General features: G+C 44.5%; 118 protein-coding genes, 1 pseudogene and 2 other annotated features (1 of these 121 running past the window's edge). Of the genes and pseudogenes, 99 read left to right on the top strand and 20 right to left on the bottom strand.

What is annotated here, in order from left to right:
* Positions 1-587 carry the 5' portion of a replication-associated recombination protein A gene (locus tag ACNAZ4_RS13275; protein WP_415815018.1) on the bottom strand. Its footprint begins 688 nt before the window's first position, so 587 of the gene's 1,275 nt are visible here — the first part of the coding sequence; the start codon lies at positions 585-587; the stop codon falls past the left edge of the window.
* A gap of 218 nt (positions 588-805) precedes the next feature.
* On the opposite strand from ACNAZ4_RS13275, the gene cymR reads away from it, so the two are divergent.
* The 22 genes from cymR (at position 806) to ACNAZ4_RS13165 (ending at position 23,549) form a co-directional block, all read left to right on the top strand.
* Complete coding sequence (gene cymR, locus ACNAZ4_RS13270) at positions 806-1,228, top strand: cysteine metabolism transcriptional regulator CymR (RefSeq protein ID WP_415815017.1); 423 nt, start codon at positions 806-808, stop codon at positions 1,226-1,228.
* Between the two features lie 60 nt (positions 1,229-1,288).
* Positions 1,289-2,443, top strand: coding sequence for a cysteine desulfurase family protein (locus ACNAZ4_RS13265; RefSeq protein WP_415815016.1), 1,155 nt, complete (start codon positions 1,289-1,291; stop codon positions 2,441-2,443).
* Positions 2,444-2,482: 39 nt separating this feature from the next.
* Positions 2,483-3,598, top strand: coding sequence for a tRNA 2-thiouridine(34) synthase MnmA (mnmA, locus tag ACNAZ4_RS13260; protein ID WP_415815015.1), 1,116 nt, complete (start codon positions 2,483-2,485; stop codon positions 3,596-3,598).
* A 509-nt stretch (positions 3,599-4,107) separates the two neighbouring features.
* Complete coding sequence (locus tag ACNAZ4_RS13255) at positions 4,108-4,767, top strand: tetratricopeptide repeat protein (RefSeq protein ID WP_415815014.1); 660 nt, start codon at positions 4,108-4,110, stop codon at positions 4,765-4,767.
* Between the two features lie 31 nt (positions 4,768-4,798).
* Positions 4,799-7,234 (top strand): SF1B family DNA helicase RecD2, encoded by a 2,436-nt coding sequence (gene recD2 / locus ACNAZ4_RS13250; protein WP_415815013.1) that lies wholly within the window; start codon positions 4,799-4,801, stop codon positions 7,232-7,234.
* A 109-nt stretch (positions 7,235-7,343) separates the two neighbouring features.
* Positions 7,344-7,820, top strand: a complete 477-nt coding sequence (locus ACNAZ4_RS13245) for a PRC-barrel domain-containing protein (RefSeq protein ID WP_415815012.1) — start codon at positions 7,344-7,346, stop codon at positions 7,818-7,820.
* Between the two features lie 9 nt (positions 7,821-7,829).
* The gene (locus tag ACNAZ4_RS13240) at positions 7,830-8,021 is read left to right on the top strand and encodes a hypothetical protein (RefSeq protein WP_415815011.1); all 192 of its coding nucleotides are present in this window, start codon (positions 7,830-7,832) and stop codon (positions 8,019-8,021) included.
* Positions 8,022-8,044: 23 nt separating this feature from the next.
* Complete coding sequence (locus tag ACNAZ4_RS13235; protein WP_415815010.1) at positions 8,045-8,179, top strand: YrzQ family protein; 135 nt, start codon at positions 8,045-8,047, stop codon at positions 8,177-8,179.
* 318 nt (positions 8,180-8,497) lie between these two features.
* The gene (locus tag ACNAZ4_RS13230) at positions 8,498-9,577 is read left to right on the top strand and encodes an AI-2E family transporter (RefSeq protein WP_415815009.1); all 1,080 of its coding nucleotides are present in this window, start codon (positions 8,498-8,500) and stop codon (positions 9,575-9,577) included.
* Between the two features lie 65 nt (positions 9,578-9,642).
* Positions 9,643-9,854: a binding site (T-box leader), on the top strand.
* A gap of 75 nt (positions 9,855-9,929) precedes the next feature.
* Positions 9,930-12,563 (top strand): alanine--tRNA ligase, encoded by a 2,634-nt coding sequence (alaS, locus tag ACNAZ4_RS13225; RefSeq protein ID WP_415815008.1) that lies wholly within the window; start codon positions 9,930-9,932, stop codon positions 12,561-12,563.
* Positions 12,564-12,643: 80 nt separating this feature from the next.
* Positions 12,644-12,913: an IreB family regulatory phosphoprotein gene (locus ACNAZ4_RS13220; protein WP_023627198.1), complete on the top strand. Its 270-nt coding sequence runs from the start codon at positions 12,644-12,646 to the stop codon at positions 12,911-12,913.
* Entirely contained in the window at positions 12,914-13,330 is a 417-nt protein-coding gene (gene ruvX / locus ACNAZ4_RS13215) for a Holliday junction resolvase RuvX (RefSeq protein WP_415815007.1), read from the top strand. It begins immediately after the preceding gene.
* Between the two features lie 15 nt (positions 13,331-13,345).
* Positions 13,346-13,633 (top strand): DUF1292 domain-containing protein, encoded by a 288-nt coding sequence (locus ACNAZ4_RS13210; protein ID WP_415815006.1) that lies wholly within the window; start codon positions 13,346-13,348, stop codon positions 13,631-13,633.
* 313 nt (positions 13,634-13,946) lie between these two features.
* Positions 13,947-15,098, top strand: coding sequence for an endolytic transglycosylase MltG (gene mltG, locus ACNAZ4_RS13205; RefSeq protein WP_415815005.1), 1,152 nt, complete (start codon positions 13,947-13,949; stop codon positions 15,096-15,098).
* 298 nt (positions 15,099-15,396) lie between these two features.
* The gene (locus ACNAZ4_RS13200) at positions 15,397-16,035 is read left to right on the top strand and encodes an O-methyltransferase (protein ID WP_415815004.1); all 639 of its coding nucleotides are present in this window, start codon (positions 15,397-15,399) and stop codon (positions 16,033-16,035) included.
* 5 nt (positions 16,036-16,040) lie between these two features.
* Positions 16,041-16,970, top strand: coding sequence for a peptidase U32 family protein (locus ACNAZ4_RS13195; protein ID WP_415815003.1), 930 nt, complete (start codon positions 16,041-16,043; stop codon positions 16,968-16,970).
* Positions 16,971-16,997: 27 nt separating this feature from the next.
* Positions 16,998-18,266, top strand: a complete 1,269-nt coding sequence (locus ACNAZ4_RS13190; RefSeq protein ID WP_415815002.1) for a peptidase U32 family protein — start codon at positions 16,998-17,000, stop codon at positions 18,264-18,266.
* Positions 18,267-18,269: 3 nt separating this feature from the next.
* Positions 18,270-18,905 carry a uridine kinase gene (gene udk / locus ACNAZ4_RS13185; protein WP_415815001.1) on the top strand — a complete coding sequence of 212 codons (636 nt, stop codon included), beginning with the start codon at positions 18,270-18,272 and terminating at the stop codon, positions 18,903-18,905.
* A 204-nt stretch (positions 18,906-19,109) separates the two neighbouring features.
* Positions 19,110-19,586: a transcription elongation factor GreA gene (gene greA, locus ACNAZ4_RS13180; RefSeq protein WP_415815000.1), complete on the top strand. Its 477-nt coding sequence runs from the start codon at positions 19,110-19,112 to the stop codon at positions 19,584-19,586.
* A gap of 58 nt (positions 19,587-19,644) precedes the next feature.
* Positions 19,645-21,426, top strand: a complete 1,782-nt coding sequence (locus ACNAZ4_RS13175; RefSeq protein ID WP_415814999.1) for a peptidoglycan D,D-transpeptidase FtsI family protein — start codon at positions 19,645-19,647, stop codon at positions 21,424-21,426.
* Positions 21,427-21,511: 85 nt separating this feature from the next.
* The gene (locus ACNAZ4_RS13170) at positions 21,512-22,186 is read left to right on the top strand and encodes a YrrS family protein (protein WP_415814998.1); all 675 of its coding nucleotides are present in this window, start codon (positions 21,512-21,514) and stop codon (positions 22,184-22,186) included.
* 205 nt (positions 22,187-22,391) lie between these two features.
* Positions 22,392-23,549, top strand: a complete 1,158-nt coding sequence (locus ACNAZ4_RS13165; RefSeq protein ID WP_415814997.1) for an acyltransferase family protein — start codon at positions 22,392-22,394, stop codon at positions 23,547-23,549.
* A 115-nt stretch (positions 23,550-23,664) separates the two neighbouring features.
* On the opposite strand, the gene ACNAZ4_RS13160 is transcribed toward ACNAZ4_RS13165, so the two are convergent.
* Positions 23,665-23,871, bottom strand: coding sequence for a YrzA family protein (locus ACNAZ4_RS13160; protein WP_415814996.1), 207 nt, complete (start codon positions 23,869-23,871; stop codon positions 23,665-23,667).
* 170 nt (positions 23,872-24,041) lie between these two features.
* Between ACNAZ4_RS13160 and ACNAZ4_RS13155 the strand changes: the two genes are divergently transcribed.
* The 4 genes from ACNAZ4_RS13155 (at position 24,042) to ACNAZ4_RS13140 (ending at position 27,095) form a co-directional block, all read left to right on the top strand.
* Positions 24,042-25,346, top strand: coding sequence for an amidohydrolase family protein (locus tag ACNAZ4_RS13155; RefSeq protein WP_415814995.1), 1,305 nt, complete (start codon positions 24,042-24,044; stop codon positions 25,344-25,346).
* A gap of 26 nt (positions 25,347-25,372) precedes the next feature.
* Positions 25,373-26,077: a 5'-methylthioadenosine/adenosylhomocysteine nucleosidase gene (locus tag ACNAZ4_RS13150; RefSeq protein ID WP_415814994.1), complete on the top strand. Its 705-nt coding sequence runs from the start codon at positions 25,373-25,375 to the stop codon at positions 26,075-26,077.
* A 159-nt stretch (positions 26,078-26,236) separates the two neighbouring features.
* Complete coding sequence (locus tag ACNAZ4_RS13145; protein ID WP_415814993.1) at positions 26,237-26,491, top strand: YrhC family protein; 255 nt, start codon at positions 26,237-26,239, stop codon at positions 26,489-26,491.
* A gap of 466 nt (positions 26,492-26,957) precedes the next feature.
* Complete coding sequence (locus ACNAZ4_RS13140; protein ID WP_214704616.1) at positions 26,958-27,095, top strand: YrzI family small protein; 138 nt, start codon at positions 26,958-26,960, stop codon at positions 27,093-27,095.
* A gap of 691 nt (positions 27,096-27,786) precedes the next feature.
* On the opposite strand, the gene sigK is transcribed toward ACNAZ4_RS13140, so the two are convergent.
* Positions 27,787-28,509: an RNA polymerase sporulation sigma factor SigK gene (gene sigK, locus ACNAZ4_RS13135; protein WP_415814992.1), complete on the bottom strand. Its 723-nt coding sequence runs from the start codon at positions 28,507-28,509 to the stop codon at positions 27,787-27,789.
* 271 nt (positions 28,510-28,780) lie between these two features.
* Here sigK and ACNAZ4_RS13130 point away from each other — a divergent pair, with 271 nt between their 5' ends.
* The 4 genes from ACNAZ4_RS13130 (at position 28,781) to ACNAZ4_RS13115 (ending at position 31,363) form a co-directional block, all read left to right on the top strand.
* Positions 28,781-29,182: a DsrE/DsrF/DrsH-like family protein gene (locus ACNAZ4_RS13130; RefSeq protein ID WP_415814991.1), complete on the top strand. Its 402-nt coding sequence runs from the start codon at positions 28,781-28,783 to the stop codon at positions 29,180-29,182.
* Positions 29,183-29,300: 118 nt separating this feature from the next.
* Positions 29,301-29,540, top strand: a complete 240-nt coding sequence (locus tag ACNAZ4_RS13125) for a sulfurtransferase TusA family protein (RefSeq protein WP_079509834.1) — start codon at positions 29,301-29,303, stop codon at positions 29,538-29,540.
* Between the two features lie 111 nt (positions 29,541-29,651).
* Positions 29,652-30,788: an NAD(P)/FAD-dependent oxidoreductase gene (locus ACNAZ4_RS13120; RefSeq protein WP_415814990.1), complete on the top strand. Its 1,137-nt coding sequence runs from the start codon at positions 29,652-29,654 to the stop codon at positions 30,786-30,788.
* A gap of 14 nt (positions 30,789-30,802) precedes the next feature.
* Positions 30,803-31,363, top strand: coding sequence for a helical membrane plugin domain-containing protein (locus ACNAZ4_RS13115; RefSeq protein WP_415814989.1), 561 nt, complete (start codon positions 30,803-30,805; stop codon positions 31,361-31,363).
* Positions 31,364-31,392: 29 nt separating this feature from the next.
* Here ACNAZ4_RS13115 and ACNAZ4_RS13110 read toward each other — a convergent pair whose 3' ends face one another.
* Both ACNAZ4_RS13110 and ACNAZ4_RS13105 read right to left on the bottom strand, forming a co-directional pair.
* Entirely contained in the window at positions 31,393-31,749 is a 357-nt protein-coding gene (locus ACNAZ4_RS13110) for a group I truncated hemoglobin (RefSeq protein ID WP_415814988.1), read from the bottom strand.
* Positions 31,750-31,829: 80 nt separating this feature from the next.
* Positions 31,830-31,922, bottom strand: a pseudogene (locus ACNAZ4_RS13105) (winged helix-turn-helix domain-containing protein); the annotation flags it as partial.
* Positions 31,923-32,072: 150 nt separating this feature from the next.
* Here ACNAZ4_RS13105 and ACNAZ4_RS13100 point away from each other — a divergent pair.
* Positions 32,073-32,219, top strand: a complete 147-nt coding sequence (locus tag ACNAZ4_RS13100; protein WP_415814987.1) for a hypothetical protein — start codon at positions 32,073-32,075, stop codon at positions 32,217-32,219.
* 122 nt (positions 32,220-32,341) lie between these two features.
* Positions 32,342-34,120 carry a M3 family oligoendopeptidase gene (locus ACNAZ4_RS13095; RefSeq protein ID WP_415814986.1) on the top strand — a complete coding sequence of 593 codons (1,779 nt, stop codon included), beginning with the start codon at positions 32,342-32,344 and terminating at the stop codon, positions 34,118-34,120.
* A gap of 115 nt (positions 34,121-34,235) precedes the next feature.
* On the opposite strand, the gene pssA is transcribed toward ACNAZ4_RS13095, so the two are convergent.
* Complete coding sequence (pssA, locus tag ACNAZ4_RS13090; protein WP_415814985.1) at positions 34,236-34,775, bottom strand: CDP-diacylglycerol--serine O-phosphatidyltransferase; 540 nt, start codon at positions 34,773-34,775, stop codon at positions 34,236-34,238.
* A gap of 257 nt (positions 34,776-35,032) precedes the next feature.
* Between pssA and ACNAZ4_RS13085 the strand changes: the two genes are divergently transcribed.
* Positions 35,033-35,821, top strand: a complete 789-nt coding sequence (locus ACNAZ4_RS13085; protein WP_415814984.1) for a phosphatidylserine decarboxylase — start codon at positions 35,033-35,035, stop codon at positions 35,819-35,821.
* Between the two features lie 87 nt (positions 35,822-35,908).
* Here ACNAZ4_RS13085 and ACNAZ4_RS13080 read toward each other — a convergent pair whose 3' ends face one another.
* The gene (locus ACNAZ4_RS13080; RefSeq protein WP_079510333.1) at positions 35,909-36,049 is read right to left on the bottom strand and encodes a sporulation histidine kinase inhibitor Sda; all 141 of its coding nucleotides are present in this window, start codon (positions 36,047-36,049) and stop codon (positions 35,909-35,911) included.
* A gap of 426 nt (positions 36,050-36,475) precedes the next feature.
* Between ACNAZ4_RS13080 and ACNAZ4_RS13075 the strand changes: the two genes are divergently transcribed.
* Genes ACNAZ4_RS13075 through ACNAZ4_RS13040 form a run of 8 tightly spaced genes read left to right on the top strand, consistent with a single transcriptional unit; the run spans position 36,476 to position 41,518 of the window.
* Complete coding sequence (locus ACNAZ4_RS13075; RefSeq protein WP_415814983.1) at positions 36,476-36,991, top strand: YqeG family HAD IIIA-type phosphatase; 516 nt, start codon at positions 36,476-36,478, stop codon at positions 36,989-36,991.
* A 3-nt stretch (positions 36,992-36,994) separates the two neighbouring features.
* Positions 36,995-38,098, top strand: coding sequence for a ribosome biogenesis GTPase YqeH (gene yqeH, locus ACNAZ4_RS13070; protein ID WP_415814982.1), 1,104 nt, complete (start codon positions 36,995-36,997; stop codon positions 38,096-38,098).
* Positions 38,099-38,139: 41 nt separating this feature from the next.
* A complete protein-coding gene (gene aroE / locus ACNAZ4_RS13065; RefSeq protein ID WP_415814981.1) occupies positions 38,140-38,970 on the top strand; it encodes a shikimate dehydrogenase in 831 nt (276 codons plus the stop codon).
* Positions 38,971-38,973: 3 nt separating this feature from the next.
* Positions 38,974-39,267: a ribosome assembly RNA-binding protein YhbY gene (gene yhbY, locus ACNAZ4_RS13060; RefSeq protein ID WP_415814980.1), complete on the top strand. Its 294-nt coding sequence runs from the start codon at positions 38,974-38,976 to the stop codon at positions 39,265-39,267.
* Between the two features lie 20 nt (positions 39,268-39,287).
* Positions 39,288-39,857, top strand: coding sequence for a nicotinate-nucleotide adenylyltransferase (locus ACNAZ4_RS13055; RefSeq protein WP_415814979.1), 570 nt, complete (start codon positions 39,288-39,290; stop codon positions 39,855-39,857).
* Positions 39,847-40,413, top strand: a complete 567-nt coding sequence (gene yqeK / locus ACNAZ4_RS13050) for a bis(5'-nucleosyl)-tetraphosphatase (symmetrical) YqeK (RefSeq protein ID WP_415814978.1) — start codon at positions 39,847-39,849, stop codon at positions 40,411-40,413. Before ACNAZ4_RS13055 ends, yqeK begins: the two co-directional genes overlap by 11 nt.
* Before the next feature lie 4 nt (positions 40,414-40,417).
* Complete coding sequence (gene rsfS, locus ACNAZ4_RS13045) at positions 40,418-40,771, top strand: ribosome silencing factor (RefSeq protein ID WP_415814977.1); 354 nt, start codon at positions 40,418-40,420, stop codon at positions 40,769-40,771.
* Positions 40,772-41,518, top strand: coding sequence for a class I SAM-dependent DNA methyltransferase (locus ACNAZ4_RS13040; protein ID WP_415814976.1), 747 nt, complete (start codon positions 40,772-40,774; stop codon positions 41,516-41,518). It begins immediately after the preceding gene.
* A 107-nt stretch (positions 41,519-41,625) separates the two neighbouring features.
* Here ACNAZ4_RS13040 and comER read toward each other — a convergent pair whose 3' ends face one another.
* Positions 41,626-42,447 (bottom strand): late competence protein ComER, encoded by an 822-nt coding sequence (gene comER, locus ACNAZ4_RS13035; protein WP_415814975.1) that lies wholly within the window; start codon positions 42,445-42,447, stop codon positions 41,626-41,628.
* 89 nt (positions 42,448-42,536) lie between these two features.
* Here comER and ACNAZ4_RS13030 point away from each other — a divergent pair, with 89 nt between their 5' ends.
* The 3 genes from ACNAZ4_RS13030 to ACNAZ4_RS13020 all read left to right on the top strand — a co-directional run bounded on the left by ACNAZ4_RS13030 (position 42,537) and on the right by ACNAZ4_RS13020 (position 46,019).
* Positions 42,537-43,148 carry a helix-hairpin-helix domain-containing protein gene (locus tag ACNAZ4_RS13030; protein WP_415814974.1) on the top strand — a complete coding sequence of 204 codons (612 nt, stop codon included), beginning with the start codon at positions 42,537-42,539 and terminating at the stop codon, positions 43,146-43,148.
* 99 nt (positions 43,149-43,247) lie between these two features.
* Positions 43,248-43,658, top strand: coding sequence for a deoxycytidylate deaminase (locus ACNAZ4_RS13025; protein ID WP_415814973.1), 411 nt, complete (start codon positions 43,248-43,250; stop codon positions 43,656-43,658).
* Between the two features lie 21 nt (positions 43,659-43,679).
* Positions 43,680-46,019, top strand: coding sequence for a DNA internalization-related competence protein ComEC/Rec2 (locus ACNAZ4_RS13020; protein ID WP_415814972.1), 2,340 nt, complete (start codon positions 43,680-43,682; stop codon positions 46,017-46,019).
* 107 nt (positions 46,020-46,126) lie between these two features.
* On the opposite strand, the gene ACNAZ4_RS13015 is transcribed toward ACNAZ4_RS13020, so the two are convergent.
* Positions 46,127-46,261: a YqzM family protein gene (locus ACNAZ4_RS13015; protein ID WP_023627242.1), complete on the bottom strand. Its 135-nt coding sequence runs from the start codon at positions 46,259-46,261 to the stop codon at positions 46,127-46,129.
* Positions 46,262-46,590: 329 nt separating this feature from the next.
* On the opposite strand from ACNAZ4_RS13015, the gene holA reads away from it, so the two are divergent.
* Entirely contained in the window at positions 46,591-47,619 is a 1,029-nt protein-coding gene (gene holA, locus ACNAZ4_RS13010; RefSeq protein ID WP_415814971.1) for a DNA polymerase III subunit delta, read from the top strand.
* Between the two features lie 59 nt (positions 47,620-47,678).
* Here holA and rpsT read toward each other — a convergent pair whose 3' ends face one another.
* Positions 47,679-47,939 (bottom strand): 30S ribosomal protein S20, encoded by a 261-nt coding sequence (gene rpsT / locus ACNAZ4_RS13005; protein ID WP_415814970.1) that lies wholly within the window; start codon positions 47,937-47,939, stop codon positions 47,679-47,681.
* A gap of 223 nt (positions 47,940-48,162) precedes the next feature.
* Between rpsT and gpr the strand changes: the two genes are divergently transcribed.
* The 3 genes from gpr (at position 48,163) to ACNAZ4_RS12990 (ending at position 51,014) form a co-directional block, all read left to right on the top strand.
* On the top strand, positions 48,163-49,287 hold the full coding sequence (gene gpr / locus ACNAZ4_RS13000) for a GPR endopeptidase (protein ID WP_415814969.1): 1,125 nt from the start codon (positions 48,163-48,165) through the stop codon (positions 49,285-49,287).
* Between the two features lie 169 nt (positions 49,288-49,456).
* The gene (spoIIP, locus tag ACNAZ4_RS12995; RefSeq protein ID WP_415814968.1) at positions 49,457-50,662 is read left to right on the top strand and encodes a stage II sporulation protein P; all 1,206 of its coding nucleotides are present in this window, start codon (positions 49,457-49,459) and stop codon (positions 50,660-50,662) included.
* Positions 50,663-50,681: 19 nt separating this feature from the next.
* Positions 50,682-51,014 carry a YqxA family protein gene (locus ACNAZ4_RS12990; protein ID WP_415814967.1) on the top strand — a complete coding sequence of 111 codons (333 nt, stop codon included), beginning with the start codon at positions 50,682-50,684 and terminating at the stop codon, positions 51,012-51,014.
* Between the two features lie 910 nt (positions 51,015-51,924).
* Here ACNAZ4_RS12990 and ACNAZ4_RS12985 read toward each other — a convergent pair.
* A complete protein-coding gene (locus ACNAZ4_RS12985; protein ID WP_415814966.1) occupies positions 51,925-52,830 on the bottom strand; it encodes a nuclease-related domain-containing protein in 906 nt (301 codons plus the stop codon).
* A 192-nt stretch (positions 52,831-53,022) separates the two neighbouring features.
* Here ACNAZ4_RS12985 and lepA point away from each other — a divergent pair, with 192 nt between their 5' ends.
* From lepA to mtaB, 9 genes are all read left to right on the top strand, one after another.
* Positions 53,023-54,858: a translation elongation factor 4 gene (gene lepA, locus ACNAZ4_RS12980; RefSeq protein ID WP_415814965.1), complete on the top strand. Its 1,836-nt coding sequence runs from the start codon at positions 53,023-53,025 to the stop codon at positions 54,856-54,858.
* Positions 54,859-54,939: 81 nt separating this feature from the next.
* Positions 54,940-56,079 (top strand): radical SAM family heme chaperone HemW, encoded by a 1,140-nt coding sequence (gene hemW / locus ACNAZ4_RS12975; RefSeq protein WP_415814964.1) that lies wholly within the window; start codon positions 54,940-54,942, stop codon positions 56,077-56,079.
* A gap of 76 nt (positions 56,080-56,155) precedes the next feature.
* Positions 56,156-57,187 (top strand): heat-inducible transcriptional repressor HrcA, encoded by a 1,032-nt coding sequence (gene hrcA, locus ACNAZ4_RS12970; protein ID WP_415815151.1) that lies wholly within the window; start codon positions 56,156-56,158, stop codon positions 57,185-57,187.
* 158 nt (positions 57,188-57,345) lie between these two features.
* Positions 57,346-57,939, top strand: coding sequence for a nucleotide exchange factor GrpE (gene grpE, locus ACNAZ4_RS12965; protein ID WP_415814963.1), 594 nt, complete (start codon positions 57,346-57,348; stop codon positions 57,937-57,939).
* A 35-nt stretch (positions 57,940-57,974) separates the two neighbouring features.
* A complete protein-coding gene (gene dnaK, locus ACNAZ4_RS12960) occupies positions 57,975-59,807 on the top strand; it encodes a molecular chaperone DnaK (RefSeq protein WP_415814962.1) in 1,833 nt (610 codons plus the stop codon).
* 183 nt (positions 59,808-59,990) lie between these two features.
* Positions 59,991-61,118 (top strand): molecular chaperone DnaJ, encoded by a 1,128-nt coding sequence (gene dnaJ, locus ACNAZ4_RS12955; protein WP_415814961.1) that lies wholly within the window; start codon positions 59,991-59,993, stop codon positions 61,116-61,118.
* A 19-nt stretch (positions 61,119-61,137) separates the two neighbouring features.
* A complete protein-coding gene (prmA, locus tag ACNAZ4_RS12950) occupies positions 61,138-62,076 on the top strand; it encodes a 50S ribosomal protein L11 methyltransferase (RefSeq protein ID WP_415814960.1) in 939 nt (312 codons plus the stop codon).
* Positions 62,077-62,153: 77 nt separating this feature from the next.
* On the top strand, positions 62,154-62,903 hold the full coding sequence (locus tag ACNAZ4_RS12945) for a 16S rRNA (uracil(1498)-N(3))-methyltransferase (RefSeq protein WP_415814959.1): 750 nt from the start codon (positions 62,154-62,156) through the stop codon (positions 62,901-62,903).
* Between the two features lie 5 nt (positions 62,904-62,908).
* A complete protein-coding gene (mtaB, locus tag ACNAZ4_RS12940) occupies positions 62,909-64,261 on the top strand; it encodes a tRNA (N(6)-L-threonylcarbamoyladenosine(37)-C(2))-methylthiotransferase MtaB (RefSeq protein WP_415814958.1) in 1,353 nt (450 codons plus the stop codon).
* A gap of 122 nt (positions 64,262-64,383) precedes the next feature.
* Here the strand turns inward: mtaB and ACNAZ4_RS12935 are convergent, their stop codons facing one another.
* On the bottom strand, positions 64,384-65,310 hold the full coding sequence (locus tag ACNAZ4_RS12935) for a Na/Pi symporter (RefSeq protein ID WP_415814957.1): 927 nt from the start codon (positions 65,308-65,310) through the stop codon (positions 64,384-64,386).
* Between the two features lie 206 nt (positions 65,311-65,516).
* Between ACNAZ4_RS12935 and rpsU the strand changes: the two genes are divergently transcribed.
* The 26 genes from rpsU to ACNAZ4_RS12805 all read left to right on the top strand — a co-directional run bounded on the left by rpsU (position 65,517) and on the right by ACNAZ4_RS12805 (position 90,903).
* Positions 65,517-65,690 carry a 30S ribosomal protein S21 gene (rpsU, locus tag ACNAZ4_RS12930; protein ID WP_015595024.1) on the top strand — a complete coding sequence of 58 codons (174 nt, stop codon included), beginning with the start codon at positions 65,517-65,519 and terminating at the stop codon, positions 65,688-65,690.
* Between the two features lie 16 nt (positions 65,691-65,706).
* Complete coding sequence (locus tag ACNAZ4_RS12925) at positions 65,707-66,153, top strand: GatB/YqeY domain-containing protein (RefSeq protein WP_144476156.1); 447 nt, start codon at positions 65,707-65,709, stop codon at positions 66,151-66,153.
* Between the two features lie 238 nt (positions 66,154-66,391).
* A complete protein-coding gene (locus ACNAZ4_RS12920; protein WP_415814956.1) occupies positions 66,392-67,714 on the top strand; it encodes an NfeD family protein in 1,323 nt (440 codons plus the stop codon).
* 140 nt (positions 67,715-67,854) lie between these two features.
* A complete protein-coding gene (floA, locus tag ACNAZ4_RS12915; protein ID WP_415814955.1) occupies positions 67,855-68,850 on the top strand; it encodes a flotillin-like protein FloA in 996 nt (331 codons plus the stop codon).
* Between the two features lie 34 nt (positions 68,851-68,884).
* Positions 68,885-69,445: a hypothetical protein gene (locus tag ACNAZ4_RS12910; protein ID WP_415814954.1), complete on the top strand. Its 561-nt coding sequence runs from the start codon at positions 68,885-68,887 to the stop codon at positions 69,443-69,445.
* Positions 69,446-69,555: 110 nt separating this feature from the next.
* Positions 69,556-69,840, top strand: a complete 285-nt coding sequence (yqfC, locus tag ACNAZ4_RS12905) for a sporulation protein YqfC (protein WP_214704575.1) — start codon at positions 69,556-69,558, stop codon at positions 69,838-69,840.
* 17 nt (positions 69,841-69,857) lie between these two features.
* Positions 69,858-71,045 (top strand): sporulation protein YqfD, encoded by a 1,188-nt coding sequence (gene yqfD, locus ACNAZ4_RS12900; protein WP_415814953.1) that lies wholly within the window; start codon positions 69,858-69,860, stop codon positions 71,043-71,045.
* A gap of 2 nt (positions 71,046-71,047) precedes the next feature.
* A complete protein-coding gene (locus ACNAZ4_RS12895) occupies positions 71,048-72,007 on the top strand; it encodes a PhoH family protein (RefSeq protein ID WP_415814952.1) in 960 nt (319 codons plus the stop codon).
* A gap of 232 nt (positions 72,008-72,239) precedes the next feature.
* Positions 72,240-74,426 carry an HD family phosphohydrolase gene (locus tag ACNAZ4_RS12890; protein WP_415815150.1) on the top strand — a complete coding sequence of 729 codons (2,187 nt, stop codon included), beginning with the start codon at positions 72,240-72,242 and terminating at the stop codon, positions 74,424-74,426.
* On the top strand, positions 74,423-74,893 hold the full coding sequence (ybeY, locus tag ACNAZ4_RS12885) for an rRNA maturation RNase YbeY (RefSeq protein WP_415814951.1): 471 nt from the start codon (positions 74,423-74,425) through the stop codon (positions 74,891-74,893). The genes ACNAZ4_RS12890 and ybeY overlap by 4 nt, the downstream gene beginning before the upstream one ends.
* 19 nt (positions 74,894-74,912) lie before the next feature.
* Positions 74,913-75,263, top strand: coding sequence for a diacylglycerol kinase family protein (locus ACNAZ4_RS12880; protein ID WP_415814950.1), 351 nt, complete (start codon positions 74,913-74,915; stop codon positions 75,261-75,263).
* 231 nt (positions 75,264-75,494) lie between these two features.
* Entirely contained in the window at positions 75,495-76,424 is a 930-nt protein-coding gene (gene era / locus ACNAZ4_RS12875; RefSeq protein WP_415814949.1) for a GTPase Era, read from the top strand.
* A gap of 170 nt (positions 76,425-76,594) precedes the next feature.
* The gene (locus tag ACNAZ4_RS12870) at positions 76,595-76,738 is read left to right on the top strand and encodes a YqzL family protein (RefSeq protein WP_415814948.1); all 144 of its coding nucleotides are present in this window, start codon (positions 76,595-76,597) and stop codon (positions 76,736-76,738) included.
* Between the two features lie 31 nt (positions 76,739-76,769).
* Entirely contained in the window at positions 76,770-77,522 is a 753-nt protein-coding gene (gene recO, locus ACNAZ4_RS12865) for a DNA repair protein RecO (RefSeq protein WP_415814947.1), read from the top strand.
* A gap of 72 nt (positions 77,523-77,594) precedes the next feature.
* Positions 77,595-77,767 (top strand) — a binding site (T-box leader).
* A 90-nt stretch (positions 77,768-77,857) separates the two neighbouring features.
* Positions 77,858-78,748, top strand: a complete 891-nt coding sequence (gene glyQ, locus ACNAZ4_RS12860; protein ID WP_415814946.1) for a glycine--tRNA ligase subunit alpha — start codon at positions 77,858-77,860, stop codon at positions 78,746-78,748.
* Complete coding sequence (gene glyS, locus ACNAZ4_RS12855; RefSeq protein WP_415814945.1) at positions 78,741-80,816, top strand: glycine--tRNA ligase subunit beta; 2,076 nt, start codon at positions 78,741-78,743, stop codon at positions 80,814-80,816. The genes glyQ and glyS overlap by 8 nt, the downstream gene beginning before the upstream one ends.
* 270 nt (positions 80,817-81,086) lie before the next feature.
* On the top strand, positions 81,087-81,716 hold the full coding sequence (locus ACNAZ4_RS12850; RefSeq protein WP_415814944.1) for a helix-turn-helix transcriptional regulator: 630 nt from the start codon (positions 81,087-81,089) through the stop codon (positions 81,714-81,716).
* Positions 81,717-81,747: 31 nt separating this feature from the next.
* Complete coding sequence (locus ACNAZ4_RS12845; RefSeq protein WP_415814943.1) at positions 81,748-82,566, top strand: pyruvate, water dikinase regulatory protein; 819 nt, start codon at positions 81,748-81,750, stop codon at positions 82,564-82,566.
* A gap of 335 nt (positions 82,567-82,901) precedes the next feature.
* Positions 82,902-83,351 carry a YaiI/YqxD family protein gene (locus ACNAZ4_RS12840; protein ID WP_415814942.1) on the top strand — a complete coding sequence of 150 codons (450 nt, stop codon included), beginning with the start codon at positions 82,902-82,904 and terminating at the stop codon, positions 83,349-83,351.
* Positions 83,352-83,366: 15 nt separating this feature from the next.
* On the top strand, positions 83,367-85,172 hold the full coding sequence (dnaG, locus tag ACNAZ4_RS12835) for a DNA primase (RefSeq protein ID WP_415814941.1): 1,806 nt from the start codon (positions 83,367-83,369) through the stop codon (positions 85,170-85,172).
* A gap of 43 nt (positions 85,173-85,215) precedes the next feature.
* Positions 85,216-86,346, top strand: a complete 1,131-nt coding sequence (gene rpoD, locus ACNAZ4_RS12830) for an RNA polymerase sigma factor RpoD (protein ID WP_079509781.1) — start codon at positions 85,216-85,218, stop codon at positions 86,344-86,346.
* 89 nt (positions 86,347-86,435) lie between these two features.
* Complete coding sequence (locus tag ACNAZ4_RS12825; protein ID WP_415814940.1) at positions 86,436-86,963, top strand: hypothetical protein; 528 nt, start codon at positions 86,436-86,438, stop codon at positions 86,961-86,963.
* Between the two features lie 98 nt (positions 86,964-87,061).
* Positions 87,062-88,201 (top strand): acyl-CoA dehydrogenase family protein, encoded by a 1,140-nt coding sequence (locus ACNAZ4_RS12820; protein ID WP_415814939.1) that lies wholly within the window; start codon positions 87,062-87,064, stop codon positions 88,199-88,201.
* 183 nt (positions 88,202-88,384) lie between these two features.
* On the top strand, positions 88,385-88,744 hold the full coding sequence (cccA, locus tag ACNAZ4_RS12815; RefSeq protein WP_415815149.1) for a cytochrome c550: 360 nt from the start codon (positions 88,385-88,387) through the stop codon (positions 88,742-88,744).
* 336 nt (positions 88,745-89,080) lie between these two features.
* Entirely contained in the window at positions 89,081-89,791 is a 711-nt protein-coding gene (locus ACNAZ4_RS12810; protein WP_415814938.1) for a tRNA (adenine(22)-N(1))-methyltransferase, read from the top strand.
* Complete coding sequence (locus ACNAZ4_RS12805; RefSeq protein ID WP_415814937.1) at positions 89,788-90,903, top strand: Nif3-like dinuclear metal center hexameric protein; 1,116 nt, start codon at positions 89,788-89,790, stop codon at positions 90,901-90,903. The genes ACNAZ4_RS12810 and ACNAZ4_RS12805 overlap by 4 nt, the downstream gene beginning before the upstream one ends.
* A gap of 96 nt (positions 90,904-90,999) precedes the next feature.
* Here ACNAZ4_RS12805 and ACNAZ4_RS12800 read toward each other — a convergent pair whose 3' ends face one another.
* Entirely contained in the window at positions 91,000-91,953 is a 954-nt protein-coding gene (locus ACNAZ4_RS12800; RefSeq protein WP_415814936.1) for a 4-hydroxy-3-methylbut-2-enyl diphosphate reductase, read from the bottom strand.
* Positions 91,954-92,060: 107 nt separating this feature from the next.
* Positions 92,061-92,678: a VrrA/YqfQ family protein gene (gene vrrA / locus ACNAZ4_RS12795; protein WP_415814935.1), complete on the bottom strand. Its 618-nt coding sequence runs from the start codon at positions 92,676-92,678 to the stop codon at positions 92,061-92,063.
* A 247-nt stretch (positions 92,679-92,925) separates the two neighbouring features.
* Here vrrA and ACNAZ4_RS12790 point away from each other — a divergent pair, with 247 nt between their 5' ends.
* Both ACNAZ4_RS12790 and ACNAZ4_RS12785 read left to right on the top strand, forming a co-directional pair.
* On the top strand, positions 92,926-94,242 hold the full coding sequence (locus ACNAZ4_RS12790) for a DEAD/DEAH box helicase (protein WP_415814934.1): 1,317 nt from the start codon (positions 92,926-92,928) through the stop codon (positions 94,240-94,242).
* Positions 94,243-94,263: 21 nt separating this feature from the next.
* The gene (locus ACNAZ4_RS12785; RefSeq protein WP_415814933.1) at positions 94,264-95,154 is read left to right on the top strand and encodes a deoxyribonuclease IV; all 891 of its coding nucleotides are present in this window, start codon (positions 94,264-94,266) and stop codon (positions 95,152-95,154) included.
* Positions 95,155-95,749: 595 nt separating this feature from the next.
* Here ACNAZ4_RS12785 and ACNAZ4_RS12780 read toward each other — a convergent pair.
* Complete coding sequence (locus tag ACNAZ4_RS12780; RefSeq protein WP_415814932.1) at positions 95,750-96,004, bottom strand: DUF2624 domain-containing protein; 255 nt, start codon at positions 96,002-96,004, stop codon at positions 95,750-95,752.
* Between the two features lie 157 nt (positions 96,005-96,161).
* On the opposite strand from ACNAZ4_RS12780, the gene ACNAZ4_RS12775 reads away from it, so the two are divergent.
* The 3 genes from ACNAZ4_RS12775 to ACNAZ4_RS12765 are packed head-to-tail and all read left to right on the top strand — an operon-like array spanning position 96,162 to position 98,211.
* Positions 96,162-96,950, top strand: coding sequence for a metal ABC transporter ATP-binding protein (locus tag ACNAZ4_RS12775; protein ID WP_415815148.1), 789 nt, complete (start codon positions 96,162-96,164; stop codon positions 96,948-96,950).
* The gene (locus tag ACNAZ4_RS12770) at positions 96,943-97,785 is read left to right on the top strand and encodes a metal ABC transporter permease (protein ID WP_415814931.1); all 843 of its coding nucleotides are present in this window, start codon (positions 96,943-96,945) and stop codon (positions 97,783-97,785) included. The genes ACNAZ4_RS12775 and ACNAZ4_RS12770 overlap by 8 nt, the downstream gene beginning before the upstream one ends.
* Before the next feature lie 12 nt (positions 97,786-97,797).
* Positions 97,798-98,211, top strand: coding sequence for a Fur family transcriptional regulator (locus tag ACNAZ4_RS12765; protein WP_415814930.1), 414 nt, complete (start codon positions 97,798-97,800; stop codon positions 98,209-98,211).
* Positions 98,212-98,269: 58 nt separating this feature from the next.
* Here ACNAZ4_RS12765 and ACNAZ4_RS12760 read toward each other — a convergent pair whose 3' ends face one another.
* Positions 98,270-98,839, bottom strand: coding sequence for a 5' nucleotidase, NT5C type (locus ACNAZ4_RS12760; RefSeq protein WP_415814929.1), 570 nt, complete (start codon positions 98,837-98,839; stop codon positions 98,270-98,272).
* A 357-nt stretch (positions 98,840-99,196) separates the two neighbouring features.
* On the opposite strand from ACNAZ4_RS12760, the gene ACNAZ4_RS12755 reads away from it, so the two are divergent.
* Positions 99,197-99,553 (top strand): hypothetical protein, encoded by a 357-nt coding sequence (locus ACNAZ4_RS12755; RefSeq protein ID WP_415815147.1) that lies wholly within the window; start codon positions 99,197-99,199, stop codon positions 99,551-99,553.
* Between the two features lie 50 nt (positions 99,554-99,603).
* Here the strand turns inward: ACNAZ4_RS12755 and ispG are convergent, their stop codons facing one another.
* The 3 genes from ispG to ACNAZ4_RS12740 form a co-directional block, all read right to left on the bottom strand.
* Positions 99,604-100,692 (bottom strand): flavodoxin-dependent (E)-4-hydroxy-3-methylbut-2-enyl-diphosphate synthase, encoded by a 1,089-nt coding sequence (gene ispG / locus ACNAZ4_RS12750; protein WP_415815146.1) that lies wholly within the window; start codon positions 100,690-100,692, stop codon positions 99,604-99,606.
* A 126-nt stretch (positions 100,693-100,818) separates the two neighbouring features.
* Positions 100,819-101,166 carry a hypothetical protein gene (locus ACNAZ4_RS12745; protein ID WP_415814928.1) on the bottom strand — a complete coding sequence of 116 codons (348 nt, stop codon included), beginning with the start codon at positions 101,164-101,166 and terminating at the stop codon, positions 100,819-100,821.
* A 177-nt stretch (positions 101,167-101,343) separates the two neighbouring features.
* Positions 101,344-102,123, bottom strand: a complete 780-nt coding sequence (locus tag ACNAZ4_RS12740; protein ID WP_415814927.1) for a DUF1189 domain-containing protein — start codon at positions 102,121-102,123, stop codon at positions 101,344-101,346.
* A gap of 217 nt (positions 102,124-102,340) precedes the next feature.
* On the opposite strand from ACNAZ4_RS12740, the gene ACNAZ4_RS12735 reads away from it, so the two are divergent.
* Both ACNAZ4_RS12735 and ACNAZ4_RS12730 read left to right on the top strand, forming a co-directional pair.
* Entirely contained in the window at positions 102,341-103,972 is a 1,632-nt protein-coding gene (locus ACNAZ4_RS12735; RefSeq protein ID WP_415814926.1) for a Na/Pi cotransporter family protein, read from the top strand.
* 92 nt (positions 103,973-104,064) lie between these two features.
* Positions 104,065-104,544, top strand: a complete 480-nt coding sequence (locus tag ACNAZ4_RS12730) for a DUF456 domain-containing protein (RefSeq protein ID WP_415814925.1) — start codon at positions 104,065-104,067, stop codon at positions 104,542-104,544.
* A 59-nt stretch (positions 104,545-104,603) separates the two neighbouring features.
* Here the strand turns inward: ACNAZ4_RS12730 and ACNAZ4_RS12725 are convergent, their stop codons facing one another.
* Positions 104,604-105,296 (bottom strand): Crp/Fnr family transcriptional regulator, encoded by a 693-nt coding sequence (locus tag ACNAZ4_RS12725; protein WP_415814924.1) that lies wholly within the window; start codon positions 105,294-105,296, stop codon positions 104,604-104,606.
* 364 nt (positions 105,297-105,660) lie between these two features.
* On the opposite strand from ACNAZ4_RS12725, the gene ACNAZ4_RS12720 reads away from it, so the two are divergent.
* From ACNAZ4_RS12720 to phoU, 8 genes are all read left to right on the top strand, one after another.
* Positions 105,661-106,269: a superoxide dismutase gene (locus ACNAZ4_RS12720; protein WP_311071706.1), complete on the top strand. Its 609-nt coding sequence runs from the start codon at positions 105,661-105,663 to the stop codon at positions 106,267-106,269.
* Between the two features lie 139 nt (positions 106,270-106,408).
* Positions 106,409-107,626, top strand: a complete 1,218-nt coding sequence (locus ACNAZ4_RS12715) for an MFS transporter (protein ID WP_415814923.1) — start codon at positions 106,409-106,411, stop codon at positions 107,624-107,626.
* A 171-nt stretch (positions 107,627-107,797) separates the two neighbouring features.
* Entirely contained in the window at positions 107,798-109,978 is a 2,181-nt protein-coding gene (locus tag ACNAZ4_RS12710) for a peptidoglycan D,D-transpeptidase FtsI family protein (protein ID WP_415814922.1), read from the top strand.
* Positions 109,979-110,195: 217 nt separating this feature from the next.
* Positions 110,196-111,149, top strand: coding sequence for a PstS family phosphate ABC transporter substrate-binding protein (locus tag ACNAZ4_RS12705; RefSeq protein WP_415814921.1), 954 nt, complete (start codon positions 110,196-110,198; stop codon positions 111,147-111,149).
* Positions 111,150-111,258: 109 nt separating this feature from the next.
* Positions 111,259-112,233, top strand: coding sequence for a phosphate ABC transporter permease subunit PstC (pstC, locus tag ACNAZ4_RS12700; RefSeq protein ID WP_415814920.1), 975 nt, complete (start codon positions 111,259-111,261; stop codon positions 112,231-112,233).
* A gap of 1 nt (position 112,234) precedes the next feature.
* Positions 112,235-113,119: a phosphate ABC transporter permease PstA gene (gene pstA / locus ACNAZ4_RS12695; protein WP_415814919.1), complete on the top strand. Its 885-nt coding sequence runs from the start codon at positions 112,235-112,237 to the stop codon at positions 113,117-113,119.
* A gap of 66 nt (positions 113,120-113,185) precedes the next feature.
* Positions 113,186-113,962 (top strand): phosphate ABC transporter ATP-binding protein PstB, encoded by a 777-nt coding sequence (pstB, locus tag ACNAZ4_RS12690; protein WP_415815145.1) that lies wholly within the window; start codon positions 113,186-113,188, stop codon positions 113,960-113,962.
* Positions 113,963-113,999: 37 nt separating this feature from the next.
* Entirely contained in the window at positions 114,000-114,659 is a 660-nt protein-coding gene (gene phoU / locus ACNAZ4_RS12685; RefSeq protein WP_415814918.1) for a phosphate signaling complex protein PhoU, read from the top strand.
* Positions 114,660-114,821 lie beyond the last annotated feature (162 nt).

Here is a 114,821-nt window from a genome sequence, read left to right as displayed (position 1 = left end):
CTTCTCACATCTCCGCCGGAGGCTGTGGCAAAATGGGTGAGGGCCTCTTCTGTCAGTTCAACCTTCGAGTTCCCGAGGCCTCTTTCTTCATCGGCAATCGCCCTTCGCAAAGCCGTTTTTATATCCTCTGGTTCAAGCGGCTTCAATTCGAAAATCTGGCATCTTGACCGGATGGCAGGATTGATCGCGTGGTACGGGTTGCTCGTTGTAGCGCCAATCAGGACGATCATCCCATTTTCCAGATAGGGAAGCAGGAAATCCTGTTTCGCTTTATCAAGACGGTGCACCTCATCAAGCAGCAGGATGACTTTGCCTGACATCTTCGCTTCTGCAGCCACTACTTCCATATCTTTTTTATTGTTCGTAACGGCATTCAGTGTCCTGAATGCAAAATTCGTGCTCCCGGCGATCGCACTGGCAATCGAAGTTTTTCCGATGCCAGGCGGTCCATATAGAATCATTGACGATAATTGTCTCGCCTTGACCATTCTGTTTATGATTTTTCCTTCAGCTACCAGATGGGACTGGCCGATCACTTCTTCGATCGTCCGCGGCCTCATCCTGAAAGCAAGAGGTTTAAGGTTCATACTCATCGCTCCAATAAAAAGCAGTTTCGTGTATATATACAATAACACGAACAGGGGACATGCGCATTGTACATGCAATTTATGCTATAATGTCAAAAGCCTACCTATTGACTAAGGATTTTGTTAAAATTTATAGTGTGAGAATGCCATATGGGGCATTATGAATATATCGTATAAAAACCAACCATTTTAAAAGAACTATGGAATAGAGGTGCAGTATGAAAATTTCCACGAAAGGCCGATACGGACTGACCATCATGATCGAGCTAGCCAAAAAATATGGAGAGGGCCCGATTTCTTTGAAGTCGATTGCGCAAACCAATGATTTATCAGAGCACTATTTAGAACAGCTTGTGGCGCCCCTCCGAAATGCAGGACTCGTAAAAAGCATCAGGGGAGCGTACGGAGGCTATATTCTCGGTTCAGAGCCTTCACAGATCTCAGCAGGCGATATCATCAGAGTCCTTGAAGGCCCAATCAGCATTGTCGAGGGTATTGAGGATGAAGAACCTGCCAAGCGCGAACTGTGGACACGGATCAGGGACGCAGTGAAAGATGTACTGGACAATACCACGATTGAAGACCTTGCAAACCACACCGACAACTTTGGCGAGTCTGATGCTTACATGTTCTATATTTGATTGAAAAGCTTTCGAACAGAGCCAATATAAACTAAAATCTTCTGAAGAGAGGGTAAAACTTTGGATAGAATCTATTTGGACCATGCGGCCACGACACCGATGCATCCAGACGTCTTGGCTGAAATGGTAAAAGTAATGGAATCGGAGTTTGGTAATCCTTCAAGCATCCACCATTACGGGCGCGAGGCCAGAAAAATCCTGGATGATACTCGTGATGAGCTAGCAAAAAGCATCGGGACAAAAGGGAATAATATCATCTTCACAAGCGGCGGAACAGAAGCGGATAACCTTGCTATTATCGGCTATGCCGAACAAAACCGCTCAAAAGGACATCATATCATCACGACCCAGGTGGAACACCATGCTGTCCTGCACAGCTGTGAGGAGCTGGAAAAGCGTGGCTTTGAAGTCACATATCTACCTGTTGATGAAAACGGCCTTGTGTCCATTGATTCTTTTGAAGAAGCATTGCGCGATGATACGATCCTTGTGACCATCATGTATGGAAATAATGAAGTAGGGACGATTCAGCCGATTGCAGAAATAGGGAAGCGTCTTTCCGGGCATCAGGCTGTTTTCCATACGGATGCAGTCCAGGCTTATGGGATCGAGAAATTAAGCGTAGAAGAATTAAACGTCGATATGCTTTCTGTTTCGGCCCATAAAATCAATGGACCTAAAGGAATTGGCTTTCTCTATATCCGCGATGGAATCAAGCTTGCGCGCCAGCTATTCGGCGGCGAACAGGAGAGGAAGCGCCGTGCAGGCACTGAAAATGTTGCCGCAATCTCCGGATTCCGGAGAGCGGTTCAGCTATCACAACAAGAGCTTGAAACCAAGCGCTCCTTATATCGTAATTTGCAGAACCGGTTCATCGGCACACTTGAAGAGAGCGGTATCTCTTTCCAGCTGAACGGATTGCTTGATAATTCACTGCCGCATATTTTAAACTTAAGCTTTCCTGGTACTAATGTCGAAGCGATGCTGGTCAACCTGGACCTGGCTGGAATTGCCGCCTCAAGCGGTTCTGCTTGCACAGCAGGTTCCATTGACCCATCACATGTGCTTGTTGCGATGTACGGAAAAGAGTCTGACAAGCTGACAAACTCGATCCGTTTCAGTTTCGGATTGAAAAATACACAAGAACAGATTGACAAAGCAGCTGGAGATACAGCTAAAATTGTCCAGAGGCTCGCGAAAAACAACCGGGCTTAAGGATACACTAGTTTTAAAGGAAGAGTGAGGTGAAGCATAATGGAAAAATCACCGAAGGATACTAGAGTGGTGGTTGGAATGTCCGGGGGAGTCGACTCGTCCGTCGCAGCGCTGGTCCTTAAGGAGCAAGGCTACGATGTGATCGGCATCTTCATGAAGAATTGGGACGATACCGATGAAAATGGCGTCTGCACCGCTACGGAGGATTATGAAGATGTCATCCGCGTATGCAACCAGATCGGCATTCCATATTATGCAGTCAATTTTGAGAAACAGTACTGGGATAAGGTATTCACTTATTTCCTGGATGAATATAAAGCTGGCAGGACGCCAAATCCGGATGTCATGTGCAATAAAGAAATTAAATTCAAAGCATTCCTTGAGCACGCGATCAATCTTGGGGCGGATTATCTTGCGACAGGCCACTATGCCCGGGTTGAAGACCGGGACGGAGAACGGAAAATGCTTCGCGGACTTGACGAAAATAAGGACCAGACGTATTTTCTTAATCAGCTGAACCAAAGCCAGCTGGAAAAAGTCCTTTTTCCAATCGGCGATATGGAAAAATCACGGGTTAGGGAACTGGCTAAGGAAGCAAATCTAGCCACTGCTACGAAAAAAGACAGCACAGGCATTTGCTTCATTGGCGAAAGGAATTTCAAGGAGTTCCTCGGGAATTATCTTCCAGCCCAGCCGGGAAACATGGAGACCATGAACGGTGAAGTCAAAGGCAAGCATGACGGCCTGATGTATTATACGATCGGCCAGAGACAGGGACTCGGAATCGGCGGAGCTGGCGAACCTTGGTTCGTTGTAGGAAAGGATCTTGAGCACAATGTACTGTTGGTTGAACAAGGATTCCATAATGATCTGCTCTATTCAGACAGCATTACGGCTGTGAATATCAGCTTCGTATCCGACAAGCCGAAGCCGAAAACCTTTGAGTGCACGGCGAAATTCCGCTACCGCCAGCCAGATAATGCCGTAACGGTTGAACTTCAGGACGATGGGACTGCAAAAGTGATCTTCAAAGAACCGATCCGCGCGGTCACTCCAGGACAAGCTGTTGTTTTCTATGATGGAGAAGAATGTCTTGGCGGCGGAACGATTGATGAAATTTTCAAAAATGGAAGCAAATTGACATATGTCGGTTAATCCTGATTGATCCCCGGCGGGCCTGCTTCGCCGGGGATTATATTATTTTATAGGAGATATAATTGTGGATAAATACATGTAGTTTTCTTAATCCAGCTCCAGCGCCTAGCCCCTCGAGTCGCTTGGCTAGCTGCGGCTCCTAACTCCTCGAGACGTTTCGGTCCTGCCAATGAAGTCAAAGAACGACTTCACTGGCAGGCCCTCCAACGCTTGTCGGAGTTGGGCAGTCGCCTTCGCTTTTCGAATTGTCTAGTGTCGCCTCCTAGAAACGCAGAAACTTCAACTCCGCCGGGAGAAGCAAAAAGCGCTTCTTTGTCGTAGTCTCCAGTTTCTGCGTTTCTGGGCAGTCGGCTATACATTTCGATTTCAGTCCGCCCAATGAAGTCCAAGAACGACTTCACCGGTCGGCCCTCCAGCGCTTGTCGGGCCTGAACGAGGCGCTTGCGCTTTTTGTTCTGAGTTTGGATACATGATTATGGTATACTGGCATGGAGAATGGAGTGTTCAAAATGGATAAAAACCAGACAGGTATTGAATTAATGAGAGAAGGCAAATGGGAAGAGGCTGCCAAGGCTTTCGCTGAGGCGATTGAGGACCAGCCAAAGGATCCTGTTGCATACATAAATTTCGGGAACGTCCTTACAGCAGTAGGAGATACCGAAAGAGCAATGAATTTTTACGATAAGGCGATCGCGATTGATGAAAATGCCACTGCTGCTTTTTACAGCAAGGGGAATGTTTATTTTGACAAGCAAGATTTCACACAAGCGAAAGATATGTTTGAACTAGCATTGAAAAAGGGCCTCGAAACCGGGGATAATTTTTTCATGCTGGGCATGAGCCTTGCGAATTTGGATAACAGCAAGCTGGCATTGCCATATCTGCAGCGCAGCACTGAACTTCTTGAAGATGATGCAGAAGCATATTTCCAATATGGGCTCTGCCTTGCGAGGGAAAACTTCATTGATGAAGCAATCACCGTGCTGGAAAAGGCAGTCATGCTTGACCCAGGACATGCCGATGCGCTCTATAATCTTGGTGTGGCTTATGGCTTCAAAGAGGATGGGGAAAAGGCGCTTGAAATGTTCAATCGCGCTTTGGAAGTCCAGCCTGACCACCTGTTGGCCGGACATGGCAAGAAACTGATCGAGGGACAAGACAACCAGTAAATACGATGAATCATTGAAAGGGGGAAGGACTATGGATAAACAGGACTCGCTCGATTTGTTTTCAGAGCAGGGGAAGTTCATGAAAGGAAAGCATCTAGTCACCATTTTTCATAATGAACAAAACCTTTATACCGTTCTGAGAATCAGGGTCGAGGAAACGAATGAACAATATGACGATAAAGAGGCCGTCATTACCGGGTACTTCCCCAGGATTCATGAGCAGGAGACATATGTTTTCTTTGGTGAAGTAAAAGAACATCCAAAGTTCGGCGCCCAGTTCCATGCAACGCATTTCCGGAAAGACCTTCCCCAGTCGAAACAGGGAATCATCAACTATCTGTCCAGTGATCTTTTTAAAGGGATCGGAAAGAAAACAGCTGAAAAAATCGTTGAGACACTTGGTGAAAAAGCCATCACGCGAATCATCGAGAGCCCTTCTGTCCTTGACCAGATTCCGAAACTGGCACCTGAAAAGGCGAAGGACCTGTATGATACATTGATGGAGCATCAGGGCCTTGAGCAGGTGATGGTTGCTTTGAACGAATATGGTTTTGGCCCGCAGCTATCGATGAAAATCTACCAGGTATATAAAGAACAGGCTATTGAAGTGATTCAAAACAATCCTTATAAGCTTGTGGAAGACATTGAGGGCATTGGTTTCGGCAGGGCGGATGAACTCGGAAGCCAGCTCGGGCTGACGGGGAACCATCCTGACCGGATCAAGGCAGCCTGCCTCTATACTCTAGAGGCTTCAAGCATCCAGGGCGGACATGTATTCATGGATGCAGAGGCACTGCTTGTGGATGTGAAAAAGCTGCTTGAAGACAGTCAGAATTTCCAGATAGAATTTACCGATATCTCCAGGGAAATCATCAAGCTCGGTGAAGAAGGAAAGCTGATTGCCGAGGAAAAAAGGATTTATCTGCCTTCGCTTTATTATTCGGAAAAGGGACTTGTGGCGAACATCAAAAGGATACTTGAGCAGACAGAGTATGAAAATCAATTTCCTGAATCAGAGTTCCTGCTCGCGCTTGGGAATCTGGAAGAACGCCTGGATGTCCAATATGCTCCGAGCCAAAAAGATGCTATCCAGAAAGCGCTGATGTCGCCAATGATGATCCTCACAGGGGGTCCCGGTACAGGGAAAACGACTGTCATAAAAGGGATCGTCGAATTATATGGAGAGCTTCATGGCTGTTCCCTGGATCCGAAAGATTATAAAAAGGAAGAGCCGTATCCGTTTTTGCTGGCAGCTCCCACCGGCAGGGCGGCGAAACGAATGACCGAGTCCACGGGTTTGCCTGCAGTGACTATCCATCGGCTGCTCCGCTGGAATGGTGCTGAAGGCTTTGAACATAATGAGGACCAGCCGCTTGAGGGGAAAATCCTGATTATTGATGAGACCTCAATGGTGGATATCTGGCTGGCCCATCAATTGTTCAAATCCCTGCCCGATAACATCCAGGTTATCGTCGTCGGAGATGAAGACCAGCTTCCTTCCGTAGGCCCTGGCCAGGTATTGAAGGACCTGCTGGATTCCGGCAGGATTCCGACAGTAAGGCTCACTGATATTTACCGGCAGGCAGAAGGTTCATCCATCATTGAACTTGCCCATCAAATCAAAAAAGGGTACCTGCCAGAAGACATTTCAGCTCAACAGCCTGACCGCTCCTTTATAAGATGTTCGACAAACCAGATTCCACAAGTAGTCGAGAAGGTTGTTGCCAATGCGAAGAAAAAAGGCTACTCGCCGAGAAATATCCAGGTACTGGCCCCCATGTACCGTGGGCCCGCGGGGATTGACCGCCTGAACGAACTGCTCCAGGAATTGTTCAATCCCAATGCTGACGGGACACGGAAAGAGCTGGCCTTCGGCGATGTGAAATACCGGATCGGCGATAAAATACTCCAGCTGGTCAACCAGCCGGAAGCGAATGTGTTCAACGGGGATATGGGCGAGGTCGTCGCGATTTTTTACGCAAAGGAAAATACCGAAAAACAGGACCAGCTGATCGTTTCCTTTGACGGAATTGAAGTCACCTATAATAGGGCGGACCTGTCGCAAATCACCCACGCATATTGCTGTTCCGTGCATAAATCCCAGGGAAGTGAATTTCCTATTGTCGTCCTTCCGGTGGTAAAAAGTTATTACAGGATGCTGCGCAGGAATTTGATCTATACGGCGATTACAAGAAGCAAGCAGTTCCTCATTCTTGTTGGCGAAGAAGATGCCCTGAAAATCGGGATCGAACGCGGAGAAGATACTGAGCGGAATACAACACTTGTTGAAAAGCTTGTCGAGATGCTGCCCGATTTGGACGGTAAGCAGACAGAGAAGGAAACCTTGCCAGCTAAAAAAGAGGATGATCAGCATACCGATTATCTTGAAATAATCAAGAATGCAGACCCAATGATCGGAATGGGGACGCTGACTCCTTATGATTTTTTGGAAGAGAATGAAGCGTAAGAATCCACAGAAGATGTGGGTTCTTTTTTATTGCTTTGGAAAACCTTACACCGCATGAATCAATTGCGACAGCGGAAACTAAGAGTGTTCGGAAAGGCGGGACACACTTTTGCGGACATTTTCACTTTTAAAGGGACTGCCTGTATATGAATTGGCGAGTGGTCAAAAACTGGGTGAAGTTTGTGATGTGAGCATTTCAGGCAATGGAAGCGTAGTAGGCTTACTTGTAAAAAAAGGTGCATTCATCAAGAAAACGTTTCAGGTCAAGATAGGTCAGGTTGAATCCTTTGGCTGGGATGGTGTGATGGTAAAGGACAAGGCAGCGCTGGAGCATTTGGAGACAGAACCTGAATATACGTTTGAACACAATGAGGGACTGGCTGGCAAGATCCTGTTATCAAAGGATGGCGAACAGCTAGGTTTGTTGGAAGACGTATATTTCATGGAAGAAATGGGCACGATTGTAGGGTACGAACTAACGGATGGCTTTTTTTCGGATATCATGAATGGAAAGCGTGTCGTCAAGACAACCGGTCCTCCTGCAATCGGAAAGGATGCCATCATCGTGACAGTTAATCCGAGATGAGGTGTCCTTATGTTAAGTTGTCCCAATTGCAGAAGCAAGGATATCGGCAAAATTGGCATCAACCAATATTACTGCTGGAATTGCTTCATAGAGCTGTCTTTGAATAAAGGTCTGATCAATACCCATCAAGTCGAAGAAGATGGAACATTGAGCTCCCTTGATGACTTATTCGACGAAGATCAACGTCAATACGGTATGTAAAATAAACTCAAGAGGTGAAGCACATGAATAAAATGTTAACCTCCGCAATCGCATTTGGCGCTGGTATGGCAGCCTATAATTATGCTTCCAACAACAATATGATGTCTGGCAGGAAAATGAAGAAGCTAGGCAAAAAAATGACAAAAGCATTCCTTTAAAAATGGAACACATCCCCTGTAACAAGCTTGCAGGGGATTTTTCTATTGAAAAATGGAAAAAAACCTGCGGAATTTCCAGTTCGCTATAAAATGGCGAAAGTCGCTATAAAAAGTGAAAAAGTCGCTATAAAAAGTGAAAAGTCGCTATAAAAAAGAAAAAGTCGCTATATAAAATAAAAACTCGCTATAAAAAGTGAAATGCACAGCAAAGAGTAAATGATAGTTATTTGAAATTTAAAAATCCCTACTCCTGGTATCAATAAAAGGTATAATCAGCCTCCTTTCTTTCAAGAATAAACAGGAGGGAGGGCGAAAAAGGTGAATATCCATATGAAATGGTACTACCGGCTTGGGTTTCTTCTCCTTTTGTTCATTGTTCTGTTTGTTTTTATCAAGCTGCAATCTATATGGGTTCCAGTGTTCCAGGTCCTGATCTCCTTGCTGATCCCCTTTTCAGTGGCGGCTTTCATTACATATCTGCTTCACCCGATCGTTGAATCCCTTCACCAAAGGGGACTGCACCGGGGAGTATCGATCCTGATCATCTATATCCTGTTTTTTGGAGGAGCTGGTTTTGCTTTTTATAAGGGCATCCCGGTTCTGATTCGCCAGCTTGGCGATCTGGCGGAGAACGCTCCATATTTCGCTGAACAATATAAACAGATGGTCAATAATGTGGTTGACCAGACATCTAAATGGCCGGCAGGAATTCATGAAAGGATCGAGGATGGAATCAACAGCATGGAACAATGGCTGGACGGCGTGCTTGCAGGCACGATGTCTTTCTTGATGGACATCATCAATTCCATTTTCACGATTGCGGTGATTCCGTTCATTGCCTTTTACATGCTGAAGGACTTCGCTGCCATGAAAAAAGCTGCCTGGTATATTACACCCAGGCAATGGAGGAAGCCTGGTGCAAGATTCCTCCATGAAGTCGACAAATCGCTCGGCAGTTATATTCGCGGCCAGCTGCTCATCTGCCTGATCATCGGCGTGCTCTCCTCGTTATTTTTCTGGCTTGCTGGCATTAAGTATTCTTTGCTTCTTGGTGCCATTGTTGGAATCACCAATGTGATCCCTTATTTCGGGCCGATTATCGGGGCGATACCGGCTGTCATCATCGCTGCGACAATGTCTGGGAAAATGGTGTTGCTGTCGGTTGTAATTGTCTTTTCACTGCAATTCCTTGAAGGCAACATCCTGTCACCGCTGATTGTCGGCAAGAGCCTGCATATGCATCCTTTGATGATCATGTTTGCGCTGCTGGCAGGAGAAGAGGTAGGCGGCATTCTTGGGCTGATTTTGGCCGTTCCTGTACTGGTTGTGCTGAGGGCGGCGCTGATCAACGCCAAAGACCATATCATTCTCGAAAGAAAAAGAGAACGTCCGACATAAATTTTTGCCAAGTCGTTTGACAAACGGATTTCAGCTATATATAATTCGGCTATAGATTAATAATTCGAAAAATGTAGAAGGAACGAGTATGTTATAGACCATCGTCCAGAGAGGGATTCAAAGGCTGAGAGAATTCCCGGTGAAGGATAACAGAAGGCTATTCCGGAGTGCAGGCAAAACCTGCCGTAGCAGCTGCGTTAAAGCGTTTTTGAGAGATGGGCGTGCGTCATTGCGTCCATAATCAGGGTGGTACCGCGAGCAAGCTCTCGTCCCTGTCCAGGGATGAGGGCTTTTTTTGTTGCCTAAAATCCCTGAAAGCTTAAATTTCATTTGGGTTTAGGAGGTTAGTTTTATGAAAAAACTGACAGGTGCTGAAATCAGAAAAATGTATCTTGATTTTTTTAAGGAGAAAGGCCATGCAATTGAGCCGAGCGCATCGCTCGTACCTCATGATGATCCGTCCCTTCTATGGATCAACAGTGGTGTAGCAACTTTGAAAAAATATTTTGATGGCCGTGTGATCCCGGCAAACCCGCGCATTACAAACGCGCAGAAATCGATCCGTACGAATGATATCGAGAATGTCGGCAAGACAGCGCGCCACCACACGTTCTTTGAAATGCTCGGGAATTTTTCGATCGGCGATTACTTCAAGGTAGAAGCGATTGAATTCGCGTGGGAATTCCTTACGGATGAAAAATGGATCGGTTTTGATCCTGAAAAACTTTCCGTCACTATTCATCCGGAAGATGACGAAGCTTTCAATATTTGGAGAGAGAAAATCGGCATTCCGGAAGAGCGGATCATCCGCCTTGAGGGTAACTTCTGGGATATCGGTGAAGGTCCGAGTGGTCCTAACACAGAAATCTTCTACGACAGAGGTCCTGAGTACGGCAATGATCCTGAAGATCCGGAACTGTATCCTGGCGGAGAGAATGATCGTTATTTAGAAGTATGGAATCTTGTGTTCTCTGAATTCAACCATAATCCTGACGGCACTTACACTCCGCTGCCAAAGAAGAACATAGATACAGGCATGGGACTTGAGCGTATGGCATCAGTGGTCCAGGACGTACCGACAAACTTTGAAACTGATTTGTTCATGCCGATCATCAATGCGACTGAAGAAATTTCCGGTGAAAAATACGGACAGTCCAAAGAGAAGGATGAAGCATTCAAAGTCATTGCTGACCATATCCGTACAGTAGCTTTTGCTGTCGGCGATGGGGCACTTCCTTCGAATGAAGGCCGCGGCTATGTACTTCGCCGTTTATTGCGCCGCGCTGTACGTTATGCTAAGAAGTTGAACATCAACCGTCCATTCATGTTTGAATTAGTGCCGGTAGTGGGCGAAATCATGCACGATTTCTACCCGGAGGTAAAAGAAAAGACCGATTTTATCCAGAAGGTCATCAAAAATGAAGAAGACCGCTTCCATGAAACGCTGCATGAAGGCCTTGCAATACTTTCTGAGCTGATCAAGAAGGAAAAGGAAAAAGGCAGCGGCATGGTCCAGGGCGAGGATGTCTTCAGACTTTATGACACATATGGTTTCCCGGTGGAGCTGACTGAAGAGTATGCGGAAGAGGAAGGCTTAAAGGTCGACCACGAAGGCTTTGAAAAAGAAATGGAACTCCAGCGTGAAAGAGCACGTGCAGCGCGCCAGGATGTGGGTTCCATGCAGGTCCAGGGCGGAGTTCTTGGCGATATTAAAGAGAGCAGCGAGTTCGTCGGTTATGATAATTTTGAAACGAACAGTAAAATAGTTGCACTGATCAAGGGTGGCGAGCTTGTTGAGGAAGCGAATGCTGGCGACGAAATCCATTTTATCCTTGATGTTACGCCTTTCTACGCTGAAAGCGGCGGACAGATAGCTGATAAAGGTACAGTCGAAGCAAATGGCGTCAAGCTGTCTGTGAAAGACGTCAAGAAAGCTCCGAATGGCCAAAATCTCCACAATGCAACAGTCGTGGAAGGAACTGTCTCCAAAGATCTTGAAGTCACTGCAAAAGTCGATCAGGAAAACCGTGCACGAATCATCAAGAACCATACAGCAACACACTTGCTCCACCAGGCATTAAAGGATGTGCTTGGCGGTCACGTAAACCAGGCAGGATCTCTTGTCGAGCCTGACAGACTGCGTTTCGACTTCTCTCACTTTGGCCAGGTGACTGCAGAGGAACTTGAGAAAGTAGAAGCAATCGTCAACGAGAAAATCTGGAGAAGCATCCAGGTCGAGACCAGCTTCAAACCGATTGCTGAAGCGAAAGCAATGGGCGCAATGGCTTTATTCGGTGAAAAATACGGCGACATCGTCCGCGTTGTAAAGGTAGGCGACTACAGCCTTGAGCTTTGCGGCGGATGCCATGTTCCAAACACATCTGTCATCGGACTGTTCAAAATTGTATCCGAAGGCGGCATCGGTGCTGGAACAAGAAGGATTGAAGCAGTAACAGGAGAAGCAGCTTACAAAGTGCTGAATGACCAGATCGGCATTCTCAAGGAAGCTGCGAACAAACTGAAGACTTCACCGAAGGAAGTGGCGAACCGAATCGATTCCCTGCTTGTTGAAATGAAGCAGCTGCAGCGTGAAAATGAATCCCTTGCGGCAAAATTGGGTAATATTGAAGCAGGAAGCCTTACTTCACAAGTGAAGGAAATCAATGGTGTCCAACTTCTTGCAGCACGCGTCCAGGCTTCTGACATGAACGGTCTGCGAAACATGGCAGATGACCTGAAGCAAAAACTCGGTTCTGCAGTCATCCTGCTTGGCATGACAGATGGCAGTAAAGTGAACCTGATTGCGGCTGTAACGGATGATTTGATCAAGAAAGGCTATCAGGCTGGAAAACTGATCAAGGAAGCAGCAGCGATCTGCGGCGGAGGCGGCGGAGGCCGTCCGGATATGGCCCAGGCTGGCGGAAAAGACCCAGCAAAACTCGACAATGCGCTTCAATTTGCCGAAGAATGGGTAAAATCAATTTGATATAAAAGTAAAGTAGTGTAGAATGTAGGTATCATGAAAGAAAATTTTACCTGCCATTTCTTAAAAGTGAGGTGCATTCGATGAGCTCGTTTGATAAAACGATGAGATTTAATTTTCCCGAAGAGCCTTTTGAGCATGATGCCAATGAAGTCCTGCTGCAGGTATACGAAGCGCTGCAGGAAAAGGGATATAACCCGATCAACCAGATTGTCGGATATTTGCTCTCTGGCGACCCGGCCTATATTCCCCGCCATCGGGATGCCCGCAACATCATCCGCAAGCTGGAGCGGGATGAAATTATCGAGGAACTGGTTAAATCCTACTTAAGGAACCACCGAGAGGGGAAATAAATGCGTACGATGGGATTAGATGTCGGCTCAAAAACGGTCGGCATTGCACTGAGCGATGAATTTGGATGGACTGCTCAGGGACTTGAAACATTGAAAATAAACGAAGAAGAAAATGTGTTTGGTTTCGATGAATTAGGTAAAATAATAAAAGAGTACGATGTCGGCAAAGTAGTCGTTGGTTTACCGAAGAATATGAACGGGACAATCGGCCCGCGCGGTGAGGCAAGTCAGTTCTTTGCCCGTGAACTGGAAGAACGGTTTGGGATTCCCGCCATTTTATGGGACGAGCGTCTGACGACTGTGGCTGCCGAGAGAGTTTTGCTTGAGGCAGACGTAAGCCGCAAAAAACGGAAGAAGGTCATCGATAAGATGGCCGCAGTAATGATTTTACAAGGCTATTTAAACAGCCAAAATTAAATTGAGGTGACTACAATGGATCACGGTGAAAACAACATTACAGTAGTAGACGAAAACGGCAACGAACAATTATGCGAAGTCCTTTTCACATTCGATTCCGAGGAGTTCGGAAAATCTTATGTGCTTTATTATCCAATGGGAGCAGAGGATAACGACGACGAGGAAATCGAAATCCACGCATCTGCATTCACACCTTCAGAAGACAATGAAGATGGCGAACTAATGCCAATCGAAACTGATGAAGAGTGGGACATGATTGAAGAAATGCTCGAAACATTCCTTGCAGAGCAGGACGAAGAATAGAATCATAATCGGGACCAGGCGGATGACGCCTGGTCCTTTTATTTTTGCCTGGATATATCTTTTGTCCAATCAGAGGCATGATTATTGGATAAGTGTCCGTATTTGCAATTAGCCTCCACTGTTACACCCAAAAAACCTGTCATGTGTGCTTTTAATCTCCTTGCTTCCGCTGTCGAATTATCGGTTTGTTTGTCGTTAGAGGTATTTTTTCGTAATTATTTGCAAATAGAAATAGAAAATATAGTATAATGGTTCGAGATGTGATATTAGGGAGTATCCAGGAAGTAAGTTTTGTTATCTGGAGGGGGAACTTATGTCTGACGAGAGAAATATAAAGGATCCGAAAAGAGATAAAAAGCAATTGATTACTGAAAAGCTGATCGAACAGCAGAAAGAAGCGAGAATTGTGAGGAAGATTGTTTTCATAACTGCGATCGTTGCTATCTTGCTCATCGGGGCGGTTGGCGGCGGTGGCTATTATTACATAAAAGAAGCCATGAAGCCTGTCGAGGAAAACAGCAAGAAAACGATTGATGTCACAATCCCGATTGGTTCCTCTACAACAGGGATCGGGCAGATTCTTGAGGACAAAGGGGTCATCAGGGATGCCCGAGTCTTCAAGTACTATGTGAAGTTCAAAAATGAAGCCGGTTTTATGGCTGGTGATTATAAAATGAAACCGTCAATGACGCTGCCTGAAATCATTACAAGTCTGAAAACTGGGAAAGTGATGCAGGATGTGGTCATGAAAATCACGATTCCTGAAGGGAAACAGCTGAAACAGATTGCCGGGATCATTGCTGAAAAAACAAAGCAAGACGAAGAAGAAGTTTTCAAACAGCTGAACGATAAAGAATTCATCAAGAAAATGATGGAGAAATACCCGGATGTCCTTACTGAGGAAATCCTGAAGGAAAATGTGAAGTACCCGCTTGAAGGTTATTTGTTCCCTGCAACCTATCCATTCTACTCTGAAAAACCGACGCTCGAGGAAATTGTCACCGTCATGCTGACAAAGACGAAGAAAGTGCTGGGTGATTTCAGAGGGCAGATGGAAGAAAAGGAAATGTCCACTCATGAATTAATGACGATGGCATCATTGATTGAAGAGGAAGCAACCGAGAAAGCAGACCGTGATAAAATCGCCAGCGTCTTCTACAATCGCCTGGAGGACGGAATGATGCTGCAGACAGACCCGACAGTCCTGTATGCACATGGTGAACATAAAGAACGGGTGTACTACAAGGATCTCGAAATCGATGATCCATATAATACCTATAAAATAAAGGGTCTGCCACCCGGCCCTATCGCCAATCCTGGGGTCATGTCAATTGAAGCCGCGCTGGCTCCTGCTGACACGGATGATCTGTATTTCCTTGCAACCTCCACTGGAGACGTGCTTTTCTCGAAGACACTGGATGAGCATAACCGTAAAGTGAACGAACATATCACCGATAAAAAATAACAGTAAAATAAAGGGAAATGCAGAAAGGTTCGCATTTCCCTTCTTATTGTGGTAAAATAATTCAAGTGTTTTTTATAGTCATGTTACTGTCAGGGTGATGCTTTTTTGAGCATCTGGATTTATTCGATAGCGTGCATTGCAGATGAAGGAGTTATGGCTTTTTAGCTGATGGACCTGTACGGGAAGATGCCCTGCGGTGTCCTCTCTTGACCTGTGAACGCTATTTTTTTCATGCCTGCACAGTCATAGCAAAATCTACTCTGGCTATTTTCTGGCCTTTGAATAGAGGTGAGGCAGCTTGCTGAATGAAGAGCTGCAGAATTATATAGATTCTCTTATAAAGCCGAGGAGCGGCATACTTTCTGAAATGGAAGAGTATGCGGAGCTGAACGGTGTTCCCATTATGGAGCCGGCCGGCATAGAAACGATGCTTCAGCTATTAAGAATCCAGCAGCCGGAAACGATCCTGGAAGTCGGGACGGCAATTGGCTATTCCGCCATGAGAATGGCTTTCGCCCTTCCAAAGGCTCATATCATCACTCTCGAGCGAGATGAAGACCGTTACAGGCTTGCCGTCGAGTACATTAAAAGGGCCGGCATGCAGGAGCGGATCACCCAGATCAAAGGGGATGCGCTGGAGCTTGAAGAAGAAGTGGCTGCCCATGCACCATTTGATGTCATTTTCATTGATGCGGCTAAAGGGCAGTACAAGCGCTTTTTTGAAATTTACTCGAGGTATTTGAAGCCCGGAGGAATGATCATCACGGACAACATCCTTTTTAAGGGGCTTGTATATAACCAGGAAGCAGAAAGCAGGCGAGTCCGCAGCCTGGTAAAAAAAATAGACGAATTCAATCGCTGGCTTGCTGCCAATGAGGAGTATGACACAATCATCCTTCCGATTGGCGATGGGGTAGCGGTGAGTAAGAAGAGGTGAACGGAATGAAGAAACCTGAATTATTGGTAACGCCAACTAGCGTAAATGACATTATTCCATTGGCAGAGGCTGGAGCCGACGCGTTCCTGATCGGAGGGCAAAAATTCGGCCTGCGCCTTGCTGGAGAGTTCAACCGTGAAGATGTAAAGCAAGCGATTGAATTGGCACACTCGAAAGGCAAGAAAGTATATGTAGCCATGAATGCTTTGTTCCACAATGAAAAAGTGGACCTGCTCGGCGAATACCTTACATTTCTTATGGATGTCAATGCAGACGGCGTCACGTTCGGCGATCCCGCTGTATTGATGGCTGCGAAGGAATTCGCTCCCGAAATGAAGCTTCATTGGAGCACGGAAACGACAGGAACGAACTGGTATACATGCAATTATTGGGGCAGGAAAGGTGCAAAGCGCGCTGTCCTTGCTAGGGAAATCAATATGGACGCCATCGTAGAGATCAAGGAAAATGCTGAAGTGGAAATCGAGGTGCAGGTTCACGGGATGATGAACATGTTCCAGTCAAAGCGTCCGCTACTTGGCCATTATTTTGAATATCAGGGCAAAGCGCTGGAAGTGGAAAATCGTAAATTGGAACAGAATATGTTCCTTCACGATAAAGAGCGTGAGAATAAATACCCTATTTTCGAAGATGAAAATGGCACGCACATCATGAGTCCCAATGATATTTGCATCATCGATGAACTGACGGAGCTTGTGGAAGCAGGTGTCGATTCTCTTAAAATCGACGGCATCCTGAAGAGCCCTGAATATATATTGGAAGTTACAAAACTATACCGCAAAGCCATTGATTTGGCAGTTGAAGATCCAGACCAATACGACGAGGAAAAAGACGGCTTGCTGGAAGCAGCCGAAGAACTGCAGCCGCCTAATCGCCCGCTGGATACAGGATTCTTTTTCAAAGAGACGGTTTATTAACAGGAAGAACTATGAGGAGGTTGCGTAATGTCAGCAGTAGCAGATAAGATTTCGCGAATTGTAGATGGTAAACGTGTCATCGTGAAAAAACCAGAACTGCTTGCGCCGGCCGGAAATCTTGAAAAACTTAAGATTGCCGTCCACTATGGTGCAGATGCCGTCTTCATCGGCGGGCAGGAGTATGGTTTGCGCTCGAATGCAGATAATTTCACTTTCGAAGAAATGAAGGAAGGCGTCGAATTCGCCAAAAAATACGGCGCAAAAATATATGTCACAACAAATATCTTTGCGCATAATGAGAATATTGATGGCCTAGAGGACTATATGTTGGGATTGAAGGAAGCCGGGGTACACGGAATCATCGTGGCTGATCCGCTGATCATCGAAACATGCCGCAGGGTCGCTCCTGAAATCGAGGTCCACTTGAGCACGCAGCAATCCTTATCAAACTGGAAAGCAGTCCAGTTCTGGAAGGAAGAAGGACTTGAGCGTGTCGTACTGGCGCGTGAAACTGGTGGGGAAGAAATCAAATTGATGAAGGAAAAGGTCGACATCGAAATTGAAACCTTTATCCACGGCGCTATGTGTATCGCCTATTCCGGACGCTGTACGCTTAGCAATCATATGACAGCACGCGATTCAAACCGCGGCGGCTGCTGCCAGTCATGCCGCTGGGACTATGATTTGTACAAGCTTGAAGGCAACGATGAAAATCCATTGTTCAATGATGAGGATGCTCCTTTCGCAATGAGCCCTAAAGACCTTAAGCTGATTGAATCAATCCCGCGTATGATCGAAACTGGCATCGACAGCCTGAAAATCGAAGGCCGCATGAAGTCGATCCACTATATCGCAACGGTAGTCAGCGTTTACCGCAAAGTGATTGATGCATACTGTGCCGACCCTGAAAACTTCGTCATCAAGCAAGAATGGCTTGAAGAATTGGACAAATGTGCGAACCGTGAAACAGCAACCGCCTTCTTTGAGGGAGTTCCTGGGTATAAAGAGCAAATGTTTGGAAACCATAGCAAAAAGACAACTTTCGATTTTGCTGGTCTTGTGCTTGATTATGATGCCGAGACACAAATGGTGACACTTCAGCAACGGAACTACTTCAAGCCTGGCGACGAGGTTGAATTCTTTGGACCGGAAATCGAGAACTTCACTCATGTGGTCGAAAAGATCTGGGATGAAGATGGCAACGAATTGGATGTTGCCCGCCATCCGCTGCAAATCGTGAAGTTCAAAATGGACAAGCCTGTCTACCCAAATAACATGATGCGGAAGGAGAAGTAATCAATGGACCGCAAACCTGTTGTAATTGGTGTAGCCGGCGGCTCCGGCTCAGGAAAGACAAGCGTCACAAAAGCTATTTATGATAGCTTTAAGAGTCAATCAATCCTAATGATTGAGCAAGACTACTATTACAAAGATCAGAGCCATCTGCCAATGGAAGAGCGTTTGAAGACAAACTACGACCATCCGCTGGCATTTGATAATGATCTTTTGATTGAACATATCCAGAAGCTCCTTCGGCACGAAGCGGTTGAGAAGCCGGTTTATGATTATGCGATCCATACTCGCTCAAGCGAAGTCATCCATGTTGAACCGAAGGATGTCATCATTCTTGAAGGGATCCTGATCCTTGAGGATGAGCGATTGCGTGATCTGATGGATATCAAGCTCTATGTCGATACGGATGCGGACCTGAGGATCATCCGCAGGCTCCTGCGTGACATTAAGGAGCGCGGGCGTTCCATGGATTCAGTCATTGAACAGTATGTGAATGTTGTCAGGCCGATGCATAACCAGTTCATCGAACCGACCAAGCGATATGCGGATGTAATCATTCCAGAGGGCGGCCACAACCATGTTGCCATTGATTTGATGGTAACAAAAATTCAAACAATTCTTGAACAAAAATCATTTTTGTGACACAATAGCATAGATAATATGGGCATGGAAGTACTTGCAAAAAGTGCTTCCTTTTGTCCAAAGAGAAATAATTGGCCTGAAATGGCTTTGTTCAAACCGCGCGCCCTGATATAGGACGCGCTCCTGTATATTTTTCAGGATACATAATATACTATTACACAATCTATTTTGGGGATTTGTGAAGACTAGAAGGAGTGAAGTATTTTGGCTACAGAAAAAGTGTTTCCTATGACACAGGCAGGAAAAGAAAAGCTGGAACAAGAATTGGACCAATTGAAGACAGTCAAGCGAAAAGAAGTGGTTGAGAGAATCAAGGTCGCTCGCAGCTTTGGCGACCTTTCAGAGAACTCTGAGTACGATTCCGCAAAAGAGGAACAAGCTTTTGTTGAAGGGCGTATCACGACTCTTGAAAATATGATCCGCAACGCAAAAATCATCCAGGAAGATGAAGTGAGCACAGATGCTGTCAGCCTTGGCCGTACAGTAACTTTTGTCGAGCTTCCAGATGGCGATGAAGAATCTTATACAATTGTGGGTAGCGCAGAAGCAGACCCGTTTGAAGGCAAAATTTCTAATGACTCCCCAATTGCTAAGAGTCTGATGGGCAAAAAAGTGGGCGATGAAGTTGCTGTCCAGACTCCTGGCGGCGAAATGAGCGTCCGCATCACTTCTATTAAGTAATGATCCATAGGTTTGAAACTCCGGCACCTCGTCAACACTTTTGACGAGGTGTTTTTTTATGCGCAAAAAAAGAATTGTAGCCTGGATTTCCATCTGTCTGGCAGGATTAGGCCTGTTGGTTTTTCGGCTGGCTCAGCTGCAGCTGATCGATACGGAATCATTTTCAAAGCATAAGATCAATTTAATCGAAGCAAGCGTCAAGCAAAGGTCACAGGAAATGGTCGTGGACAATGGCAGAGGGAATTTTCTCGACCGAAAAGGCGAACCATTATCTTTTGAGAATGCATCAGTCCTTGTCTTGTTTCCTTTTTTGAAAAAGATGGAGTGGGAAGCCGATAAGGTTGCTGGAGCCATAGGAGTTTCTGAATACGCATTGAAATCAGCAGTTGAAAGTTCAAAGAAACCATTTGCTTTTGGAGATCCAGATCCGCTGATTCTGACAAGGAGCCAAATGGAAGTGATCAATGGGATGGAAATTCCCGGTGTATTCGCCGTTGAGCGAAAGTACCCTATGGAAAAGGTGCCAGCTGCACAGCTTGTGGGAATCATAGGGGAGAATGAAACTGTCCTCAAATCGAGGTATGGCGAGAAAGATTTCCTGCCGAGGACGTTGATTGGTCTTTCTGGTCTGGAGAAAAGTTTTGATGAGTTTCTCGTAGCGGAAGGAAAGTCAAAGCTCGTATACCATGTTGATGGAGAAGGGGCGCCATTATTTGGAATCAATGTGAAATATATTGAACCGGCCAATCCTTTTTATCCGATCAATCTGCAGACATCGATTGATAAAGATCTGCAAATGCTCCTTGAGGACCTAGTGGATCAGCATCAAATCAAAAAAGGCGGAGCCGTCCTGCTGGATATCGATACAAACAGCATTCTGGCAATGGTTTCAAGGCCTGTCATAAATCCATCAAAACCCTATACTGATGCAGGGATTGAAAATATGATGATCAAGCAGCATATTCCAGGTTCGGTGTTTAAAACGGTGGTAGCTGCGGCTGCGATCGATAAGGGGCTCGATGATCCGGCCAGGAAGTTCGATTGCAGCAAGACGATCAATGGTGAGAAAGATATGAAATATCATTACGGTATGCTCAATTTCCCGGATAGCTTCGCAGTCAGCTGCAACCGTACTTTCGGAGAAGTTGCCCGGGAATTGCAGAAAGATGATCCTCATATTCTGGAAAGGTATGCGGAGATGCTTTCGATGACAGGCGGTACGGGTTGGACAGGGAATATCTTTCATTTAGAGAATTTCAGACAGCTTCAGGACGAGGAAAAAGGACGTGTCTTCTTGTCGGATGAAGCAAGGAAGGACAGGAATTTTTCCTCACTGTCAGGAATCGGCCAGCATGAAGTCAGAGTGTCCCCGCTTGCTGTCGCGAACATGATGGCTACAATCGCCAGAGGCGGTGAAAAAGATATGGTGAGGGCCGTCCTCTCCATCCAATACCAAAATGGTACGAAAATGACAGAATTCCCGAAGAAAAAACTTTCTGGGAATCAAATTTCCCCTATTACAGCCATGAAGCTGCAAAAGCTTTTACGAGAGGTGGTTGTGAATGAACAGGGCACTGGCAGATGGTTCAGAGGCTTGCCTTATGAGGTAGCAGGAAAATCCGGTACAGCAGAAACAGGGGTATATGAAAATAAGAAACAATTGCATAATAAATGGTTCGCTGGATATTTTCCCTTTGAAAAACCAAAGTATGCGCTTGTCACTGTCAATCTAGGGGTATTCGAGGACGAAGGCGGAGTGAACCCGCTTTTTGCAGATATAGTAAAGGAAGTCTACACATTCAACCATGTAACATCGGCTGAAGGTCCTGAAAATGATTGAAACCATATTAGATGAATATAAAATCCTTCAAGTTTGCACCGAGTCATGGTAGAATGTTGACATCCTAATAAGGGAGGGAAAGGTCTTGAAGAATGATTATGACAGCCTGAATGAGGGGACGCGCTCAGGCCAAAGGGCGAAGCGCAAAAAAACGAACCTTATTTTAAATAGCTTGATTGTTATTGTGATTTTATTGATCGGCATTGTTTCATTTAATATCTTTTTCAGCAATGATGAAGGCGCAGCAGACCAAAATGATATAGCGGCAGACAAAGACCAGGCCGCATCCTCTCCTAAGAAAAAAGAGGACAACAAGGGTGCTGCGTCAAAAGATGATAAAGACTCGGAAAAAAATCCAGAAGAAAATTCCGATTCGGAAGCCTCAGAGGAAGAGTCTGCAGACGAACAGTCAGACCCAATCGTGACAGAGGGCGGCAGTGATGCCAACGTGAAACAAACGATTGAAAATCCTGAATGGAAACCGGTAGGCACGACTCAATCCGGCGAACACACTCCTGTGTTTGACCAGAATGCGGTGGATTGGCAGGAAATGATTCTTGCCTACTCCTATGCAACTGGAATCGATCAAAATAACATGACAGTATGGTGGAATCAAAGAGGCAGCGAGCCCAACTCAGCAGTCGGAACGATTTCTGAAAAAGGCAGCGACCAGACATTCAGGGTTTCAATCCAGTGGGTGGACGGCGAAGGCTGGAAGCCAGTTAGGGTAGAAGAATTGATTAAAAATGATAAACGATAAACACAAAAATATACTTTTAAAAGCTTAAATTAGCATCCTGATAAACAATTTGACAAGAAAAATTGTAATTTTGTATCAGGATGCTAATTTTTTTTTTTGCCATCTGAACATCTTGACTTCATGAAAGGAAAATTTCATAGCTTGAAAAAAATATATGTGTATTCTCCTTCAAAAAGTTATATATTTAACATGAGGGAGGGAATTTATGGAAGAGGAAAAAGTGATTAGGCATCATTATTTAGACTGGATAAAGGTTCTGGCAATATTCATCGTGTTCCTTTATCATTGCTCAATGTTTTTTAATTCATTTGACTGGCATATTAAGAACAACACCATCAATCATACATATATCGAGTTTTTTTCACTTCTGGTGGGAAATTGGATTATGCCAATCTTTTTTGTGATTTCAGGAATGTCTGCGTATTATGCATTAAAAAGAAGGAACTCTAAAAGTTTCATGAAAGAAAGGTTTTTACGATTGGGGCTGCCTTTGCTGTTGGGGATCTTTGTATTGTCACCTCCTCAAGTGTTCATTGAAAGGATCACGAACAATCAATTTGTAGGTTCATTCATACAGTACTTTCCCCATTACTTTGATGGACTCTATCTGGAGATAGGCGGAACCGGGAATTTCGCTTTTTTTGGACATCATCTTTGGTATCTATTAATGCTGCTGGTGTTTTCAGGCATCACACTGCCATTCTTCCAGAAAACCAGAATGAACGCACGGCGTAAGGAATTCAATCTCCTACATTATTTATTCTTGCCCATCCCGCTTTCGATCGCTGCCTTGACTGTCAACAGCATCGTGAACTTAGGGAGTTGGGGAATCATCTATTATTTGCTGCTGTACATTTTCGGGTTTTATTTTTTTTCCAGAGAATCATTAAGGCGTTTTGTTCGTAACATAGGCATTTTAGCAGGTGTGTTAAGCATCCTTTTTACGGCTATTTATCTATCATGGGTGATGTTCTATGGTTTTCCGATGACTGCGGGAGTGAGCTGGGGTGTCTTTATGATTGTCCGCGTCTTGTTAGTATGGAACACGATTTTCTTAATTCTTTACTTGGGTGATCAGTTCTTGAACAAGTCTAATAGAGCACTGTCCTATGCGAGCGAAGCCTCAATGCCGTTTTATGTACTTCATCAGCCAATCATCATTTTGATAGGGTATTTGATCTATAATCTGGCATGGCCTGTTCCAGTGAAATTAATCATATTGGTATCTTCATCATTTGCCATCATCATGTGGATATATCATTTTATGATTCGGAGAGTGAACATCCTCAGAGTTATGTTTGGATTAAAAGGAAACAAGGAAATGAGTTCTGAAAAGAGAATGGAAGATACCGTTAAATTGTAAGATTAACCAGGGCACTTTACTATCGGAAATGGAAAAAGCTTGGGCTGCCCCAAGCTTTTTTGTGTCATGATTACCTACCTTGTGGTTATATGCAACTTGCGCGATCGCGCTGCCTCTATCTTTTTGCCTTGAAATGGACTACCGCGGAATAGAACAGCCTTCCTTTATCGTCCAGGTGCATTTGATGTGATACATGATGGACAGACAGCATGATCGCTTTATTGATCTCGATTTGCTTATTGATTTTTTGCTCAAGAGTTTTCAAATCGACCGCTTCAAAAAATTCAACTTTGTCTTCAATTAGTTCAAATTGGAAATCCATAGATTATTTCTCCTTTTGCTTACGCAATCCCTCTACAAAATAAAATAGCAAATTCTCTATAAAAATAAAACTTTTTTTGATAAATTAAAACGACAGGCATATTTCGGCGGTGAACACCGAATTCTAGTATTGCATCGAAGTAAAAGCGTTTTTACATAGGAGAGATTCGTATGGCAAGGAAAATATTATATAATGGCATCATCATTACAAGTAATTCAAATGATGAAGTAATCAGCAATGGAGCAATTGGCATTGAAGGCGAAAAAATCATTTATGTGGGGATTACGCATGATGATCTCACCACTTACGATGAAAATGTAGACCTAAAGGGAAATATCCTGCTTCCCGGCCTGGTCAATACGCATGGCCACACACCGATGTCTCTGCTGAGGGGCTATGCGGATGATTTGCATTTACAGACATGGCTCGAGGACAAAATCTGGCCTCTTGAAGCAAAATATACGCCTGAGCATGCCAGATGGGGCACGAAGCTTTCCATCCTTGAAATGATCCGCACGGGCACGACGACTTTTGTTGATATGTATGACAATATGGATGAAGTAGCCAGGGCGGTGGAAGAAGCAGGCATTCGCGGAGTACTGTGCCGCGGTGTCATCGGATTTGGATCTGAGGAGCTTCGCCAGAACAAGCTGAAGGAAGCTGCTGCCTTTGCCGACATCTGGAACAATCGAGCCAATGGCCGGATCACGACCATGCTGTCACCACATTCTCCTTACACTTGCTCACCTGAGTATATTTCACAGATTATCGAGAAATCTGCAGAGTTAAATGTTCCGCTTCATACCCACATGTCTGAAACAAGGTTCGAAGTCGAAAAAAATATCGAAGAGTATGGTGCTACCCCGGTACGCCACCTGGACAAGCTTGGCTTCTTTGACCGCCCAGCACTTGTGGCCCATGCTGTCCATGTAAATGATGAGGATATTGACATCCTTGCGGAAAAGTCGGTAAAGGTGTCCCATAATATAGTCAGTAACCTTAAGCTTGGCAGCGGGATCGCTCCGGTCGCTAAAATGCTGGCAAAGGGCGTGACCGTCAGCCTCGGTACGGACAGTGTTGCTTCCAATAACAATTTGGACCTATTCGAAGAGATTAAAGCTGTGGCGACAATCCATAAAGGTGTTGCCCAGGACGCGACGGTCATTACCGCAGTGGAAGCCCTGAGGATGGCAACGATCAATGGCGCGGAATCCCTCTGGCTTGAAAACCGGATCGGGTCACTGGAGGTCGGCAAAGATGCAGACTTTATTGTCGTCGATGCGAACCAGTCATTCTTTTACCCTAAGAATAACCCAGTATCTCATCTTGTTTATTCAGGGTCTGGAAGAGATGTAAAAGATGTCTATGTACAGGGAAAGCAAATCCTTGCCAATGGGCAGTCCACAACGATGGATGAAGAGAAAGTACTATTTGAAGCAAATCGTATGTCAAAGCTCCTTAATGACGAGCAGTAAGAATTTATTCCCGGGAGGACGCAGTTATGAGCAGAATTGGTATTATTGGTGCAATGGATGAAGAAATACAGCATATTCTCGATGCAATGAAGGATTATGATGAGAAAAAGAAAGCGGGCATTACTTTTTATGTCGGCACATTTAACGGATTTGACGTCGTACTTTGCAAGTCAGGTGTAGGGAAAGTGAACGCGAGTGTCTGCACCCAGATCCTGATTGACAAATTCGCTGCCTCCAATATTGTTTTCACAGGCGTAGCGGGTGCAGTAAACCCGGATTTGAGGATTGGGGATATCGTCATCTCCACTGATTGCGTTCAGCATGACATGGATGTCCGTGCACTTGGCTTCAAACTAGGGGAAATCCCTTATACGGAAGTTTCGATATTTGAAGCAGATAAGCAATTGATTGACCTGGCCATCACAGCAAGCAAAGAAATTGTTGAAGACAAGAAAATCGTCAGCGGCAGGATTCTGTCGGGCGACCAATTCATCGCAGACCGTGAAAAAGTGCAATTCCTTCATGAGGAGCTTAATGGTTATTGTACGGAAATGGAAGGGGCAGCCGTCGGCCAGGTGTGCAGCATGAACAGCATCCCATTCGTGATCATCCGTTCGATGTCCGACCAGGCAGACGGTTCAGCAGACGTAAATTTCCTCGAATTCACAAAGCTGGCTTCAAAAAACTCCTTTGAAATTGTCAATGAAATGGTTAAGAATTGGAAGCTTTAATGTCCGAATTCAATAGCGAAAAACGAGATTAGCGTGGAAGTTCATTCCACGCTGTTTTTATGTTAGAAAGTTATTTTTCCAAAATTTACATACCGGGTAAAGGTTTAAAACATGTTAAAGTAGGGATGTGGTTAAGTCTAATAAATGCAGGTGATGATAATGAAGGCTAAACAACTCTATGGAAAAATGGTTGATTTCAAACAGTTCGGAAATGTCCTGCTTGCAGTGGGCGTTTTCTTTTACCTCGGTACGATCATTCCGTCAGAAACGAAAGTGATGACAGATATATATATTGCTATTGGTGCATCCATCGGATTCCTTGCTGGTTCTATCCTGTTCTTTTCTTTTGCGAAAAGATACCGCAACCAGCTGATTGAATCAGAGGAAGGCCAGGAACTATTGATGAAAAAATAAAATAGTCTTGCTATGCTGCATCCCAATAATCGGGATGCAGTTTTTTTGTTGAGGCTGTTTTTCTCATTGATTATTGCCTTTTCGTACTGATACCTAATTCTGCATTCTAAAAGGTTTTGGTGAAGAAAGAGCCTTTGTAGAACTTTGGCGAACACTTTTTTGGAAAAAAAGGCCAAAAAAGGTTTACAAACGAGTGAACAGTGGATATACTTACCAATGTGAGTAAATAATTCAGAAGGAGGTCGAGTGGAATGATCATGAATGGATACTGGAACTACGCACAAACTTCATATCGTAATACGCATTCGACCGGATCGGACTGGATTATTTAAGCTGTTTTTGACACTTATACATCCATGGCCGCAGGGAGAATCGTGCCCTGCGGCTTTTTTGTGCCCATTTATGCCGCAGGGGAGGAATCCTTGCGGCTTTTTGGGGTGGAAATTAAAAGGAGGTGAACCCAATTATGACCTTAAATATCTTGTTTTTCACAATTACAATTAACAAACGTCAAATGTCTTTAGAAGAAATTCGCCATAATGAAATGGTTGATAAGATGGTAGAAGAAAACAAAACTCGTCAATCAATGCTGCGCCTGTTTTAATTCATTTGAATAATTAACTAAAGAAAGGTGGAAAGAACATGATTTATTTAATTCAAAGAAGACTGGCTAGCTTATGGGTGGAGAAGGACACCACCTAACGACGGAGTCGGGAGGTAACTTTATGTCTTTGCATATATTGCTTATAACGCTGATTTTCAAAAAAAAGAAATCCCATCGTTAACAAAATGTTCACAACCTCTTCCTTTTAGCACCTTCATTATATGATAAATTTGGTGTAAATAAGGGTGAATGCTAAAAGGGGTGATGGGCATGTTCTTGATCGTCATGGGATTGGTCATCTGCGGTGCTGTCGGTTTGGTAGTAGCAGCAGAAGTGAGCGTAGAGTAGAAGATTTGAAGGCATCAACCAATTATGGTTGGTGCCTTTGTTGTTCTCAAACACTTAATTCCAATCGACAAAATGGCTTCTGATAACGTTAACAACAACCTTTACGAAAGGCTGTTTTCGTAAAGATTGTTGTTAAAATCCTAGCCGATTTAAACGTGATCATAGTCATTTTGTAGGTCGGTACTAAGTTTGCAAGCTCTTTTCTCATAATAGTCATGAATTGTGTGAACAACCTTAGGTAATTCAATCCTATTTTGTAGCCAATAGCAACAAAGTTTGAGAAAAGAGCCTTACGAAAACAGCCTTCAAAAAAGAAAACCCGGAGCCATTGTCCGGGTTTTCGTCATAGTCCTTTATTCTTTTTCTTTTCCTTTTCCGCACGGTAAAATTCATGGAACATTTTCATCAATGCCCGTTTTTCGATCCTTGATACATAACTTCTTGAGATTCCGAGTTCTTTGGCAATCTCCCGCTGTGTTTTTTCCTTCTTCAAATCAAGGCCAAAACGGCCAACAATGACCTCTTTTTCACGGTCATCGAGGACATCGATATATTCTTTCACTTTTTCAAGCTCCATATTGAGCTGGATGGTGTCAATAACATCCTCCGATTCAGACTTCAGGACGTCGATGAGCGAAATTTCGTTGCCTTCTTTGTCCTGGCCAATCGGGTCATGCAATGAAACATCCTTTTTTGTTTTCTTCAATGCTCTCAAATGCATAAGGATTTCGTTTTCTATGCATCGGGCAGCATACGTGGCAAGCTTGGTACCTTTTCCTTCCGAATAACTTTCGATTGCCTTGATCAGGCCGATTGTTCCGATAGAAATCAAATCCTCTGAATCCTCGCCGGTGTTTTCGAATTTTTTCACGATATGCGCAACAAGTCTCAGATTGTGTTCAATCAGCATGTTCCTCGCGTGTGGGTCGCCGTTCGCCATCAACCTTAAGTACTTTCGCTCATCAGCTGCAGATAACGGTTGAGGAAATGCATTGTTTTTAACATACGAAACAAGAAGGATGACTTCTTTTACTAGATACCCGAGTGCTGTCAGTATGCCAGACATGTTTCCACCCCCGCTTTTTTAGGCTTTCGCCTATAATAAATTCCTATGTCTGAAGAGGAGGTATTGTGTCTGTCCTAATAAATATTTTGTTTTGGAAATTTAAACCAGAAAGAAGTTTCCCAACACAATCGATAACTCTGTGAACAGTTGGTTTTGTCACTTTTTAGACGTATAAAGTTCACATAAAAGAAACAGACATAGATATGGGGGTATGGGTATAATTCAGGTGTAAGGTAAATCAATATATAAAATTTATTGGGAGGCAATTATTATGGAACAGCAAACACCATCTTTAGCGGTTATTTTATTATCTGAAGATCTTGAAAAACTTCATGCTGGGGCACTTGTAGGATCCGTCGCATCCATGTCGGGCATGACAGTCAACGTGTTCGTGACAATGAACGCTCTTAAATCTTTCCGTAAAGACAGCTTTGAAAATACTGATTTTGTTACAGGCACAATCGGTAAGGAAATGCTTGCAAAGAAAATCCCGCTATTCGATGCATTATTACAGGAAGGCAAAGATATGGGTGAGTTGAATATTTACGGCTGCGCATTGGCGATGGACATCATGGACTGGCAAGAAGAAGACATGATTGATGTGTTCGATGGTGTAATCGGGGTTACTAAATTCCTCGGAATGACTCAAGGCGCAACAGTCATTACAATGTAAGCTGCAGAAGCAGGAAAAGTGATTCGGCGTGCAGGCCATTCACATTTTCCACTTCAAGCAAAATAAAAAATCTTTTCTTATTTTAACATATAACATGACCTTACAGGAGGAAAAAATCATGAGTGAAGTACAAGTAACAAAATCAATCGATGCACGAGGAGCATATTGCCCAGGACCATTAATGGAATTGGTAAAAGGCATCAAAACAGCACAAGTCGGAGATGTAGTGGAAGTCCTTTCCACAGACAAAGGATCTGCAGTGGATATACCTGAATGGGTGAATAAAATGGGCCACGAAATTGCCTATCTGGAAAATGAAGGCGATGAATTCAAGATCGCAGTCAGGAAAGCAAAATAATTGATCGCTGTTTGATTCGGGCTCTTTCCGGTGGCTTAACTGTTTAAGCCTGAGAAGAGTCCAGTACAGAGAACAGCCTTCATCAAAGAATCAAGTAAAGAGGTGGACCAAATGACAAAAAGAATCGTGGTTCTTGGAGCAGGCAGCGCGGGTACAATGGTCGCGAATAAACTAGCCCGACAGCTTGGCGAAGAAATCAAAAAGCGTGAAGTCGAAGTCACTTTGATTTCCAATACAGAAAAGCATATTTACCAGCCAGGTTACTTATTCATTGCTTTCAATGAAAAGCCGTCAGAGCATTTTATCAGGAAGCAGGATACTCTCGTACACAGACATGTGAATCTTGTCTATGATGATGTCGAAAAAATTGACGTCGAGAAGAAGACGGTGAAAGGCAAAAAGCAATATCAATATGACTACCTTGTCATCGCAACAGGATCCCATCCTGATTTTGACAGCGTTCCAGGATTGCGGGAAGGTGCACATAACTTCTATACACTCGATGGAGCAGAACGCCTGCGAGATGACCTTGCAGCGATGGAAAAAGGAAAGATCCTGATCACCATTGATGTGCCGCACAAATGTCCAGCAGCTCCGCTTGAACTGGCATTGATGCTGGATGATTATTACCGTAAGAATGGCAGACGCAAGGATATCGAAATCAAATACTCCTATCCGATCGGCCGTATCCATTCATTGGTCCCAGTAGCAGAATGGGCTCTTCCGCAGTTTGAAAAACGGGATATCAAGTATGAAACATTCTTCAATCTGGAAGAAGTGGATCCAAAGCGCAAGGTTGCGATTACAATGGATGGCTCTGAACATGAGTATGACATGCTCATTACGATTCCGGCGCATACAGGCGCAAAGGCTGTAATTGATTCCGGCATTGGCGATGAATCAGGCTTCATTCCAACAAACCGGACAACATTGAAAATGGTTGGCCATGACGATGTCTATGTAATCGGTGATGCAACAAACCTGCCAATCAGCAAAGCTGGATCAACTGCACACTATCAGTCTGAATCCCTTGTTGCCAATATCATCAGCCGCTTATCCGGACGCCCGGAAACAGCTGTATATAACGGCAAGGTGGCCTGCTTCCTTGAAAACAGCCTTGAAGATGCCAGCATGATTACGTTTGACTACAATAACCCGCCGCAGCCAGCAGAGACTTCTGACCTGCTGCACTGGTTCAAAGCAGTATACAATGAGCTTTACTGGTTAAATGCCAAAGGGATTTTATAGAAGGGGTGGTTGAGATGGCTACAGAAACACCTCAAGTACAAAAAACAGAGCAACATAAGCTCGTTGGCTTCACTGATGCAGCCATGAATGCAGTAACCGGGGAAATGGTCTCGAGTATTGCCGAAACAGGCGTCAAGATGGTCGAGATGGCCGATGACCTGCTTCAGCCTGAAACGCTCTCCCTGCTAAAGGCCCTGCCGGAAGTAGCAGAGAACCTCGAGCGTACTTTGATGGAAGTAAAACGCATGGAAGAAACCGGTGTCCTGAAATCGCTGATGCAGCTTGCGGATATGGCTGCTGCCATGAAGGGTGCAATGACTGGCCCGATGGTAACTGATATGGTCGAGAAGGCCATCAAAGGGGTTGAGCTTGCGGATTCCTTCGTCCAGCTCGGTGCTATTGACTTGGTAGACGGCATGCTGACTGCGTTCCATCATGCTCAGGAGGAAACAAAAGATAAAGAGCCACTGTCCTCGATGCAGCTGATGAGGGCTGTCACACAGAAAGAAACAAGGGAAGGCATGACCCTGATGATTTCTTTCCTGCAAAACCTGCCAAAGCAATTGAATAAATAGAAAAGGAGAAGGGAGTCCCTTCTCCTTTTCTATTTATAGAGGATGTCCGTTTTCATTTCTGTCAGCTTTGCAAGCACATCATTGATGTCTTGTTCCGAGACGTTGAATTCCCGAAGGCTCTCTGCGAGGTGATTGGCGATCGCTCCAAAATGTTCATCATTGAGGTTCATGCCTTTATGGGCCAGCTCCATGCTTTTTCCGGAATACTGGTTAGGTCCTCCCAATGCCCAGCTGATGAATAAGGACTGGTGGCGGCGCTGCTTTTCCATGTCAGTTTCCTTGAAAAATTGATTCACAGATTCATCTGCAAGCACCTTATCGTAAAAAACATCGACAACTTTTGCGATTGCATCTTGTCCGCCAAGCCGGTCGTATAAAGTTTCCATTCAATATTCCTCCTGTTTTGAGAATGACTGGCTTATTATCTCTTTTATCCGTAAGAATATGAATGAAACTTACTTTTCTAATCAATCGTACGGTCCTCCGTTGCGACACCATAACCCCAAATTGTTGAGATTAAATGTTCTCTTGTGAACACCTTGTTTTTGTTTTGTAAAAAAGCTTACACTAAATTTTTGGGGAAACTGTGTAAGCCCCATCACAACACTAAAAAAATTGCGAATTAAACGGAAAGCAGATGCAGAGCCCAAACCAAAAAGGACAGAATCCCATAATTTAATAATAGGATAAAGAAAAGGAGTGTGAAAGTATGCCTTACGGTTATTATCCGCCATACGGAGTACCTTATGGAGCATATCCCGGCTTTTACGGCGGTGGCGGCGCATGGTTTGCGCTATTCATCATATTGCTTGTAATCGTCCTTATTTTCGGAGGATGGTGGTATTTCACTTGTTAAGAAGGGAAAGGTTCATCCTGGACTGGATGAACCTTTCCATCATCCATTGCGATGATTGAAAACATAGAAATTTTAGAAAAATAACATTATAATAAAATAATAGACATAAAGGGGGAAACAAAATGGCAAATACATATTCTGATGTCTGGGACTTAGAGGTATTTTTTGAAGGGGGAAGCAATTCTCCAGAATTTGCAGACCATCTTAAGGCTGCAGGCGAACAAATTGAAAAGTTTAAAAAGGAAGTTGAAGGCTGGGAGCCAGCAGATCAGCCAGACGAGGGAACAAAGCTGGCGGATCTCGTCGGACTGTTTGATGGAGCAGCGAAGAAGGTTAGGCAGGCGGGGGCATTTGTGAGCTGTTTGCACGCACAGAACACGGATGACAAAAAGGCTGGACAATTGAAGGCGACGGTCACCGAACTGAGTGCTTCACTGCAAACCGCTTTGACTGCTTTTGACCAGAAACTGTCCAGCTTTTCGCAGGATGTCTGGGACGAGCTTTTGCAGGACGGACTTTTGAAGGAGCTTCGTTTTGTTCTTACTGAGCGTCGTGACCGGGCAGCAGAAAAGCTTTCCGAAAAAGAGGAGACGGCAATAAATGCGTTAAGTGTGGACGGCTACCACGGCTGGGGCCAGATGTATGACCTTCTTGTCGGATATACGAAGGTCCAGTTTAAAGAGGAAAGTCTTTCTGTCGGCCAGGCTGCCAATAAGCTAGCAGATGCAGACCGATCTGTCCGTAAAGATGTTTTTGCGGCATGGGAACAAGCCTGGGGAGAGAAAGAGGACTTTTATGCAAAGACACTCAATCATCTTGCCGGCTTCCGCCTGAATGTCTATAAGCTGAGAGGCTGGGAGGATGTGTTGAAGGAACCGCTTGATATCAACAGGATGAAAAAAGAAACCCTTGATGCAATGTGGGAGGTCATATCCGACAACAAGGAGCCATTTGTCAGGTTCCTGAACCGCAAAGCGGGACTCCTTGGACTTGAAAAGCTGAGCTGGTTTGATTTGGATGCGCCGATTGGCAGTGCTGAATCCAAAATGACCTATCAGCAAGGTGCTGACTTTATTGTCGACAACTTTGCACAATTCGGCAAAGAAATGGCCGATTTTGCGAAAATGGCATTTGAGGATAATTGGATTGAGGCAGAAGACCGTCCCGGCAAGGCTCCCGGCGGTTTTCATACCTTCTTTCCTGAGAGCAGCCAGTCAAGGATTTTCATGACATACTCTGGTACGCCATCCAATGTCTCCACACTGGCACATGAACTTGGACACGGATTCCACACTTTTGCCATGAGAGATCTGCACCTGCTGAACCGGAATTATGCGATGAATGTGGCGGAAACCGCTTCTACATTCGCTGAAATGATTGTTTCAGATGCTTCGGTGAAAAATGCGCAGACCAAGGAAGAGAAGCTCGGTTTACTGGAGGATAAAATCCAGCGTTCGGTCGCACTCTTGATGAATATTCATGCGAGATTCCTGTTTGAAACCAGCTTCTATGAAGAGCGTAAACAAGGAGTGGTCAATCCGGAAAGATTAGGGGAATTGATGAAGAATGCTCAAGAAGAAGCCTATGGCGGGGCACTTGAGGAATATCACCCGTTATTCTGGGCATCCAAGCTCCATTTCTTCATAACAGGAGTACCGTTCTATAACTTCCCGTATACATTTGGTTACTTATTCTCCCTCGGCATTTATGCAATGGCACTGGAAGAGGGGAAGGGATATGAAGAAAAGTATATTGCCCTGTTGAAAGATTCAGCATCGATGACAGTCGAGGAGCTGGCACAGAAGCACCTGAACGTCGATCTCACGAAAAAGGATTTCTGGGAAAAAGCCGTTCGAATGTGCGTGGATGATGTCGAGGAATTCATGGCTTTGACGGAGTAAAATCATGTGAGATTGCAAAAGAAACTGCATAAGGCGGAAAGGCACCGATAGTCCAGCATGAAGCAGGAAGTTTAACTGAAGACAAACGAAAACCCAGCCTTTTTGAGGCTGGGTTTTATACTTTTCTTAATCTGAAAGAACTGATCATCAGCAGGCTGAGGGTCAACATAATAAATAAGAATGTTTGAGGAGGAATATGGGGGATCGCCAGGAAACTAAGCGTTGCCAGCACTCCCGCTGCGGTGATCGGCAATCCTGTGAAGTAGCCGTTATTCTCGGTTATATTGAATCTTGCCAGGCGGAATGCGCCGCATCCTATATATAAAACGATGAAAAAGGCTCCCGGGGCGCCAAACTCGAATAAAATTCCCTGATAGATTAATAGTGCAGGAGCCACACCGAATGATATAATATCACTCATGGAATCCAATTGCTTTCCAAGCTCAGATTCGATATTAAGCTTTCTGGCCACCATGCCATCAAACCGGTCAGCAAGGGCGGCAATGAAAATCAATAGAAGACTCAAGTTCAAATTGCCTTTCATTCCGACGATGATTGCGAATCCACCCAGTGATAGATTGGCCAAAGTCAGCACGTTGGCAGTCTGGGATTTTACTTTTTTGACAGTTGAGTCAAGTACATCATGAAGAAACATGAAAATTCACTCCTCTAAATGGAAAACAGTTGCCGCATCATCCTGCTTTTCGAAAATCTCCGGTCACGTATTCAAAAGAAACAACCTTATTGAAAAGGGAACTAGCACATTGGGTTATTATATAATAATATATAATTCTAAGCTGATTATGCCGATTCGTAAAGATTTCTTTTTGATACTTTTGGGAATTTTTAATTAATTTTAATCACGAAGATAGAAAAGCTACAACCAAATAAACTTTATCGGAGGTATGTTCATTGCTCCAACCAATATATCGCCTGCTGATTGAATTGACGAATGGGAGATGGACCTCAGCCATTTTGCATAAATTCGCAAAATCAAAAAGCAGTAAAAAAATTATTCCTTCCTTTGCTAAAACATATCAAATCAATCAGGAGGAAATGGAAAAATCGATAGAAGAGTATGAGAGTCTTCATCACTTTTTCATCAGGAATTTGAAAAAAGGAGCAAGGAAAGTGGATGAAGATCCTTTTGCAGTGGTAAGTCCAGTTGATTCCGTGATTGAAGATATCGGCGAAATCGAGGCTGACAGGACCATTAAAGTAAAAGGGAAAGTGTACTCCATCTCCGAGATGCTCGGGAATGATGAAGCAATGGCAAGGTATGAACAAGGAACATATATGATTTTTTACCTGAGTCCAAGCCATTACCACCAAATTCATAGCCCTGTTGCCGGCAATGTCGTCAATCAGTGGACATTGGGAAAGAAATCTTATCCTGTTAACAAGATAGGGTTGAAATACGGAAATTACCCATTGTCAAAGAATTTCCGCAAAATAACAGAAATCAGGCATGAGGCAGGTATCATGGCCGTTATAAAGGTTGGCGCGATGTTCGTTAACTCGATTGAAACAACCCACGCGAAACCCAGCCTGGAAAAAGGCGAGCAAATGGCGTATTTCACCTTTGGCTCGACTGTTGTGCTTCTATTTGAAAAAGGAACAGTGAATCTGCTGCCGAACATCAAACCGCCATATCATATCAAGTTTGGCGAGAAAATCGGTACAATGCATGGACAAGGATGACCAGTGAGGCACAGGTTTAATCTGTGTCTTTCGTTTTGGTTTCATATATACCATTCAAGCCAAAAAAAAAGAGCCCTTTTGGGGCTGTCAGGAAGAAACTTTGATTCGGTTAGATAATGACCGCCGGTGGATTTCCGTTTCAATCAAACGAATAAACTCATAGCTAAGGTTTAGTTCTCTTGCTTTGAAATAAGATTCGATCAACAACTCGTCCGATAGCTTACGCATTTCAGTCATTCACCCCCAAAAGGAACTTCTAAATCAGATTTTAACTGCATATAATTGTAAGATGTTTCGTTTCTACCCTTACTCTAGCAGATAGAAACTTGCAGAACAACTGTTCTAATTATCCACAAATAGCAGTGGATAACCTGTGATTAAATTGTTTATAAATGGGAAATTAGTAATAGAATCAATGTGTATATTGTGCATAAGGTTATCCACAGGGCTGGAAATCGTTGGATTTTGTCGAAAAGTTTTTTATAATACTTTGAAAATTTATTGCAAAAAGCAGAAATCCGGCTGTTTTTGTCTATCTTTATCAACGGACTGCCGTTAATTCGGGTGATGCTGTATGTTTGTTTTGAATACGAGGATAAAATTGGGTATGATGTTAACGGTATGATGGAATTTAATTAATGAGGTGTTTGAAAATTGCTAAAGCATTTTTTGCCTGACCAGCATGTGAAAAGTATATTCGAAATCGACCCTGATAGCCTGAAGGAAAAAGGCGTAAAGGGGATCATAACTGATTTGGACAATACCCTCGTAGAATGGGATCGACCGACTGCGACCCCAAAACTGATCGAGTGGTTTGATAATATGAGAAGAAATGAAATACTCATAACGATTGTTTCAAATAATAATGAGAAGAGAGTCAGGTCATTTTCTGACCCGCTTCAAATCCCGTTTATCTTCCAGGCAAGGAAGCCAATGACCAGGGCTTTCAACAAGGCTTTGAAGCAAATGGGTCTGCGCAAAGAAGAAACGGTCGTGATTGGCGACCAGCTGCTGACCGATGTCCTAGGCGGGAATAGAAGTGGGTTCCATACGATTCTCGTTGTTCCTGTTGCCCAGACAGATGGGTTTGTGACCCGCTTCAACAGGAAAGTGGAAAGAAGGATTTTAAATTGGTTCAGGAAACAAGGAAAGCTGAATTGGGAGGACTAAGATTTGAGTGAGCAATTAATCTGTACAGGCTGTGGTGTCAAAATCCAAACCGAAAACCCAGAAGAATTGGGGTATGCCCCTGTTTCTTCTTTGGAAAAAGAGGCTATCGTCTGCCAGAGATGTTTTCGTCTGAAAAACTATAATGAGATCCAGGATGTAAGTCTTACTGATGATGACTTCCTGAAAATATTGAATGAGCTGGGGAACAGGGATGCCCTGATTGTGAAGATCGTCGATATTTTCGATTTCAATGGCAGCTGGCTGCCTGGGATCCAGAGATTCGCGGGGAAGAATCCGGTATTGTTGATTGGGAACAAGGCGGACTTGGTGCCGAAATCGGTCAAACAGCGGAAGCTGATTGATTGGATGAAGAAGGAATCCAGGGAACTTGGCCTCAACCCAATCGATGTCTTTCTTGTAAGTGCGGCAAGAGGGTATAACATCAGAGAAGCTGCGGAGGCAATAGATGAATACCGGAATGGCAAAGATGTCTACATTGTAGGCTGCACAAATGTAGGGAAATCTACTTTTATCAATCGGATCATCAAGGAAGTGACAGGCGAAGGAGACGTCATCACCACTTCGCATTTTCCGGGCACGACGCTTGATATGATCGAAATCCCGCTTGAGGATGGCAAAGCGATCGTCGACACTCCGGGAATCATCAACCATCACCAGATGGCGCATTATGTGGATAAGCGAGACTTGAAGTACATTACACCGAAAAAAGAAATCAAGCCAAAGGTGTACCAGCTGAACGAACAGCAGACGTTATTTTTCGGCGGACTGGCCCGTTTCGATTATGTGGCAGGCGGCAGAAGGTCTTTCTCCTGCTATGTACCGAATGAAATCAGTATACATCGCACAAAGCTGGAAAATGCGGACGAGCTGTATAAGAACCATGCGGGTGAAATGCTGACTCCGCCCCGGCGTGAGCAAATGGAGGAATTCCCCGAACTTGTCCGCCATGAGTTCACGATTAAGGAAGCAAAAACGGATGTCGTTTTTTCAGGACTCGGCTGGGTCACTGTCAATGATGTCGGCGCAAAAATTGCGGCATATGTTCCTAAAGGGGTCCATGTGATGTTAAGAAGGTCCCTGATTTAAACTCTTCGAGATCCAAAACTATGAGGGAAGGCGGGAGAACCATGAAAAAATTGTTCGGCGTCATCGGTGATCCCATTGGTCATTCGATGTCTCCTGCCATGCATAACGATTTGTTTGATTTTTATGGAATACATGCAGTCTATATGCCATTTCATGTTAGCAAGGATAATCTTGAGGCAGCTGTAAAAGGGTTGAAAGCATTGGGTGTTAGTGGCTTCAATGTGACAATCCCGCATAAAACTGATATCATGGCCTATCTCGACCAAATCGATCCTTTGGCAGAGGCAATCGGAGCTGTCAATACAGTCAAAAATGAAAATGGTCTTTTGACAGGTTACAACACAGATGGCCCGGGCTTCGTCAAAGGACTTGAAGCGATGGATGCTGATCTGGATTCCAGGTCGGCTTTGATAATAGGTGCAGGCGGTGCTTCAAGAGCGATCTACTTCTCAATGGCCCAGGCAGGCATTCAGCGGATTGACCTGTACAACCGGACAGCCGGGAAGGCAGAGGAATTAGTCAGCACCTGTCCCTTCAAAGTCCAGTCAAAGGCCCTGGACAGGGAATCAGCTGAAAAATCATTGAAAGATTACCAGCTGATCATCCAGACTACTTCCATAGGGATGTCACCGGATACAGAACATTTGCCGCTTTCCGCTGAAAATATATCGCAGGGTGCAATTGTAAGTGATATCATTTATAATCCGTTGCAAACAAAATTTTTGCAGGAAGCGTCCAAAAAAGGGGCCCAAATCCAAAATGGCGTCAGCATGTTCGTTTTCCAGGGAGCGCTTGCATTCGAGAAATGGACCGGGATTTTTCCTGATATCGAGAGAATGAGAGCCAATGTTTTAAGAAATTTAGGAGGTTAACACATGTTAACAGGTAAACAAAAAAGTTTTTTAAGGTCAAAAGCCCATCATCTGTCACCGATTTTTCAAGTCGGCAAAGGCGGGGTAAATGAAAATATGATCAAGCAGATCGCGGACGTGCTTGAAGCGAGAGAGTTGATCAAGGTAAGTATCCTCCAGAACTGTGATGAGGACAGAGATACCGTTGCAGAGCAGCTTTCACGCGGTGCAAAAGCAGAGCTTGTCCAGGTCATCGGGAATACAATTGTTTTGTATAAAGAATCACGCGAGAATAAGCAAATCGTTCTACCAAGATAAACAAAACTGGAGGTGCCTGTTTGATGAAGGTTGGCATTTTAGGCGGGACATTCAATCCGCCGCACACCGGACATTTGGTGATAGCGAATGAAGTTCTTCATGCTTATGGGCTTGATGAAATATGGTTCATGCCCAATCAGGTTCCGCCGCATAAAACAGTCGACATGCCGATTGGCAATTCAGACAGGCTTTCGATGCTCGAGCTTGCTATTGCAGACAACCAGCGATTCAGGGTGGAAAAAGCAGAACTCGAGAGAAGTGGTCCTTCTTACACGTATGAAACGATGAAAATATTAAAGGATAAGAATAAAGAAATTGATTTCCATTTTATCATTGGCGGCGACATGGTCGAATACTTGCCAAAATGGCATAAAATAGATGAGCTGCTGGAGATGGTGAAGTTTGTGGGGGTCAGCAGGCCGTCATACACGACTGAAACGGATTATGAAATTCTTTATGCAGAAACTCCGCAGATCGATATCTCTTCAAGTATGATCAGAGAGAGAGTCAGGAATGGCAGAAGCATACGTTATCTGCTGCCCGAATCTGTAAGGGTTTATATAGAGGAGAATGGTATATATGGATCGTGAACAAGCACTTAAGATTGTGAAGCCGCAACTGACTGAACATCGATATGTGCATACGCTTGGAGTGATGGAGACTGCCATCAGGCTGGCTGAGAAATACGGCGCAGACTCCAAAAAAGCAGAATTGGCTGCGATTTTCCATGATTATGCCAAGTTCAGGCCAAAAGAGGAAATGAGGCAGATCATCGTTGAGCAAAAGATGCCGGCAATCCTGCTGGAATTCAACAGTGAGCTTTGGCATGCCCCGGTAGGAGCCTATCTTGCCGAAAAGGAAGCCGGTATTAAGGACGGGGAAATCCTTGATGCCATCAGGTTCCATACTTCAGGGAGGGTCGGCATGACACTGCTTGATAAAGTCATTTATCTGGCAGATTATATTGAGCCTGGCCGTCATTTTCCCGGAGTGGATGAGGTAAGGGAGATGGCTGAGAGTGATCTGGACATTGCGCTCATCCAGTCCATGAATAATACCATCCAATTTTTGATGAAGAAAAACCAACCGGTATTCCCGGACACTTTTAACGCATATAACAGCATTGTAAAAAATTCAGGAGGGTGATTGAATGAACGATCGACAACTATTGATGACAGCTGTCAAAGCAGCAGACGATAAAAGAGCAGAGGATATTATGGTATTGAATATGAAAGGCATCTCGCTAATTGCCGACTACTTCATTATCTGCCATGGTAATTCCGACAAGCAGGTGCAGGCAATTGCACGTGAAATCAGGGAAAAAGCAGAAGAGCAAGGCCATGGCCTGAAAAGGATGGAAGGCTTCGATGAAGCTAGGTGGGTCCTGATCGATCTTGGGGATGTGGTCGTACATGTTTTCCATAAAGAAGAAAGAAGCTACTACAATTTAGAACGTCTCTGGGGAGACGCCCCGATCGAAAACGTCCAAAGTGAGCTGAATTAAGTGTCCTACGAACGATTCGCTTATTTGTATGATGAACTCATGCAGGACGTTCCTTACGATGAATGGGTCAAGATCGTCGAAGCGTACAAAGGGAAATATCAAGTGAACGGATTGAAGCTTCTCGACCTTGCATGCGGGACCGGGGAGCTTTCAGTCAGATTTGCGCAAAAAGGCTATGAAGTGACCGGCGCAGATTTGTCTGGCGATATGCTTTCGGTAGCCCAGGTGAAGGCGCAGGAACAATCCCTCCCTATCCAATTCTTCCAGCAGGACATGACAGGACTTGAAGATTTAGGAGAGTTTGATATCATTGGCATCTTCTGTGATTCACTGAATTATTTGGATGATGAACAGGCAATCAAAAAGACATTTGAAGGTGTACACCGTCTAATGAAAAAAGGCGGCATGTTTATTTTTGATATCCATTCCGTTTACAAGATGGACCATATTTTTGCAGATGCCACCTTTACTTGGGATGACGAGGAAATTACCTACATCTGGAACAGCTTCAAAGGAGAAGCCCCGCATAGTGTTGAACATGAACTGACTTTTTTCGTGCTCGATGACAGTACAGGGAAATATGATCGTGTCGATGAGCTGCATTACCAGCGTACATATCCTGAAAAAATATATGCAGATTTGCTGAAGCAGGCAGGCTTCAAGGATATAGAAATCACCGGTGATTACTCACTCAAGGCTCCAGATTCAACAACTGAGCGCTTATTTTTTGCAATGATTAAGTCATAAAAGGATCTTTATCCATTAGAAAAGCTCCCGATTACCACGGGAGCCTTTTTTGTACCATTTCTGTCACATTTTCAATGAAGGATTATTGAGTTAAACGGCGAAAACTCTTAAGGACCGAATTGTTCCTTTATGCTTTCCAGTTCTTTTGCGTATTTTTCATGCGTCGCCCTGAACACCTTTTCAAACATATCTCCCGTTTCAGAATCCAGTACCTTGATTCCTTCTCCCGTTATGCCGCCTTTCACGCAAACCTTTTCCTGTAAAGTCTGTAATGTATAATGATTTTGACGCAAAAGTTCTCCTAGACCAATCAGCATCTCGCTTGATAGTTTGGTGGCAGTTTCCTGATCAATTTCCGTTTCCCTGACAGCTCCATTGATAAAGCTCTGGACAAGGTGACTGAAGAAAGCTGGGCCGCAACTGACAATATCCGATGCTACCCGTGTAATGTTCTCTCCAATTTCAAGCGGGACAGAAACCTTTTTAAAAAGAGTGAAAAGTGCCTCCCTCCATTCTGTGGTGCAGCGGGTGCCAAACGAGAAAAGCGCTACACCGGCATGCGCTCTGCTTGTAATGCTTGGAATGATCCTCATGACCGAACAATCCACTTTACTTTCAATCTGTTCGACACTTATTGGGCTTGTGATGGAGATTACACATTTATCCTTCGTAAGCGCAGGCTTGATGGTATCAAGGACCCCAAAAACATGATGTGGCTTCACGCATACGAAAATGGCATCGGCCTTTTCAGCTACTTCTGTCGCATTGTTTTCTATGGTTATGCCGGGATATATTTTTTTAATTTCTAAAGCTTTTGATAAGGTCCTATTTGTAATCATCATTGAAGAAGGGGAAACGGCATTCCCATCAATGAGAGCTTCGGCGAGAATTCTCCCCATATTCCCAGTGCCTATTATCCCTATTTTCACAACCCTTCCCTCCTTCATACATTTATTCTCCTATATCCATATGATTTTATATTTTATTTTATGCCATAGAAGAAAGGTGCTGATGCTAAATGGAATGGATCAAGGAAAACAAAATCTTTGTCATTGCAGGTATTGCGGCTTTGTTATTTTTTCTTTATGCCTCAATGGATAAAGGGGATGAACTGACGGAAGGAAATCCCGGAGCTTTGGCGATGGTGGCCGATTTGGATCCTAAGGAGGAAAAGGAAGATGTCGTGCCGAAAGAAATCATCATGAAGGCAGATATAAAGGGAGCTGTCGCCCATCCTGGTGTATATGAGGTGAACGAGGGAAGCAGGGTGATCGACCTGATTGAGTTAGCTGGAGGACTTGAGAACGAGGCGGATGTGACCGCAATTAATTTTGCCATGTATGTACAGGATGAGATGTCAATTTTTGTTCCTCGCATCGGAGAAGAAGTACATTCTTCTTCTGTACCAATGCAGAATGCCGGGGGTACAGCCAATGGGAAGCTGGATCTTAATTCTGCACAATCAGCCGACCTCCAGACCTTGCCTGGAATCGGTCCTGCCAAGGCTGAAGCAATCATCGAATATCGGGAAACGAACGGGCCATTCAAAGCAATTGAGGATTTAAAGGAAATCAGCGGGATTGGGGAAAAAACATTTGAAAAATTAAAGGACCTGATTTCGGTAAAATAGCTGCCGTTGAAATTGAACTCTTTCAGTCAAAGACTTAAAATGAAGGATATAAAAAGGTTGTAATAAACTATATTGATGGTATTTAAGGGGGATCACAGCATGGAACGAAAAAGTTGGGATGAATATTTTTTGGATATAGCCGAAGAAGTGGGCACACGTTCTACCTGCCCAAGGCTGCATGTTGGATGTGTCATTGTCAAGGACAAGCATATCGTTTCGACCGGTTATAATGGGTCGATTCACGGTCATGATCATTGTGAGGATGTTGGCTGCCTGATAAATGAGCAGGGACGATGCATCAGGACGCTGCACGCCGAGGAAAATGCGGTCCTCCATGCGGACAGGGGGCTGTTAAAAGGGGCAACGGCGTTCGTAACCCATGAGCCTTGCGAAAAGTGTTCCAAGACCCTCGCTCAATCAGGCATTGCCCGTATTGTTTATAAATCTGCGTATCCTAACAAATACAATGAACTCTTTTTAAGGGATGTAGAGGTTGTCCAATTACCTTAAAAACTCTAAAGGAATAAAGACATGAAGTCTATTGAGATGGCACCTATCAGGGGACAGCTGTTTTATTTTGCCGCTGTTTCCCTGCTGGGTTTGCTGACGATTAAACAGAATCTATTTCTGTACGGGGCGGTGTTCCTGCTCGCCCTCTCCTACCTAATAAAAGTAAAGAAACTTCAGTCACCGATCCTTGTGCTCCTGACTGGCTGTTATGCTGTATTTATGGCTGCCGGGTACTTTGATGAGTTTGAAACAGTATATGATGGCAGTGAAAAGGATTTCCTCGTTTTATTTGATGACGGGATCAAGGTGGATGGTGACTTGCTTACTGCCTATACACTGTCAATGCCAGCCGATGAAAGACTTATCATCAAATACAGAATCAAGACGAGTTCTGAAAAAGAAGTCATCGAAAAGTTCCTCACCCCCGGAATCGCCTGTTCCGTTTCCGGAGTCCTCTCCAGCCCATCTTCTGCCACAAATCCAAATGCCTTTGATTACAAGAATTATCTTGAACGAGACAAAATATCCTGGATCCTTGAAGCAGGCCAGCTTTCATTAGATACCTGCCATAGACAAACGGAAAGTATATTGACTGAGCTAAAAGGCTACAGGCAAAAAGAAGTGCTGAGAATCAAAGAGAATTACCCTGATGAAACCTCTGCGCTTGCAGCCGCATTGATTTTTGGGGAGAGAGATTTATTCAATCCCGAAGCAGAACGATCCTATCAGAAGATTGGCATCGTCCATTTATTGGCGATTTCAGGACTGCATGTTGGGCTGCTCACTGGAATGCTCTACTTCATTAGTATCAGGCTGGGGGTGACAAAGGAAAAAACAGAGCTGATGCTGATGGCCTTCCTGCCGCTGTACACGGTCATGACAGGACTCGCACCGCCGGTAGTCCGGGCAGCTGCCATGCTTCTCCTATTGATTGGTTCAAAGCGCTTTTCGGTCCAGATGGCGCCGCTTGATGCCATCTCATCCGCATTTATGATCATGGCGTTTTTACAGCCAGACATCATTTATGACATTGGTTTCCAGCTCTCCTATGTTGTCAGTTTTTCCTTGATTCTTTCAGCACCGATCATCCTGAAATCCTTCACTTCGTTTGCAAGGCAAACTGCTGCTGCTTCTTTTACCGCCCAAATATCAAGTATCCCGGTTATCCTTTCGTCATTCCACGAAGTCTCTGTCATATCGATTTTCGCCAATCTTCTCTTTGTTCCTCTTTTCTCTTTTATAATGCTTCCGCTTTTGCTGTCATCCTATATTCTTTTCATTTTGGGATTATTGCCATCGTTTGTTTTAATCCTTCTGGAAACACTTGTCCATAATGTGAACTTTTTTGCGGCCAGCCTTGCTGAAATACCGGTATCGACACTTGTAATCGGCAGGATGGAGCCATTGATCCTGGTTTTGAATATCCTGTTGATCCCGATGTTCTTTTATAAGTGGGAGGGAGTTTTAACAAGGAAGGCCAAAACACCATTATGGATCTTTGCAATTCCTCTCCTGCCTCTTTTCATGCAAATTTTATGGCCCTATATAAACCCATATGGAAAAATCGTGTTTCTGGATGTTGGCCAGGGTGACAGCATTTTCATCAGGCTGCCGTATAACCAGGGGAACTATCTCATTGATACAGGGGGTGTCGTTCCTTTTGCAAAGGAGGACTGGCAGCAGGGAAGGAGCCAGTATGATCCAGGCAAAAAAATCGTCGTTCCGTTTTTGAAAAGTGAAGGAATCAGGAGCCTTGATAAATTGATTTTAACGCACGGGGATGCGGATCATATTGGAGGAGCAATGGCACTATTTGAAGAGCTGGATATCAAACAGCTGATTATCCCGCGTGCCCCTGATCGATCGGAGGTGGAAAACAGGATCATTGAGGTTGCGGCCAAGCAGGGAACAGAAATCCAGGACGTTCAACTAGGATCAGGTTGGAATTCCGGCGGCGGGGATTTCCTGATTCTCAATCCAATTCAATATCCGGCTGAGCGGAATGACGGGTCCATTGTGTTGCTTGCTAATATTGGCGGGAAAAAGTGGCTTTTCACTGGAGACCTTGGTTTGGAAGGGGAGAGGACGATGGAGAAGGCCATCAAGCAGCTCGACATCGATGTGCTGAAGGTTGGCCATCACGGCAGCAAAAATTCCAGTTCGGAAAACTTCCTGGAATGGACAAAGCCGGAATATGCAATCATTTCCGTCGGAAAAAAGAATCGGTACGGCCATCCAGGCAAGGAAGTGCTTGAAAGACTGGAGGACATTGGGGCCATCATCTACAGAACAGATGAAGATGGAGCGATCATTTATAAGTTCAAAGGTAAGACAGGAACGTTTTCATTCCAATTACCATAGAATAAAACAAAGAGCAAATGCGTCTCTCCCCTTGAAAATCACATAAATATGAAAAGAGACTGCATTAAAAAATGCAGTCTCCATAACTTTATCCTATGTAGCCGTGATTAACTCCCGATTAACTGCACGACTGTCGCAATAATGAACATTGTTGCAAAGAATCCAAAAGAAACGATGAATCCAACACCTGAGTCAACAGCGTCATTGCGATTGCTTTGGACATTCTCTTCGAATTGATTCACAGTCAATCCCCCCTATTAATTCTATAATAGTATAAGCGATTCAAATTAAAAAATCCAGTGTTCTCTTTACAGCTTCTTTCATTGCTCTGCTGATGTTGCAATGTACCAAGAGTTGACACAAATACTTTTCCCTCTTGTGGCTAAAATAATCTTAACTTCGATGCACCGCTGCCATATAAGTATCCTAGGCCTTATACAGCAGCGTTCAATATAAATAGGGGAATTGGCCATGAAAGTCGGAGGCCAATTCCCTTAGAATGCTTGTCAAAATGTCCAAGCTTCTTTAGGATAGACATATGGGAAAACTGGATTGAACGGAGCGGAAAAAAGTGGTATTGGACATTTGGAAAAAAATAAACAAAAAACAGGTGGATCCTGTCTATTTATTATATGGGACAGAAGCATTCCTGATCAATGAAACGAAACAGCTTCTTGTCGACAACGTTTTGGATGAAGAAGAAAAAGACTTCAATTTTTCGGTATATGACCTAGAAGAAACGCCCATTGAGGCAGCATTGGAAGATGCCGAAACCTTCCCATTCATGGGAGAAAAGCGATTGGTCATCATGCAGAATCCTATGTTTTTGACTTCTGAAAAGTCAAAAGGAAAGATTGAACATAATCTCGCCAAACTGGAGGATTACCTTTCACAGCCGGCTCCATACTCGATCGTCGTCTTTTCTGCGCCATACGAAAAATTGGATGAACGCAAAAAAATCACCAAAGAATTGAAGCGGAAAGCAACAGTTGTCGAAGCGAAAAAGCTGGGTGAGCATGAAATTAAAGCCTGGGTCAAAGAGCGCGCTGAGCTCCATGGGTCCGTCATTGAAAATGATGCGATCGAGCTATTGCTGGCACTTGCCGGGACGAACTTGTTCATGCTGACTTCTGAAATTGATAAACTGGCGCTTTATGCGGGCGATAACCAGCCAATCAGCAAGGACATTGTCGACCGTCTGACTGCAAGGTCTTTGGAGCAAAATATTTTCTCGCTGGTCGATAAGGTTGTCCACCGTAATATTGAGGCTGCCTTAAGGATCTATTATGATCTTTTGAAGCAAAATGAGGAACCAATCAAAATCCTTGCGGTGATTACCGGCCAGTTCAGGCTGATTTACCAGGTAAAGGAGCTTGCGCGGAAAGGCTATGGCCAACAGCAGATAGCCGGGACGCTGAAAATTCATCCATTCAGGGTAAAACTTGCGGCTGGACAAGCAGGGGCATTTTCGGATGAAGAATTAACGAGGATCATGAAACTTCTGGCCGACGCTGACTATCAGATGAAAACAGGCGGCATGAAAAAGGAAATGCTGATAGAAATGATCCTGTTCCAGATCAAAGGCGGGAAAACTACATAAGCGGCAAAATAAAAAAACGACCCTGACAGGTCGTTTTTTTATTAGCAGTATGAAAAAAATTAGCCGTTAGCGTTCAATTTTTTCATAAGACGGGCTTTTTTGCGGGCAGCTGCATTTTTGTGGATAAGACCCTTAGCTGCTGCTTTATCAAGCTTGCTTGCTGCTTGTGCGTAAGAAGCTTTTGCTTCAGTATCGTTGTTCACGATTGCTGCTTCAGCTTTTTTAACTGCTGTACGCATAGTTGATTTAACAGTAATGTTTTGAGCTCTGCTCTCTTCACTTGTTTTTACACGTTTAATTGCAGACTTAATGTTTGGCATTCCGTTCACCTCCTAAAAAGCATCGAGATTTTATGGAACTCGACATTTCCAGTACATTTCTTATTTATTAAGAACAAATGATATTTTATCAAACAGGGGGTAATAATGCAATACTCTGCTTTAATTTATGTCCACAGCAAGGTGAATGTTTTTTGATATAAAAGGAAAAGATAGGCAATAGTATGCTGTTTAGCAGCCAAACTGTGTTGGGAGGAATGCGACCATGAAGGAACCAATCGACTTGAGCATGTATTCAATCAGGACTGACCTGGCTGTTGAAGCGAGGGAGATGGTGCTGGCAGACCAGGCAGCAACCGTCCATACCGAGGAAAATCTCTCTCAAATTGAAGGCGTCATCATAAAAGAAAAAGAAGAAAATGATATAAAGGTTTCTCTCGTAGAAGTAACTGCCGAGGGTGAGAAGACCCTGGGCAAAAAGCAGGGCCAATATTTGACAATCGAAGTTGTCGGAATCCGCCAGCAGGATACCGAGCTGCAAGGAAAAGTGGAAAAAGTCTTCGCTGATGAATTTGCCCAGTTCATCAAACAAGCCGGGATCAAGAAAGATGCGTCCTGTCTTGTGGTTGGCCTTGGCAACTGGAATGTGACCCCAGATGCGCTTGGACCGCTCGTCTGTGAAAATTTGCTGGTGACCAAGCATCTGTTCGAACTGCAGCCAGAGTATGTCGAGGAAGGGTATCGCTCTGTCAGTGCGCTCTCTCCTGGAGTGATGGGATTAACGGGGATTGAGACATCGGATATTATTTTTGGTGTCGTTGAAAAAACGAAGCCAGACTTTGTAATTGCAATCGACGCGCTCGCTTCCCGTTCCATTGAAAGAGTCAATTCGACAATCCAGATATCCGATACAGGAATCCATCCTGGCTCTGGTGTAGGGAATAAAAGGAAGGAACTCAGCAAAGAAACCCTTGGGATTCCCGTGATTGCGATAGGCGTTCCGACCGTTGTCGACGCTGTATCGATTACAAGTGACACGATCGATTTTATCCTGAAGCATTTCGGAAAGGAAATGAAGGAGGGCGGCAAGCCATCGAGATCACTCGTGCCAGCGGGAATGAGTTTTGGGAAGAGAAGAAAGCTGACGGAAGAAGACTTGCCTGAACCAGAACAACGCCAAACATTCATGGGAATGATCGGGACGCTGGAGGATGAAGAAAAAAGGAAGCTGATTTATGAGGTCCTGTCACCTTTAGGCCACAACCTAATGGTCACTCCAAAAGAAGTGGATGTCTTCATCGATGACATGGCGAATTTGATTGCGAGCGGACTTAATTCTGCACTGCATTCCAACATCGATCAGGATAACACCGGAATGTATACACATTAGAATTTTGTTGTCTTCACAACCATATCCGTTTTTGACGGTGCGGGTAAGCAATGATCCCTGCAAAAACCGCCTTAAGTTATATTTCAAAATGATTACGAATGGAATCCTGGTTCTATCTTCTCTAGCAAAGTCATAACATTTACTAGACTTGCATGAGAGAGGTGGAGCAATGAGATTCAATAAACGATCGGGAATAATTGTAGCTATCCAGGGGACTCAAGTTGTAAAAGCCGCACTAGCATTTGTATTCTTTCTCATTGGGATTTTTTCGATAAGCGGGGCCATGACGACACTTAGGCCGGAACTGCGGATCTCCTCCGATTCCGTCAATCAGGCTGCGACCAACCTAAACGGCCAGCTGCTGTTCAGCTTGATGGGCTGGGAAAATCATCAGTTCCTGCAGGCATTGCCAGAGGAATACGAAGCTCCCAGGCTGACGCATGTCATGTTCAAGCTTACCACCAATATCAATCTGGATGATCCAAGAAGCTTGCTGGGAAGAGAATTGCCGGGTTTCTCGCTTTTCGACGGAAAAATTCTCGTAGCCGGTGAGGGAACAAATTATACGAACATGCCGATGGAATCAGCTCCTCCGCTTGAAGTGTTGAAGGCGGAGCAGGAGGCAGCCCTGCAAAACACCGAGGATCTACCGGGTGCTTCGCAAGGAGAGACGGCAGCCCCGCCATTGTCAACAGGAGATCGCAAAGCGGTATATATTTATTTTACCCATACAAGAGAATCGTATCTTCCATACCTTAAGGGTGTGACAGATCCGAATCAGGCGTATCATTCCCAGGTGAACGTGACCAGGATTGGTGATCATCTGAAATCGAGCCTCGAAAAGCGGGGGATCGGAACGACAGTTGATAAAACCGATGTCATGGCGAACCTTAACAAGAAAGGTCTTGGTTTTGGAAGAGCCTATCAGGAAGCACGCCCGGTTGTAGAAGCGGCGATGGCAGGTGACCGGAACCTGCAATACTTCATCGATATCCATCGAGACGGTTACCGCAAGGATAAAACTACCATCCAGATCAACGGGCAATCCTATGCAAAAGTAGCATTTGTGATTGGCGGAGAAAATGCAAATTACGAGAAGAACCTGGCGCTTGCACGTGAATTGCATAACCTCCTAGATAAGAAGTATGGCAAAGGACTCAGCAGGGGTGTCATCGAGAAAAAAGGCGCGTCAACCAACGGGAAATTCAACCAGGACCTTTCCGGGAACGCCTTATTGATCGAATTCGGCGGCGTCGATAATACATTCGAGGAATTGAACAGGTCAGCCGATGCCCTCGCCGATGTATTCAGCGAATTCTACTGGCAGGCCGAAAAAGTAAATGGCGCTGACCAACAGCCTCCAGACAAGAAATAAAATGAGTAAGGTGATCGAGATGAAAATGTTCATGCTAAAAAGCTTGATGCTCGCTTCTTTAATGTTCGTATCCGTATTGTTCGGTATGCAGCAGGCAAACGAAGGAATCCATAAAATGAAAGGCTATGAAGACCCAGAATTCAAAAGTGCCTTAAGTGTAAAAGAAAACGAAAGTGGAAGCTTCGAAACAGCAATCCTGGGCAACGACATCTCCAGCCATGACCTCGAACAAAAGCGGAAAAAGCTAGAAGAAATGAAAGCATTCAACCTCTTTTCATCACTCGGAAAAAAACTCGCAGACGGAGTATCGTTTGTCATGGAGAAAACAGTAGAATTGATCACCGGAAAGTAGGGAGGACAGTGGGCTTGGTGCCTGCTGTTTTTTCGTTTGCGGAGATCGTCTTTTATGGGTGCTATTAGGGAGGGGGTGGAGGTGTGAAACTTGAGTTGCTGGTAGAGGGGGGGCAGCATAAAGGCGTATTGGAACCTTGAAAATCCAGATACTGGTATATGATGTCACCAATAGTGCGTATTGAGACCTCGAAACACCAGATACTGGTAAACAGTGTCGCCAATAAGGCGTATTGGAACCTTAAAAATCCAGATATTGGGATATAGTGTCACCAATAGGACATATTGAGACCTCGAAACACCAGATACTGGTAAACGGCTTCACTAATAGGGTATATTGGTACCCTGGAAATCCAGATACTGGTATATGATGTCACCAATAGGGCGTATTGAGACCCCTAAACACCAGATACTGGTAATCGGCTTCACTAATAGGGTATATTGGAATCCTGAAAATCCAGATACTGGTATATGATGTCACCAATAGGGCATATTGAGACCCCGAAACACCAGATACTGGTAAATGGCTTCACTAATAGGGTATATTGGAACCCTGAAAATCCAGATACTGGTATATGATGTCACCAATAGGGCGTATTGAGACCCCGAAACACCAGATACTGGTAATCAGTGTCACCAATAAGGCGTATTGAGACCTCGGAATACCATATATTGGTAAATGGTGTCACCAATAAGGCGTATTGAGAACTCGAAACACCAGATACTGGTAAACACTGTCACCAATAATACGTATTGAAACCTTGAAAATCCAGATACTGGGTAAAAGTGTAACCAATAGAGTGAGTTGGGACCTCGAAACTCCATATACTAGTAAAAAGAGTCGCCAATAAACCTATTTGCCCCCAAAACACAAAAAATAGATCACCAACGATTAGTTGGTGACCAAAAATTCATTCATAATATGACCATGGGCCATATCCTGAAACTATTAAATTCTCTTTCAGTGTCTGTCTGATGGTTCTCTTGGGAAATAAATCGCCAGTCCATTCATAAATTGTGTTGGTTGATAACTTTTCAGATGGATACAGAACCTGATACTCCTCAATACTTCGCACCAGCGCGCTTTTTGTATTCACAGGCTTTCGGCATTTTGGACATTTTAAAATAAGTGAATGATATTCTGTCATTCCCGCCCCGCAAGAATGGCAAAACACACCCTTTCGAAGCTGTGAATATTCATAATGCGGCACCTTGCTGAAAGGGGATTTCGTAATATGTGAGGCTACTAACTTTTCGGATAATCCCTCATGCTGGTGGTTCAAAGCAGACATCTGCTTATTCATTTTTTGGATAAAACGGTTGAGAGTTGTTGGAAGAATGATACGGCTGTTAAGAGGGGCCTGGTACAATGTGAATTCGGGATTGATGAAAACGAGATAGGGCTCGATGGGGATTTTAATACCAATACTATTAAAAAATTGCCTTAGAAGTGACACGTTCCTGTCTAGTTGAAGCAGTGGATTTTTAACTTCATTCCCGTTGATGGTCTTGAATTTATCCCCTTCAAAATAATACTCTCCTTCGAAATTCTTCACTTCGAATAGGTAGGAGAGTCTCTGGGCGATCATCAGCGAGTCAATTTGATAATGTGAATGATTCTGTTCAAGCAGCAAATCATTAAGGATCAGTGATTGAATGGCTATTTGTCTCAGGTACGCATCAAACATCACCTCGCCTTCAAATCCTTTTTGGAGATTCAAATAATATTGCTTCTCTTTCTCTGGTAAATCCATCCGTGTGTTCAAGGCTTTGAGGACTTTTAATTCTTCAGACTCAGAGCGTTCTTTTATAAACATAATCCATCTCCCTTCTTACAATTCATTTTACCTAATAAGTTCCCAATATTCTGTGAACGTTCCGTGTACGTAATCCTGTCGGGATATGGCGCCCTGCCCGCCACACTTCCTCTATTATTTATTGAATCTTGATATTCCTGCTGATATAATCAACAATAGTGTACATGCGCGAGTATAGTAGGAGTGAACGCAATGAGCAGAGAAGAAAGACTTAATAGACAAAGCAAAATACGAAATTTTTCGATTATCGCCCATATTGACCATGGGAAATCCACTTTGGCTGACCGAATCCTTGAAAAGACGAATGCATTGACTGCGCGTGAAATGAAGGATCAGCTTTTGGATTCCATGGACCTAGAGCGTGAGCGTGGAATCACGATAAAACTGAACTCAGTACAATTGAAGTACAAAGCGAAAGATGGAGAGATTTATACTTTCCACCTTATCGATACTCCTGGGCACGTAGACTTCACATATGAAGTTTCCCGAAGCCTGGCAGCATGTGAAGGTGCTGTCCTTGTTGTCGACGCGGCACAGGGAATCGAGGCACAGACCTTGGCGAACGTATACCTTGCAATCGACAATGACCTGGAAATCGTGCCGGTCATCAATAAAATCGATCTGCCAAGTGCGGATCCTGAACGTGTCAGAAATGAAATTGAAGAAGTGATTGGCCTGGATGCTTCCGAAGCTGTTTTGGCATCAGCAAAAGCAGGAATCGGCATTGAAGAGATCCTTGAGCAAATCGTCGAGAAGGTTCCTGCCCCGCAGGGAGATCCTGATGCGCCGCTAAAAGCATTGATATTCGACTCTTTGTATGACGCCTACCGCGGTGTAGTTGCCTATATCCGCGTTGTCGATGGAACGGTCAAAGTCGGCGACAAAATCAAAATGATGGCGACTGGCAAAGAGTTCGAAGTAACAGAAGTAGGAGTATTCACTCCGAAGGCTACACCTTCCCAAGAACTGACTGTCGGAGATGTAGGTTTCCTGACGGCTGCAATCAAGAACGTCGGCGACACTCGTGTCGGTGATACCATCACAAACGCGAAAAACGGAGCTGCCGAAGCACTTCCTGGATACCGTCGCTTGAACCCGATGGTATATTGCGGGCTGTACCCAATCGACTCAGCGAAATTCAACGACCTGAGGGAAGCTCTTGAAAAATTGGAGCTGAACGATTCAGCGCTACAATTCGAACCGGAAACTTCGCAGGCATTAGGCTTCGGATTCCGCTGCGGATTCCTTGGGCTGCTTCATATGGAAATCATCCAGGAGCGAATCGAGCGCGAGTTCAAAATCGATCTGATCACGACAGCGCCAAGCGTTATCTATGATGTCATCATGACAGATGGAACTGAATTGAAGGTAGACAACCCGTCCAATATGCCGGATCCTCAGAAGATCGACCGTGTAGAAGAGCCTTATGTAAAAGCAACAATGATGGCGCCGAATGACTATGTTGGAGCTATCATGGAGCTTTGCCAGGAAAAGCGCGGTATCTTCATCGACATGCAATATATGGATGAAACACGAGTCAGCATTGTGTATGAAATCCCGCTGTCTGAAATCGTCTATGATTTCTTTGACCAGCTGAAATCAAGCACAAAAGGCTATGCTTCCTTCGATTACGAGCTGATCGGGTATAAGCCTTCCAAGCTTGTGAAGATGGATATCCTGCTTAATGCTGAAAAAGTGGATGCTTTGAGTTTCATCGTTCATAATGATTTTGCCTATGAAAGAGGAAAGGTCATCGTTGAAAAATTGAAGGACCTAATCCCTCGCCAGCAGTTCGAGGTGCCGATCCAGGCGGCCATCGGCCAAAAGATCGTTGCTCGTTCGACAATCAAGGCGATGCGCAAGAACGTACTGGCAAAATGTTATGGTGGGGATATCTCACGTAAACGTAAGCTTCTTGAGAAACAAAAAGAAGGTAAGAAGCGCATGAAGCAGGTTGGTTCTGTCGAAGTGCCGCAGGAAGCCTTCATGGCAGTCCTCAAAATGGACGATAACAATACGAAGAAATAAAATAGCAGGGGAGGCTGGATGTGCTTGTTAAACCAAGCGATTCTGGCCTCTTTTTTCAATAAACCAGGGAAGTGAAAATGAATGAAATCAGCATATATCCATATTCCGTTCTGCCACCATATTTGCCACTACTGCGATTTCAATAAAGTCTTTATGAAAGGGCAGCCTGTTGATGAATATCTTGATGCCCTTGCAAAAGAAATGGAACTGACAGTAAAAGATGACCAGGATGTCCTTGATACGATTTTCGTTGGCGGAGGGACGCCGACTGCGCTTGACGAAAGGCAACTAGAAAAATTAGTTCAATCCATCCAGGAGAAGCTAAACTTCAACCAGAATACAGAGTACACCTTCGAAGCAAATCCAGGCGACCTGTCAAAAGAAAAGCTGACCATCCTGAAAAGTGCTGGTGTCAACCGTTTGAGTTTTGGAGTCCAGACTTTTAATGATGAGCTGCTGGAAAAAATCGGCCGCAGCCATCGGGCGAAGGATGTTTATGAATCAATTGAAAATGCGAAGGCAGCAGGCTTCGAGAACATCAGCATCGATTTGATTTACAGCCTTCCCGGGCAGACAAAGGAGGATTTCATTCAGTCCATCCAGATCGCCCTCTCTTTGGGACTTGTCCATTATTCCGGTTATTCATTGATCATTGAACCGAAGACTGTATTTTATAACTTAATGCAAAAAGGCAAGCTGCCAATCCCTGGTGAGGATGCAGAAGCGGAAATGTATGAAATCCTTATGGATCAAATGGAGAAACATGGCCTGCATCAATATGAAATCAGCAATTTTGCTGTCCCGGGTTATGAAAGCAGACACAACCTTACGTACTGGGACAATGAGGAATATTATGGCTTTGGTGCCGGAGCCCATGGTTATGTCAACGGAATGAGGCAGTCGAATTATGGACCCCTGAAAAAGTATATGGAACCTATTAACAGGGGCGAGCTGCCGATCATGGATGAACATAAGGTTACCCTTGAAGAACGAATGGAAGAAGAAATGTTCCTAGGCCTAAGGAAGTCAAAAGGTGTCTCGATTCGACATTTTGAAGAAAAATTCGGCCGTGACCCGATGCGGATTTTCCGTGGGCAAATTGAAGATTGGACTGCGAAAGGGCTGCTGAAAACCGCGGATGACCGCATCTTCCTCACCAGGCAGGGACGTATGCTTGGCAATGAAGTTTTTCAATCATTCATTGGGGTATCAAATCATTGACATCTTTATCGATTATTGATAAATTATTTTTAGAATTAGCACTCGTTCTTATAGAGTGCTAACAGAGGTGATGATGTTGTTAACAGATCGTCAGGTGCTCATTTTGCAGGTGATTGTTGATGACTTTATTCGTTCAGCTCAGCCGATAGGTTCAAGGAGCTTGTCGAAAAAAGAAGAAATTAATTTCAGTTCGGCGACGATCCGGAATGAAATGGCCGATTTGGAGGATATGGGATTCATCGAGAAGACCCATACTTCTTCAGGAAGGATTCCTTCCGAAAAAGGGTATCGATATTATGTCGATAACCTTCTGCTGCCGCAAAAAGTGAATCGTTCAGATATGGCGGCGATCAAATCGATTTTTGCTGAAAGAATATACGAACTTGAAAAAATCGTCCAGAAATCAGCGAAGATTTTATCAGAAATGACCAATTATACTTCGATTGTTTTAGGACCGGCTGTAAAGGACAACAGGCTGAGAAAGCTGCAGATCGTTCCATTGAATAAGGACACGGCGATCGCCATTATCGTGACGGACACAGGGCATGTGGAAAACAGGATGTTCCATTTCCCTACCAGCATCGATCCGTCTGATGTTGAAAAGATGGTCAATATCCTGAACGAACGATTGGCTGGTGTGCCGCTTACCAATCTGAACTCCAAGATTTACAAGGAGATCGCCATGCTGCTGCGCCAGCATATCAGCAGTTACGATACACTCCTTAATACCATCATGGATACTTTGAATATGCCGGCACATGAAAAAGTGTTTTTTGGCGGAAAGACGAATATCCTCAGTCAGCCTGAGTTCAACGATGTTGAAAAAATCCGCAACCTGATGAATATGATCGAGCATGAAGACGGCTTGTATAACCTTATCAGGAAAAATCCAGCCGGGATCAATGTCAAGATCGGGACTGAAAACGATAATTCAGCCATGGAAAATTGCAGCCTGATTACTGCCACTTATTCCATGGGTGAAGAAAAGCTGGGATCCATCGCAATTTTAGGACCGACACGAATGGAGTATTCACGTGTCATCAGCCTGCTCCAATTGATCAGCACAGATTTGTCCAAGGTGCTGACACAGCTGTATCAAAATAAATAAGCATGGAAATATTGATTAAGGGTGGAGCAGCCTGTTCCATCCCGAATCGTCATGTGTTTTCTACTGAAGCACTATGCTTCGTTGAAATATAGCCAGGACTAACCTGGACAATGCGGCTGGTGATCCTTGCCGCGATACTTTGAGGGAGGTGAGTTGACGTGACAGAAGAGAGAAACAACACTGAGCAAGAATTGAACAGCCAGGCAGAAGAAGAAACGGTTGAAGAAGTTTTTGCCGAAAATGACGCTTCTGAACAAACTGAAGAAATACCGGCTCAAGAGGAAGAGCAGCAAGATCCGATGGAGCAGAAAATCGCTGAATTGGAAGGCAAACTTGATGAAGCCGACAACCGTTACTTGCGCCTTCAGGCTGATTTTGATAACTTCCGCCGCCGTTCAAGGATTGAACTTGAAGCGAGCGCTAAATATAGAGCCCAAAGCATTATTACAGATCTGCTTCCAGCCATCGATAACTTCGAACGTGCATTGAAGATGGATGTGGATAATGAACAGGCGAAATCCCTTAAACAGGGAGTGGAAATGGTATACCGCAGCTTGCTTGACGCCCTTAAGAATGAAGGCGTTGAAGTGATTGAAGCGGTAGGCAAAGAATTTGACCCGCATCTTCACCAGGCAGTGATGCAGGCTGATGATGAAAAATACGGTCCTAACATCGTTGTAGAAGAATTCCAAAAAGGCTATATGCTGAAGGACCGCATCATTCGTCCAGCGATGGTGAAAGTGAACCAATAAAGAGTCTACATAAAAGATCCAGGAGGTAATTGATAATGAGTAAAATCATTGGTATTGACTTAGGAACAACTAACTCTTGTGTAGCCGTATTAGAAGGCGGCGAACCAAAGGTAATCCCGAATCCAGAAGGTAATAGAACGACTCCTTCTGTCATCGCATTCAAGAATGGCGAACGCCAGGTGGGTGAAGTGGCAAAGCGCCAGGCAATCACAAACCCTAACACGATCATTTCAATCAAGCGCCACATGGGAACAGACCATAAAGTGGAAGCTGAAGGCAAAGAATACTCACCACAGGAACTATCTGCAGTCATTCTTCAGTACTTGAAGTCTTATGCTGAAGACTACCTTGGTGAGCCTGTAACAAAGGCAGTCATCACAGTACCAGCTTACTTCAATGATGCAGAGCGTCAGGCAACGAAGGATGCAGGCAGAATCGCTGGTCTTGAAGTTGAGCGTATCATCAACGAGCCAACAGCTGCAGCACTTGCTTACGGCCTTGATAAAATGGACGAAGACCAGACAATCCTAGTTTATGACCTTGGCGGCGGTACTTTCGACGTTTCCATCCTTGAACTGGGTGATGGTGTATTTGAAGTGAAATCTACTGCTGGTGACAACCGTCTTGGCGGTGACGATTTCGACCAGGTCATCATTGACTATCTGGTAGAACAATTTAAAAAAGAAAACGGCATTGACCTTTCAAAAGATAAGATGGCCCTTCAGCGCTTGAAGGATGCTGCAGAGAAAGCGAAGAAGGATCTTTCCGGTGTGACTTCTACACAGATTTCCCTTCCATTCATCACTGCAGGGGAAGCTGGACCGCTTCACCTTGAATTGAACCTGTCTCGCGCTAAATTCGAAGAGCTTTCTGCAGGTTTGGTAGAGCGTACGATGGGACCAACTCGCCAGGCACTTAAAGATGCTGGCTTAAGCCCATCTGAACTGGATAAAGTCATCCTTGTCGGTGGATCTACACGTATTCCAGCTGTTCAGGAAGCAATCAAGAAGGAAACAGGAAAAGATCCTCACAAAGGCGTAAACCCTGATGAGGTTGTCGCAATGGGTGCTGCAATCCAGGGCGGCGTAATCTCTGGTGACGTTAAAGACGTAGTACTTCTTGACGTTACTCCGCTATCATTAGGAATCGAGACAATGGGCGGCGTGTTTACGAAGCTGATTGACCGTAACACAACGATCCCTACATCAAAATCACAGGTGTTCTCAACGGCTGCTGACAACCAGACTGCTGTTGACATCCACGTGCTTCAAGGTGAGCGTTCAATGGCATCTGCCAACAAGACACTTGGCCGCTTCCAGTTGGCGGATATCCCGCCGGCACCACGTGGAGTACCTCAGGTCGAAGTTACGTTCGATATCGACAAAAACGGTATTGTAAACGTTCGTGCGAAGGACCTTGGCACAAACAAGGAACAGCAAATCACTATCAAGTCTTCTACAGGCTTGTCTGATGATGAAATCGACCGCATGGTAAGAGAAGCGGAAGAGAACGCTGAAGCTGACAAGAAGCTGAAAGAAGAAGTTGAACTTCGCAACGAAGCTGACCAGCTTGTCTTCACTACTGAAAAGACCTTGAAGGATCTTGAAGGTAAGGTAGATGAAGAAGAAGTCAATAAAGCGAACGAAGCGAAAGACGAATTGAAGGCTGCGATTGAAAAAGGCGAAATCGAAGAAATTCGCACCAAGAAGGATGCTCTTCAAGAAATCGTTACCAATCTGAGCGTCAAGCTTTATGAAGAAGCTGCAAAGCAACAGCAGGCTCAACAAGGCGCTGAAGGCCAAGAAGGAACAAAGAAAGACGACGATGTCGTTGACGCAGAATTCGAAGAAGTTAATGACGACAAGTAAAAAATTCAAATAGCAACCAAAAAGTCAAAGTCAGGTATTACTTGGCTTTGGCTTTTTTCATGTAATGGAATGCCAATTAAAAAGAGAACTAAATTAACGCATAACGTTTATTTTAAATATTGCGTATGAATGTACGGAAATGTTAAAATTACCTTTATGTGAAAAGATTCGGGAGTGGTAATCATGAGTAAACGGGATTACTATGAAGTCCTCGGTGTCAGCAATTCGGCCACCAAGGATGAATTAAAGAAGGCTTACCGCAAGCTTTCTAAAAAATTCCATCCGGACATCAACAAAGAGCCGGGAGCAGATGAAAAGTTCAAAGAAGTGAAAGAAGCATACGAAGTCCTTAGTGACGACCAAAAGCGTGCCCAATATGACCAGTTCGGCCATGTGGACCCTAACCAGGGCTTTGGCGGCGGAGCTGATTTCGGAGGCGGGTTTGGCGGATTCGAAGACATCTTCAATTCCTTCTTCGGAGGCGGCGGTGGAAGACGTCGTGATCCGAACGCGCCGAGACAGGGTGCTGATCTTCAGTACACGATGACATTGAAATTCGAGGAAGCAGTCTTCGGCAAGGAAACAGATATAGAGATTCCTCGCGAAGAAGAATGCGACACATGTGACGGTACAGGTGCAAAACCGGGTACCAAAGTGGATACTTGCAAACATTGTCATGGCAGCGGACAGATCAGCGTCGAACAAAACACGCCATTTGGACGTATCGTTAACCGCCGAGTGTGTCATCACTGTAATGGAACAGGCAAGGAAATCAAAGAAAGATGTACGACATGTTCTGGTACCGGGAAGGTTACGAGAAGGAACAAGATTCATGTTAAGATCCCTGCGGGTGTCGATGATGGGCAACAATTAAGAGTGGCTGGAAAAGGGGAAGCTGGAATCAACGGTGGACCTCCAGGAGATCTTTATATTGTCTTCCACATCAGGTCGCATGAATTTTTCGAGCGTGATGGCGATGATATTTATTGTGAAATGCCAATCACATTCGTCCAGGCAAGCCTCGGGGATGAAGTGGAAGTCCCTACGCTGCATGGCAAGGTGAAGCTCAAAGTGCCAGCTGGAACGCAGACAGGCACAAAATTCCGCCTGAAGGGCAAAGGGGTCCCGAATGTCCGCGGTTATGGCACGGGAGACCAGCATGTCCTGGTAAGGATTGTAACTCCGACAAAGCTGTCTGAGAAACAGAAACAGCTATTGCGCGAGTTTGCGGAAGTAAGCGGGCAATCCCCTCTCGGTGAGCAAGAGGAAAGCTTTTTTTCAAAAGTGAAACGCGCCATTAAAGGTGATTAATCGAATGGAGTTGGTATGAATGAAATGGTCTGAAATCAGCATCTTAACGACAAATGAAGCGGTTGAGCCAATCTCGAATATCCTGCATGAAGCAGGCGCTAGCGGTGTCGTAATTGAAGATCCGCTGGAGCTTGAGAAGGAAAGAGAGGACCAGTTCGGGGAAATATACCAACTCAATCCTGATGATTATCCTGAAGAAGGCGTCATCGTCAAGGCGTATCTTCCTGTGAACAGCTTCCTGGGAGAAACAGTCGATGAAATCAAAGAAGCAATCAATAATCTGATCATCTACAATATTGATATCGGTTTGAATAAAGTATCAATCAGCGAAGTGAATGAGGAAGAATGGGCAACTGCCTGGAAAAAATACTATAACCCTGTGAAAATTTCCGAAAAGTTCACGATCGTTCCGACATGGGAGGAGTATACACCTGTGAACACGGATGAACTGATCATCGAGCTTGATCCGGGTATGGCTTTTGGTACAGGGACCCATCCGACAACCGTCATGTGTATCCAGGCGCTGGAAAGAACCGTTCGTGCCGATGACCGTGTCGTCGATGTCGGAACAGGTTCAGGCGTCCTCAGTATTGCCGCGGCAAAACTCGGTGCCGGAAAAGTGGAAGCGATGGACCTTGATGATGTAGCGGTGCAGGTGGCAAAGCTCAACCTCAAGCTGAACAAAGTCCATGATGTGGCAACGATCTCACAAAACAACCTTTTAGATGGTGTTGCAGAAGGAGCCGACATTGTTGTCGCGAATATCCTCGCAGAAGTCATCCTGCGTTTTGCTGACGATGCAGGCAAGATTGTCAAGAGCGGCGGTCACTTCATTACTTCCGGAATCATCCAGCAGAAAAAAGAAGTCGTCAAAGATGCGATGATCAATGCAGGCTTCGAGATCGAAGAAGTTATGACGATGGAAGACTGGGTCGCGATCATCGGAAAAAAGAAATAAGGGAGGAAAAAAGGGGAACAGCTTGACCCCTTTTTTCTGTCTTTTTAAAACAGCTTTATTTGAAGGCGGGTGCTGTGATGCAGCGTTACTTTATTGACAATCAAGAAAGTCAGGAGCATTTCACTATTAGCGGCGATGATTCCCATCATATCGTGCGTGTGATGAGGATGAAGTCTGGTGATGAAATCATCTGTGTCACTCCCAATGGGAGAAGCGCAGTTTGTCAGATTGAAGAAATTACCGATGAAATGGTTGTGGCAAACGTTGTAAAATGGGAGGAAGAGACCAGGGAGCTTCCTGTCCATGTCGTGATTGCGAGCGGTCTGCCTAAAGGGGATAAGCTCGAATTGATCATTCAGAAAGGCACTGAACTGGGTGCCTGTGAATTTGTCCCTTTCACCGCATCCCGCTCGATTGTGAAATGGGACAGCAAGAAAGCTGGCAAAAAGGTTGAACGCTGGCAAAAGATAGCTAAGGAAGCGGCAGAACAGTCCCATCGCAATATTGTACCGTCGGTTAAGGAGCCGGTCAGCTTAAAACAATTGATCAAGCTCGCCGATGAGTATACTTATAAGCTTATTGCCTACGAAGAAGAGGCGAGGGCGGGTGAAGCTTCTGTCCTGTCTGCAACTCTTTCAAAAATGGAGAAAGATGAAAGTCTCCTGATTGTTTTTGGACCTGAAGGGGGATTGACTGCCGAGGAAGTCACCCTTTTGAGTGAAAATGGATTTTTGGCTTGTGGTCTTGGACCGCGGATTTTACGTACTGAAACAGCACCGCTATATGCATTGTCTGCTGTTTCGTATCATTTTGAACTATTGAGGTGAAGATCATGCCTGCAGTTGCTTTTCATACATTAGGTTGCAAAGTCAACCATTACGAAACGGAAGCCATCTGGCAATTATTCAAGGAACAAGGATATGAAAGAGTGGATTTTGAATCTATTTCTGATGTCTATGTCATCAATACATGTACTGTCACGAATACTGGTGATAAAAAGAGCCGCCAGGTCATCCGCCGGGCTGTCCGCAAAAACCCGGACGCTGTGATCTGTGTAACTGGCTGCTACGCGCAGACGTCCCCTGCAGAAATCATGGCGATCCCTGGAGTCGATATTGTTGTCGGAACTCAGGACCGTGTGAAAATGCTTGAGTATATCGAACAGTACAAGCAGGAACGCCAGCCAATCAATGCTGTCGGCAATATCATGAAGAACCGTGTCTACGAAGAGCTTGACGTACCAGCATTCACGGACCGCACAAGGGCTTCATTGAAAATCCAGGAAGGCTGCAACAACTTCTGTACCTTCTGTATCATTCCATGGGCGCGCGGACTGATGAGATCCCGTGACCCGCAGGAAGTCATTCGCCAGGCACAGCAGCTTGTTGACGCAGGATATAAGGAAATTGTCCTGACTGGTATCCACACAGGTGGTTATGGAGAGGACATGAAGGATTACAACCTGGCAGCATTGCTGAGGGATCTAGAAGCACAGGTGAAAGGAATCAAGCGCCTGCGTATTTCTTCGATTGAAGCGAGCCAGATTACAGATGAAGTCATCGAGGTCATCGACCAGTCCAATATCGTTGTCCGACACCTGCACATCCCGCTTCAATCCGGATCAGATACCGTATTGAAAAGAATGCGCCGTAAGTACACAATGGAATTTTTCGGGGAGCGTCTTGATCGATTGAAAGAGGTCTTGCCGGGTCTTGCCGTTACATCCGATATCATTGTCGGTTTCCCGGGTGAAACGGAAGAAGAATTCATGGAAACTTATAATTTCATCAAGAAACACCAATTCTCAGAGCTGCACGTCTTCCCTTATTCAAAACGGACAGGCACACCAGCTGCGAGAATGGAAGACCAGGTTGATGAAGAAGTGAAGAACGAACGCGTTCACAGATTGATTGAGCTTTCGAACCAGCTTGCAAAGGAATATGCTTCACAGTTTGAAAACGAAGTGCTTGAAGTGATTCCTGAAGAGATTTACAAGGAAGAGCCAGATAGCAGTCTTTATGTAGGTTATACAGACAACTACCTGAAGGTTGTTTTCCCTGCATCTGATGAGATGATTGGTAAAATCGTGAAAGTGAAGATTGCAAAAGCAGGATATCCTTACAACGAAGGCCAATTTGTCCGTGTGCTTGAAGACGAAACCGCAGCAGAACAAGCTGTTATATAAGGGGAATTGCAAAGAGCTGGCCAAAAGCCAGCTCTTTTTGTGAATTTTTGCTGTTAACATTATGTTTTATTAAGGTCCCGACACATTACATTTCCACCGCGTTGCAGCTTGAAATGGCCATCTCACCGATCCCTCCCATGGATCACTTCAATCATCACCCCGAATTTCTCGGCAACTGGCAGTACGAGCAGTGAAGCGATAATGTTATAAATGACACTGACATGGGCCAGCTGGACTTCGGGCCTGTCTGCTGTCAAAGGAGCCAGTGCCGCAATCTCGCCAATGAAGGGGAAAAATAAGGCTGCTCCCGCGATGTTCAGCCAAACATGGGCAAATGCTGTCAATCGCGCTTCTTTGCCGGCCCCAATCGACGCAAGCAAAGCGGTAATGCATGTGCCAATATTGGCGCCTAGCATGGCAGCTATGGCTGTGTTCATCGATAAGGTGCCTTCTGATAGGAACCCCATGACAATCCCAGTCATTGCCGTACTGGACTGGATCGCAGCCGTCAAAACGGTCCCAGTGAATAAGCTGATCAACTGACTATTGTTCAAATTGGCAAGTGCATGCTCAACAAGCGGAAGGCTTGTAACAGGATCAGCGAGAAAGGTGAAACCGCGCATCGCTGCAAAAATGGCGGCGATGCCAAAAGAAATCGCGCCAAGGTTTTGCCAGGTCCGGTTGCGGAAGATCAATAGAATCGCCCCAATGATCGCAAAGGGCACGATGAAAGCGTCAATATTGAAAGTAATGATCTCAAGGGTGAAGGTCGTCCCGATATTGGATCCAAGGATGATGCCGATTGATTGCGAGAATCTTAGCAGGCCGGCAGAAATCAGGCCGATTGTGATGACCATGACAGCAGAGCTGCTGTGCAAAAGTGCGGTCACTGCCATCCCGGCAATCATTCCTTTTATTGGTGTATCCGTCATAAGGGCCAGCCAGTTTTTCATCCTGCTTGCTGAAAGCTCGAATAAGCCTTTCCTGAGCAGGGTCATGCCTCCGATAAATACAGCGAGGAAAACAATGAATAATAGCAGATAGACCATTAGCATCCTCCTTTCATTTAAATGTATGAATGGGAAAAAGGGACATGCATGGAAATTTTCCTGCGGAAGCTGTGGACAAAAAAACATAATTTAAATCAAGGGCTAATTACAGTTGACCTCCTGCGAGTGTTATATTATAATTGCAAGGTACATGGTTTCCATGTGTTTTGGTGTTAGTGTGTTGTGCTCGGAGGGAGGGAAAGAGAATGTCTAAAACTGTCGTTCGTAAAAACGAATCGCTTGAAGATGCTCTTCGACGCTTCAAACGTACTGTATCTAAATCAGGTACTATCCAAGAAGCTAGAAAGCGCGAATTCTACGAAAAACCTAGTGTAAAGCGTAAGAAGAAGTCTGAAGCTGCTAGAAAACGCAAGTTCTAAGAGAGGGTGGAATAACTTGAGCCTGCTCGAGCGTTTAAATAATGATATGAAACAAGCGATGAAGAACAAAGAAAAGGACAGACTCACGACGATTCGGATGGTCAAAGCATCCCTGCAAAACGAAGCTATCAAGTTCGGAAAGCAGGAATTATCCGAAGAAGAAGAGTTAACTGTACTTTCTCGTGAAGTGAAACAACGCAAAGATTCCCTCCAGGAATTTGAAAAAGCTGGTCGTCAAGACCTCGTTGAAAAGATACAAACAGAACTAAAGCATGTCGAAATTTACATGCCACAGCAGCTTAGCGAAGAAGAAGTGACGGAAATTGTCAAAGAAGCTATCGCGGAGACCGGTGCGGCATCGAAAGCCGATATGGGTAGAGTAATGGCTGTCCTTATGCCTAAAGTAAAAGGTAAAGCAGACGGATCTCTCGTTAATAAACTTGTACAACAACACCTTTCATAAAAAGCTCGAAGGCCGCAGGATACTCTTGCGGCCTTTTTAGCGCATAATAAAGATGTCCGGGCTTGATTCCATATATTATGTTTGAATACAAGGAATCAGGTCACAGGGACTTAGCAGTAATGTAATGGCCCCAATTTTCAAATACATAATCGCAAATCTATAAAAAACAATGAAACCTTTTGGTGTATTCATGCGTATTACCACTATGGCCTTATTTTTAATGAATGGAGGTGCCCAATTGAAAATCAAATCAGTGATTGCCAGCATCATCATCCTCTTGTCGCTGGCCAGCTGGATCTATCCGTTCACTGCAGATGCTGAACAGCAAAAAGTTGTATATGTGGTGCCGATTGAAGAAACGGTGGAAAAAGGCCTGCTTTCCTTCCTGAAAAGAGCGGTGGGAGAGGCAGAAGAGGCTGGTGCTGAAGCAATCATTTTTGATGTGCATACACCTGGCGGAGCCGTCGATGCCGCTGATGGGATCGGAAAACTGTTGACGGGAACTGACTTAAAAACAGTGGCCTTTGTCAATAAAAAGGCGCTATCCGCGGGTGCATATATTTCCCTGAATACTGATGAGATTTATATGGTTCCCGGGGCTACGATGGGATCGGCTGCCATAATCGACCAGCAGGGCAATACTGCCGGAAAGAAGGCGGAGTCTTATTGGTTTGCAGCCATGAAAGCTGCGGCTGTTGAAAGTGGAAGAGATCCGATATACGCCCAGGCGATGGCAGACGATAGCATCGACCTTCCAGAACTTGGGGCAGGTAAGGGTGAATTACTTACCTTAACGACAGAAACGGCGCTTGAAGTGGGATATTCGGAAGGAACAGTAAAAAACCTCAATGAGTTGCTGGATAAACTGGGTTATGAGGATGCTGAAATCAGGAATGTGAACGAAACTTTTGCGGAAAAGCTGGCGAGATTCATCACGCATCCTGTTGTCATCCCGATCCTTATGACGATCGGCAGCCTTGGTTTGGTCCTTGAGCTTTACTCACCTGGATTCGGACTGCCTGGTATTGCTGGTTTATCAGCGTTGCTTTTATTCTTCTATGGACATATGGTTGCCGGACTGGCCGGTTTTGAGACACTGATCCTGTTCGCTCTCGGCGTCGGGCTGATCCTGCTCGAGTTGTTCATCCCGGGCGGAATTGCAGGAATCATTGGTTTACTGGCTATAGTCGCAAGCTTTTTCATGGCATCGGATAATGTGGTCCATATGGGCATCTCTTTACTGGTTGCCTTGACAGCGTCCATTGTTTTATCTATTTTGATGATAAGGGTGTTTGGAAAAAAGATGAAATTTTTTAAGAGAATCATACTGACCGATTCAACAAGCACTGAAAAAGGCTATGTGTCGAACAAGAACCGCCTGGAATTGATTGGGGTCGAAGGAATAACACTGACGCCACTCAGGCCTTCAGGCACCATCATTGTCGAAGATGAACGCATCGATGTGGTGAGCGAGGGCGGCTTTGTTCCAAAAGGGAAAAAAGTTAGGATTGTCAAAACAGAAGGATCAAGGATCGTGATAAGAGAAATTGATGATATCTAATTTGTTTTTTTCATTGTCATGTTTCAAAGCAAAACGATGAAAATCATAACAAGTAGAGATAAAACCAAAGGTATTTGATCGAATCAGAAATTTTCTGAAGGCCAAATACCTGGGGAATATAATTTTAGGAGGCAGTTCAAATGGATGCAGGTACAGCGTTTGTATTGATTGCGGTAGCACTCGGGATCATTTTCCTTGGTGTATTGTTGACATTCGTGCCAGTAATGCTCTGGATTTCAGCATTGGCAGCGGGTGTAAGGGTCAGCATTTTCACGCTGATTGGAATGAGATTAAGAAGGGTAATCCCAAGCAGGGTCATCAATCCGATGATCAAGGCGCATAAAGCAGGTTTGAATGTAACGACAAACCAGCTGGAAAGCCACTACCTGGCAGGGGGTAATGTGGATAGGGTCGTTAATGCCCTGATTGCTGCACACCGTGCGAATATTGAGCTTTCATTCGAAAGAGCGGCTGCGATTGACCTGGCAGGCCGTGACGTCCTGGAAGCCGTACAAATGAGTGTTAATCCAAAGGTTATTGAAACTCCATTCATCGCTGGTGTGGCCATGGATGGTATCGAAGTTAAGGCAAAGGCAAGGATCACAGTAAGAGCGAACATCGACCGACTTGTCGGGGGTGCTGGCGAAGAAACGATTGTTGCCCGTGTTGGTGAAGGTATCGTATCTACGATTGGTTCTTCCGACAACCATAAAAAAGTGTTGGAAAATCCTGATATGATTTCGCAAACCGTCCTTTCCAAAGGTCTTGATGCAGGAACAGCATTTGAAATTCTATCGATTGATATCGCGGACGTTGATATCGGCAAAAACATCGGTGCCGAGCTGCAGACTGAGCAGGCTGAAGCAGATAAGAAGATTGCCCAGGCGAAAGCCGAAGAGCGCCGCGCAATGGCTGTAGCTCAAGAACAGGAAATGAAAGCGCGCGTCGAAGAAATGAGAGCGAAAGTCGTCGAAGCGGAAGCTACTGTACCACTGGCAATGGCCGAAGCGCTTCGTGATGGCAATATTGGTGTGATGGACTATATGAATATCCAGAATATCGAAGCCGACACAGATATGAGAGGTTCCATCGGCAAGCTGTCAAACGGTAAAAAAGACGATAAAAATAATCAATGATGAGAGAACCCGATAAAAGAAAGGGGGGCTCCACATGCAAATCTTGATAGAATTATTCAGTAATCCTATAGCCCTGTTCATTCTGATCGGGGTAATCTCAAGTCTGTTCAATCAAAAGAAGAAGGATGGCAACCAGCCGCCGCGCCGTCCTGTCAGGCCGCCTGGACCAGTCCAGCAGCCGCGTCCCGCACCTGCGAGAAGGCAGCCGGCAGAAGCGAAAATGGAGCCATCACCTCCTGTGATTGAAAAAGACCATGATTACAATCCGCGGTCCGAGAACCGCAGGGCTGCAGAACCAAGCAGGAATGCTAGAAAACAGAGCCCGGCCGATCCAGGTCTTGAAGTGCTTACAGATCTACAGAAGAAATACCAGGAAAGAAAGCAACAATCTGAAGGATCAGCCGCGAAAAAACAGCAAACTGGCAGGATGTCTGCGAGTCAAACTGCCGGGCGGTTGAACCAAAAGAGAGAGCAGGTACAAACCGAGGTCGTATTCCAGCCTGATAAGGAAACTCTTGTTGAAGGTTTGATCTGGGCTGAAGTCCTCGGGAAGCCCCGTTCCAAAAAACCTTACAACCCGGCGAGAAGATATTAGCCTAAAGAGCTGTCATGCTGGTTAGAAAGATTGCATAGGATTAAGTTAAAAATGGTGCTAGAACCTCCTTTTTTCTCATACATATGAGATGAAAGGGGGTTCTTTTTTTTATGGCAAAAAAATGGAGCCAGTATGTACGCAAATGGATGACACAAAAAATGGATCTTCCTCAAGATGTCATGATGGATCTCCCTAGAATCACGATGATTGGGCAAGTCCATATTTATATAGAAAATCACCGGGGCCTGCTTGCTTTTTCAGATGGCGAAGTGAGACTGATGATCAAAGGCGGCCAGCTCCTGGTAAAGGGCAAGGCCTTTGTGATCAAGACGATATTGCCTGAAGAGATATTGCTCGAAGGAAAAATCGATCAGGTTCTATATATAAATGATTGAAGTAGAGGGGGAGTCAAATGAAAAACCAATGGATCCACACCTTTTCAGGCACAGTGAAGGTTAAATTGACAGGTAAGGGTATTGAAAGATTCCTGAACCAGCTGACGCGTAATGGGGTGTCAATTTGGAATGTGAAGAAGCATGGTTCCGAGGCGGTCACTTTTTATGTCAATCTGCAGGATGTAAAAAAACTGCGGATCCCGGCGAGGGACAGCCAGTGCAAAATCAGGTTCCTGGAGAGGGCGGGCGGCCCTTTCTTTTTGAAGAAATTATGGACAAACAGTGGTTTTTTAGCTGGAGCTTTCTTATTTTTTGGATTGATCATGCTCCTTTCGAATATGGTCTGGGGAATAGAAATAGATGGCGCTAGCCCGGCTACTGAACATCAGATTCGCAAGGAGTTGGACAGGATGGGGATCGGTGTCGGCAAAATGCAGTTTTCGATTGACAATGTCGAAGGCATCCAGAAGGAACTGACAGACAAGGTAGGTGCGTTGACCTGGATTGGCGTTGAGCTTAAAGGTACGACCTATCATTTCCAGGCAGTCGAGAAAAGTGAGCCGGAAAAAGCAGAAGCCATCGGTCCAAGGCATCTGGTTGCGAAGAAGAAAGCAGCGATTGTCAAGATATTCGTTGAAAAAGGGGACCCGGTTGTGGAAGTGAATGATTTCGTGAAGCCGGGCCAGCTGCTTGTATCAGGATTATATGGCAATGAAAATGAACAAAAGGTGGTAGCGGCCACGGGTGAAATCCTCGGTGAGACATGGTACTCGACGAAGGTGGAATTGCCTTTAAAAAGTACATTCCAGGTCTATAATGGCAATGAAAAAAGGGGATATGCCCTAAAAATAGCCGGAAAAGCGATGCCAGTATGGGGTTTTGGGAAGAATGAATTCAAGGAGTTTGAAACAGAGGTCTCTGAGCAGCCAATAAAATTCTTTAAATGGGAGCTTCCGGCAAAAATTGAAAAAAAGACAATCAGGGAACGGGAGCAGGTTACACGCGTCTATACCAGGGAAGAAGCAATCGAAAGTGCCAAAGAACTTGCCAGGAAGGATATAAAAAACTCCCTTCCTGAAAATGCTATCATAAAAGGGGAAAAAATTTTACATCAGTCAATTGAGAATGATAAAGTAAAGCTAATCACACATTTTACAATCATTGAAGATATTGCAGTAGGACAACCAATTATTCAAGGAGACTGAGAATGACAGAAGACTTAAAGACGACAGAAATCCAACTAGCGAATCCAACTGAAGCCGTTTCATTATTCGGCAATGCAGATATCAACCTGAAATTGATTGAACAGGAACTCCAGGTCTCCATCGTGACCCGCGGTGAGACGATAGGAATTTCCGGGCCTGAAGAGCAGGTCGCGCTGGCCCAGGCTGTTTTGGAAAATCTGCTCGCGGTGATCCGCAAAGGCATAAGCGTCAGCCAGAGAGAAGCTGTTTACGCCATTCAAATGGCCGAAAAGGGAACTTTGGAATATTTCAGGGATTTATATGATGAAGAAATCAGCAAAAATGTGAAAGGTAAGTCAATAAGGGTCAAGACACTTGGGCAGAGACATTATGTGAATTCCATTAAAAGCCGCGACCTTGTTTTTGGTATCGGACCGGCTGGTACAGGGAAAACGTATCTTGCTGTCGTCATGGCCGTCACGGCACTGAAAAATGGCACGGTGTCAAAAATCATTTTAACAAGGCCGGCTGTTGAAGCAGGAGAAAGCCTTGGCTTCCTTCCGGGAGACTTGAAGGAAAAGGTCGATCCTTACCTACGTCCGCTGTATGATGCCTTGCACGATATCCTTGGCGCTGAACATACACTGCGCCTGATTGAAAGAGGAACGATCGAGATTGCACCTCTGGCCTATATGAGGGGGAGGACTCTTGATGACGCTTTCGTCATTCTCGATGAAGCGCAGAACACTACTCAGGCCCAGATGAAGATGTTCCTGACCCGCCTTGGATTTGGATCGAAAATGATCATAACAGGTGACACCTCACAAGTCGATTTGCCAAAAGGCGCTAAGTCAGGCCTGGTAGAGGCGGAGAATATTTTAATGGGTGTTTCCGGGATTTCATTTGTGCACCTGGAGCAGGCAGATGTCGTCCGCCATCCTCTTGTTGGGCGAATCATCGAAGCGTATGGAAAAAACGAATGAACAAGCTTTGTCCGCTCCTGAAAAAACGAGAGCGGACTTTTCCTGTTTATGAAGAGCTCTTTTCGTAAACCTTGTTGCTTTCACCACATGAGTAATAACCGGGTTCTGGCTTGCGTATTTCAAATAGAGGTGAAACTTTGGTGAAAAACTGATATGATGGTACATAAAGTTAGGTGATTTCCCAGTTATTCTCAAACTGGCTCGATTTGTTTAGTGGGAGGGCTGTATGGATATGGAAAAGCTGCAGGTCCAATTAACAGCTATTTTAAACTTGTTGAATATAAAGATTTTCCGGGTATTGTTATTCTTGCTGATTGGTGTTGTCATGTATTCTGCGATGTACACCAATGTTAAACCTGAAAAGCTTAATCTCGACCTATTCTCTGTTGCAGAGCGAACCATCCGGTCGCCAATTACGATTGAGGATAAAGAAAGTACAGAAGCAAATCGCAGGGAAGCGGTCGAAAAGGTCAATGATGTTTATCGGGTCAAAAGGGAGTATGTCCAGAACAGGGTGGATCTGGTCACTTCGATTTTTGGTTCTGTGTCTGAAGTCAATGCTGAAGCACAGAAAGAGATTGACGAGCAGAAAAAAACATCAGCCGGGACAGATGGAGAAGAAGATGTTGCAGCACCTCAGGAACTTACGATTGAAGAGAAAATCCAAAAGCTGAAAACGAAATTGACCACCAGTGAAACGAAAACTCTTTCAGATGACGTCTTCATTGCCCTGATGCAGGCTTCAAAGGAAGACCTGCAAACCGCGAAGGACCTCACCGTCACGGCTATCAACAATACGATGAAGCATAGTGTTCCCGCGGATGAAGTAGAGAATGCGAAATTGAATGTTGAGGAAGAATTGAAGTATACCAGTCTGAACAGCAGCTTGAAGAGGGCTATGATTGAAATCGGCCGTTATGCGGTTGTCCAGAATGAGTTTTACGATCCGGAGGCTACCGAGGACTTGCGCCAGCAGGCAATGGACAATGTGGAGCCAGTCAGGATTCTCGAAGGGCAAATCCTTGTCGATGAGGGTCAGCTGATTAGCAGGGATATCTATAAGAAACTCAAGCTTGTCGGCCTGCTGGAAAGTGAAAATTCCTATAAGCCTTTCATCGGGCTTGCCATGCTGACAGCATTGACTTTGTTCGGGCTTTATGTCGTCTTTAATGAAATGGAAAACGCCGATAAAAAACAAAAGAATCTGTTGATTTTCAGCATTATTTTTATTACTTCGGTGTTATTAATGAAAATGGTCAGTCTGTTCGATGTATTCGAATACTCAGAGATTGGCTACGTTTTCCCTGCGGCTATGGGGACAATGCTGATCAAGATCCTCATCAATGAAAGGTTAGCGCTATTGCAGGTGGCCATCCTGGCAGTGATCGGCACCATCATATTCAATGAAGGCATTACCGGTACATTGAATGTCTCGCTGGGAATTTACATTTTAATGAGCGGCTTGGCAGCGATCCTGTTCTTGCAAAAACAGAATCGAAGGTCCAAGATCCTCCAGGCAGGGTTATTTGTCTCGGTAATCAACCTTATTGTTATCCTTTCAATTTTGTTCCTGAGGAATAGCCAATATTCGGGATTGGAATATGGGTTTTATATTTCTGCCGCGTTCGTTTCCGGAATTGTTTCAGCAGTACTGACGATCGGCCTGCTGCCATTTTTCGAAGCAGGATTTGGCATCCTTTCCACTCTAAGGCTGATTGAACTGTCCAATCCGAATCACCCGCTCTTAAGAAAGATTCTTACTGAAGCTCCGGGAACGTACCATCACAGTGTCATGGTCGCCAATCTTTCCGAGGCAGCCTGTGAAGCGATCGGGGCAAATGGCCTTCTTGCAAGGGTTGGCTGTTATTATCATGATATTGGGAAGACGAAACGACCGCAATTTTTTATCGAAAACCAGATCAATATGGATAACCCTCATGATAAATTGCCAGCATTGACAAGTAAAAATATCATCATAGCCCATGCGACAGATGGTGCCGAGATGCTCCGGAAACATCGGATGCCTAAAGAAATAATCGACATCGCTGAGCAGCATCATGGAACTACTTTGCTGAAATTCTTTTACCATAAAGCAAAACAAAATGGCCATGATGTAAAAGAAGAGGATTTTCGTTATCCAGGACCAAAGGCGCAAACAAAAGAGTCTGCGGTCATCGGAATTGCGGATAGTGTCGAGGCAGCCGTCCGTTCGATGAACCATCCGACACATGAGCAGATTGAAACGCTGGTGGATAACATTATCAGGGACCGGCTTCAGGATAACCAGCTGAGCGAATGTGACATTACGCTTAAAGAGCTGGATACGGTCGCTGATACTCTATGTGAGACACTAAAGGGAATTTTCCATTCAAGAATTGAATATCCGGAAATGAATAAGCAGAAGGTGAAGCAGGCATGAGTTTAGAAATCGATTTTTTGGATGAAACAAATGAGTTGGCAGAAGAACAGTTGATGGAAATTGAAAAGCTTTTGAATTACGTTGCGTTGAAGGAGAATATTCAGGACGGAAGCGAGCTTTCAGTCACTTTCGTTTCAAATGAACGCATCCAGGAGATCAACAGGGAATATCGGGATAAAGACCGGCCGACAGATGTCATCTCCTTTGCCCTGGAGGAAATGGGCGAGGGAGAGTTGGAGATTTTCGGGGAGGACATCCCGCGGATCCTAGGTGACTTAATCATCTCCCTTCCGAAGGCGAGGGAACAGGCCGAAGAATATAACCATTCTTTCATGAGGGAGCTGGGCTTCCTCGCAGTCCATGGCTTCCTGCACTTGCTAGGATATGATCATATGAACGAAAAGGACGAAAAACTGATGTTTGACAGGCAGAGGGATCTGCTTGAAGGATATGGCCTTGGACGCTGATAAACGGAGGAGGCATCCCTTGTCCTCCTCCTTCAGATTCGGGTTCGAAGGAATTGCTGCAGCTGCAGCCCGGGAACGCAATGTGCAAATCCATTGTATTCTTTCTGTCATGGTCCTTCTATCAGGTTTCTTTTTTGACATTAACAAATACGAATGGATGGCGGTTATCCTGTGTATTGGCGGAATGGTTTCGTTGGAGATGATGAATACGGCAATCGAAAGAACTGTTGATATGTATACAGAAGACTTCCATCCGCTTGCGAAACAGGCGAAAGACATTGCTGCAGGTGCTGTGCTCGTCTTTGCGATTGCGTGTGTCATTATTGGTATGATCATCTTTCTGCCGAAAATTTCAGCATGGTTCAGTTAGTTGTCCGGACAGGGCAACTTTTCTTTTTTAAGGAATTTTTTGATGCGAAAACCTCCTGTATGTTAGCAGCGATTTGAAAATAGGGAAAAACTTAAGTAAAATATCATCACAGTGTATAAATAGTGCTTGTATGTTTTTAGAAAATTTAAAAATTTTATATTTCATTTTTGCTACAAACGATGAAATCACACTGGAAATAAGTTAAAATAAAGTGGAGAAGGGAATTACAGGATGAACTTTAATAATCAAGACGTAGACAATAAATCACATAAATCAGGATTCATATCAATCATCGGAAGACCGAATGTAGGAAAGTCGACCTTCCTTAACAGGGTGATTGGGCAAAAAATTGCGATCATGAGCGATAAGCCGCAAACAACGCGAAACAAGGTGCAGGGAGTTTTGACTCTCGACGATTCACAGCTGATATTCATTGATACACCAGGAATCCATAAACCTAAGCACCGCCTTGGCGATTTCATGATGAAGGTTGCGCAGAATACATTGAAAGAAGTCGACCTCGTGCTTTTCATGGTCAACGCCCAGGAAGGATATGGGCGCGGGGAAGAATTTATCATTGAGAAGCTGCAAAATGTGAAGACACCTGTTTTCCTTGTCATCAACAAAATTGACCTGATCCATCCAGATGAGCTGTTGGCACTGATTGAATCTTACAATAAAAAATTCGATTTTGCCGAAGTCGTTCCGATTTCCGCGCTTGAAGGTAACAATATCGAAAAGCTTCTGGAGCAAATTAAGGAGAGAATGCCGGAAGGGCCTCAATTTTATCCAGCAGACCAGGTAACAGATCATCCGGAGCGTTTCATCGTTTCTGAACTGATCAGGGAAAAAGCATTGCACCTGACAAGGGAAGAAATTCCTCATTCCCTTGCTGTCATGATCGAAAAAATGGAACGCCAGCCTGAAAAGGAAATGGTGCATGTCATGGCTACGATCATTGTCGAGAGGGATTCCCAGAAGGGCATCGTCATCGGCAAGCAGGGAGGCATGCTGAAGGAGATTGGTAAACGTGCACGCCATGATATCGAAAGCCTTCTTGGTTCAAAGGTATTCCTGGAACTATGGGTAAAGGTCCAAAAAGACTGGCGCAACAAAGCCACTCAGCTTCGTGATTTCGGTTTCAGGGAAGATGAATATTAAGCCTGTTTGGCAAATGCTCCATCAATAACATATTAGCGGTTTCCAAATATTATTCATAAATAGGATTTACAATTTTTGCGTAACATGAAAATCTGATTGACAGGCTATGATAATCATAAGGATTTGGGATAAATGCATTGCTAGTGAAAAAACGAAAGGTGGGGTTTTCGATGTTGGATTTTACCTGGAAGGTGTTTTCGCAAACAGGTAACATTGACACGTATCTTCTCTTTAAGGAATTAGAGAAAGACAATCATGAAATACCCGGTTATCAGGAGGATGAACTAGCAGAAATAGATTTTCCAATCTCATAGGTTTGTCTTGAGTAATGGATGGTGACAAAAGATGCTGCAGAAATGCGAAGGCATTGTCATTAGGACGACTGATTATGGCGAGAACAATAAGATTGTAACCTTATATACCAGGGAATTCGGGAAAGTTGGTGTGATGGCAAGAGGGGCGAAAAAGCCCAGCAGCAGGCTCTCTGCCGTCACCCAGCTTTTTACTTATGGCCACTATCTCTTCCAAGCAAGTTCAGGCCTGGGCGGATTGCAGCAGGGAGAGATGATTTCATCCATGCGTTCAATCAGGGAGGATATTTTTCTGACAGCGCATGCCAGTTATATTGTCGATCTGACGGATAAAGTGACTGAGGACAAAAAAGCGAATCCGTTTATGTTCGAGTTGCTTCTTCAGACCCTAAACTATATGAATGAAGGCTATGACCTGGAAATCCTCACATTCATTTATGAAATGAAAATGCTCAATGTCCAGGGATTGTATCCCGTCCTGGACAGATGTACAAATTGCGGCAGCACAGAAGGAGAATTCCACTTTTCGATCAGGGATGGAGGGCTCCTCTGCCATCGATGTTTTGAAACGGATCCGTACAGAATCAAAATCTCCCCGGGGACTGTCAGGCTGCTGAGGCTATTTTACCTGCTGGATCTAAGCCGGCTTGGCAATATTTCGGTCAAGCCCGAAACAAAGGCTGAATTGAAGAAAGTCATTTCTGCTTACTATGATGAATATTCAGGTCTATATTTAAAGACTAGGAAATTCCTTGACCAGATGGATTCATTCAGGGACCGTCTATAGCTATTGACATTGCTGGTGCTTTTCGCTATCATTCAAATCAAAAGCTTTATGATTTGTGAAAAAACAACTACATATGTTGCTGTGAAGGAAAGGAGTACTTAACTCCCTCTGCATTAGCGAGTCCGGGTATGGTGTGAGCCGGATGGCAGAAAGTAAGGAAGGCGTTCCGGAGCGACATCACTTTTAAAGAGGCTGCTTTCTGGCAGCAAATAGGGTGGAACCGCGGGTAAACTCTCGTCCCTATGCATGAAAACAATGCATAGGAGGCGGGAGTTTTTTTGTTGTATGATAATCAATCCACAAATTAGAACTGAAAATTTTCCGGAGGTGTAAAGATGAATATCCAAAACATGATCTTAACATTGCAAAACCACTGGTCTGAACAGGGTTGCGTCCTTATGCAGGCTTATGACACCGAAAAAGGGGCAGGCACGATGAGCCCATATACTTTTTTGCGGGCAATTGGGCCTGAACCATGGAATGTCGCTTATGTAGAGCCATCACGACGCCCGGCAGACGGCCGTTACGGAGAGAACCCCAATAGGCTTTATCAGCATCACCAATTCCAGGTGATCATGAAGCCATCTCCAGACAATATCCAGGAGCTTTACCTCGATTCCCTGAAAGCGCTGGGAATTGATCCGCTGGAACATGACATCCGCTTTGTAGAAGACAACTGGGAAAACCCGTCGCTTGGCTGCGCTGGGCTTGGTTGGGAAGTGTGGCTGGATGGAATGGAAATTACCCAGTTCACATATTTCCAGCAGGTAGGCGGACTTGACTGCAAGCCGGTTTCTGTTGAAATCACTTACGGAATCGAACGTCTTGCGTCTTATATCCAGGATAAGGAGAATGTGTTTGACCTTGAGTGGACCAATGGCTTTACGGTAAGGGACATATTCCGTCAGCCGGAATATGAGCATTCAAAGTACACATTTGAAACTTCTGATAAAGATATGCTGTTCAACCTGTTCAATATTTACGAAAAGGAAGCAAATCGCCAGATGGATGAAGGGCTTGTCCATCCTGCATATGATTATGTCCTGAAGTGTTCGCATACTTTTAACATTCTTGACGCCCGCGGTGCTATTTCCGTAACAGAAAGAACGGGTTATATTTCCCGTATCCGCAACCTCGCCAAGAAAGTTGCGAAGACATTCTATGAAGAAAGAGAAAAACTGGGCTTCCCAATCATTAAAAGGAAGGAGCAGGTGGAAAATGACTAAACGGAACTTATTGCTTGAAATCGGTCTGGAAGAAATGCCTGCAAGATTCATTACCGACTCCATCAATCAGCTGGCTTCCAAAGTGGAGAATTGGCTGAATACAAATAATATTGGATTTGAGGGCATCAGCCTCTTTTCCACACCTCGCAGGCTTGCGCTTCTTGTCCTGAATGTTGATGAGCGCCAGGAGGACAGCGAGGAAGAGGCAAAGGGCCCTGCGAAAAAGATCGCTCTTAGTGAAAATGGTGAGTGGTCCAAGGCAGCAATTGGTTTTACACGCGGCCAGGGAATGACGGTCGAAGATATTTATTTCAAGGAAATCAATGGGGTTGAATATGCCCATGTGAAGAAATTCATTGAAGGCCAGGAAACCTTCGATCTGCTTGTAGAATTAAAAGTGATTGTATCAGGCTTGACCTTCCCGAAAAACATGCGTTGGGCAGAACTTGATCTTCGTTATGTCCGTCCAATAAAATGGCTTGTGGCCATGTTTGGAGATGAAATCATTCCTTTTGACATCGCTGGTGTCCAAACCGGCAACACCACAAGAGGTCATCGATTCCTTGGAGAAGGTGAGATCCAATTATCTGAACCGCAGGAATATGAAGAAGCATTGCTAGGTCAATATGTTGTCGCTGATGCGCAAAAACGCAAGGACGCGATTACTTCCCAGCTTGAAAAAATCGAAGAAGAAAATGGCTGGGTCATTCCTGTTGATGAAGACTTGCTGGAAGAAGTCAACAATCTGGTTGAATATCCAACAGCCTTATATGGCCGTTTTGAAGAAGAATTCCTGGAAATCCCGAGTGAAGTACTAATCACATCGATGAAGGAGCACCAGAGATACTTCCCTGTCAAGTCAGCTGAAGGTGAGCTTCTTCCACATTTCATCACGGTAAGGAACGGTGACCACCTCCATATCGAGAAAGTGGCCCGCGGAAATGAAAAAGTGTTAAGAGCCAGGCTGGCGGATGCTGCATTTTTCTACAAAGAAGACCAGAAAATGAAGATTGAAGCAGCATTGGAGAAACTGAAAAATGTTGTCTACCATGAAGAAATCGGGACTATCGCCGAAAAATCGGAACGTGTACGCAAGCTTGTCAGATTGATCGCTGAAAGAATGGACTTTGCACCGGAGATCGTGACTGCTGCTGACAGAGCAGCAGAAATCAGCAAATTCGACCTGGTTTCCCAGATGGTCTACGAGTTTCCGGAACTTCAGGGAATCATGGGTGAAAAATACGCTCTGCAAAAAGGTGAAAGCCGCGAAGTAGCAGCTGCGATCAATGAGCATTATATGCCTCGCAATGCGGAGGATTCAATTCCGGGATCAAATGCAGGTGCTTTGGTTGCAATCGCCGATAAACTTGACACGATTGTGGCGTTTTTCTCACTGGGCATCATTCCAAGCGGTTCACAGGATCCTTATGCCTTGAGGAGACAGGCGGCAGGAATTGTGCAGACGCTGATTGAAAAGAAATGGGAGATTACCCTTGAAAATATTGTCGGCTTGGCGCTTAACCTGGTTTCTGAAGCAGGAATCGGCAAGCGTTCTGAAGAAGAGGCTTACCATGATCTTATCCAGTTCTTTAAGCTGAGAGTAAAGCACATGCTGCAAGAGCGCGGAATCCGCTATGACCTCATTGATGCCGTTCTTGGCGGTGAGGTCGGTATCGTTTCCGGACTTGTCGAAAAAGCAGAAGCACTTCAGGACGCCAGCGGCAGAGAAGACTTTAAAGAAAATATGGAAGCTTTGAGCCGTGTCCTGAATATCGCCAGCAAAAAAGAAGTGCTTGGCGACATCGAACCGGAACGATTCGAAAACGAGTATGAACAAAAGTTATATGAAAAGTACCTGGAACTCGGCAAAAAGGCAGAAGATGGACTGAAGTCGGCTGACTATTATCAGGAAATGGCTGACATTAAGCCGGAAATCAATGATTATTTTGAGCACACGATGGTCATGTCTGATAACCCTGATATCCGGGAAAACCGCCTGAATCAAATGGCAGCACTAGCCGTTCTTATCATGAAACTTGGCAAGTTGAATGACATCGTCGTCAAGTAGACTTTTTTTCTGAAGCAAAAAAGAGTGCCTTCCTGCACGGGAAGGCACTTTAATAAGTACTTTATTTCTTAGGGATGATCTGAGAGCAGAGAAAAAGTCATTAGATTGATAAGAAGGTTACAAAAATTCTTTCTTTTGGTTACCTCATGTAGTATATAATAGTCTTATTAAGCTTTTTTCGAGGAAGCTGTTCGGTCCAGGAAATCGGGCCAACCCGAAAAAAGCTGGAAACCAAGAATACGGGATCAACACAGCGAATCCCGATGGGTGGTGAGGACAATCGAACTGAATAAACGACAGGAGCAGATCCTGCAAATCGTTAAGGATAACGGACCGATCACCGGGGAGCATATAGCCGAGAAACTTAACCTGACAAGAGCTACCCTGAGGCCAGACCTTGCCATCCTCACAATGGCGGGGTTTTTGGACGCCAGACCCCGAGTCGGTTATTTCTACACCGGAAAATCCGGTAATCAGCTGCTTTCTGAGAATCTCAAGAAAATCCTCGTCAGGGATTATCAGTCCATTCCGGTCGTCGTCCCTGAAAATGTATCTGTCTATGATGCGATTGTCACGATGTTCCTCGAGGATGTGGGAACATTATTCGTAGTAGACAAGGGGGCGAAGCTCGTAGGTGTCCTGTCCAGGAAAGATTTATTGAGAGCTAGCATCGGGAAGCAGGAACTGTCCACATTGCCGGTGAATATCATCATGACAAGGATGCCGAATATTACAATATGCCGCCGGGATGATCTCTTGATTGATGCGGCAAAGGAATTAATTGAAAAACAGATTGATGCCCTGCCGATCATCAAGGATACAGATGATGGATACGAGATTGTTGGAAGATTGACAAAAACAAATATCACCAAGGCATTTGTCGCCTTGGCAGAAGAATAAGAATCAAGGCAGAGAAGGGGTTGACTGGAGAATGGATAAAACACCTATTATTTATGTGGTTTCTGACTCTGTCGGCGAGACAGCAGAGCTCGTAACAAAGGCTGCCATCAGCCAATTCGAACATTTGGATGTGTCCCTGAAAAGATTTCCTTATGTTGAGGACAAAATACATATCGATGAAGTCGTCTCAATGGCCAAGCATGATGGCGGAATGATCGCCTACACACTGGTTAAGCCTGAGATAAGCGATTATCTGCAGGAGGCTGCCGGCAAAGAAGGGATTTATGCCTGCGATATCATAGGGCCGCTCATGCAGCAAATCCAGGCAGTTAGCGGTGAGACACCATTGTATGAACCTGGACTTGTCCGTAAGCTTGATGAAGATTACTTCAAAAAGGTAGAAGCCATCGAATTTGCAGTAAAATACGATGACGGCCGCGATCCAAGGGGCATACTCAAGGCGGATATCGTCCTTGTGGGAGTTTCAAGGACTTCCAAGACACCTTTATCACAATATCTGGCCCACAAGCGATACAAAGTGGCGAATGTGCCGCTTGTACCTGAAGTCGATCCTCCTGAAGAGTTATTCCTTGTTCCGAAGGAGAAATGCTTCGGCCTTAGAATAACACCAGATAAACTTAATCAGATCCGACGTGAGAGACTGATATCCCTCGGGTTGAACGACCAGGCGATTTACGCCAATATCGAAAGGATTAAAGAAGAAATCCAGTATTTCGATGGGATCGTTGAGAGAATCGGATGTCCAGTAATTGACGTGACTAATAAAGCTGTAGAGGAAACGGCCAATGTCATCCTGAATATGGTCCGCAACAAGAAAATGGACAATTAGCACATATCTCGTATGTGCTTTCTTTTTTGCATCAAAGCCTTATGATAACCCCGGAAAATTGTGAGATTATGTAAGTTAACAAATGAACTATACTTTTTCGAGAAAAAATAATGGAAATATAGGCTTTCTTATACTATAATAAAAAATTGTGATAAAAATGTATCTGATTAGGTTTAGACTTGACAGATTACGAATAAACTATTTACTATCAGTTGTCAAGATGTTGACCACGAAAAAATTCGACAAAATTCCCTGTAAAAAATACATTCCTGAAGAAGGAATATGCGGAGTGATGTAGAATTAATACTAGTAAAATCAACAGTCAGTCCCTTTTTGTGGATGCAGACTCCTGCCCGGTCATAAAGGAAATTGTCGAAATTGCTTCGAAGTTTTCCATCGAAGCTGTTTTTGTGGCTTCATACGCTCATATGAAGAATGATCTTCAGGGGCAGAACTGGGTTTTTGTCGATTCCTATAAGGAGGCTGTAGACCTTTATTTAATGAATCACGTTAAGAAAGGTGATTTTGCAGTGACGCAGGACATTGGACTTGCATCTACACTCATTGCGAAAGGGGTTTACACCATCTCCCCGAGGGGAAGTTTATACGAAGAAAATGGAATCCAGACTGCGCTGGAGTTAAGGCATATTTCTGCCAAAGCCAGGCGTCAGGGATTCTATGGGAAAGGTCCAAAGCCTTTCACCGAAAAAGACAGAGAGAAATTCATAAAGGAATTGAACATGCTTTTGTCGAATTTTAAGATATGTTCAAGGAATCACAACTAATTTGAGGTCATGCATATGGCAGAGAGGATTGCCGAGGAAAAAGTAAATGAAATCCGGCAGGCGGTTGAAATAGTCGATGTCATTGGTGATTATGTCCAATTGAAAAAGCAGGGCCGGAATTATTTTGGGCTTTGTCCATTTCATGGAGAAAATTCCCCATCATTTTCAGTTTCACCTGATAAGCAGATTTACCACTGCTTTGGTTGTGGAGCTGGCGGGAATGTTTTTTCATTCCTGATGGATATCGATGGACTGTCATTTCAGGAAGCTGCAGTAAAGCTTGCCGAAATGGCAAACATAGAACTGAAGCTCGAAGGTGCCGCTGCCAGCAGGAACCCGCAACTGCCTGAAGGTTCGAAGCAGATGATTGAAGCGCATGAACTCTTGCGTAAATTTTATCATCATTTGCTGGTAAACACAAAAGAGGGACAGGATGCACTGGAGTATCTTCTGAATAGAGGATTCACCGAGGAATCCATTGACCGGTTCCAAATAGGCTATGCCTTGCCATCCTGGGATTTTGCAGTGAAACTGCTTGAAAAAAGAGGGTTTCCTCCAGGGGTGATGGCAAAGGCTGGATTGGTCATCCAGAGGGAAAACGATGGGACATACTTTGACAGGTTCCGGAACAGGATCATGTTCCCAATCCTGGACCATCAGGGAAATACGATTGCGTTTTCAGGAAGAGCAATGGGGAACGAAGAGCCCAAATATCTAAACAGTCCCGAAACGCAAATCTTTAACAAAAGCAAAATTTTATATAATTTCCATCTTGCACGCGGCTCGATCCGGAAACAGCAGCAAGCTGTCCTGTTCGAGGGATTTGCGGATGTCATCTCCGCCAACCGTGCAGGCGTTGAAAATGGAGTCGCCACGATGGGGACTTCGTTGACAGAGGAGCATATCTCCTTGCTCAAAAGAAATGTGCAGGCTGTAACGATTTGTTACGATTCGGATAAAGCCGGCATCGAAGCGGCATTCAGGGCCTCTAACATGCTCTCGAAAGCAGGGTTCGCTGTCAGGGTCGCAACAATGCCCGACGGGATGGACCCGGACGATTTCATTAAGGTGCATGGAGAGGAAAAGTTCAGGAACGATATTATTGGATCCAGTTCTACCTTGATGGCCTTTAAACTACTGTATTACCGTCGTGGAAAAAACCTTCAGAATGAAGGAGATCGCCTTCAATATATCGAAGAAGTACTTAAAGAAATCAGCACACTCGATAAGGCAGTAGAAAAGGATCTGTACCTGCGGCAGCTGGCAAATGAATTTTCATTGTCGCTCGATGCCCTTATCCAGCAGCTTAACCAGTTGGAACAAGCATCAGCGCCCAGAAAGCAAAACCAGCCGCGGCCTGAATCAAGACCGGCGCCCTATACCAGGAAAGCAGAGCTTAAGCCTGCCTACCATACGGCTGAAAGACGGCTGATCTACCATATGATGAGAGACGCAGACGTCAGCTACAAGGTCCAGGGAATGCTCGCAGGGAACATGTTGAATATTGATGAACACCAGGCTATTATTACTTATTTATTTGCATACTATGAAAAAGGACATGACCCTGATCCAAGTGCGTTCTTAAATTATCTCCAGGATAATAAGCTAAAAAGGGTTGTTGCTGATATTGAGATGATGCCTCTGAACGAGGAAATCAGCGATCAGGAATTATCTGATTATATCAAGCAGGTCTTGAATTATCAAAAAATGTTAAAAATAAAGGAAAAAATGGCAGAACAAAAACAGGCAGAACGTCAAAACGACTTTTTGCGCGCTGCGGCAATCGCAACGGAGATCATCCAATTGCGCAAGACTTTATAAAGCTTATGCTGATTGTTTTTGATTTTTGGAAGGAGGGGGACATATGGCTGAAAAGTCAGCCCGTTCTAAAGAAGTCACCGAAAATGAAGTGACAGTTGAACAAGTGAAAGACCAGTTAACGGCACTGGGCAAGAAAACAGGCGTCCTTGCTTATGATGATATTGCAGAGAGGCTTTCTAGCTTCGAGCTGGATTCCGATCAAATGGATGAATATTACGAATTCCTCGGTGAGCAGGGAATCGAACTTGTCGGCGAAAGTGATGAGGAAGAAGATCCGGACATCAAACAGCTTGCCAAGGGCGATGAAGAATTCGACCTGAATGATTTAAGTGTCCCTCCGGGTGTCAAAATCAATGACCCGGTAAGAATGTACCTGAAGGAAATCGGCCGTGTTGACCTTCTTTCTGCAGAGGAAGAAATCAACCTCGCTGAAAGAATCGAACAAGGCGATGAAGAAGCAAAAAGACGGCTCGCCGAAGCAAACCTTCGACTTGTCGTAAGTATCGCAAAACGCTATGTCGGCAGAGGCATGCTGTTCCTTGACCTTATTCAGGAAGGGAATATGGGCTTGATCAAGGCGGTTGAGAAATTCGACTACCGTAAAGGCTTCAAGTTCAGTACCTATGCTACCTGGTGGATCCGCCAGGCCATCACCCGGGCGATCGCTGACCAGGCGAGGACAATCAGGATCCCTGTTCATATGGTTGAAACCATCAACAAATTGATCCGCGTGCAAAGGCAGCTCCTGCAGGACTTGGGCCGCGAACCAACACCTGAAGAAATCGGTGAAGACATGGACCTTTCACCAGAAAAAGTCCGTGAAATCCTTAAAATCGCCCAGGAGCCAGTTTCCCTTGAAACACCAATCGGTGAAGAAGATGATTCCCACCTTGGAGATTTCATTGAAGACCAGGACGCTACCTCTCCTTCTGAACACGCTGCATATGAGCTTCTGAAGGAACAGCTCGAGGATGTCCTTGATACGCTTACAGACCGTGAGGAGAATGTCCTGAGACTTCGTTTCGGTCTTGATGACGGCCGTACACGCACGCTTGAAGAAGTGGGCAAAGTATTCGGTGTTACACGCGAACGTATTCGCCAGATTGAAGCAAAGGCTCTGCGTAAGCTTAGACACCCAAGCAGAAGCAAGCGATTGAAAGACTTTTTAGAATAGGATTGCCAAGGAATAATTTACTTTTTAAAATAAGAGTAAATTATTCCTTTTTTTCATGGATAAATGTACCAGACAGGACGTGCCGACAAATGGATGACCATCGCAGGAAAATCATAACGAATGAAATTAAGTACTGGAAACAAAGCAGGCTGCTGCCGGATCACTATTGTGATTTCCTCCTGAACTTATATACTGAAGGAAGCACAGAGGGGGAATCAACCAGAAGAAATAGTCATGGCTCTTTAAATCCTCTTAAGATTGTCATGATCGCCATGTTATCGCTTTCAGTTTTTTTATTTTATTTTACTGAATTGTCTCTTTTTTTGCAAATCGGTTTGACAATAATTTTTGGAATAACTTCCCTGTTTACCGCTGTATATGTGCTGAAGAATGCTTTTCTTGATTTAGTCATTTTGCTTTCCTCGGCACTTCTTTTATTGATCACATCCATTCAAGCGGGTGAATTGCTTTTCCCCGGCAATCGTGCACTGCTCTACATAATTGCTGTATTCAACTGTCTTTCATGGGTAATGGCAGGTATGAAATGGAAGATGGTCTCCCTAAAAGTGTCGGGTGTTGCAGGGCTGATTGTCCTTGCAATTGCTATATTCATATAATAATTAAAAATTTAAAAGTTTTTAAATGTTGAGAATATTGTCTGTTCACCTTTATAATGTAGAATGTAAACGCATTCAATGTCTTGAGGGGGATGGAAATGAATTTTGATTTAACATCAGAGCAGACGATGATCAAAAGGACGATCAGAGAATTTGCCGAGGAGGAAGTAGCTCCAGGAGCAATTGAAAGGGATAAAACGAAACAGTTTCCGACAGAGATTTTCAAACAGCTCGGTGAACTTGGAATGCTTGGGCTGCCTTTCCCTGAGGAATACGGCGGTGCAGGAGCCGATACAGTCAGCTTCGCCATTGTCACTGAGGAGTTGAGCAGGGCATGTGCATCCACAGGGATCACCTACTCGGCGCATATTTCCCTTGGCGGGGCCCCTATTAATCTATTCGGAACCGAAGAGCAGAAGCAAAAATACCTGACACCTATCTGCACAGCGGAATCCTTGGGTGCATTTGGATTGACTGAACCAAATGCAGGCTCGGATGCAGGTGGCACTCAGACAACCGCCAAAGAAGTCGACGGTGAATACATCATCAATGGCAGCAAAAACTTCATCACCAATGCAAGCTATGCAAAACACCTGGCCATGACAGCGATCACAGGCAATAAAGATGGCAAAAAAGAAATCACTGCGATCATTGTGCCGACAGACGCACCAGGATTCACGGTTATCGATAATTATGAAAAAATGGGACTCAATGCATCGAATACCACACAGCTGGTGATGGAGGATGTACATGTACCGGTTGAGAACCTGCTTGGAAAGAAAGGGGAAGGCTTCAAGCAGTTCCTTGTGACGCTTGATGGCGGCAGGATCGGTATTGGTGCGATGGCTGTGGGCGTGGCGCAGGCTGCCTATGAGAAGGCTCTGCAGTACGCAAAGGAAAGACAGCAATTCGGGCGTCCAATCTCCCAGTTCCAGGCTATCCAGTTCAAGCTCGCTGACATGGCAATGAAAATCGAACTGGCACGGAATATGGTCTATAAAGCCGCGTGGCTGAAGGACCAGGGACGACCGTTCTCGAAGGAAGCTTCAATGTGCAAACTGTATGCTTCTGAAATCGCAATGGAAGTGGCTGACCAGGCTGTCCAGATCCATGGAGGGTACGGATATATGCGTGAGTATGAAGTCGAACGCTATATGCGGGATGCGAAGCTGCTTGAGATTGGCGAAGGCACATCCGAAGTCCAGAGAATGGTCATTGCAAGATTAATTGGCTGTTAATTGGGTACTCTAAATATGCCTCATACTTCAAAAACTTCATCAAACGATGGAGTTTTTTGTCTAAATTGTGAACAAGTGTGACAAAGTTTGCTTTTTTACTTTCCCTGTAAACGTTTTTCAAGTAAAATAATATCTGTGTGAAATCATTATTTAAATTGATGTTATACATAAGGAGGGTATATGATGAATCGCAATCCAATTATCCCGTTTGTATTGATCATGGTAATGGGAATCGGCTTGATGTTCCTGCTTTCTTTCAAGGGTCTTGGAGATTCCAAGGATCTTGCTAAAGAAGGAGAAGGCGGCAAGACAGAAGAAACAGCAGAAGTGAATCCAGAAGAGTTTTACCAGCAGACTTGTGCAGGCTGCCACGGCAACCAGTATGAAGGTGTATCTGGTCCGTCATTAAAGGGAGTAGGCAGCAAGTATTCCCAAGACGAAATCAAAGACATCCTGACAAATGGTAAAGGCAACATGCCTCCTGGAATGGCTGCAGGCAAGGAAGACCAAATGGCTGAATGGATCGTAAATGAATTGAAGTAATTTTTTAAAGGCTCTTTGCTTTTCGCAGAGGGCCTTTACTATTTTAAAACAGCTCGCAGCAGTGTTGGCCGTTGTCTTTTTCCGATGATTGGACAAGGGGTGGGCGATTTTCATATACTTATAAAATCAAAGGCTGTTTTCGTAAGATTGTTGTTAAAATCCTAAAGCCGATTTTAACCTGATAATAAGTCATTTTGTAGTTCGGAATTAAGTGTGCAGGCTCTTTTATCTTAATTGGCTTTAATTTTTGTGAATAAATATATCATTCATTCCGCAAAAAACAACAAAGTTTGAGAAAAGAGCTTTAGCAAAATATGATTTAGTAGGTGACGTTTAATGAATGCTGAAAAGCTCTCAGACCGGCTGAATGCCGTTGCAAATAATATTCCCGAAGGTGCCAGGCTTGCCGATATCGGCTCGGATCATGCCTATCTTCCTTGTTATGTCGTTAAAAAGGGGACTGTTCCTAAAGCAATTGCAGGAGAGGTCGCCAATGGACCATTCCAATCTGCGCTAGAACAGGTCAAGGAGGAAGATCTCACAGATTGGATCACCGTTCGTAAGGGTGACGGACTCGAGGTGATTGAACCCGGAGAAGTGGATTGCATTACGATTGCCGGCATGGGCGGGACATTGATTTCGTCCATTTTGGAAAAAGGAAAATCGAAGCTCGAAGGCGTCAGCAGGCTGGTATTACAGCCGAATGTAGGAAGCTTTGCTGTACGCAGGTGGCTGATCGACAATGGGTGGGAGCTTATAAGCGAGGAAATCCTGAAAGAGGATGGGAAAATTTACGAAATCCTTATCGCTGAAAAAGGTGAACCACTTAATGCTTATCATGAAATAAACCTTGAAAATGGAATTCTATTTGGCCCATTTTTATTAAGAGATAGGTCTGCAGTATTCATTGAAAAATGGAATGCAGAGGTGAAGAATTGGCAGCGGATTTTAAAGCAGCTGGATGGAGCTGTACAAAATGACGAGACGGATGGTAAGAGGAAGGAATTGAAAAAGAAACTCGAAATGGCAGAGGAGGCGTTCCAGTGAAAAAAGTGAATGGCCATGAAGTAATCCAGCTTTTTGAACAATTTTCACCTAAAGCCTTCGCGATGGAAGGCGATAAGATCGGCCTCCAGATTGGAGCATTGAACCAGCAGGTCGAAAACGTCCTGATCGCTCTGGATGTGACAGAGGAAGTGGTCGAAGAGGCGATTGCAAAGAATGTTCAATTGATCATTGCCCATCACCCGCCGATTTTCCGGCCCTTGAAAAAAATCGCGACGGACACCCCGACAGGCAGGATGATTGCCAGGCTGATCAAGCATGACATTGCAGTCTATGCTGCACATACAAATCTTGATGTGGCAAAAGGCGGCGTGAATGATCTCCTTGCCGAAGCACTCGGTCTTAAGGATCCAAAAGTCCTGGTCCCAACATACGAAGACCAGCTGAAAAAACTGGTTGTTTTTGTCCCTGAGGAAAATGCAGAGCAAATCCGCGAAGCAATAGGAAACGCAGGGGCCGGAGCAATCGGCAATTATAGCCATTGTTCCTTCTCAGCATCGGGAAAGGGGCGATTCCTGCCCGGAGAAAACACGGATCCGCATATAGGTGAACAAGGAACACTGGAAGCAGTCAATGAGGTCCGTGTTGAGACGATTTTTCCGCAGAGTATCGAAAAGAAGGTAATCCAGGCGATGATCAAAGCGCACCCTTATGAAGAGGTTGCCTATGATGTATATCGATTGGAAAATAGCGGGGAACAGCTCGGGCTGGGCAGAATCGGAAAAGTGGACGAGACGACCCTCGCAGACTATGCAAAGTTTGTAAAAGGAGCACTTGGAGTCGATCAGGTCCGCGTGGTCGGGGATTTGAATGCTAAGGTGAAAAAAGTAGCGGTCCTTGGCGGTGATGGGAATAAATATTTCACTCAGGCAAAGTTCCGCGGAGCTGATGTGTACATCACTGGAGATATTTACTATCACACTGCGCATGACGCCCTGATGGACGGCTTGAACATGATTGACCCGGGGCATAATGTCGAAAAAATCATGAAAAAAGGAACCGCCGCCGTCATGGAAAGACTCAGTAAGGAAAAAGGCTATGAAGTCCAGTTCATTGCTTCGGAAATTGACACAAACCCCTTTACCTTTATCTAAATACAGAAAACTGGGGTCTCCTGTCTGTTTGGAAGGCAGGAGCAGTGCCGATGGTCCCGAAAAAAGCAGCCCGAATTCATTCGGGCTGCTTTCATCTTATACACTTGCTTCGGTTTTCTTAACCTTTGGCAGGATTTTAGAGAGTGGTACCTTTTTCTCTTTTATCCAGGTTGCTTCGTTTTCCTGATCAAACTGTTGAAGGAAAGTGATGACCTCTTTGGTGATTGGTGTTGGAGTCGATGCGCCGGAAGTAACGGCTACTGTTTCGGCACCCTTGATCCAATCTGTGTCAAGCTCGGTAATATCGGCAATCCGATAGGCTTTTGTCCCGGCAATCTCTTCGGACACCTGGGCGAGGCGGTTGGAGTTGTTGCTCTTCGGATCACCTACGACAATCAGGACATCCGCTTCTTTCGCCTGCTCTGCCACTGCTTCCTGGCGTACCTGAGTCGCCATGCAGATTTCTCTGTGCACCTCTGAGTGAGGATACTTTTCTTTCACTTTCTCCATAATCTCGGCAACGTCCCACTGGCTCATCGTTGTCTGGTTGGTGACAATCAATTTCTCAGCTCGAAGATTCAATGCTTCCACATCTGCTGCTGTTTCCACAAGATGGACGATTCCTGGGGCAACACCTACGGCACCCTCTGGTTCTGGATGGCCTTTTTTGCCAATGTAAATAACTTCGAAACCTTCTTTTTCCTTTTGACGTATCAGGTTATGGGTGTTCGTAACATCCGGACATGTAGCATCGATTGATACCAGCCCTTTTTTCGTGGCAAGCTCCCTGACCTCAGGGGAGATTCCATGCGCAGTGAAAATAACTGTACCGCCCTCAACTTTTTCGATGATCTCCTTGCGGTTGTTTCCGTCAAGAGTGATGATACCTTCTTCTTCGAAAGCATCGGTAACATGCTTGTTATGGACAATCATCCCTAGTATATATATAGGTCGCGGCAAGCTTTTATCAAGTGCAGCATTGCGGGCAATGACCATTGCGTCGACAACGCCATAGCAATAGCCGCGGGGCGATATTTTAATTACATTCATTGAGTCATCCTCCTAAGAATACCTCTGATTCTTTCTTTTATTATATAAAACTTATAGAAAGATTACAAAAGTGTATTCCAGGAAGGAAGAATTAACTATTCTTCAGATTAAATGAAAAGTTTCGGAGTTGATGCCCCGTTGGTGCTCTTCTTTTGGGCTGGTTTGTCCGAAGCAGCAGGCTTTTCGGCTTTTACTGCCTTTTTCTTTTTCTTGTTTGTTTCTGGCTGATCTGTCTCCGCTTCCGTTGTTTGTTCATCTGCATCCGGAAGATCCTTCAATCCTCGATAAAGTTTCCACATTGATGGCAGATTGCGGACAAGCGGACCGTATTGCTGGATCATCGGACCGAACTGCTGTGCCGTGCCCAAAACCTTTTGCGTGTTCGTAAGAAAACCGTTCAGTGCGGATGGATCAGCGAGACTCTTTAAGATACCGCCGCCTGAGGCCGCTCCCCTTGTCGCTGTATTAGCTCCAGTCAGGAAACCTCCTGGACCGTTCCCCTGGCCGGTGCTTCTGCCTAATATCTTCGAGAGCAGTCCGCCACCTTGCCTTGAGCGCATATTCCTGCCCCCCATGCGGGGCATCTGGCCCTGCGGCATCATGGGTACCTGGCCGAATGGATTTGATTGCATCGGACGCGGGCCCATTCCTGGTCCTCCCATCATGCGGGGGCCTTGAAAGCGATTCGGCATTCCGCGTGGATTCATACGGGGTCCTTGTAGCATTGCGACCCCTCCTTTCCCAATATTTCATCTCCTATTAGAATATGCGGGAAGTCCGGAATGGTTTAAGGAAAAAAGTATGTCGCGAAACAGGTTTGTTTTTTTCAAAGGAAAGGTTAAGATAGTACTGATTGGAGATTTTCTGCAATCTTTATTATAATTACAGGATGAACCTGAAAAAAAACAGCTTACGGAACAGGCTGTAATCCCGGGAATTCTTGCGGGACAGGGGAAAAGAAGGAGATTTTCAATGAGTGAAACAAAATTTACACGTTATGAACTGAAGCCGTTCATTATAGATGCAATCAATAAATTAGGCTTTTACGAGCCGACCGAGATCCAGGAACGTTTGATTCCGACTGTGCTGAAAGGTGACAGCGCAATCGGTCAATCACAGACAGGCACGGGTAAGACGCATGCCTATGTACTGCCAATCATGGACAAGCTTGATGCTTCACGCAATGAAGTACAGGCAATCATCGCGGCGCCGACACGCGAACTTGCGAACCAGATTTATCATGAAGTCCTAAAAATTGCTGAACATGCTCCTGAGGGAGAGCGGATCACTGCCCGCTGCTATATTGGCGGAACGGATAAGCAAAGAACGATCGAGAAGCTGAAGACCCAGCCGCAAATCGTGATTGGGACGCCTGGCAGGATCAACGACCTCGTGAAGGAAAATGCTTTGTTTGTGCATACAGCCAATATCCTCGTTATTGATGAGGCAGATTTGATGCTCGATATGGGATTCATCGAGGACATCGACCAATTTGCATCCCGCATGCCGGAAAAGCTCCAGATGCTCGTATTCTCGGCTACTATTCCTGAAAAACTTAAACCGTTTTTGAAAAAGTACATGGAAAACCCTAAATACGTCCAGATCGATCCTAAACAAGCCACAGCGGCGAAGATAGAACATATTCTCCTGCCTTCAAGGCACCGGGATAAAATAGGCCTTGTGCACTCTGCACTGCTGGCATACAATCCATATTTGGGGATTGTTTTCGCGAATACAAAGAAAAAAGCGGATGAAATCGCGGATGGTCTGATTCAAAAGGGCATGAAGGTCGGCCGTATCCATGGTGACCTCAGTCCGAGAGAACGTAAACGGGTCATGAAGCAAATCAAGGACCTTGAGTTCCAGTACCTTGTTGCGACTGACCTCGCTGCAAGAGGAATCGACATCGAGGGCATCAGCCATGTCATCAACTACGAACTGCCAACGGACCTTGATTTTTATATCCACAGGGTCGGAAGGACTGCGCGTGCCGGCTCCTCAGGGGTAGCATTGACAATCTACGAGCAAAGCGATGAAGATGCACTGGTGCGCCTGGAAAAAATGGGCATCACTTTCAAACACATCGATTTGAAAAAAGGTGAATTCACCGAAATAGAAGAGCGGAACAGAAGACAGAACCGCAAGAAGAAGGAAACAGCAGGCGAGGCGAAGGCAAAGACGCTTGTCTCCAAGCCTAAAAAGGTAAAACCAGGCTATAAAAAGAAGATGAAATATGAAATGGATAAAATCAAAAAACGCGAAAACCGTATTCAGAAAAGAAATAAATAAAGGGATTTAGGAGAGATCTAGATGTTAATTGGCTCACATGTTTCAATGAGCGGCAAGAAAATGCTGCTAGCAGCGAGCGAAGAAGCTGTCTCATATGGTGCAAATACTTTCATGATCTATACGGGAGCACCGCAGAATACGAGAAGGAAGAAAATCGAGGACCTGAACATTGAAGCAGGGCGCCTGCATATGGAGCAGAATGGCATCACAGAAATCGTTGTCCATGCTCCATATATCATCAATATCGGGAACACACAAAATCCCGATACTTTCGATTTGGGCGTGAGATTTTTGCGGAGTGAAATCGACAGGACCGATGCGATTGGCGCCAGGCAGATCGTGCTTCATCCAGGGGCGCACGTGGGCGCGGGAGCAGACAAGGGTATTGAGAAAATCATTGAAGGCCTGAATGAAGTCCTTAGCGCGGATGATAAAGTCCAAATCGCTCTGGAAACAATGGCCGGAAAAGGCTCAGAATGCGGTAAGTCTTTTGAAGAGCTGGCGATGATCATCGACGGTGTCAAACATAATGACAAGCTTTCTGTCTGCTTCGATACATGCCATACACATGACGCAGGCTATCAAATCGTCGAGGATTTCGATGGCGTGTTGAACGAATTCGATAAAATCATTGGACTCGACAGGCTAAAAGTCATGCACATCAATGACAGCAAGAATGAGTTCGGTACCCGGAAAGACCGCCATGAGAATATCGGGTTCGGCCATATCGGATTCGAAGCATTGAACTACATCGTCCATCACCCGCAACTGACGCATGTCCCTAAAATCCTTGAAACACCATTTGTGGGTCCTGACAAGAATAGCAAAAAAGCGCCTTACAAACATGAAATTGCGATGCTGAAAAACAAGCAATTCGAAGAAAACCTGCTAGACACCATCATGAATGACTAAACAAACGCTGTGGACCAGTTCCGCAGCGTTTTTTCTTTTTGGCTCTGTTAATGCCAAATGATGTTTTTACACCTGTTGATTGTAGTGGAAGGTGCGTAGACTCCTCCGAAAATGCTAACGCATTTCCATCGTGCGTGGGCAAACTCGAGGAAGCCCATTCAGTGTCCTGCGGGCGCAGCTGGTCAGGTGAGACCCCGCAGGAGCAAAGCGACGAGGAGGCTCAGCGCCAGCCCCGAGGAAGAATTGTTTATGAAAAAGACGGCAATTGGTCTTTTTCATATTCTTCCCGCGGAAAGCGAAGCGCCTGGAACGAAAATCAACAGTCTTGTTTAACAGAGCCTTCTTTTTAGTAGGGGTTAGAGGAAATCAGGGAAATAATATCAGGCATGGGGGACAGAAATGGGGGAAAAAAGGGGGAAGACTCATGATGGACAGAAATAGCGAAGAAAAGGGAAAAAGTGTCCGTCATCAAGTTCATGATGGACAAAAATGGCGGATAAAAAGGAAAAAGTATCTGTCATCAAGTCCATGACAGACAAAAACAATGATGAAAAAAAAAAGTGTCCATCATCAGGCCAATGACGGACACATACTATTATTTTGTGAATTTTATAAACAACTTATTGACTTCCCGTGCTGTTTCGGGGTTGGTGATTCTCGCGATTTGCTTGATGAGTGCCGTTCTTTCTGAATCATTAAAAATATTGACCCTTTTTCCGCGTAAGTATCCGGCGATCTTGTCTGCCTGTGCCTTTGTTATGGAAATATTGAATTGAGAGGCGTATTTCAGCAGTTCATCCGCCGTTATGCTGCCTATCTTATGGTTAATGATATTTTCAAAAATAGCCAAAGATCATCACTCCTTCATAGTAGGGTATGTGCCCAGTTCTAAAATCGTGACAATTTTCTTGGATGGTAAGTTCTTTTGTTTACTTTATTGTCCTTAAGAGATATACTACTTAAAGTAAATCGGAATGATTCTTATTTTGCAGGTGATGAAAGTGGAAATGAATGATTACATCGTCCAGGTACAGGATGTCTATTATCGATACGATAAAGAGAATGTACTTGAAAATATAAACCTGTCTATTCATAGAGGCAGCTTTTTGGCAATCGTTGGTCCCAATGGATCGGGAAAGTCGACTTTGCTGAAGCTGATGCTTGGCCTCATCAAACCGCAAACAGGCACCATCCGTCTGTTTGGACAGGATATCAATAAATTCAGGGAGCAGCATAAAATCGGGTTTGTGTCGCAAAAGGCCAATTCCTTCAACACAGGTTTCCCTGCTACCGTTTTTGAGGTGGTGGCCAGCGGGTTGACGAAAAAACTCGGGCTGTTCAACTTTTTAAAAAAGACTGATCATATAAAAATTAAACAGGCCATCGAATCTGTCGGGATGGAAAAATTCCTGGACCGAAATATCGGGGAGCTGTCCGGCGGCCAACAGCAAAGGGTATTCATCGCCAGGGCACTGGTGAGCGAACCTGAATTGCTGATCCTGGATGAGCCGACGGTCGGTGTCGATGTCCAGAATGTGAACTCCTTTTATGAAATGCTCGAAACGCTCAATAAGGAGAAGGGGATTACATTGCTTCTGGTGACGCACGATATCGGCACGATTTCCGAGAAAGTCACAAATGTAGCATGCTTGAATAAAAATATGCATTTCCATGGAAGTGCAGAGGAATTCGAACAATTGAAGCTGAATGATGTGTCAGAAATTTATGGGCATGATGTTCATGTATTGACCCATGATCATCATCACCATCACGGGGGAGGGCACGATCATGATTAGTGGACTGATGCATTACGAATTTTTACAGAATGCTGTTTTGACCGGCATGATCATTGGTGTGATCGCTCCCCTTCTTGGTGTTTTCATTGTTGTAAGAAGGCTTTCCCTTATAGCGGATGCCCTTAGCCATGTTACCCTGGCGGGGATTGCAGCAAGCCTGCTGCTTGAGAAAAAGTTCATGGTCTTCAGCGGCCTCAACCCGCTTTATATGGGGATGGCTTTTTCGGTTGGCGGATCGCTGTTCATTGAAAAACTCCGCACGGTTTATAAGCATTATCAGGAACTGGCCATACCGATCATCCTTTCGGGTGGAATCGGTCTTGGAGTCATATTCATTTCACTTGCCGATGGCTTCAATACAGATTTGTTCAGCTATTTATTTGGAAGCGTGAGCGCGGTGAGCAGAGCGGATCTCTGGACCATCCTTGTCATAAGTATCCTGGTGATCGCGCTTGTTGCTTTGCTATACAAGGAACTGTTCCTGCTATCATTCGATGAAGAATATGCGAGGGCAACCGGTATTGCCGCAAAGTCATTGCACTTTATTTTCATCATCATGGTGGCTCTGGTGATCGCCGCTTCAATGAGGATTGTTGGCATCCTGCTTGTTTCCTCCCTGATGACATTGCCGGTGGCAGCAAGCATCCGGTTCGCCAAAGGATTTAAGCAGACGATCTTCTTTTCCATCCTGTTCGGTGAGGTTTCAGTGCTGGGCGGCTTAGTCCTGTCATATTATCTGGACCTCGCTCCTGGTGGAACCATTGTGATGATTGCTGTGTTCATCCTTGTACTGGTCATTTGGCTAAAAAAACGCAGTACAACAAGAACGGTATAAAGAGGTGATACCATGAATGTGAATGAAGCGATGAACCTGCTTAAGGAGCAGGGGTATAAACATACTGGAAAGCGCGAGGATATGCTCCAGATGTTTTCCGACCATGATAAGTATTTGACCGCACGTGATGTCCTTGAACAAATGAAGGAGAATTATCCTGGACTGTCATTTGATACGATCTATCGTAATTTAAGTGTGTTTGTCGAGTTGGGAATTCTGGAGATGACTGAACTGTCAGGAGAAAAACATTTCCGTTTCACCTGTTCGCATAAGGAACATCATCACCATTTCATCTGCCTTGACTGCGGAAAAACAAAAGAGATTGAAACCTGCCCCATGAGAAATATCGAATCAAGCTTTAAGGGTTATGATATTTCGGGCCATAAATTTGAAATTTACGGAAGATGCCCTGATTGCATACAATAGGTCCTTCTTCCTTTGCCCAATAAAGAAATGAAAAAAACGGCCATCCATAAATGGCCGTTTAACTGTTTTCTATCCAATTTCTTACCCACTCATTGGCTTCCTGCCAGTTGTTTACCCGGATGACACCATCAGGGATTGGCTCCTGGTTATATGGGGTGTCAAAAAGGATGACTGGAATCTTCAGTTCTTCATGCAAGTTGACCGCATTATCATGTTTGTCCTCAAAGAAAATATCCACATCGTATTTCTGTGCTGCCTGGATTTTATCATGTGAACCAATCAGGTGAATATCATGATATTTTAGTTCATTGGCAGTAAACCACTCTTGAGTAAGTTCAAGTAAATATGTGTCCCTCGCGCTGATGAAATACAATTCATGCTCCTGCTCCCAGCTTTTCAGGATTTCTTTGGCTCCGGCTGCTAAAGGTGATTTGGAATAGATGACTGGTTCCATTTTTTTGAACCAGGCTGCAAACTCTTTCTCAGTGACAGATACAAGCGGCATAAAATCATACTGCTTGATATCATCAAGGGTGATATCCAAATGAAATGCTTCGTTCAAATATGGTACAAAGGTAGTGGGACAGGTGACTGTCCCATCAATATCTATGCCAAAACGTTTTTTCATCAATCTGCTCCTTAAATATTATCTCCCTTAATCTTACCAAATGTTTAAAGCGTGCAAAAGATTTACTTTTCCAGCGCCTTAGACAAACATTGCCATGATGAAAAACAATCCGCTCGTAAACAATAATAAATGCTCCACTTAAGAAAGCGAGGGATTAAAGTGGCAGACCAAGAACGAAAACAGATTGGTACCGAATATATTACTGAACCTAAGCAGGATGTCATTACAATAAGGGATGCGCGTGATGAGATTTACCAGGAGGAAACAGCAACAGAACTGTATACTCCCGCTCGTGATGAGCATTATCAGGAAATGACAGCAATCGCTGGACCTGGAAGGGGTGATCACTATCAGGAAATGACGGCAATCGCCGGACCTGGAAGAGATGATCACTATCAGGAGATGACAGCGATTGCCGGGCCCGTTCATGAAGAACATTATGATGAAGAGACAGCGGCTGAGATCGCTGTTCCTGCACCCCCTGCGATCAGAAGAAGGTCAGAAGAAGAAAGTACAACTGGAGGACGGGGGCTTGCATACTCAGCTCTTGCCCTATCGATCTTGTCGCTGTTTATTTTACCTGTTCTTTTCGGAGCAGCTGGAATTGTCCTTGGCTTCATGGCCCGCCGCCGTGGTTCCTCAATCGGCAGCTGGGCAATTGGCATCGGGACAATCTCGATTCTGGTTGGCATCTTCATTCTTCCGTTCTTTTGACGGGAAATGCCAAAAAAAATGCCCGGGAATCCCCGGGCATTTTTTTATCCTTATTTCTGGAGGGCAGCTTCCTGAAGCTTCTCCTCGGCAATTTTATCGATTTCTTTCTTTAATTCCTCTACCATTGTTTCTTCTGGCACTTTACGGACGATTTCTCCTTTGCGGAAAAGCAGTCCTTCCCCTCTTGCGCCGGCAATGCCGATGTCAGCCTCTCTCGCCTCGCCAGGACCGTTTACCGCACAGCCTAGCACAGCCACTTTGATCGGTGCCTTGATCTTTGAGATGTATTCTTCCACCTCATTGGCGATGCTGATCAAATCGATCTCGATCCGTCCGCAGGTTGGGCAGGAAATCAACGTTGCCGCATTGGCAGCCAGTCCGAACGACTTTAACAGCTCTCGTGCTACCTTTACTTCCTCTACCGGGTCTGCACTCAGTGATATCCTAACTGTGTTCCCGATTCCTTTGCTGAGGATCGCTCCAAGGCCAGCAGCACTTTTGACTGTACCAGCAAATAATGTTCCTGATTCTGTGATTCCAAGATGCAGCGGATAGTCAAATGCCTTCGCCGCTTTCTCGTATGCTTCAATCGCAAGATTCACATCTGAAGCCTTCATCGAAACGATGATATTGTGGAAATCAAGGTCTTCAAGGATCTTGATATGGTGTAAGGCACTTTCCACCATGCCGTCCGCAGTAGGATAACCGTATTTTTCGAGAATCCTTCTTTCCAGCGATCCGGCATTTACACCGATTCTAATCGGAATACCTTTCTCTTTTGCCGCTTTTACAACAGCCTCTACCTTTTCACGCTTGCCGATATTTCCAGGGTTGATCCTGATTTTATCAGCTCCCCCTTCGATGGCTTTAAGCGCAAGGCGATAATCGAAGTGGATATCCACAACAAGAGGGATATTGATTCGTTTTTTTATTTCAGAGATTGCATTCGCTGCCCTTTCATCAGGGCATGCAACGCGGACAATCTGGCAGCCTGCTTCTTCTAGGCGCTTGATCTCAGCGACAGTCGCTTCGACATCATGAGTCTTGGTTGTTGTCATACTCTGGATGACAACTTCATTGTTGCCGCCAATAGTTAAATTACCAACCTTGATCGGGCGGGTTTTGGTACGATGTATGATTTCACTCAACAGTGATTCGCTCCTTTGGAAAATGGAATTCATGTAAAAGTTCCTAGTGATGCACAACCCCATTTTATCAATCTTTAGCTGAAATTGACAAGGAAAGACTTCTTTTGTTAGCCTTTGTTAATTTTGGCTGCTGTAATCCGGGAATTTATAGGTATTGCCAAACTTGATTTTCTGGGGGTCTGTTCCGGCATTCAACTTTTTAAAGTCTTCTACCGCTTTTGAGACCGGGACAGCTAGCGGGCTGTCTGAATTGCTGTCAAGTACAGATAGTACCGTATCGCCTGGCTTGACTTCATGCTTGAAATAAGGGATTTTCTGCTGGTCCTGACTACCCGCTTCTACTATTTCCGCTTCTGTTGATTCTGGTTCTGGAGTATTCGCTGCCGGGAGTGTCCCTATGCTTAAGTCATTATAAATTGCGTATGCTAGAACCAGGAAAACCAGGAATCCTGCCAATTTTTTCATGGACCTTTCCTCCTAAACAGCTTATATCATTATTTATGCTGGAAGAATAGAGTTAAGAACCATTTTGATAGAAAAAATCACTATTAATTTCAATGGTCTGGCACATCGGGTTTATCGTTTGGGGAATCAGGGGAGAAGGGGAGAAACGCCAAAAAAAATACGCCATAGGCGCATTTTTTAAATCTCTTCATTTTTCTGCATAGGCGGTATTTCTTTTATCGCTAATAGAAGCATCATGGATGCCACAAACCAGTTGATGGCAAAACCATAAGGCACTGACGTTTTAAGGAATGCCATCAATGTGAAAAATACTGTCGGAAGAGTTGTGCTGTAGGCGGACATTCTCCATAAATGCCTGTATTGCAGCTTCCTGCCGGCAAGATTTTTCAGAAACAAACCGAACAGGGCAAGCAGCGAGACTTCTATGAATTTCATGCCCGCAGAAAAAACATAGATGATGATAAACAGAAAACCTAGCAAGACAGGGAGGGAAGACTCAGCTGTTTCCAATAGTGATTGAACATCTTCCTTTGATAGTTTCCCGTCCGAGAAAAGGGAATAAGGCACGGTATTGGTCTGACCGCCAGCCGCTAGGACAATCCCATGCTCAAGCATTCCGAAAGTCGCCTCCATATTCGTCATATCCTTTTCTTCGACGGTACCCGTTGGATCGAAAATGATTGTGAAATCATCCCTTTTCAAGGTGACCGGCGCTTTGATATCCGATTTTAGGACGCCTTCTTCTATTGAAAATGATGGCAAGTCTTCTATGACGGCTTGTTTAGCCGAGTCAATCGCTCCGGAAATGGTTGCGAACATATAGAAGATAACTGGCAAAATCGATAGTAACGTTAATAAGAATACAAACAGAATGGTTTTGCCGATGCCCTGGAAGCGGGTGACCGCGATATCTGCAGGAGAATACAGGCTTTTGGCAAATTGCGAAAAAATATTCATCAATACACGTCCTTTAATAGATTCCATTGTCTATTTTAGCTTTTATGAGGAAGGAATAACAAGCTTTTAAATTGCTTTTGTAACATTTCTGTAACATTACTCCGAAATGTTAAGCTATTGTAAATTCGACTCTTAAACAGTTTACTTTTTATTAATAAATCCTTCATAATGATTTTGTTTGTAGATGTTTGTCGAAATAAATCTAGGGGTTGAAAAAATGGAATTGAATTTACAAGAAATGCTGTTTGAATTCTTTGGGGGTCTTGGAATTTTCTTATACGGCATTAAATTCATGGGGGATGGACTGCAGAAATCAGCAGGGGACCGACTAAGAGATGTCCTGGACAAGTTCACGACCAATCCGGTTATGGGTGTGCTGGCTGGTCTGATCGTTACGGTCTTAGTACAGAGCAGTTCTGCGACAACCGTTATTACAGTTGGACTCGTTAGTGCCGGCTTCATGACTTTGCGCCAGGCAATCGGAGTCATCATGGGTGCGAACATTGGTACGACTGTAACCGCGTTTATCATCGGTATTGATGTGGGAGAATACGCATTGCCAATCATTGCCGTTGGTTCTATACTTTTGTTCTTCTTCAAAAGTAAAAAAGTCCATAACATCGGCCAAATCGTTTTTGGATTCGGTGCATTATTCTATGGACTTGAATTGATGAGTGGCGGAATGAAACCTTTAAGGAGTCTCGAATCCTTCCACGATTTGACTGTGGAACTTAGCTCGAATCCATTCCTTGGGGTTGTCATTGGCACTGTATTCACAGTGGTCGTACAGAGTTCAAGTGCGACGATCGGTATTCTGCAGGGCTTGCACGCTGAAAACCTGATCAACCTTCAGGGAGCTCTTCCGGTATTATTTGGTGATAATGTTGGGACAACCATCACAGCTGTCCTTGCTGCCATCGGTACTTCTGTTGCTGCAAAAAGAGCTGCTGCAACCCATGTATTATTCAATTTGATAGGTACAACACTGTTTTTAATATTATTGAAGCCATTCACAATATTGATAGAAATGCTCAGGGATCAGCTTTCTCTTAACCCTGAAATGACTATCGCATTTGCTCATGGGCTTTTCAACACGACGAATACACTGATTCAATTGCCATTTGTTGCAGTATTGGCGTTAGTGGTAACAAAGCTGATTCCTGGTGAAGACTCCATTGTCGACTACAAGGCACAGCATCTTGATCCGGTATTCATCGAGCAATCACCGTCTATCGCGCTTGGCCAGGCGAAGGAAGAAGTTCTGCGCATGGGTAAGTTTGCGTTAAAGGGACTTGAAGAAACGAACGAATTCCTGAAAACGAAAAATACTAAGCATTCCGCTAATGCTTATCAGCTTGAAGAAGCAATCAATAATCTGGACCGCAAGATTACAGATTATCTGGTGGACCTTGCTACAAGCTCGTTGTCTGAGCATGAATCTGAAGAACACAGCATGCTGATGGACACTGTTCGGGATATCGAAAGAATCGGTGACCATTTTGAAAATATCATCGAACTGATTGAATACCAGCAGGCTAACAAGGTGAGAATGACCGACGGAGCTATGAGTGATCTTGAAACAATGTTCAACCTGACTGTAAGTACGGTCGAAGAGGCATTGCAGGCACTCGACCAGAAGAACCTTGATGCAGCCAGGGCTGTTGTGACAAAAGAAGATGAAATTGATCGTATGGAACGTACACTGAGAAAGCAGCACATTCTGCGTATGAATGAAGGTCAGTGTTCTGGACAGGCTGGAATTGTATTCGTCGATATCATCAGCAATCTAGAGCGAATCGGCGACCATGCGGTAAATATCGCAGAGTACGTTTTGGGAGAACAGAAATAGTGGTAAAGTAAGCAAGGGGAAACCCTTGCTTATTTTTTTATGGGGAAAGAAGCAAAATTTCCGATTAGAGCCTATTTGAAAAGGGGGATTCTATGGAAGCAGTTTATTGGACAATCATATGGTTATTTTTCGTTGGGGCCTTTGCCAGTCTCGTAATACCCATCCTTCCAGGTGTCCTATTCATGCTGGGCGGGTTTATTCTATACGGTGTTTTTTATTCGTTTGAACCTTTCAACTGGTTTTTTTGGGGCATTCAGAGTATGTTTGTCGTCCTTTTGTTCGGTGCTGACTATATTGCGAACATCATCGGTGTCAAAAAGTATGGGGGAAGCAAGGCTGGTATTTGGGGAAGCACAATCGGACTGATCGTGGGACCTTTTGTTATCCCAATTGTCGGAATCCTCGTCGGTCCGTTTATCGGAGCGGCAATTGCTGAGTTGCTGGTTAATAAAAAGAACCTGAATGATGCAATCAAAATCGGCTTCGGATCTGTTGTCGGTTTTATCAGCAGCGTGGTGACCAAAGGAGTCATCATGGCGATCATGCTTGTTTATTTCTTCCTGATCATTTAAAAAATCGTGCTGAAAGCAGCACGATTTTTTATACGATTAAGGATGACCTGGTGCTGGGATCAATTCAACCCGCAGATTTCGAATGAACAATTCTGGCAATCGACTTCCCGTTTTAAATAGCTCAGGTTCTTGACGGTGAATTTCAGCTGGTCATAGGAAATGATGTCTTTTTCGCGCAATTCCTTCAGCATCCTTTGGATAACCTCGCGGGTGCCATAGGTCAAATTGGCAAGCTCCTGGTGTGTGAGCGGCAAATCAATCAGGATTCCTTCATCCGTCATCACGCCATAGCTGTTGCACAGCCTGATCAAAATGGAGTACAATCCGCCTTTTTTGCCGTTCATGATCAAGTCCTGGCATTTCATTTGCGCCTTGAGGTATCGCGTGCTCAGCCAATTCACCATGGCATTCATGGCGGTCTTGTCATTAAGGATGAATTCTTCGAACTGCTCTCTTTTAATCATCAGGACTTCACAATCCGTAAGGGATTTTGCTGAAAAGTGATAGCGTGGTGTGTGTTTGAACAATTCATATTCTATGATCATTTCTTCACCGTTCAGGATTTTGAGGATGAATTCCTTGCCCTTCATGTGGACACGGCCGACTGAAACACTTCCGCTCAGGATAATATAAGTGTTCTGGACATATTCATCTTCCTGGAATAGGATTGTGTCCGCCTTGATTTTTTGGATGGTTTCCTTATCAATGAAATTTTGTAAAATCAAACTGTATAATGATATATTTTTGTCCATCAGGATCGTCTCCTTATTAAGCCTCTCTATACTTTGATTTAAAAGAATTGTTGCTACTGTGTCAATTGTGTTTTGGGAATAAATGGGTGTCATTTTGGAGAGGTGCGACAAATATCGTTGACACCACTGCATTCGGGGAATATTGACGATTTTCTGAAACTTTATCAATCCACATTGTTTTTATTCATGAATAATAAAAGATGGCGCGGGGAAGTATAAACTTGTTAAGCCAAGGCATTTTATTTGAAACCATTACCGTTCTTTGGTAATCTAATCATGAAGCACTTTTAGAACAATTCTAATTACTGAATTGTAAGAAAGATTGTTCCGAAAGTGAAACTTGATACATAGGAGGATGTTAAAAATGGCATTTGAATTACCACAATTACCTTACGCATATGATGCACTTGAGCCACACATCGACAAAGAAACAATGAATATCCACCACACTAAGCACCACAACACTTATGTAACAAACTTGAACAACGCTTTGGAAGGAAACGAAGAGCTTCTATCCAAATCTGTTGAAGAAGTCGTTTCTAACCTTGATGCTGTTCCTGAAGCAGCACGTACTGCAGTTCGCAACAATGGCGGCGGCCATGCGAACCACTCTCTATTCTGGCAAGTCATTTCTCCAAACGGAGGCGGCGAGCCTACTGGAGAATTAGCTGAAGCAATCAACTCAAAGTTCGGAGGATTTGAAGGCTTCAAGGAAGAGTTCTCAAAAGCAGCAACTACTCGTTTCGGCTCTGGCTGGGCTTGGCTTGTTGTTAACAATGGCGAGCTAGAAGTGACTAGCACTCCAAACCAGGACTCTCCATTAATGGAAGGCAAGACTCCGATCCTTGGATTGGATGTTTGGGAGCATGCTTACTACCTGAACTACCAGAACAGAAGACCAGAATACATTGGTGCATTCTGGAACGTTGTTAACTGGGAAGAAGTTAGCAAACGTTACGCGTCTGCGAAATAATAGTGTGAAAATGCGGGAGGCTGCAGTTATTGCAGCCTCTCTATTTTTTTGTCAAGTTTTCCTTTCAAAGACCCTTCAGAAAACTGAATAACCCCGAATGCTTTGTTAGAAACTACCCAAGAGAAAAGGGGAGTCGATCATGAGCAAAGTAAACAAATTATTAGGAGACATCGAACTGACAAAGGATTTGGCGCTCCTACTGATTATTGGGGGTTTGTACTCATTAAGCATTGCCCTTTCAAATACTTTCGTTAATATTTATTTATGGAAGCAATCCGGCGAGCTTGCCGATTTGGCAATGTATAACCTATCGATTGTCGTTGCCCAGCCTCTCACCTTCATCCTTGCTGGGAGATGGGCAAAGAAGGTCGACAGGGTCATTGTGCTCCGCATCGGAGTCATCTTTCTGGCATTGTTTTATGTAACGGTCCTGTTTGTGGGAACCAAAGCGTCCGACTTTTTATTATTACTGGGTGTACTTTTGGGAATGGGCTATGGATTTTATTGGCTTGCCTATAATGTCCTCACCTTTGAGATCACAGAACCGGAAACACGTGATTTCTTTAATGGATTTCTCGGAATACTGGGTTCTGTTGGAGGCATGATCGGACCGATCGCAGCAGGTTTCATCATTTCAAAACTGGAAAAGCTGACAGGTTATACAGTGGTATTCGGACTTTCACTCGGATTGTTTTCAATCGCTGTTTTATTGAGTTTCTTCCTGAAGCGCCGGCCTGCCCACGGCAAGTACTGGTTCAGGCGGATTATTACTGAAAGGAAGCATGACAAAAATTGGCGGATGGTTACGAATGCGCATTTCTTCCAGGGACTCAGAGAAGGGGTATTTGTATTCATCGTTTCCGTTTTCGTTTTCATTGCCACAGATAGCGAAATGGCTTTGGGTACTTATGGATTGATTAATTCCGGGATATCATTTCTTGCTTACTACTTTGTATCCCGTACCCTTAAAAAAGAATATAGGAAACAGGCAATACTGGTTGGCGGATTGATCCTGTTCCTGGCGATCTTCCTGCTTGTATTTGACCTCAGCTACTTCCGGCTTCTATTATATGCTGCAATGATAGCAGTTGCTTACCCTCTACTCCTTGTTCCATATGCTTCAATGACCTACGACGTGATTGGACGCGGCTGGAAAGCGGCTGAAATGAGGGTTGAATATATTGTTGTCCGGGAATTATTTTTGAATCTTGGCCGTGTTGCTTCAATTGTCCTTTTCCTGATTGCAATTCAACTGTTCAGTGAAAAACAGGCAATTCCCATCCTTCTGATCATACTCGGAAGCGGGCATACATTGATTTACTTTTTTATAAGGAAAATTCATTTAAAAGCTGCATAACCGGGAAGACTTCCTGAAAAACCAGTGAATGGGCCGGGCGAATAGCCCGGTCTTTTTATTTTTGGAAAAATATTCTTCTGTAGTTTATTGATAGAAAATGCTGATGATTTTAGTTAAAATAAAGGATAGTCATTAAGCCATAAACATACAGACTGAAGAGGTGGGAAAGGTTTGAACAAAAAGAAAAAGAAGAAGACGCATGTGCCATTCAGGCTGAATATGGTGTTTTTTGCGGTGTTCGTGTTATTTTCGATGCTGATCCTGAGGCTTGGCATTGTACAGATTGTATACGGGGAAGACTTCAAGAGGGAAATTGAACGCACTGAAGATGTAACCGTTAATAATCCTGTACCGAGAGGGAAAATGTACGACCGCAATATGAAAGCAATTGTCGACAATACGCCAAGCATGGCGATCACGTATACGAAGAGCCAGGGCACCCAGACAAAGGAAATGCTGAAGGTCGCAGAAAGACTTGCGAAACTCATCACAAAGGATTCTGAAGATGACCTGAAGAAAGTCCGTGAAAGGGACAAAAAGGATTATTGGATTATAACGAATGAAGATCGTGCACGGGAAAAAATCACAGAAGCAGAATGGGCCCAGTATGATGAAAAACTGCTTGATGATAAGGCCATTTATAATCTCCAGCTTGATCGCATCACGGAGAATGAGCTAAACGAGTTGAAAAAGAACGATTTGGAAATTCTTGCCATTTTACGGGAGATGATGAGCGGATATGCGCTTTCTCCGCAAATCATCAAGAAAGATTTGAAACCAGAAGAGTTCGCCATTGTAAGCGAAAATCTTGAAATGCTGCCGGGAGTGGATACAACTACAGACTGGGAACGTCAATACAGCTATGATAAAACCCTCAGGACGATCCTTGGAAAAGTAAGTGATTCCGAAAAAGGACTTCCTAAAGAGAAGCTTGAATACTATCTTTCCAGAGGCTATAGCAGAAATGACCGGGTAGGTTTGAGTTATATCGAGCAGCAATATGAAGATGTCCTGCACGGACAGAAAGCAAAGGTAAAGAATATCACTGATAAAGGCGGCAATGTTCTTGATACAAAAGTGATATCGGAAGGGCAGCGGGGGAAAGACCTTGTGCTGACGATTGACATGGATTTGCAGCTTGCTGTTGATAAGATTGTCGAAGAAGAATTGATAAAGGCAAAGCAAACTTCAAGAACAGGCCTTCTTGACAGGGCTTTTGTTGTGTTGATGGATCCTAATACAGGGGAAGTTTTAACACTTTCGGGTAAACAGATCGTCAGGGATGAAGATACAGGCAGAGATGTCATGCAGGATTTTGCGAGCGGCAATTTCACGACCTCCTATAATGTTGGGTCTGCTGTAAAAGGCGCCACGATTTTGACGGGATTCAGCACCGGTGCGATCAGTCCGGGTACACAGTTTTATGACACACCGATCAAAATTAAAGGCACCAACCCGAAGAAGTCCTGGAAGGCGGGCTTAGGTACACTCGACGATCGCAATGCTTTAAAAGTATCATCGAATGTTTATATGTTCAGGACTGCGATCAATATCGGAAAAGGGAACTATAAGTATGATCAGCCATTGTATCTTGAGCCGCAGGCTTTTGATACAATGAGGAATCATTTCAGCCAATTCGGCCTTGGGTCAAGGACGGGAATCGACCTGCCAAACGAGATGATTGGTTTTAAAGGTACCGAAAGAAGGCCAGGTCTCTTGCTCGACTTTGCCATCGGCCAGTATGACACGTACACTCCGATTCAATTGGCACAATATATTTCAACGATCGCCAATGGCGGCAACAGGCTCCAGCCAAGGATTGTCAAGGAAATCAGGGAGCCGGTCATGAAGAATGATGAGGTTGGCCCTGTCGTGAATGAAATTGAACCTGTCATCCTCAATAAGGTAGATGCCAAGCCTGAATGGTTCGACCGCATACAGGAAGGGTTCAGGAGAGTCATGCAGGAGCCGGGCGGTACGGCATATGGAGCTTTTTACACTGCAGATTATAAGCCAGCGGGAAAAACCGGAACCGCACAGGCCTTCTATGATGGGCCAAAAAGGAAAAATTATGACAAGCCACCAGAAGTCATGAACTTAAGCCTTGTTGCATATGCTCCTTATAATAATCCTGAGATTGCCCTGGCAGTAATGGTTCCATGGGCATATGAAGGCAATACGGGTCACCATGCAAATAATGATATTGGCCGAAGAGTCCTTGATACGTATTTTGAATTGAAAAAGAAACGTATGGAAGGAAATATGAATCCTGAGCAACCGGTACAGGAAGTTGAAAAGAAAGAAGCAGGCAATGAACTTTTAGAAGAAATTGCAGAAGAAAATGAGCAATAAATGTCTTTAAACTGTCTCGCATGAGGCAGTTTTTTTGTTGTTTGGGAAATACTAAGTTCAACCGGCAGACCCGACAAAACTTGTTTTTCGACAAATGTATACATCAATCTCGCGAATTTACAAAACCTTTACATTAAGTTAAAACACCCTTAAAAGAAAAACAGTATTCTTGGTTTTGTAGGACAAAACAACCACATCTCGTAGGGGGAATTCAAGAATGAAGAATCTTAAGAAGATGAGCCTGTTTTTAATGCTTGCGGCTGTAATGGCTTTCACTGCAGCTTGCGGCGGTGGAGATAATGGAAATGGAAACGGAGAAGAACTTGATGGCAGCGTCGTCATTGACGGATCTGGTACAGTTTATCCTTTGATGGCACGTATGGCTGAGAACTATATGGGTGAACAGGAAAACGTCTCAGTAGAAGTGAGCCGCTCCGGAACTTCAGCAGGTTTCAAGAAATTCCTTGCTAAGAATGGAACTGACTTCAATGATGCTTCCCGCCAGATCAAGGATGAGGAAAAATCAAAAGCTGAAGAGCTTGGCATCGAAGTACAGGAAATGAAAGTCGCTCTTGATGGTATTACAATCGTCATCAATAAAGACAATGATTGGGCTAAAGAGCTTACTGAACAAGAAGTAAAAGATATCTTCCTTGCAAGTGCGAATAAGAAAAAATGGTCAGATGTCCGCGCGGATTTCCCTAATGAGGAAATCAAGACTTATGGCCCTAATGAAAACCACGGAACTTACGAGTTCATGTTTGAAACAATCCTGGAAGAACAAGATTTACCTGAAAACATCAACTTGCAGCAAGATTACTCTACTTTAGTAGATCTTGTTTCAAAAGATAAAAACGCGATTGGATTCTTTGGCTATGGTTACTATGAAAGCAATCAAGACAAGCTTTCCGCAGTTAAGGTGGACTTCGGCAAAGGACCTGTAGAACCTTCACTTGATACAATCAAAGAAGACGGTGACTATGCTCCATTCACTCGTCCTGTATTCACTTACTTGAATGTGAACCAGGCAAAGGAGAAGCCACAAGTGCTTGATTATGCAATCTACACAATGAATAATGCCCAGGCTGTATCGAAAGAAACTGGATTCGCACCATTGTCAGATGAAGACATCAAATCAACATTGGATACATTGAACGGCATGAAGAAGTAAATCCTTTACCACCGGGAGATGAGAGGTAAGACCTTCTCATCTCTTGCGTGTGTTTTTAATATTTTTGCATGGGGTACTATAAGGAAAAGTTCTTCCTTGGATGAGAAGGATGAAAGGGGTTTTTCGCGTGGCCAAAAGCGTTGTTCACGAAAACGGCAAAAACTTGAATGTTCGTGAAATGATTTCTGAAAAGAAAAAGACTAAGAGCTTTACCAATTATACTGAAAAGTTCATCCCGAAAATTCTGTTCGGGATTGCAGCAATCTCTGTACTTACAACAATCGGAATTGTACTTACATTATTAACGGAAACAATCGCCTTTTTTAAAGACGTTCCATTCATAGATTTCTTCACTGGCACTAAATTGAAGCCGCTAGGCTCAAATGCAGTGTTCGGTGTCTTGCCATTGCTGACCGGAACTCTCATATCCACCGCGATCGCTATGTTTGTTGCGATCCCTGTCGGCCTGATGACAGCCGTGTTCCTGAGTGAGTATGCTTCTGAGAAGACACGAAGACTGTTGAAACCAATCCTTGAGATCCTGGCAGGCATACCAACGATTGTATATGGATTCTTTGCCTTTACTTTCGTAACGCCTTTATTAAGATCATTCATTCCAGGCCTGGAACCGACAAATATCCTCAGTCCAGGAATCGTCATGGGGATCATGATCATCCCGATGGTCGCTTCATTGTCAGAAGATGCCATGAGTTCAGTGCCGAATGCAATGAGGGAAGGCGCCTTGGCCCTTGGTGCTACAAAGCTTGAGGTAACCTGGAAGGTTGTCATCCCAGCAGCGATTTCAGGTATCATCGCATCATTCGTCCTTGGAATATCCAGGGCTATCGGCGAAACGATGATCGTGACAATCGCAAGTGGCAGCTCAAAGAATTTCACTTTTGATGTCACACAATCGATGCAGACAATGACCGCCTATATCGTAGAAGTTACCGGCGGAGAAGCAGCAGCAGGCTCAACATTATACTACAGTCTTTATGCTGTTGCGATGACTTTGTTTGTATTTACATTGATCATGAACCTGGTCGCCCAGTATATCTCTCGAAAATTCAGGGAGGAATATTAATATGAAATACGTAGATTCCACTCAAGTCCAGAAAAAAATGGGCACGCGTCTATTGGCCAATAACCTGGCAAAAGCGTTATTTTTCCTTGCGACAATGTTCGGACTCCTTGTATTGATTGTTTTGATTTATCGCGTGCTTAAGGACGGATTACCCTGGATCAATATGGACTTCATCATGAATCGCTTGTCGACAGATCCGAAAAGAGCGGGAATATGGGGAGCGATTACCGGTACATTTTGGCTCATGCTGGTCGTTGCCCCGGTAACGATGCTGCTCGGAATCGGTACTGCGATTTATCTTGAAGAATATGCAGCAAAAGGCCGTATTGCATCATTCATTAAAACCAATATCTCCAACTTGGCTGGTGTTCCATCCGTGGTGTTCGGAATCCTCGGCCTGACTGTGTTCGCCAGAGCTCTTGATTTGGGATCCGTAGTACTCGCCGGGGGATTGACGATGGCATTACTTGTACTGCCAGTCGTAGTCGTGGCAAGCCAGGAAGCCATTCGCGCTGTACCTCAATTCCTGAGGGAAGCTTCCTACGGTATGGGTGCCACAAAATGGCAGACCATCAAAAATGTTGTTTTGCCGGCTGCAATACCGGGAATTCTTACTGGTGTCATCCTTGCGCTTTCACGGGCGATTGGTGAAACGGCTCCGCTTGTCGTCATTGGTATTCCAGCGCTGTTAATACCTATTCCAGACGGAATCTTTGATAAGTTCACGATTCTGCCGGTACAAATTTATTATTGGACAATTGACTCTGCCCTTGTTGCAGAATATGCGAACCTGGCAGCTGCGACAATTGTCATTTTGTTACTCGTGTTATTTGTGATGAATTCAATTGCCATTTTGATCCGCAATAAATTCCAAAAGAGATATTAGTCTGGGAGGTTTTAACTTATGTCAGCAGTGACAGAAAAAGCAAAAGTAACTGTGAAATCCAACACGATGAATAATGCTCCTGAAAATTCAAAAGTAGTTTATGAAACTAAAGATCTTAACCTATGGTATGGTGAAGGCCATGCATTAAAAAATATCAACCTGGCGATCAACGAAAATGAAGTGACAGCTATCATCGGCCCTTCCGGCTGTGGTAAGTCCACTTACATCAAGACGTTGAACCGAATGGTGGAACTGGTTCCCACGGTCAAGATTTCCGGGGAGATTCTATACAGAGGAAGAAATATCCTTGAAAAGTCATATCAAGTCGAAGAGCTAAGAACTAGTGTAGGAATGGTCTTCCAGAAACCGAACCCATTTCCGAAATCCATTTATGACAATATTGCTTATGGTCCGAAAATCCATGGAATCCGAGACAAAAAGGTGCTTGATGAAATTGTCGAGAAAAGCTTGCGAGGCGCGGCAATCTGGGATGATGTCAAAGATCGTCTGAACCAGAATGCATACGGCCTTTCAGGGGGGCAGCAGCAGCGTATCTGTATTGCCCGTGCACTAGCGATCGAACCGGATGTCATCCTCATGGACGAACCGACATCAGCTCTTGACCCAATTTCTACCTTGAAGGTAGAGGAGCTTGTCCAGGAATTGAAGAAGGATTACAGCATTATCATCGTAACGCACAATATGCAGCAGGCTGCGCGTATTTCTGACAAGACTGCCTTCTTCCTGAATGGAGAAGTCATCGAGTTTGCTGAGACAGATAAGATTTTCTCAAATCCATCAGACAAGAGGACGGAAGATTATATTACTGGCCGTTTCGGTTGATGGTTGATCTTGAAATTTCATTGGAAGGATGAGGACTATGGTAGTTAGAGGGAAATTCGATGAAGACTTGAAGACTCTGCATGAAAAATTACTTGAGCTCGGAAACTTTGCTGTCCATGCATTGAACCAATCACTGGCGGCACTTGAAAATAAGGATATCGAACTTGCGCTGAAAATCCTTGAAGATGATGCCGAGGCAAATCTTCTAGAAGAAGAAATCAATGATTTTGCTATTCTGTTGATCGCAAAACAACAGCCGGTCGCTGTCGATTTAAGAAGGCTGATTGTTGCGATCAAAATTGCGACGGATATTGAAAGAATGGCCGATTTTGCGGTCAATATTGCGAAATCGACGATCAGGATCGGCAAAGAACCGCTTGTAAAGCCGATAGAGCATATCAAACTGATGCATCAATTATCAGTTGAAATGCTTAAACTTTCATTGGAAGCTTATAATGAAGAGGATCTTGGTAAAGCGAGACAGGTTGCCCAGATGGACGACCAGGTCGATGATCTGTACGGCCAAACAATCAAGGAACTGTTGAGCCTTGCCCAGACCAAGCCGGAACAACTGGCCCAAATCACTCAGCTATCATTCATCAGCCGTTATCTAGAACGTGCAGCTGACCATGTAACGAATATAGCCGAAAATGTTTTCTACCTTGTCAAAGGGAAAAGATATGACCTTAATCAATAACATGAAAGAGCAGGGGAATCCTTGCTCTTTTTCTTATTGTTTAGCGTACAATGTCAAATACTTTTTTAAGTTTTTTGGGTAACTCAAACACACTTACCGTAAATTCTATTTTTTACCAGTAACAATTAACCAAGTTTATTAAAAACAGATGCCATCTTCTTG

Origin of the sequence: Mesobacillus thioparans, assembly GCF_965138835.1 — a bacterium.
GTDB classification, from domain to species: domain Bacteria; phylum Bacillota; class Bacilli; order Bacillales; family Cytobacillaceae; genus Mesobacillus; species Mesobacillus thioparans.
Note: the sequence above shows the minus strand (reverse complement) of the source record. Positions and strands in the feature narration are given on the sequence as shown.

Excerpts from the sequence above, each read along its gene's own strand:
- cymR (WP_415815017.1), top strand. The coding sequence starts at position 806 with ATGAAAATTTCCACGAAAGGCCGATACGGACTGACCATCATGATCGAG.
- mnmA (WP_415815015.1), top strand. The coding sequence starts at position 2,483 with ATGGAAAAATCACCGAAGGATACTAGAGTGGTGGTTGGAATGTCCGGG.
- ACNAZ4_RS13255 (WP_415815014.1), top strand. The coding sequence starts at position 4,108 with ATGGATAAAAACCAGACAGGTATTGAATTAATGAGAGAAGGCAAATGG.
- recD2 (WP_415815013.1), top strand. The coding sequence starts at position 4,799 with ATGGATAAACAGGACTCGCTCGATTTGTTTTCAGAGCAGGGGAAGTTC.
- ACNAZ4_RS13240 (WP_415815011.1), top strand. The coding sequence starts at position 7,830 with ATGTTAAGTTGTCCCAATTGCAGAAGCAAGGATATCGGCAAAATTGGC.
- ACNAZ4_RS13235 (WP_415815010.1), top strand. The coding sequence starts at position 8,045 with ATGAATAAAATGTTAACCTCCGCAATCGCATTTGGCGCTGGTATGGCA.
- alaS (WP_415815008.1), top strand. The coding sequence starts at position 9,930 with ATGAAAAAACTGACAGGTGCTGAAATCAGAAAAATGTATCTTGATTTT.
- ACNAZ4_RS13220 (WP_023627198.1), top strand. The coding sequence starts at position 12,644 with ATGAGCTCGTTTGATAAAACGATGAGATTTAATTTTCCCGAAGAGCCT.
- ruvX (WP_415815007.1), top strand. The coding sequence starts at position 12,914 with ATGCGTACGATGGGATTAGATGTCGGCTCAAAAACGGTCGGCATTGCA.
- ACNAZ4_RS13210 (WP_415815006.1), top strand. The coding sequence starts at position 13,346 with ATGGATCACGGTGAAAACAACATTACAGTAGTAGACGAAAACGGCAAC.
- mltG (WP_415815005.1), top strand. The coding sequence starts at position 13,947 with ATGTCTGACGAGAGAAATATAAAGGATCCGAAAAGAGATAAAAAGCAA.
- ACNAZ4_RS13195 (WP_415815003.1), top strand. The coding sequence starts at position 16,041 with ATGAAGAAACCTGAATTATTGGTAACGCCAACTAGCGTAAATGACATT.
- ACNAZ4_RS13190 (WP_415815002.1), top strand. The coding sequence starts at position 16,998 with ATGTCAGCAGTAGCAGATAAGATTTCGCGAATTGTAGATGGTAAACGT.
- udk (WP_415815001.1), top strand. The coding sequence starts at position 18,270 with ATGGACCGCAAACCTGTTGTAATTGGTGTAGCCGGCGGCTCCGGCTCA.
- ACNAZ4_RS13175 (WP_415814999.1), top strand. The coding sequence starts at position 19,645 with ATGCGCAAAAAAAGAATTGTAGCCTGGATTTCCATCTGTCTGGCAGGA.
- ACNAZ4_RS13165 (WP_415814997.1), top strand. The coding sequence starts at position 22,392 with ATGGAAGAGGAAAAAGTGATTAGGCATCATTATTTAGACTGGATAAAG.
- ACNAZ4_RS13160 (WP_415814996.1), bottom strand. The coding sequence starts at position 23,871 with ATGGATTTCCAATTTGAACTAATTGAAGACAAAGTTGAATTTTTTGAA.
- ACNAZ4_RS13155 (WP_415814995.1), top strand. The coding sequence starts at position 24,042 with ATGGCAAGGAAAATATTATATAATGGCATCATCATTACAAGTAATTCA.
- ACNAZ4_RS13150 (WP_415814994.1), top strand. The coding sequence starts at position 25,373 with ATGAGCAGAATTGGTATTATTGGTGCAATGGATGAAGAAATACAGCAT.
- ACNAZ4_RS13145 (WP_415814993.1), top strand. The coding sequence starts at position 26,237 with ATGAAGGCTAAACAACTCTATGGAAAAATGGTTGATTTCAAACAGTTC.
- ACNAZ4_RS13140 (WP_214704616.1), top strand. The coding sequence starts at position 26,958 with ATGACCTTAAATATCTTGTTTTTCACAATTACAATTAACAAACGTCAA.
- sigK (WP_415814992.1), bottom strand. The coding sequence starts at position 28,509 with ATGTCTGGCATACTGACAGCACTCGGGTATCTAGTAAAAGAAGTCATC.
- ACNAZ4_RS13130 (WP_415814991.1), top strand. The coding sequence starts at position 28,781 with ATGGAACAGCAAACACCATCTTTAGCGGTTATTTTATTATCTGAAGAT.
- ACNAZ4_RS13125 (WP_079509834.1), top strand. The coding sequence starts at position 29,301 with ATGAGTGAAGTACAAGTAACAAAATCAATCGATGCACGAGGAGCATAT.
- ACNAZ4_RS13120 (WP_415814990.1), top strand. The coding sequence starts at position 29,652 with ATGACAAAAAGAATCGTGGTTCTTGGAGCAGGCAGCGCGGGTACAATG.
- ACNAZ4_RS13115 (WP_415814989.1), top strand. The coding sequence starts at position 30,803 with ATGGCTACAGAAACACCTCAAGTACAAAAAACAGAGCAACATAAGCTC.
- ACNAZ4_RS13110 (WP_415814988.1), bottom strand. The coding sequence starts at position 31,749 with ATGGAAACTTTATACGACCGGCTTGGCGGACAAGATGCAATCGCAAAA.
- ACNAZ4_RS13100 (WP_415814987.1), top strand. The coding sequence starts at position 32,073 with ATGCCTTACGGTTATTATCCGCCATACGGAGTACCTTATGGAGCATAT.
- ACNAZ4_RS13095 (WP_415814986.1), top strand. The coding sequence starts at position 32,342 with ATGGCAAATACATATTCTGATGTCTGGGACTTAGAGGTATTTTTTGAA.
- pssA (WP_415814985.1), bottom strand. The coding sequence starts at position 34,775 with ATGTTTCTTCATGATGTACTTGACTCAACTGTCAAAAAAGTAAAATCC.
- ACNAZ4_RS13080 (WP_079510333.1), bottom strand. The coding sequence starts at position 36,049 with ATGCGTAAGCTATCGGACGAGTTGTTGATCGAATCTTATTTCAAAGCA.
- aroE (WP_415814981.1), top strand. The coding sequence starts at position 38,140 with ATGAAAAAATTGTTCGGCGTCATCGGTGATCCCATTGGTCATTCGATG.
- yhbY (WP_415814980.1), top strand. The coding sequence starts at position 38,974 with ATGTTAACAGGTAAACAAAAAAGTTTTTTAAGGTCAAAAGCCCATCAT.
- yqeK (WP_415814978.1), top strand. The coding sequence starts at position 39,847 with ATGGATCGTGAACAAGCACTTAAGATTGTGAAGCCGCAACTGACTGAA.
- rsfS (WP_415814977.1), top strand. The coding sequence starts at position 40,418 with ATGAACGATCGACAACTATTGATGACAGCTGTCAAAGCAGCAGACGAT.
- ACNAZ4_RS13030 (WP_415814974.1), top strand. The coding sequence starts at position 42,537 with ATGGAATGGATCAAGGAAAACAAAATCTTTGTCATTGCAGGTATTGCG.
- ACNAZ4_RS13025 (WP_415814973.1), top strand. The coding sequence starts at position 43,248 with ATGGAACGAAAAAGTTGGGATGAATATTTTTTGGATATAGCCGAAGAA.
- ACNAZ4_RS13020 (WP_415814972.1), top strand. The coding sequence starts at position 43,680 with ATGAAGTCTATTGAGATGGCACCTATCAGGGGACAGCTGTTTTATTTT.
- rpsT (WP_415814970.1), bottom strand. The coding sequence starts at position 47,939 with ATGCCAAACATTAAGTCTGCAATTAAACGTGTAAAAACAAGTGAAGAG.
- gpr (WP_415814969.1), top strand. The coding sequence starts at position 48,163 with ATGAAGGAACCAATCGACTTGAGCATGTATTCAATCAGGACTGACCTG.
- spoIIP (WP_415814968.1), top strand. The coding sequence starts at position 49,457 with ATGAGATTCAATAAACGATCGGGAATAATTGTAGCTATCCAGGGGACT.
- ACNAZ4_RS12990 (WP_415814967.1), top strand. The coding sequence starts at position 50,682 with ATGAAAATGTTCATGCTAAAAAGCTTGATGCTCGCTTCTTTAATGTTC.
- ACNAZ4_RS12985 (WP_415814966.1), bottom strand. The coding sequence starts at position 52,830 with ATGTTTATAAAAGAACGCTCTGAGTCTGAAGAATTAAAAGTCCTCAAA.
- lepA (WP_415814965.1), top strand. The coding sequence starts at position 53,023 with ATGAGCAGAGAAGAAAGACTTAATAGACAAAGCAAAATACGAAATTTT.
- hemW (WP_415814964.1), top strand. The coding sequence starts at position 54,940 with ATGAAATCAGCATATATCCATATTCCGTTCTGCCACCATATTTGCCAC.
- dnaK (WP_415814962.1), top strand. The coding sequence starts at position 57,975 with ATGAGTAAAATCATTGGTATTGACTTAGGAACAACTAACTCTTGTGTA.
- dnaJ (WP_415814961.1), top strand. The coding sequence starts at position 59,991 with ATGAGTAAACGGGATTACTATGAAGTCCTCGGTGTCAGCAATTCGGCC.
- prmA (WP_415814960.1), top strand. The coding sequence starts at position 61,138 with ATGAAATGGTCTGAAATCAGCATCTTAACGACAAATGAAGCGGTTGAG.
- ACNAZ4_RS12945 (WP_415814959.1), top strand. The coding sequence starts at position 62,154 with ATGCAGCGTTACTTTATTGACAATCAAGAAAGTCAGGAGCATTTCACT.
- mtaB (WP_415814958.1), top strand. The coding sequence starts at position 62,909 with ATGCCTGCAGTTGCTTTTCATACATTAGGTTGCAAAGTCAACCATTAC.
- ACNAZ4_RS12935 (WP_415814957.1), bottom strand. The coding sequence starts at position 65,310 with ATGGTCTATCTGCTATTATTCATTGTTTTCCTCGCTGTATTTATCGGA.
- rpsU (WP_015595024.1), top strand. The coding sequence starts at position 65,517 with ATGTCTAAAACTGTCGTTCGTAAAAACGAATCGCTTGAAGATGCTCTT.
- floA (WP_415814955.1), top strand. The coding sequence starts at position 67,855 with ATGGATGCAGGTACAGCGTTTGTATTGATTGCGGTAGCACTCGGGATC.
- ACNAZ4_RS12910 (WP_415814954.1), top strand. The coding sequence starts at position 68,885 with ATGCAAATCTTGATAGAATTATTCAGTAATCCTATAGCCCTGTTCATT.
- yqfC (WP_214704575.1), top strand. The coding sequence starts at position 69,556 with ATGGCAAAAAAATGGAGCCAGTATGTACGCAAATGGATGACACAAAAA.
- yqfD (WP_415814953.1), top strand. The coding sequence starts at position 69,858 with ATGAAAAACCAATGGATCCACACCTTTTCAGGCACAGTGAAGGTTAAA.
- ACNAZ4_RS12895 (WP_415814952.1), top strand. The coding sequence starts at position 71,048 with ATGACAGAAGACTTAAAGACGACAGAAATCCAACTAGCGAATCCAACT.
- ACNAZ4_RS12890 (WP_415815150.1), top strand. The coding sequence starts at position 72,240 with ATGGAAAAGCTGCAGGTCCAATTAACAGCTATTTTAAACTTGTTGAAT.
- ybeY (WP_415814951.1), top strand. The coding sequence starts at position 74,423 with ATGAGTTTAGAAATCGATTTTTTGGATGAAACAAATGAGTTGGCAGAA.
- era (WP_415814949.1), top strand. The coding sequence starts at position 75,495 with ATGAACTTTAATAATCAAGACGTAGACAATAAATCACATAAATCAGGA.
- ACNAZ4_RS12870 (WP_415814948.1), top strand. The coding sequence starts at position 76,595 with ATGTTGGATTTTACCTGGAAGGTGTTTTCGCAAACAGGTAACATTGAC.
- recO (WP_415814947.1), top strand. The coding sequence starts at position 76,770 with ATGCTGCAGAAATGCGAAGGCATTGTCATTAGGACGACTGATTATGGC.
- glyQ (WP_415814946.1), top strand. The coding sequence starts at position 77,858 with ATGAATATCCAAAACATGATCTTAACATTGCAAAACCACTGGTCTGAA.
- glyS (WP_415814945.1), top strand. The coding sequence starts at position 78,741 with ATGACTAAACGGAACTTATTGCTTGAAATCGGTCTGGAAGAAATGCCT.
- ACNAZ4_RS12845 (WP_415814943.1), top strand. The coding sequence starts at position 81,748 with ATGGATAAAACACCTATTATTTATGTGGTTTCTGACTCTGTCGGCGAG.
- dnaG (WP_415814941.1), top strand. The coding sequence starts at position 83,367 with ATGGCAGAGAGGATTGCCGAGGAAAAAGTAAATGAAATCCGGCAGGCG.
- rpoD (WP_079509781.1), top strand. The coding sequence starts at position 85,216 with ATGGCTGAAAAGTCAGCCCGTTCTAAAGAAGTCACCGAAAATGAAGTG.
- ACNAZ4_RS12825 (WP_415814940.1), top strand. The coding sequence starts at position 86,436 with ATGGATGACCATCGCAGGAAAATCATAACGAATGAAATTAAGTACTGG.
- ACNAZ4_RS12820 (WP_415814939.1), top strand. The coding sequence starts at position 87,062 with ATGAATTTTGATTTAACATCAGAGCAGACGATGATCAAAAGGACGATC.
- cccA (WP_415815149.1), top strand. The coding sequence starts at position 88,385 with ATGAATCGCAATCCAATTATCCCGTTTGTATTGATCATGGTAATGGGA.
- ACNAZ4_RS12810 (WP_415814938.1), top strand. The coding sequence starts at position 89,081 with ATGAATGCTGAAAAGCTCTCAGACCGGCTGAATGCCGTTGCAAATAAT.
- ACNAZ4_RS12800 (WP_415814936.1), bottom strand. The coding sequence starts at position 91,953 with ATGAATGTAATTAAAATATCGCCCCGCGGCTATTGCTATGGCGTTGTC.
- vrrA (WP_415814935.1), bottom strand. The coding sequence starts at position 92,678 with ATGCTACAAGGACCCCGTATGAATCCACGCGGAATGCCGAATCGCTTT.
- ACNAZ4_RS12790 (WP_415814934.1), top strand. The coding sequence starts at position 92,926 with ATGAGTGAAACAAAATTTACACGTTATGAACTGAAGCCGTTCATTATA.
- ACNAZ4_RS12785 (WP_415814933.1), top strand. The coding sequence starts at position 94,264 with ATGTTAATTGGCTCACATGTTTCAATGAGCGGCAAGAAAATGCTGCTA.
- ACNAZ4_RS12775 (WP_415815148.1), top strand. The coding sequence starts at position 96,162 with ATGAATGATTACATCGTCCAGGTACAGGATGTCTATTATCGATACGAT.
- ACNAZ4_RS12770 (WP_415814931.1), top strand. The coding sequence starts at position 96,943 with ATGATTAGTGGACTGATGCATTACGAATTTTTACAGAATGCTGTTTTG.
- ACNAZ4_RS12765 (WP_415814930.1), top strand. The coding sequence starts at position 97,798 with ATGAATGTGAATGAAGCGATGAACCTGCTTAAGGAGCAGGGGTATAAA.
- ACNAZ4_RS12760 (WP_415814929.1), bottom strand. The coding sequence starts at position 98,839 with ATGAAAAAACGTTTTGGCATAGATATTGATGGGACAGTCACCTGTCCC.
- ACNAZ4_RS12755 (WP_415815147.1), top strand. The coding sequence starts at position 99,197 with ATGACGGCAATCGCCGGACCTGGAAGAGATGATCACTATCAGGAGATG.
- ACNAZ4_RS12745 (WP_415814928.1), bottom strand. The coding sequence starts at position 101,166 with ATGAAAAAATTGGCAGGATTCCTGGTTTTCCTGGTTCTAGCATACGCA.
- ACNAZ4_RS12740 (WP_415814927.1), bottom strand. The coding sequence starts at position 102,123 with ATGAATATTTTTTCGCAATTTGCCAAAAGCCTGTATTCTCCTGCAGAT.
- ACNAZ4_RS12735 (WP_415814926.1), top strand. The coding sequence starts at position 102,341 with ATGGAATTGAATTTACAAGAAATGCTGTTTGAATTCTTTGGGGGTCTT.
- ACNAZ4_RS12730 (WP_415814925.1), top strand. The coding sequence starts at position 104,065 with ATGGAAGCAGTTTATTGGACAATCATATGGTTATTTTTCGTTGGGGCC.
- ACNAZ4_RS12725 (WP_415814924.1), bottom strand. The coding sequence starts at position 105,296 with ATGGACAAAAATATATCATTATACAGTTTGATTTTACAAAATTTCATT.
- ACNAZ4_RS12720 (WP_311071706.1), top strand. The coding sequence starts at position 105,661 with ATGGCATTTGAATTACCACAATTACCTTACGCATATGATGCACTTGAG.
- ACNAZ4_RS12715 (WP_415814923.1), top strand. The coding sequence starts at position 106,409 with ATGAGCAAAGTAAACAAATTATTAGGAGACATCGAACTGACAAAGGAT.
- ACNAZ4_RS12705 (WP_415814921.1), top strand. The coding sequence starts at position 110,196 with ATGAAGAATCTTAAGAAGATGAGCCTGTTTTTAATGCTTGCGGCTGTA.
- pstC (WP_415814920.1), top strand. The coding sequence starts at position 111,259 with ATGAAAGGGGTTTTTCGCGTGGCCAAAAGCGTTGTTCACGAAAACGGC.
- pstA (WP_415814919.1), top strand. The coding sequence starts at position 112,235 with ATGAAATACGTAGATTCCACTCAAGTCCAGAAAAAAATGGGCACGCGT.
- pstB (WP_415815145.1), top strand. The coding sequence starts at position 113,186 with ATGAATAATGCTCCTGAAAATTCAAAAGTAGTTTATGAAACTAAAGAT.
- phoU (WP_415814918.1), top strand. The coding sequence starts at position 114,000 with ATGGTAGTTAGAGGGAAATTCGATGAAGACTTGAAGACTCTGCATGAA.